General features: G+C 70.1%; 99 protein-coding genes and 5 tRNA genes (2 of these 104 cut by a window edge). 66 read left to right on the forward strand and 38 right to left on the reverse strand.

The features are described 5' to 3' along the window. Together ACFVWW_RS15325 and ACFVWW_RS15330 are read right to left on the reverse strand one after the other, a co-directional pair. On the reverse strand, window positions 1-208 hold the beginning of the coding sequence (locus tag ACFVWW_RS15325; protein ID WP_386878252.1) for an NAD(P)-dependent oxidoreductase. 413 nt of this gene lie to the left of the window's left edge; only the first 208 of its 621 coding nucleotides appear in the window; the start codon lies at window positions 206-208; its stop codon lies beyond the left edge, outside the window. Next, window positions 205-1,092 (reverse strand): oxidoreductase, encoded by an 888-nt coding sequence (locus ACFVWW_RS15330; protein WP_384189329.1) that lies wholly within the window; start codon window positions 1,090-1,092, stop codon window positions 205-207. Before ACFVWW_RS15330 ends, ACFVWW_RS15325 begins: the two co-directional genes overlap by 4 nt. A 161-nt stretch (window positions 1,093-1,253) precedes the next feature. Between ACFVWW_RS15330 and ACFVWW_RS15335 the strand changes: the two genes are divergently transcribed. Beyond that, window positions 1,254-1,826, forward strand: coding sequence for a TetR family transcriptional regulator (locus tag ACFVWW_RS15335; protein ID WP_384189327.1), 573 nt, complete (start codon window positions 1,254-1,256; stop codon window positions 1,824-1,826). On the opposite strand, the gene ACFVWW_RS15340 is transcribed toward ACFVWW_RS15335, so the two are convergent. Beyond that, window positions 1,823-2,659 carry a helix-turn-helix domain-containing protein gene (locus ACFVWW_RS15340; RefSeq protein ID WP_386878253.1) on the reverse strand — a complete coding sequence of 279 codons (837 nt, stop codon included), beginning with the start codon at window positions 2,657-2,659 and terminating at the stop codon, window positions 1,823-1,825. The genes ACFVWW_RS15335 and ACFVWW_RS15340 overlap by 4 nt on opposite strands. A 186-nt stretch (window positions 2,660-2,845) precedes the next feature. Here ACFVWW_RS15340 and ACFVWW_RS15345 point away from each other — a divergent pair, with 186 nt between their 5' ends. The 5 genes from ACFVWW_RS15345 (at window position 2,846) to ACFVWW_RS15365 (ending at window position 9,920) form a co-directional block, all read left to right on the forward strand. Beyond that, on the forward strand, window positions 2,846-5,011 hold the full coding sequence (locus tag ACFVWW_RS15345) for a phosphocholine-specific phospholipase C (protein WP_386878254.1): 2,166 nt from the start codon (window positions 2,846-2,848) through the stop codon (window positions 5,009-5,011). A 138-nt stretch (window positions 5,012-5,149) separates the two neighbouring features. Continuing rightward, window positions 5,150-5,707 carry a GNAT family N-acetyltransferase gene (locus ACFVWW_RS15350; protein ID WP_384336784.1) on the forward strand — a complete coding sequence of 186 codons (558 nt, stop codon included), beginning with the start codon at window positions 5,150-5,152 and terminating at the stop codon, window positions 5,705-5,707. A gap of 99 nt (window positions 5,708-5,806) precedes the next feature. Next, window positions 5,807-6,424 carry a hypothetical protein gene (locus tag ACFVWW_RS15355; RefSeq protein WP_386878255.1) on the forward strand — a complete coding sequence of 206 codons (618 nt, stop codon included), beginning with the start codon at window positions 5,807-5,809 and terminating at the stop codon, window positions 6,422-6,424. Between the two features lie 204 nt (window positions 6,425-6,628). After that, complete coding sequence (locus ACFVWW_RS15360) at window positions 6,629-6,811, forward strand: hypothetical protein (protein ID WP_384189318.1); 183 nt, start codon at window positions 6,629-6,631, stop codon at window positions 6,809-6,811. Window positions 6,812-6,863: 52 nt separating this feature from the next. Continuing rightward, window positions 6,864-9,920 (forward strand): AAA family ATPase, encoded by a 3,057-nt coding sequence (locus ACFVWW_RS15365; RefSeq protein WP_386878333.1) that lies wholly within the window; start codon window positions 6,864-6,866, stop codon window positions 9,918-9,920. On the opposite strand, the gene ACFVWW_RS15370 is transcribed toward ACFVWW_RS15365, so the two are convergent. Together ACFVWW_RS15370 and ACFVWW_RS15375 are read right to left on the reverse strand one after the other, a co-directional pair. Continuing rightward, window positions 9,913-11,055: a PQQ-dependent sugar dehydrogenase gene (locus tag ACFVWW_RS15370; RefSeq protein WP_386878334.1), complete on the reverse strand. Its 1,143-nt coding sequence runs from the start codon at window positions 11,053-11,055 to the stop codon at window positions 9,913-9,915. The two genes, ACFVWW_RS15365 and ACFVWW_RS15370, sit on opposite strands and share 8 nt — an antisense overlap. A 119-nt stretch (window positions 11,056-11,174) precedes the next feature. Further along, on the reverse strand, window positions 11,175-12,170 hold the full coding sequence (locus ACFVWW_RS15375) for an aldo/keto reductase (RefSeq protein ID WP_384193711.1): 996 nt from the start codon (window positions 12,168-12,170) through the stop codon (window positions 11,175-11,177). A 73-nt stretch (window positions 12,171-12,243) separates the two neighbouring features. Between ACFVWW_RS15375 and ACFVWW_RS15380 the strand changes: the two genes are divergently transcribed. The 6 genes from ACFVWW_RS15380 (at window position 12,244) to serA (ending at window position 22,148) form a co-directional block, all read left to right on the forward strand. Beyond that, complete coding sequence (locus ACFVWW_RS15380) at window positions 12,244-13,206, forward strand: 2-hydroxyacid dehydrogenase (RefSeq protein ID WP_386878256.1); 963 nt, start codon at window positions 12,244-12,246, stop codon at window positions 13,204-13,206. Between the two features lie 316 nt (window positions 13,207-13,522). After that, a complete protein-coding gene (locus ACFVWW_RS15385) occupies window positions 13,523-16,375 on the forward strand; it encodes a putative bifunctional diguanylate cyclase/phosphodiesterase (RefSeq protein WP_386878335.1) in 2,853 nt (950 codons plus the stop codon). 204 nt (window positions 16,376-16,579) lie between these two features. Then, window positions 16,580-18,436, forward strand: coding sequence for an acetolactate synthase large subunit (locus ACFVWW_RS15390; RefSeq protein ID WP_384193717.1), 1,857 nt, complete (start codon window positions 16,580-16,582; stop codon window positions 18,434-18,436). Between the two features lie 47 nt (window positions 18,437-18,483). Next, window positions 18,484-19,008: an acetolactate synthase small subunit gene (gene ilvN / locus ACFVWW_RS15395; RefSeq protein ID WP_384193720.1), complete on the forward strand. Its 525-nt coding sequence runs from the start codon at window positions 18,484-18,486 to the stop codon at window positions 19,006-19,008. A gap of 141 nt (window positions 19,009-19,149) precedes the next feature. Further along, the gene (gene ilvC, locus ACFVWW_RS15400; protein WP_386878257.1) at window positions 19,150-20,151 is read left to right on the forward strand and encodes a ketol-acid reductoisomerase; all 1,002 of its coding nucleotides are present in this window, start codon (window positions 19,150-19,152) and stop codon (window positions 20,149-20,151) included. Between the two features lie 404 nt (window positions 20,152-20,555). Further along, entirely contained in the window at window positions 20,556-22,148 is a 1,593-nt protein-coding gene (gene serA / locus ACFVWW_RS15405; RefSeq protein ID WP_384191607.1) for a phosphoglycerate dehydrogenase, read from the forward strand. 104 nt (window positions 22,149-22,252) lie between these two features. On the opposite strand, the gene ACFVWW_RS15410 is transcribed toward serA, so the two are convergent. The 8 genes from ACFVWW_RS15410 to ACFVWW_RS15445 all read right to left on the reverse strand — a co-directional run bounded on the left by ACFVWW_RS15410 (window position 22,253) and on the right by ACFVWW_RS15445 (window position 30,397). Then, window positions 22,253-22,915 carry a GPP34 family phosphoprotein gene (locus ACFVWW_RS15410; protein WP_384191604.1) on the reverse strand — a complete coding sequence of 221 codons (663 nt, stop codon included), beginning with the start codon at window positions 22,913-22,915 and terminating at the stop codon, window positions 22,253-22,255. Window positions 22,916-22,955: 40 nt separating this feature from the next. Next, complete coding sequence (locus ACFVWW_RS15415; RefSeq protein ID WP_384191602.1) at window positions 22,956-24,449, reverse strand: phytoene desaturase family protein; 1,494 nt, start codon at window positions 24,447-24,449, stop codon at window positions 22,956-22,958. After that, a complete protein-coding gene (locus tag ACFVWW_RS15420) occupies window positions 24,446-26,218 on the reverse strand; it encodes an ABC transporter ATP-binding protein (protein WP_384336774.1) in 1,773 nt (590 codons plus the stop codon). Before ACFVWW_RS15420 ends, ACFVWW_RS15415 begins: the two co-directional genes overlap by 4 nt. Then, window positions 26,215-26,976 (reverse strand): class I SAM-dependent methyltransferase, encoded by a 762-nt coding sequence (locus ACFVWW_RS15425; RefSeq protein WP_384191596.1) that lies wholly within the window; start codon window positions 26,974-26,976, stop codon window positions 26,215-26,217. Before ACFVWW_RS15425 ends, ACFVWW_RS15420 begins: the two co-directional genes overlap by 4 nt. A 111-nt stretch (window positions 26,977-27,087) precedes the next feature. Next, window positions 27,088-27,717, reverse strand: coding sequence for a hypothetical protein (locus ACFVWW_RS15430; RefSeq protein ID WP_384191594.1), 630 nt, complete (start codon window positions 27,715-27,717; stop codon window positions 27,088-27,090). Further along, a complete protein-coding gene (locus tag ACFVWW_RS15435; RefSeq protein WP_386878258.1) occupies window positions 27,714-29,597 on the reverse strand; it encodes an alpha/beta fold hydrolase in 1,884 nt (627 codons plus the stop codon). The genes ACFVWW_RS15430 and ACFVWW_RS15435 overlap by 4 nt, the downstream gene beginning before the upstream one ends. 165 nt (window positions 29,598-29,762) lie before the next feature. After that, window positions 29,763-29,942: a hypothetical protein gene (locus ACFVWW_RS15440; RefSeq protein WP_384191589.1), complete on the reverse strand. Its 180-nt coding sequence runs from the start codon at window positions 29,940-29,942 to the stop codon at window positions 29,763-29,765. A gap of 281 nt (window positions 29,943-30,223) precedes the next feature. Further along, a complete protein-coding gene (locus ACFVWW_RS15445) occupies window positions 30,224-30,397 on the reverse strand; it encodes a hypothetical protein (RefSeq protein WP_384191586.1) in 174 nt (57 codons plus the stop codon). Between the two features lie 582 nt (window positions 30,398-30,979). Between ACFVWW_RS15445 and ACFVWW_RS15450 the strand changes: the two genes are divergently transcribed. Both ACFVWW_RS15450 and ACFVWW_RS15455 read left to right on the forward strand, forming a co-directional pair. After that, window positions 30,980-32,143 carry a sensor histidine kinase gene (locus ACFVWW_RS15450; protein WP_384191585.1) on the forward strand — a complete coding sequence of 388 codons (1,164 nt, stop codon included), beginning with the start codon at window positions 30,980-30,982 and terminating at the stop codon, window positions 32,141-32,143. Next, window positions 32,140-32,745, forward strand: a complete 606-nt coding sequence (locus tag ACFVWW_RS15455) for a response regulator transcription factor (RefSeq protein ID WP_384191583.1) — start codon at window positions 32,140-32,142, stop codon at window positions 32,743-32,745. Before ACFVWW_RS15450 ends, ACFVWW_RS15455 begins: the two co-directional genes overlap by 4 nt. Before the next feature lie 56 nt (window positions 32,746-32,801). On the opposite strand, the gene ACFVWW_RS15460 is transcribed toward ACFVWW_RS15455, so the two are convergent. Continuing rightward, entirely contained in the window at window positions 32,802-33,785 is a 984-nt protein-coding gene (locus ACFVWW_RS15460; RefSeq protein ID WP_384191581.1) for an aldo/keto reductase, read from the reverse strand. A gap of 35 nt (window positions 33,786-33,820) precedes the next feature. Next, on the reverse strand, window positions 33,821-34,744 hold the full coding sequence (locus ACFVWW_RS15465) for an SMP-30/gluconolactonase/LRE family protein (protein ID WP_386878259.1): 924 nt from the start codon (window positions 34,742-34,744) through the stop codon (window positions 33,821-33,823). A 123-nt stretch (window positions 34,745-34,867) separates the two neighbouring features. Here ACFVWW_RS15465 and ACFVWW_RS15470 point away from each other — a divergent pair, with 123 nt between their 5' ends. Then, window positions 34,868-35,308, forward strand: a complete 441-nt coding sequence (locus tag ACFVWW_RS15470; protein WP_384191576.1) for an Lrp/AsnC family transcriptional regulator — start codon at window positions 34,868-34,870, stop codon at window positions 35,306-35,308. 25 nt (window positions 35,309-35,333) lie between these two features. Here ACFVWW_RS15470 and ACFVWW_RS15475 read toward each other — a convergent pair whose 3' ends face one another. After that, window positions 35,334-36,503, reverse strand: coding sequence for a PucR family transcriptional regulator (locus ACFVWW_RS15475; protein WP_386878260.1), 1,170 nt, complete (start codon window positions 36,501-36,503; stop codon window positions 35,334-35,336). A gap of 186 nt (window positions 36,504-36,689) precedes the next feature. Here ACFVWW_RS15475 and ACFVWW_RS15480 point away from each other — a divergent pair, with 186 nt between their 5' ends. Together ACFVWW_RS15480 and pruA are read left to right on the forward strand one after the other, a co-directional pair. Then, window positions 36,690-37,616 carry a proline dehydrogenase family protein gene (locus tag ACFVWW_RS15480; protein WP_384191570.1) on the forward strand — a complete coding sequence of 309 codons (927 nt, stop codon included), beginning with the start codon at window positions 36,690-36,692 and terminating at the stop codon, window positions 37,614-37,616. Between the two features lie 55 nt (window positions 37,617-37,671). Continuing rightward, complete coding sequence (gene pruA / locus ACFVWW_RS15485; RefSeq protein WP_384191567.1) at window positions 37,672-39,303, forward strand: L-glutamate gamma-semialdehyde dehydrogenase; 1,632 nt, start codon at window positions 37,672-37,674, stop codon at window positions 39,301-39,303. Window positions 39,304-39,419: 116 nt separating this feature from the next. Here pruA and ACFVWW_RS15490 read toward each other — a convergent pair whose 3' ends face one another. Further along, complete coding sequence (locus ACFVWW_RS15490) at window positions 39,420-40,259, reverse strand: DUF1206 domain-containing protein (protein WP_384191564.1); 840 nt, start codon at window positions 40,257-40,259, stop codon at window positions 39,420-39,422. A gap of 126 nt (window positions 40,260-40,385) precedes the next feature. Here ACFVWW_RS15490 and ACFVWW_RS15495 point away from each other — a divergent pair, with 126 nt between their 5' ends. Beyond that, window positions 40,386-40,931: a GNAT family N-acetyltransferase gene (locus ACFVWW_RS15495; RefSeq protein WP_386878261.1), complete on the forward strand. Its 546-nt coding sequence runs from the start codon at window positions 40,386-40,388 to the stop codon at window positions 40,929-40,931. A 294-nt stretch (window positions 40,932-41,225) separates the two neighbouring features. Next, window positions 41,226-41,354: a hypothetical protein gene (locus ACFVWW_RS15500; protein ID WP_093602575.1), complete on the forward strand. Its 129-nt coding sequence runs from the start codon at window positions 41,226-41,228 to the stop codon at window positions 41,352-41,354. A 70-nt stretch (window positions 41,355-41,424) separates the two neighbouring features. Here ACFVWW_RS15500 and ACFVWW_RS15505 read toward each other — a convergent pair whose 3' ends face one another. Further along, entirely contained in the window at window positions 41,425-42,993 is a 1,569-nt protein-coding gene (locus ACFVWW_RS15505; RefSeq protein ID WP_384191559.1) for a purple acid phosphatase family protein, read from the reverse strand. Between the two features lie 128 nt (window positions 42,994-43,121). Between ACFVWW_RS15505 and ACFVWW_RS15510 the strand changes: the two genes are divergently transcribed. The 3 genes from ACFVWW_RS15510 (at window position 43,122) to cimA (ending at window position 47,502) form a co-directional block, all read left to right on the forward strand. Next, window positions 43,122-44,171 (forward strand): 3-isopropylmalate dehydrogenase, encoded by a 1,050-nt coding sequence (locus ACFVWW_RS15510; RefSeq protein ID WP_386878262.1) that lies wholly within the window; start codon window positions 43,122-43,124, stop codon window positions 44,169-44,171. Window positions 44,172-44,396: 225 nt separating this feature from the next. After that, the gene (locus ACFVWW_RS15515) at window positions 44,397-45,485 is read left to right on the forward strand and encodes a branched-chain amino acid aminotransferase (protein WP_384191553.1); all 1,089 of its coding nucleotides are present in this window, start codon (window positions 44,397-44,399) and stop codon (window positions 45,483-45,485) included. Between the two features lie 409 nt (window positions 45,486-45,894). After that, window positions 45,895-47,502, forward strand: coding sequence for a citramalate synthase (gene cimA, locus ACFVWW_RS15520; RefSeq protein WP_384336760.1), 1,608 nt, complete (start codon window positions 45,895-45,897; stop codon window positions 47,500-47,502). A gap of 13 nt (window positions 47,503-47,515) precedes the next feature. Here cimA and ACFVWW_RS15525 read toward each other — a convergent pair whose 3' ends face one another. Continuing rightward, the gene (locus tag ACFVWW_RS15525) at window positions 47,516-48,088 is read right to left on the reverse strand and encodes a hypothetical protein (protein ID WP_386878263.1); all 573 of its coding nucleotides are present in this window, start codon (window positions 48,086-48,088) and stop codon (window positions 47,516-47,518) included. Between the two features lie 77 nt (window positions 48,089-48,165). Then, the gene (locus ACFVWW_RS15530) at window positions 48,166-50,049 is read right to left on the reverse strand and encodes a ricin-type beta-trefoil lectin domain protein (RefSeq protein ID WP_386878264.1); all 1,884 of its coding nucleotides are present in this window, start codon (window positions 50,047-50,049) and stop codon (window positions 48,166-48,168) included. 295 nt (window positions 50,050-50,344) lie between these two features. Between ACFVWW_RS15530 and ACFVWW_RS15535 the strand changes: the two genes are divergently transcribed. The 10 genes from ACFVWW_RS15535 to ACFVWW_RS15580 all read left to right on the forward strand — a co-directional run bounded on the left by ACFVWW_RS15535 (window position 50,345) and on the right by ACFVWW_RS15580 (window position 65,239). Further along, window positions 50,345-51,322 (forward strand): LacI family DNA-binding transcriptional regulator, encoded by a 978-nt coding sequence (locus tag ACFVWW_RS15535; protein WP_384191542.1) that lies wholly within the window; start codon window positions 50,345-50,347, stop codon window positions 51,320-51,322. 77 nt (window positions 51,323-51,399) lie between these two features. Beyond that, a complete protein-coding gene (locus tag ACFVWW_RS15540) occupies window positions 51,400-53,070 on the forward strand; it encodes an ABC transporter substrate-binding protein (protein WP_384191540.1) in 1,671 nt (556 codons plus the stop codon). Window positions 53,071-53,084: 14 nt separating this feature from the next. Next, window positions 53,085-54,185 (forward strand): ABC transporter ATP-binding protein, encoded by a 1,101-nt coding sequence (locus tag ACFVWW_RS15545; protein WP_386878265.1) that lies wholly within the window; start codon window positions 53,085-53,087, stop codon window positions 54,183-54,185. Next, a complete protein-coding gene (locus ACFVWW_RS15550; protein WP_384191534.1) occupies window positions 54,182-55,162 on the forward strand; it encodes an ABC transporter permease in 981 nt (326 codons plus the stop codon). Before ACFVWW_RS15545 ends, ACFVWW_RS15550 begins: the two co-directional genes overlap by 4 nt. Before the next feature lie 3 nt (window positions 55,163-55,165). Continuing rightward, a complete protein-coding gene (locus tag ACFVWW_RS15555; RefSeq protein ID WP_384191531.1) occupies window positions 55,166-56,185 on the forward strand; it encodes an ABC transporter permease in 1,020 nt (339 codons plus the stop codon). Further along, window positions 56,182-57,246 carry an ABC transporter ATP-binding protein gene (locus ACFVWW_RS15560; protein WP_386878266.1) on the forward strand — a complete coding sequence of 355 codons (1,065 nt, stop codon included), beginning with the start codon at window positions 56,182-56,184 and terminating at the stop codon, window positions 57,244-57,246. Before ACFVWW_RS15555 ends, ACFVWW_RS15560 begins: the two co-directional genes overlap by 4 nt. A gap of 55 nt (window positions 57,247-57,301) precedes the next feature. After that, window positions 57,302-58,714, forward strand: a complete 1,413-nt coding sequence (locus ACFVWW_RS15565; protein WP_384191525.1) for a GH1 family beta-glucosidase — start codon at window positions 57,302-57,304, stop codon at window positions 58,712-58,714. A 55-nt stretch (window positions 58,715-58,769) separates the two neighbouring features. Continuing rightward, a complete protein-coding gene (locus ACFVWW_RS15570) occupies window positions 58,770-60,650 on the forward strand; it encodes a discoidin domain-containing protein (RefSeq protein ID WP_384336750.1) in 1,881 nt (626 codons plus the stop codon). 39 nt (window positions 60,651-60,689) lie between these two features. After that, window positions 60,690-63,773, forward strand: coding sequence for a glycoside hydrolase family 3 N-terminal domain-containing protein (locus ACFVWW_RS15575; protein ID WP_386878267.1), 3,084 nt, complete (start codon window positions 60,690-60,692; stop codon window positions 63,771-63,773). Window positions 63,774-63,889: 116 nt separating this feature from the next. Then, a complete protein-coding gene (locus ACFVWW_RS15580; protein ID WP_386878268.1) occupies window positions 63,890-65,239 on the forward strand; it encodes a hypothetical protein in 1,350 nt (449 codons plus the stop codon). 42 nt (window positions 65,240-65,281) lie between these two features. On the opposite strand, the gene ACFVWW_RS15585 is transcribed toward ACFVWW_RS15580, so the two are convergent. Further along, window positions 65,282-65,902 carry a YceI family protein gene (locus tag ACFVWW_RS15585; RefSeq protein ID WP_384192713.1) on the reverse strand — a complete coding sequence of 207 codons (621 nt, stop codon included), beginning with the start codon at window positions 65,900-65,902 and terminating at the stop codon, window positions 65,282-65,284. Window positions 65,903-66,101: 199 nt separating this feature from the next. On the opposite strand from ACFVWW_RS15585, the gene ACFVWW_RS15590 reads away from it, so the two are divergent. Beyond that, entirely contained in the window at window positions 66,102-66,611 is a 510-nt protein-coding gene (locus ACFVWW_RS15590) for a hypothetical protein (RefSeq protein ID WP_384336742.1), read from the forward strand. 86 nt (window positions 66,612-66,697) lie between these two features. Here ACFVWW_RS15590 and ACFVWW_RS15595 read toward each other — a convergent pair whose 3' ends face one another. Then, entirely contained in the window at window positions 66,698-67,903 is a 1,206-nt protein-coding gene (locus ACFVWW_RS15595) for a glycoside hydrolase family 64 protein (RefSeq protein WP_384192707.1), read from the reverse strand. Between the two features lie 422 nt (window positions 67,904-68,325). Between ACFVWW_RS15595 and ACFVWW_RS15600 the strand changes: the two genes are divergently transcribed. Together ACFVWW_RS15600 and ACFVWW_RS15605 are read left to right on the forward strand one after the other, a co-directional pair. Next, entirely contained in the window at window positions 68,326-69,909 is a 1,584-nt protein-coding gene (locus tag ACFVWW_RS15600; RefSeq protein ID WP_384192704.1) for an acyl-CoA carboxylase subunit beta, read from the forward strand. 47 nt (window positions 69,910-69,956) lie between these two features. Beyond that, the gene (locus ACFVWW_RS15605; protein ID WP_384192701.1) at window positions 69,957-70,160 is read left to right on the forward strand and encodes an acyl-CoA carboxylase subunit epsilon; all 204 of its coding nucleotides are present in this window, start codon (window positions 69,957-69,959) and stop codon (window positions 70,158-70,160) included. Between the two features lie 88 nt (window positions 70,161-70,248). Here the strand turns inward: ACFVWW_RS15605 and ACFVWW_RS15610 are convergent, their stop codons facing one another. From ACFVWW_RS15610 to ACFVWW_RS15645, 8 genes are all read right to left on the reverse strand, one after another. Next, on the reverse strand, window positions 70,249-70,830 hold the full coding sequence (locus tag ACFVWW_RS15610; RefSeq protein WP_031229389.1) for an ATP/GTP-binding protein: 582 nt from the start codon (window positions 70,828-70,830) through the stop codon (window positions 70,249-70,251). Then, window positions 70,811-71,440, reverse strand: coding sequence for a DUF742 domain-containing protein (locus ACFVWW_RS15615; RefSeq protein WP_384192698.1), 630 nt, complete (start codon window positions 71,438-71,440; stop codon window positions 70,811-70,813). The genes ACFVWW_RS15610 and ACFVWW_RS15615 overlap by 20 nt, the downstream gene beginning before the upstream one ends. Before the next feature lie 91 nt (window positions 71,441-71,531). Beyond that, the gene (locus tag ACFVWW_RS15620) at window positions 71,532-71,945 is read right to left on the reverse strand and encodes a roadblock/LC7 domain-containing protein (RefSeq protein ID WP_010984131.1); all 414 of its coding nucleotides are present in this window, start codon (window positions 71,943-71,945) and stop codon (window positions 71,532-71,534) included. 10 nt (window positions 71,946-71,955) lie between these two features. Beyond that, complete coding sequence (locus tag ACFVWW_RS15625; RefSeq protein WP_386878269.1) at window positions 71,956-75,144, reverse strand: nitrate- and nitrite sensing domain-containing protein; 3,189 nt, start codon at window positions 75,142-75,144, stop codon at window positions 71,956-71,958. Between the two features lie 338 nt (window positions 75,145-75,482). After that, window positions 75,483-76,064, reverse strand: a complete 582-nt coding sequence (locus ACFVWW_RS15630; protein WP_189282429.1) for an ATP/GTP-binding protein — start codon at window positions 76,062-76,064, stop codon at window positions 75,483-75,485. After that, window positions 76,045-76,452 (reverse strand): DUF742 domain-containing protein, encoded by a 408-nt coding sequence (locus ACFVWW_RS15635; protein WP_030351795.1) that lies wholly within the window; start codon window positions 76,450-76,452, stop codon window positions 76,045-76,047. Before ACFVWW_RS15635 ends, ACFVWW_RS15630 begins: the two co-directional genes overlap by 20 nt. Before the next feature lie 109 nt (window positions 76,453-76,561). Next, the gene (locus tag ACFVWW_RS15640) at window positions 76,562-76,975 is read right to left on the reverse strand and encodes a roadblock/LC7 domain-containing protein (protein ID WP_030351794.1); all 414 of its coding nucleotides are present in this window, start codon (window positions 76,973-76,975) and stop codon (window positions 76,562-76,564) included. Window positions 76,976-76,984: 9 nt separating this feature from the next. Further along, entirely contained in the window at window positions 76,985-80,707 is a 3,723-nt protein-coding gene (locus ACFVWW_RS15645; protein WP_386878270.1) for a nitrate- and nitrite sensing domain-containing protein, read from the reverse strand. A 514-nt stretch (window positions 80,708-81,221) separates the two neighbouring features. On the opposite strand from ACFVWW_RS15645, the gene ACFVWW_RS15650 reads away from it, so the two are divergent. The 8 genes from ACFVWW_RS15650 to ACFVWW_RS15685 all read left to right on the forward strand — a co-directional run bounded on the left by ACFVWW_RS15650 (window position 81,222) and on the right by ACFVWW_RS15685 (window position 84,539). Then, entirely contained in the window at window positions 81,222-81,458 is a 237-nt protein-coding gene (locus tag ACFVWW_RS15650) for a hypothetical protein (protein ID WP_384192723.1), read from the forward strand. 135 nt (window positions 81,459-81,593) lie between these two features. Then, the gene (locus ACFVWW_RS15655; protein WP_384192692.1) at window positions 81,594-82,379 is read left to right on the forward strand and encodes a fumarylacetoacetate hydrolase family protein; all 786 of its coding nucleotides are present in this window, start codon (window positions 81,594-81,596) and stop codon (window positions 82,377-82,379) included. After that, the gene (gene gltX / locus ACFVWW_RS15660) at window positions 82,372-83,862 is read left to right on the forward strand and encodes a glutamate--tRNA ligase (protein ID WP_386878271.1); all 1,491 of its coding nucleotides are present in this window, start codon (window positions 82,372-82,374) and stop codon (window positions 83,860-83,862) included. Before ACFVWW_RS15655 ends, gltX begins: the two co-directional genes overlap by 8 nt. A gap of 201 nt (window positions 83,863-84,063) precedes the next feature. Then, window positions 84,064-84,135 (forward strand) — tRNA-Gln (locus ACFVWW_RS15665). 20 nt (window positions 84,136-84,155) lie between these two features. Next, window positions 84,156-84,228 (forward strand) — tRNA-Glu (locus tag ACFVWW_RS15670). A gap of 61 nt (window positions 84,229-84,289) precedes the next feature. Beyond that, window positions 84,290-84,362 (forward strand) — tRNA-Glu (locus ACFVWW_RS15675). Between the two features lie 16 nt (window positions 84,363-84,378). Next, a tRNA-Gln gene (locus ACFVWW_RS15680) sits at window positions 84,379-84,450 on the forward strand. Window positions 84,451-84,466: 16 nt separating this feature from the next. Further along, window positions 84,467-84,539, forward strand: a tRNA-Glu gene (locus ACFVWW_RS15685). Between the two features lie 189 nt (window positions 84,540-84,728). Here the strand turns inward: ACFVWW_RS15685 and ndgR are convergent. Beyond that, complete coding sequence (gene ndgR, locus ACFVWW_RS15690; protein WP_266495357.1) at window positions 84,729-85,445, reverse strand: IclR family transcriptional regulator NdgR; 717 nt, start codon at window positions 85,443-85,445, stop codon at window positions 84,729-84,731. Window positions 85,446-85,627: 182 nt separating this feature from the next. On the opposite strand from ndgR, the gene leuC reads away from it, so the two are divergent. The 4 genes from leuC to ACFVWW_RS15710 all read left to right on the forward strand — a co-directional run bounded on the left by leuC (window position 85,628) and on the right by ACFVWW_RS15710 (window position 88,798). Next, window positions 85,628-87,061, forward strand: coding sequence for a 3-isopropylmalate dehydratase large subunit (gene leuC / locus ACFVWW_RS15695; RefSeq protein ID WP_386878272.1), 1,434 nt, complete (start codon window positions 85,628-85,630; stop codon window positions 87,059-87,061). A 2-nt stretch (window positions 87,062-87,063) separates the two neighbouring features. Beyond that, window positions 87,064-87,672: a 3-isopropylmalate dehydratase small subunit gene (leuD, locus tag ACFVWW_RS15700; RefSeq protein WP_384184541.1), complete on the forward strand. Its 609-nt coding sequence runs from the start codon at window positions 87,064-87,066 to the stop codon at window positions 87,670-87,672. A gap of 104 nt (window positions 87,673-87,776) precedes the next feature. Beyond that, entirely contained in the window at window positions 87,777-88,004 is a 228-nt protein-coding gene (locus tag ACFVWW_RS15705; protein WP_384184544.1) for a hypothetical protein, read from the forward strand. A 143-nt stretch (window positions 88,005-88,147) separates the two neighbouring features. Continuing rightward, window positions 88,148-88,798, forward strand: a complete 651-nt coding sequence (locus ACFVWW_RS15710) for an HU family DNA-binding protein (RefSeq protein WP_384184547.1) — start codon at window positions 88,148-88,150, stop codon at window positions 88,796-88,798. A gap of 160 nt (window positions 88,799-88,958) precedes the next feature. On the opposite strand, the gene ACFVWW_RS15715 is transcribed toward ACFVWW_RS15710, so the two are convergent. Then, window positions 88,959-89,162 carry a hypothetical protein gene (locus tag ACFVWW_RS15715; RefSeq protein WP_384184550.1) on the reverse strand — a complete coding sequence of 68 codons (204 nt, stop codon included), beginning with the start codon at window positions 89,160-89,162 and terminating at the stop codon, window positions 88,959-88,961. 30 nt (window positions 89,163-89,192) lie between these two features. After that, on the reverse strand, window positions 89,193-89,882 hold the full coding sequence (gene cofC / locus ACFVWW_RS15720) for a 2-phospho-L-lactate guanylyltransferase (RefSeq protein ID WP_384184552.1): 690 nt from the start codon (window positions 89,880-89,882) through the stop codon (window positions 89,193-89,195). Window positions 89,883-90,039: 157 nt separating this feature from the next. On the opposite strand from cofC, the gene ACFVWW_RS15725 reads away from it, so the two are divergent. Genes ACFVWW_RS15725 through ACFVWW_RS15735 form a run of 3 tightly spaced genes read left to right on the forward strand, consistent with a single transcriptional unit; the run spans window position 90,040 to window position 92,997 of the window. After that, the gene (locus tag ACFVWW_RS15725; RefSeq protein ID WP_384184554.1) at window positions 90,040-90,792 is read left to right on the forward strand and encodes a lysophospholipid acyltransferase family protein; all 753 of its coding nucleotides are present in this window, start codon (window positions 90,040-90,042) and stop codon (window positions 90,790-90,792) included. After that, on the forward strand, window positions 90,789-91,790 hold the full coding sequence (locus ACFVWW_RS15730) for an NAD(P)H-dependent glycerol-3-phosphate dehydrogenase (protein WP_384184557.1): 1,002 nt from the start codon (window positions 90,789-90,791) through the stop codon (window positions 91,788-91,790). The genes ACFVWW_RS15725 and ACFVWW_RS15730 overlap by 4 nt, the downstream gene beginning before the upstream one ends. Window positions 91,791-91,824: 34 nt before the next feature. Then, complete coding sequence (locus tag ACFVWW_RS15735; protein WP_384184560.1) at window positions 91,825-92,997, forward strand: D-alanine--D-alanine ligase family protein; 1,173 nt, start codon at window positions 91,825-91,827, stop codon at window positions 92,995-92,997. Between the two features lie 42 nt (window positions 92,998-93,039). Here ACFVWW_RS15735 and ACFVWW_RS15740 read toward each other — a convergent pair whose 3' ends face one another. Together ACFVWW_RS15740 and ACFVWW_RS15745 are read right to left on the reverse strand one after the other, a co-directional pair. Beyond that, the gene (locus ACFVWW_RS15740; protein WP_386878273.1) at window positions 93,040-93,540 is read right to left on the reverse strand and encodes a DUF3515 domain-containing protein; all 501 of its coding nucleotides are present in this window, start codon (window positions 93,538-93,540) and stop codon (window positions 93,040-93,042) included. Between the two features lie 181 nt (window positions 93,541-93,721). Further along, complete coding sequence (locus ACFVWW_RS15745; protein ID WP_384184566.1) at window positions 93,722-93,955, reverse strand: Lrp/AsnC family transcriptional regulator; 234 nt, start codon at window positions 93,953-93,955, stop codon at window positions 93,722-93,724. Between the two features lie 206 nt (window positions 93,956-94,161). Between ACFVWW_RS15745 and ACFVWW_RS15750 the strand changes: the two genes are divergently transcribed. Further along, window positions 94,162-95,130 carry a thiamine-phosphate kinase gene (locus ACFVWW_RS15750; protein WP_384184569.1) on the forward strand — a complete coding sequence of 323 codons (969 nt, stop codon included), beginning with the start codon at window positions 94,162-94,164 and terminating at the stop codon, window positions 95,128-95,130. 10 nt (window positions 95,131-95,140) lie between these two features. Then, window positions 95,141-95,941, forward strand: coding sequence for a bifunctional hydroxymethylpyrimidine kinase/phosphomethylpyrimidine kinase (thiD, locus tag ACFVWW_RS15755; protein WP_384184572.1), 801 nt, complete (start codon window positions 95,141-95,143; stop codon window positions 95,939-95,941). Window positions 95,942-96,071: 130 nt separating this feature from the next. Here the strand turns inward: thiD and rpmB are convergent, their stop codons facing one another. After that, entirely contained in the window at window positions 96,072-96,257 is a 186-nt protein-coding gene (gene rpmB, locus ACFVWW_RS15760) for a 50S ribosomal protein L28 (protein WP_078877327.1), read from the reverse strand. Window positions 96,258-96,406: 149 nt separating this feature from the next. Between rpmB and ACFVWW_RS15765 the strand changes: the two genes are divergently transcribed. The 9 genes from ACFVWW_RS15765 (at window position 96,407) to mutM (ending at window position 105,721) form a co-directional block, all read left to right on the forward strand. Then, window positions 96,407-98,161: a DAK2 domain-containing protein gene (locus ACFVWW_RS15765; protein ID WP_384184575.1), complete on the forward strand. Its 1,755-nt coding sequence runs from the start codon at window positions 96,407-96,409 to the stop codon at window positions 98,159-98,161. A gap of 83 nt (window positions 98,162-98,244) precedes the next feature. Beyond that, window positions 98,245-100,446 (forward strand): ATP-dependent DNA helicase RecG, encoded by a 2,202-nt coding sequence (gene recG, locus ACFVWW_RS15770; RefSeq protein WP_386878274.1) that lies wholly within the window; start codon window positions 98,245-98,247, stop codon window positions 100,444-100,446. 94 nt (window positions 100,447-100,540) lie between these two features. Beyond that, window positions 100,541-101,125: a 16S rRNA (guanine(966)-N(2))-methyltransferase RsmD gene (gene rsmD / locus ACFVWW_RS15775; protein WP_384184580.1), complete on the forward strand. Its 585-nt coding sequence runs from the start codon at window positions 100,541-100,543 to the stop codon at window positions 101,123-101,125. Between the two features lie 26 nt (window positions 101,126-101,151). Continuing rightward, entirely contained in the window at window positions 101,152-101,631 is a 480-nt protein-coding gene (coaD, locus tag ACFVWW_RS15780) for a pantetheine-phosphate adenylyltransferase (RefSeq protein ID WP_384184797.1), read from the forward strand. Window positions 101,632-101,729: 98 nt separating this feature from the next. Beyond that, the gene (locus ACFVWW_RS15785) at window positions 101,730-102,926 is read left to right on the forward strand and encodes a cell division initiation protein (RefSeq protein WP_386878275.1); all 1,197 of its coding nucleotides are present in this window, start codon (window positions 101,730-101,732) and stop codon (window positions 102,924-102,926) included. Between the two features lie 157 nt (window positions 102,927-103,083). After that, a complete protein-coding gene (locus ACFVWW_RS15790; protein WP_386878336.1) occupies window positions 103,084-103,719 on the forward strand; it encodes a YceD family protein in 636 nt (211 codons plus the stop codon). A gap of 2 nt (window positions 103,720-103,721) precedes the next feature. Continuing rightward, complete coding sequence (rpmF, locus tag ACFVWW_RS15795) at window positions 103,722-103,895, forward strand: 50S ribosomal protein L32 (protein ID WP_030753522.1); 174 nt, start codon at window positions 103,722-103,724, stop codon at window positions 103,893-103,895. A 19-nt stretch (window positions 103,896-103,914) separates the two neighbouring features. Next, entirely contained in the window at window positions 103,915-104,760 is an 846-nt protein-coding gene (gene rnc / locus ACFVWW_RS15800) for a ribonuclease III (protein ID WP_384335477.1), read from the forward strand. A gap of 94 nt (window positions 104,761-104,854) precedes the next feature. Continuing rightward, window positions 104,855-105,721: a bifunctional DNA-formamidopyrimidine glycosylase/DNA-(apurinic or apyrimidinic site) lyase gene (gene mutM, locus ACFVWW_RS15805; RefSeq protein WP_384184589.1), complete on the forward strand. Its 867-nt coding sequence runs from the start codon at window positions 104,855-104,857 to the stop codon at window positions 105,719-105,721. A gap of 40 nt (window positions 105,722-105,761) precedes the next feature. Here the strand turns inward: mutM and ACFVWW_RS15810 are convergent, their stop codons facing one another. After that, window positions 105,762-106,643 carry a CAP domain-containing protein gene (locus ACFVWW_RS15810; RefSeq protein WP_384184802.1) on the reverse strand — a complete coding sequence of 294 codons (882 nt, stop codon included), beginning with the start codon at window positions 106,641-106,643 and terminating at the stop codon, window positions 105,762-105,764. Between the two features lie 131 nt (window positions 106,644-106,774). Here ACFVWW_RS15810 and ACFVWW_RS15815 point away from each other — a divergent pair, with 131 nt between their 5' ends. From ACFVWW_RS15815 to ftsY, 5 genes are all read left to right on the forward strand, one after another. After that, entirely contained in the window at window positions 106,775-107,056 is a 282-nt protein-coding gene (locus ACFVWW_RS15815) for an acylphosphatase (protein WP_384184592.1), read from the forward strand. Between the two features lie 382 nt (window positions 107,057-107,438). Then, window positions 107,439-107,660, forward strand: coding sequence for a hypothetical protein (locus ACFVWW_RS15820; protein WP_384184594.1), 222 nt, complete (start codon window positions 107,439-107,441; stop codon window positions 107,658-107,660). Window positions 107,661-107,859: 199 nt separating this feature from the next. Beyond that, window positions 107,860-111,609: a chromosome segregation SMC family protein gene (locus ACFVWW_RS15825; protein WP_386878337.1), complete on the forward strand. Its 3,750-nt coding sequence runs from the start codon at window positions 107,860-107,862 to the stop codon at window positions 111,607-111,609. Window positions 111,610-111,722: 113 nt separating this feature from the next. After that, window positions 111,723-113,141, forward strand: a complete 1,419-nt coding sequence (locus ACFVWW_RS15830; RefSeq protein ID WP_384184597.1) for a sugar porter family MFS transporter — start codon at window positions 111,723-111,725, stop codon at window positions 113,139-113,141. Window positions 113,142-113,272: 131 nt separating this feature from the next. Further along, a complete protein-coding gene (gene ftsY, locus ACFVWW_RS15835; RefSeq protein WP_384184599.1) occupies window positions 113,273-114,490 on the forward strand; it encodes a signal recognition particle-docking protein FtsY in 1,218 nt (405 codons plus the stop codon). A gap of 117 nt (window positions 114,491-114,607) precedes the next feature. Here the strand turns inward: ftsY and ACFVWW_RS15840 are convergent, their stop codons facing one another. Then, window positions 114,608-114,637: the 3' portion of a bifunctional DNA primase/polymerase gene (locus ACFVWW_RS15840; protein ID WP_384184602.1), read on the reverse strand. It continues 624 nt past the right edge of the window; only the last 30 of its 654 coding nucleotides appear in the window; its start codon lies beyond the right edge, outside the window — the gene reads right to left on this strand; its stop codon occupies window positions 114,608-114,610.

Consider the following 114,637-nt stretch of genomic DNA (forward strand, 5'->3'; position numbering starts at 1 on the left):
AGGCGACGACGGCCGCGTCCGCGCCGGCCAGCGCCTCGGCGATGGCGCTCTCGTCGAAGGCGGAGCCGCTGACCACCCGGTCGGCGGGCGCGTCCCCCAGCCGGGCCGGATCCCGCACCTGCGCGGTGGTGCGGTGCCCGGCGCGGGCGGCGGAGGTGAGGAGCGCCTGTCCGGTACGGCCGGTGGCGCCGAAGACGGTGACGTTCACGCCTCGTTCGCTCCGGATCCGGGCAGCGGCGCGAAGCGCTGTGACGTGGCCGTCTCGGCGTCGTAGTCGATGGACTCGGTCAGCGTGCGCCACGTGGTGTCGGACGCGGTGCGGGCGCGGTCGGAATCCGTCACATACCGATAGGCGTCGCTGCCGAGCAGCAGATGCACCGGAGGCTCGTCCAGCGCGGGCAGGCCCAGGATGACCTGTGCGGCCTTCGCCGGATCGCCGGTCTGCCGGCCGTTTCCGCCCCGCACCATCTCGGCCATCGCGCCGACGGTCTGCCGGTACGGCTCGCTGATCGGCGGGATCGTCATGGACGCCCCGGCCCAGTCGGTGCGCAGACCGCCCGGTTCGATGACCGTGACCCGCACACCGAGCGGAGCGAGCTCGCGGGACAGGACTTCGGAGAAGCCGGCGACCGCCCACTTGGCGCTCTGGTAAGCGCCGAGACCGGGAGTCGACATGCGGCCGCCGCTGGACGAGATCTGGATGATGTGCCCGGACCCCTGCTCGCGGAGGATCGGCACGGCGGCCTTGGTGACGTGGTAGACGCCGTAGAAGTTGGTGTCGATCTGGGCGCGGAAGTCGGCGTCCGTGACGTCCTCGATGGCGGCGATGTCGCCGTAACCGGCGTTGTTGACGACGACGTCCAGCCGGCCGAAGGTCTCGACCGCGCCCCGGACGGCCGTGCGTGCGGCCTCGGCGTCGGTGACGTCGAGCGGGACGGCGCGCAGCCGCTCGCCGTACGTACGGGCAAGGTCGTCCAGCTGGTCGGGCTTGCGCGCCGTGGCCACGACCCGGTGGCCGGCGGCGAGGGCCGCCTCGGCGATGGCGCGGCCCAGGCCGCGCGAGCTGCCGGTGATGAACCAGACCTGCGACATGATGGAGTCCCTTCGAATAAGTAACTGACTATCCAGTTACTTCAACTGTAGGACCGGCTGTGCGCGGAATGCAAGGGCGAACGGGCAAGGAATAACCGGTTAGTCAATTATCGGCCGATGTTCGGCTGATCAGGCCCTCGCGCGCTGACTACCATGAGTGCGTGGCCAGAGACTCCCGAACCACCAAGACCAGCCTGCTGCGCGCGGCGACCGAAGAGTTCGCCGCGTACGGCATCGCGGGCGCGCGCGTCGACCGCATCGCCGCGACCGCCGGCTACAACAAGAACCTGATCTACGTGCACTTCGGGAACAAGGAGCAGCTCTTCAACACGGTGTACGAGACCGCCGTCGAGGAGGTCCTCGACGCCGCGCCCTTCAACGCGGACGATCTGCCCGGGTACGCGGGCGCGCTCTTCGACTTCTACGTCGCGCACCCGCATCTGATGCGACTGGCCCGCTGGCACAGTCTGGAGCGGCCGGGCGAGGTGCTGCCGGTCGCCGAGAAGGCCAACGCCGCGAAGCTCAAGGCCCTCGCCGCGGCCCAGGCGGAGGGCAAGGTCGACGCGGGACTGCCCCCGCACCTGCTGCTGGCCCTGCTCGTCGGGCTCTCCACCACATGGAGCGACGGCAGCCCCGAGCCGGTGACCGCCGCCACCGCCGCCTCCGAGATCGCGACCCGACGGCATGCGGTCGTGGTGGTGGTGGGGCGGCTCACCCGTCCGTCATTCCCCTAAGGGGTGTCCGGTCCGTTGCTGAGCAGATCGTCCAGCAGGCGCGTGCTCTGCGCCGGGCTGAGGGCCTGGGAGCGCAGCATCCCGTATTTCTGCTGGTAGACGCTGACGGCATCAGGATCACTGACCAGGAAATTGGTGATCTGGGTCTCGATATAGGCGAGCTGGTCGTGCGCCGGGGTCTCCAGCAGCATCATCGGGCCGTCGAGCCCGGCATGGATGCCGCAGTCCGTCGGCATGATCTGAAGCCCCACGGAGGGGAGTTCGGCGCAGCGGCGCAGATGCCGGAGCTGTTCCCGCATGACCTCGGGCCCGCCGATCGGCCGTTGCAGGGTGGATTCCTCGATGACGAAGTTGGCCGCGGGAGGCCGGGGCGTCCGGCGCAGAATCCGCTGCCGGTCCTGTCGCGCCGAGACCCATTTCTCCGCCATCTCGTCGCTGACCGGCGGATAGACGGCGGAGAGGACCACACGGGTGTACGCCGCGGTCTGCAGCAGCGCCGGCACCATCTGGGCCTCGTACGAGAGAAGCGAGAGCGCCCGCTCCTCGTGCTCCGCGTAGTCCATGACGAACGCGGGCAGCCGCTCGTGTGCGGGCACCTCGGCGACCGCCACGGCCAACGCGCCCTTCGTGCCGAGCAGTTCGTCGAGTCTCTCGGCGAGCTGTGGCTTGAGCAGTCTCCTGCCCTGCTCGATCGCGTGGAGGGTCTCCGCCCGCAGCGAGACCGACTCCGCCAGCGCGGCCAGGGTCATCCGGGCGGCCCCGCGGAAATCCGCGAGCCGCGCGCCGATCACCTGCCAGGAGGTGACCCTCTTGGGCTTCTTCGCCGGGTGCATGGCGCCTCACTTCCTGACTGACGTGGAGTTCCACTGTAGTGACGCACGGTGACAGTGGTGGGCGGAACGGCGAATCCGGTCGACCTCCGGGCAGAGGGACGTTCACTTCGGCGTCGTCCCCGGGCCTTACGTCTGCCATCCGGTCTCACTAGCGTCCCGGCCGGACCACCTATGGGAAGGCCGGGCATGTCACTGGAGATATCGCGCAGAAGAATGCTCGCCCTCGGGTCGGGCGCCCTGGGCGCTGCGGCGGCCGGGTCGGTGCTGCCGCCGTCCCTGCGGGCCGCGCTGGCCGCCGAGCCGGCGGCCGGCGGGATGCGGGCGATCAAGCACGTGGTCATCCTGATGCAGGAGAACCGCTCGTTCGACCACTACTTCGGAACCCTGCGCGGGGTGCGTGGATTCGGCGACCGCAACGCCGTCGAGCTTCCCTCCGGGAAGCCCGTCTTCGAGCAGCCGGGGCCGCTCGGCACCGTCCTGCCGTTCCCCGTACGCGACGCCGCCGAGACACAGCGGAAGGATCTGCAGTACATCGGGGCCCTCGACCACTCCTGGGACGGCGGGGCCGCCGCCTGGAACAACGGGTGGATGGACCACTGGGTCTCCGCCAAGAGCGCCGCCACCATGGCGTACTACGACCGGCGTGACATCCCGCTGCACTACGAGCTGGCGGACACGTTCACGGTCTGCGACGCGTACCACTCCTCCGTCCATACGTCGACGAGTCCGAACCGCAACCATCTGTGGAGCGGCTGGACCGGGTTCGAGGCCGACGGCCGGCGGGCCGTGGGCAATGACGCGTACGAGGAGGACACCCACCCCGGATATCCGTGGCCGACCTACGCCGAGCGGCTGGAGAAGGCCGGCCGGAGCTGGCAGACGTACACGGAGTGGGAGAACTTCACCGACAACAACATCGAGTTCTTCACCACCTTCAAGAACGTCGCCCGTAAGGCGCTCGCCGCGGCCCGCGCCCTGCCGGGACAGCCCGGGGCCGCCGGCTTCACCTACATGGAGGCCTTCTACGCCGCCGTGCGCGAGGCCGACGACGAAGCGGTGCGTGAGCGGCTGCTCGCCGCGCTGGAGGAGGGCGTCGCCGCGCTGACCGAGCGCGAGCGGTCGCTGTTCGACCGTGGGCTGCGGCGGGTGGAGAGCGGCACGCTGGCCGCACGGTTCCGGGCCGACGTGGCGGCGGGGACGCTGCCCGAGGTGTCGTATCTGGTGCCCTCCGCGGTCGACTCCGAGCACCCCGGCTCCTCGTCGCCGGTCGCCAGCGCCTCCCTCGTCTACCAGGTGCTGGACGCGCTCGGCGCGCATCCCGATGTCTGGCGGCACACCGTCGTACTGATCAACTACGACGAGAACGACGGCTTCTTCGACCATGTGCCGCCGCCCGTGCCGCCTCTCGACGACCCCGACGAGCGCTGGGAGGGCCGGCCGACCGGTCTCGGCATGCGGGTGCCGCTGCTGGTCGTCTCGCCCTGGACGGTCGGCGGCCATGTCTGTTCGCAGGTCTTCGACCACACCTCGGTCATCCGCTTCCTGGAGAAGTGGACCGGAGTGGACGAGCCCAACATCACCGCGTGGCGGCGCACCGTCACGGGTGATCTGACCTCGGCCTTCGACTTCCGGCGCGGCCGGTCGCAGCCCGAGGTGGAGCAGCCGGGGGCGATTCCGCCGTTCTCCGGCCGCTGGCAGCCCCGGCCGCCCGCCGAACAGCGGATGCCCGTACAGGAGAAGGGTGCGCGGCCGGCCAGGCCGCTGCCGTACCAGACCGACGCGTACGGTCATCTCGACGGCGACGGGCGGGCCTTCCGGGTCACGCTCAGCAACACGGGGCGTGCGAGCGCGCACTTCGCGCTCTACCCGTACGCCGGTGAGTTCGAGGTCCCGCAGCACCGCGATGTAAGGGGCACGGCGCAATGGACGGTGCCCCTTACCGGGCGGGCCGGTGCCGCGTACCGCTTCACGATCACCGGGCCGAACGGCTTCCGCCGCGAGTTCGCCGGTCCCGTGGCCGGCCGGGGCGCCGAGGTCTCCTCGGCCGTCGACCACCACGACCGCGATCTCCAGCTCACCCTGCGCAACAGCGGGGACCGGCCGGTCACCTTCACGGTGCGGCCGCTCGGCTATGTCGACGAGGCCGATCTGGACGGCTGGACCCGGCAGATCACGGTGAAACCGGGCCGCAGCCGGAGCGTCGTGCACTCCGCGGCCGACGCGCACGGCTGGTACGACATCGAGATCACCACCGAGCCGTCCACCCCCGGTGACGCGGCCGGCCAGGACGTCCGCTTCCGCCGTCGTCTCATGGGCCACATCGAGAACGGGCGGGCCAGCGTCTCCGGTTGACGTCATGCGTTCTTCGCGAGCTCTCCCGACGGGCCGTTCCCGGTGAATATCCACGAACCACAGCGCGGCGGACGTGCGAGGATCCCGGAACGGCGGTCGCACGACCGGACGACCGTATGAGCCTGACAAGGGAGCCCGATGTTCGCGATATCGCTGGGTGACGGGGCGGAACTGCGCCCCCTGGAGCCATGGCGGGCCGAGGAGTTCCTCACCCATATGGACCGCGCCCGGGACCTCGTCGACGAACACATCCGGTTCGCCCAGCTCGTCACCGACCCCGCATCGGCGCGGGCGGTGCTCACCTCGTACGCGGAGAAGCAGGCCGCCGACAGCGGGCGGATCTACGGGATCTGGCTCGACTCCACGCTGGTCGGCGGCGTGCTCTTCCCGATGTTCGACGCGGCCAACGGGACCTGCGAGGTCGGCTGCTGGCTGGAGCCGGCCGTGACAGGGCGCGGACTGGTCACGCGCGCCGCGCGGGTGCTGATCGACTGGGCGGTGGAAGAGCGCGGGATGCACCGGGTGGAGTGGCACGTGTCGTCCGCCAACACTCCGAGCGTGCGGGTCGCCCAGCGGCTCGGCATGACACGGGACGGAGTGCTGCGGGAGAGCTATCCGTACCGCGGGGTACGGCAGAACACCGAGATCTGGTCGGTCCTGGCGCCCGAGTGGCGGCAGCGGCCGGGCGCCGAGTAGCGCGCTGAGCAGCGGGGGAGTGGCGCGGGCGGTGGGGGAGGTCCGCGGGCGTCCGCCGTTCTCAGAAAGTTCTCAGACGGTGCCCCTAGCGTGCGGCGTATGAATCCCACTCCCAAGACCCAGACCCCCGACCCGGACACGGCCGAGGCCCTCACGCCCGAGGTGACCCTCACCAAGGCCGAGCCCAAGGACGAGAGCAGGGCCGGGTCCGCCGAGGAGCGCGACGCGGTGCCCGCCGCCGGCGAGGACACCGCCGCGGCCGACGAGCTGGACGGCCAGGACGACGACCTGGACGACGACCTGGCCGACGACGACCTGGACGACCTCCTGGCGCGGCGCCCGTCCGGGCTCGGTGCCGCGGCCACGGCCATCGTCTCGGTCTGCCTCGGCATCGTCGCCCTCACCGGAACCTGGACCGGCCGGGTCGTCGCCGAGCGCGAGACGCTCGTCGGACAGATCACGTCCGGCCAGTCCCCCACCCCCGCGCAGCAGATCTCCGAGATGTACGGCGACGCGTGGCACGCCACCGCCGCGGTCAACGGCGTCGTGGCCCTGCTCGCGCTGCTGATCGGCGCGATCGTCCTGGCCCTGCCGCAGCGCGCGAGCTGGGTACGCCCCGTCGCCGTGGCCGGAGCCGTCCTCGGTTTCCTGGGGCTGCTGGTCTCCATCGGCATGTACTTCGATCTCTTCGTCGCCCTGCCGAGCGTCGCCGCCTGAGCCCGCTCCTCCCCACGACCCAAGCCCTGAGGCTTCGCGCCCAGGGCCTTAGGTCGTATCCGGGTCCGCGTCCTTTCTTTCCCAGGTCGTAAGGCTCCAGGGTCCGGAAAGATGCGGCACTCTCCCGATGTGGCGACTCCTCCTGGGAGACGAAGGTTGAGGCATCGCAAGACGCCAGCACACCTTCGCCTCAGGGGAGACCGGATGTTCGCCTACGAGCTCCACAAGATCACCGCGGCCGAGCTCATCCGCGCGGCCGACCACCACCGCCTCGTACGGGAGGCCCGCCGGGCCCAGCGGCAGGCCCGGCAGGCCCGGGGAGCCGCCAAGGACGGCGGCGAGGGGCGGGTGCACCAGCCGTGCGACCGGTTCGTCCGCGCGGCGTGACGCCGTGCCGTCCGCGCCGATGACGGATGCCGCGCGGTCAGCCGGCTGTGCGATGCTCGGCCCTGTGGAGACCAGGTCCGTCAGCCCGGTGTTCGTCGGCAGGACCGGCGAGCTCACCGCGCTCACCCAAGCGCTCTCCCGCGCGACCGCGGGAGAGCCGCAGGCGTTGCTCATCGGCGGCGAGGCCGGGGTCGGCAAGACCCGGCTCATCGAGGAACTGCACGCGGTGGCCTGCGCGGAGAGCGCCGTGGTCGCGGTGGGCGGATGCGTGGAGATCGGCGCGGACGGACTGCCGTTCGCGCCCTTCTCCACCGCCCTGCGCTCCCTGCGCCGCCAGTTGCCCGACGAACTGACCGCCGCCTCCGAGGGCCAGCAGGACGAACTGGCCCGGATCCTGCCCGAGCTGGGCCAGTCCGACCGGGGCGCGCTCGGTGAGGACGGCACCGCCCGGCTCTTCGAGCTCACCGCCCGGCTGCTGGAGCGGCTGGCGGCGGACCGTACGGTCGTGCTCGTCCTGGAGGATCTGCACTGGGCGGACGCCTCCACCCGCCATCTCCTCGCCTATCTCTTCCGCGCGCTGCGGCGCGGCCGGCTCGTCGTGATCGCCACCTACCGCGCCGACGACATCCACCGGCGCCATCCGCTGCGTCCGCTCCTCGCCGAGCTGGACCGGCTGCGCTCGGTCCGGCGCATCGAACTCTCCCGCTTCACGCGCGCCGAGGTGCGGCGACAGCTGGCCGGCATCCTCACCGCGGAACCGGACCCGGCCCTGCTGGACCAGATCTTCGAACGGTCCGACGGCAACGCCTTCTTCGTCGAGGAGCTGGCCTGCTCCATGGAGGCCGGCTCCCGCACCGGACTGAGCGACTCCCTGCGCGATCTGCTGCTCGTACGGGTCGAGACGCTGCCCGAGGACGCCCAGCGGATCGCCAGGATCGTCGCCGAGGGCGGCGCCACCGTCGAGTACCCGCTGCTGCTGGCCGTCGCACGGCTCGCGGAGGACGATCTGATCGAGGCGCTGCGGGCCGCCGTCGGCGCCAATATCCTCCTGCCCACGGCGGACGGGGACGGCTACCGCTTCCGGCACTCCCTGGTGCGCGAGGCCGTCAGCGACGATCTGCTCCCCGGCGAACGGTCCCGGCTCAACCGCCGCTACGCCGAGGTGCTGGAGGCCGAGCCCTCGCTCGTACGGGCCGACGAGCGCACCACGCGGCTGGCGGGCTACTGGTACAACGCGCACGACGCCGCGAAGGCGCTTCCCGTGGTCCTGCGCGCCTCCGTCGAGGCCCGTCGGCGGTACGCCCACTGCGAGCAGCTGCGGCTGCTGGAACGGGCGATGGAGCTGTGGGACGACGCCCCCGAGGACGTGCGCCGCACGCTGCGCACGCCGGACGACGCCGAGGCATACCCGCCGGGCGGCGGCGACCCCGGACCCACCCCGCTGCGCTATCTGGATCTGATGGCGGAGGCGACCGTCGCCGCGCGCTTCGGCGGCGAACGCGAACGCGCCCTGGCGATCTCCAAGAAGGCCATGCGCGTCCTGGACGGGGAGAACGATCCGCTGCGCGCCGCGTGGTTCTGGACCCAGCGCTCCCGGCTGACGCAGGAGCTCACCCGGGGCGACGGCCGGCAGGAACTGGCCACCGCCGAGGAACTGGTGCGCGGGCTCCCGCCGTCCGCCGTCCACGCGGACATCCTCGTCAATATCGCCTCCTGGGGCGCCGTGCACCGGCCGGGCCCGGAGAGCCTGGCGGCCGCCGAGCGCGCCGTGCGCTACGCCCGGCTGGTCGGCGCCGAGCACATCGAACTGCACGCCCGGCTCACCCGTGGCTGGCTCGCCGCCGACGCGGGCGACGCCGAAGGGGGCATCGCCGAGATGTACGAGGTCCGCGACCGCGCCGACGAGCTGGGCGCCGTCGGGATCATGGGCCGCGCCAGTATCAATCTGCCGTCCACGCTGGAGAGCGTGGGCCGCTCCGAGGAAGCGGTGGCCGCCGCCGACCACGGCATCCTCGTCTGCCACCAGCGCGGTCTGGCCAATATGGAGGCATGGGTCCGCGCCAACCAGGCTCAGTCCCTCTTCTCACTCGGCCGCTGGTCCGAGGCCGACACCGTCCTGGACGAGGCGGAGGGGCTCGCCCAGTCCCCCACGGCACGCGGCCTGATCGCCGTACGCCGCGCCGAACTGGCCCTGGCCCGCGGCGAACTCGACGAGGCGCAGAGCCATGTCGACCTGGCCCGCGCCTCCTTCGGCATGCACGACCCCCAGCCGCAGCACTACATAGCCCCCGCCCGGCTGGCCATGGGCATCGCCGCACAGCGGGGCCGAAGGGCCGAGGCGCGGGCCGAGTTCGAGCGGATCAGCGCGCGCGGTTTCCCGCCCGGCACCCAGCGGTACGCGCTGCCGATGCTGTGCGCCGCGGTGGCGATGGAAGCGGACGGCCTCGGGCTGCCGGGGACGGACGCCGGACGGGCGGCCACCCTCGCCGCCGTGCGCACCCACGCCAAACGGCTGCCCACGCTCGTGCCCGTCTGGCATGCGTACGGCCTCATGCTCGAAGCGGAACTGGCCCGCGCGGAGGGCAATCCCGCGCCGGAACTCTGGGAGCGTGCCGTCGCCGCCTTCGAAGCGGTCGAGCGCCCCTATGAAGTGGCGCTCGTCCGCCACCACTGGGCGGCCGCCCTGCTGGACTGCCACGCCGACCGCACCGAAGCGGCCGGGCCGCTCCTCCAGGCCCACTCCGAGGCCACCCGGCTCGGCGCGCGTTTCCTCGCCGAGCGGACCGCGCTCCTCGCCGGCCGGGCCAGGATCAGCCTCTCCCCGGCGGCCAGCGCCCCCACCGCCGCCGCCCCGGATCCCGACCCGGCCAGATCACTCGGCCTGACCCCGCGCGAACAGGATGTGCTCCGTCTCGTCGCGGCCGGCCGCAGCAACCGCCGGATCGCCGAGGAGCTGTACATCTCGCCCAAGACCGCCAGCGTGCATGTCTCCAACATCCTGGCCAAACTGGGTGTTTCGGGCCGCACGGAGGCGGCGGCCCTGGCGCACCGTCTCCATCTCTTCCCCGATCCGGCGGAGCCCGCCGGCCACCCCCGCGCCGCTACCTGACCTCCAGCTGAAGGATCTTGTCGTCCCCCGGCTGTGGGGTGCCCCGTCCGTCCGTGTTGCTGGTCACCAGCCACACCGTGTCGCCCCCCGCCGAAAGCACCGTGCGCAGGCGGCCGTACTCGCCCTTCAGGAACGCCTCGGGAGCGGCCGCCGCTTCCCGGCCCGCCAGCGGAATCCGCCAGAGCCGCTCGCCCCGCAGGGACGCCATCCAGAGGGAGCCCTCCGCGTAGGCGAGACCGCTCGGGGACGCCTCGCTCGGTTTCCACTGCACCACCGGGTCGACATAGCCCGGCTTACCGGCCTTGCCCTCGACGACCGGCCAGCCGTAATTCTTGCCGGGCTCGATCAGATTCAGCTCGTCCCACGTGTCCTGGCCGAACTCCGACGCCCACAGCCGTTTCTCGGAGTCCCAGGCGAGGCCCTCCACATTGCGGTGGCCCGGGGAATAGACCACGGAATCCGCCTCCGGATTGCCATGCACGGGCTGGCCGTCCGGCGTCATCCGGAGGATCTTGCCCCCCAGTGACTTCATGTCCTGGGCGAGCCCCGTCTCCCCCGTCTCGCCCGTGCCCGCGTAGAGCATCTTGTCCGGGCCGAAAGCGATCCGCCCGCCGTTGTGGATCATGCCCTTCGGGATGCCGCGCAGCACCGTGTCCGGCGCACCCAACTGCTGCCCGGCCGGCCTCTTCTCGTCGTAGAACATGCGGGCGATGCGGTTGTCCGACTCGGTGGTGAAGTACGCGTACACCAGATGGTCCGAGGCGAACGAAGGGGAGAGCGCGATCCCCAGCAGACCGCCCTCGCCCGCCGCGGAGACCCCCGGGACGGTCGCGACCGCGGTCTTCTTCCCGCCCTCCGCGGCGACGCGGGTGATCGTCCCCTCGTCACGCGACGAGACCAGCAGATCGCCGTCCGGCAGGGCGGCCAGGCCCCATGGCGACTTGAGCCCCTCGGTCAGGGTGGACACCACCTTCACCGACCCCTTCGCGGGAGCCGCCGACGGACTCGGCCGCCCGCCCCCGGACGAGGAGGCGGCCGGGCTCGACGCGGCGCCCGGGCCGCGCTCCGGACCGGCCTCGCCGGAGGAGCACGCGGTGACCACGAGAAGAGCGGCAGCGGCCCATACGGCCGTCACTGCTGTACGTTTCACGGTTCCGATCCCTTCGACGGCTGCGTTCCTACTGTTCTTACACCGCGGCCCCGTCCCAGGTTCCCCACCACAGCGGATCAATCGCCGCGCGGCTCCGCCGGAGCTCAGTCCCAGGACTCCCGCACCGGCGGCAGCGCCGCGATGTCGGCCAGGTCCACCGCCGTCAGCTCCAGCCCCGCCGCCTCCGCGTTCTCCACCGCCCACCGCTCGCGCTTCGTCCCCGGCACCGGCACCACATGGCGCCCGCGGCTCAGCACCCACGCCAGCGCCACCTGGGCCGCGGTCGCGTCGTGCCGCGCCGCCACCCGCCGCAACCCCGCCACCAGCGGCTGGTTCGCCGCCATGATCTCCGCCGTGAAGCGCGGATGCCGCGCCCGCAGATCGTCCGGCTCGAAGCCCTGCCCCGGGGTGAGCGTGCCCGTCAGAAAACCGTTGCCCAGCGGCATCGCCGCCAGGAACCCGACCCCGCGCGCCTCGCACCACGGCAGCAGCCGCTCCAGCGCCTCTGGTGACCACACCGACAGTTCGGCCTCCACCGCGCTGACCGGGAACACCTGCTGCACCCGCTCGAGCTGCCGGATCGTCGACTCGTGCAGATGGCCACCGGACCGGCGGCGGAACGCGCGCGCTCCCACCGCGCACAGCCCCAGCGCCCGCACCTTCCCCGCACCCACCAGCTCCGCCATCGCTCCCCAGGTCTCCTCGACCGGTATCTCGGGGTCGGCGCGGTGCAGTTGGTAGAGGTCGATCACATCGGTCTGGAGCCGCCGCAGCGAGGCGTCGCAGGCCCGCCGCACGTACCGGGGGCGGCCGTTGGCGACGATGTGCTGCTCGCCGGCGAGCAGCCCGCACTTGGTGGAGACGAAGACATCCTCGCGCCGCTGTCCGAGCACCCGCCCGAGCAGCAGCTCATTGGTGAAGGGGCCGTACATGTCGGCCGTGTCGAGCAGGCTCGTACCGGCGTCCAGCGCCGCGTGCACCGTACGGAGCGAGCGGTCGCCGCGCTGCTGCGAGCCGGTGTAGGCCCAGTTCATCGGCATGCAGCCGAGTCCGATCGCGCCCACTTCGAGCGCCGCCGCACCGATTGTCCTGCGCTCCAACTGCCGTACCCCTCCTTGTGCCGCCCTCAAGCTAACCTCATCGGTCCCGCACGCTTCGCATAGCCTCCTGGCCATGACTGCAGACGTATGGCTCCCGATTCCGGCCGAGGAGATCGAAGGGCTTCCCCATGGTCTCGACTACCACTTCTGGGACGGTGCCCAGGGCTTCCCCGCCGACCCGGCCGACTGCGCCTTTTATGTCGTCCCGTACATGAAGGGCAATGAGATCGCGGTCCGGCCGCTCTCCGCGATGGCGTCGGTACGCGTCGTACAGACCCTCTCGGCGGGCACCGATCATGTGGCTTCCGGACTCGGCGCGCTGCCCGCCGGCGTCCGCCTCTGCAACGCCAAGGGCGTCCACGAGGCCAGCACCGCCGAACTCACCCTGGCCCTGATCCTCGCCTCCCTGCGGGGAATACCCGGCTTCGTCCGGGGCCAGGAGCGGGAGGAGTGGCGGTCCGGCTTCTATCCGGCGCTCGCCGACAAGTCCGTACTGATCGTCGGATACGGCTCGATCGGCGCCGCCATCGAGGACCGGCTCGCGCCCTTCGAGTGCGCGCGGGTGGCGCGCGTCGCGCGCTCCGCACGCACGACGGAGCGCGGCCGGGTCCACGCGCTCACGGATCTCCCCGACCTGCTCCCCGAGGCCGATGTGGTGATCCTGTCGACTCCGCTCACGGACCGGACAAAGGGCCTGGCGGGAGCCGATTTCCTGGCCCGGATGAAGGACGGCGCGCTGCTCGTGAATGTCGCGCGCGGCGCCGTCGTCGACACCAAGGCGCTTCTCGCGGAGGTGGAAGGCGGAAGGATCAAGGCCGCTCTGGATGTCACCGATCCGGAACCGCTTCCGGCCGGCCATCCCCTCTGGCATGCTCCGGGTGTCCTCATCAGCCCCCACGTCGGCGGCTCCACCTCGGCCTTCCTGCCGCGCGCCAAGCGGCTGCTGGCCGGACAGCTCACCCGGTTCGCCGCCGGGGAGGAGCTGCGGAACGTCGTACTCACCACCACGGAAGCGACCGGAGGAGCGACCGGATGAGCCCTCGCGCGAGCGCCGCGTAACCACGCTCCGCAGCCGTCCGGCCGCCTCTGTCGCCGTCAACACCCCTGTCCGTCACGGAGAGTAGAGGAACTATGTCCCTGAGTGACGAGTCTGGTGTATCGTCCCGATCTGGGGGCTGCGTCGCGCCTGGCGCGGCGTGGGGGAGCGATCAGAATCCGAGGGGGCGACGGGTGATGTACGGCCAGTGGACCAACGATCCGACGCGGCAGGGAGACCGACGGTGGCTTCCGTACGCCCCGGCACACCGGCCGGACCCTTCGGCGGTGACGGCGACGCTCTCCAGGGTGCTCCGATGAGCGCCGAGGGCGTGCTCCTCAGCCGGCGACCGGCGGTCGGCGGCGGTACGGGGCTGATCGCCCAACTCCTCCTGGCCCTGATCTGCGGTGGCTACGCGGCCGGAGCGGCGCTCGGCTGGGGCTCGGAGAAACTGGCCCTGATCATGGGCGACTTCGGGCTGAGTTTCGCCGCCCTCATCGCCGCCGTCTCCTGCTTCTGCTACACGCGCGGCAGCGGCAGCCGCTTCCGGCCCGCCTGGCTGCTGTTCTCGTTCTCCTCCGCGATGGCCTCCGGAGGGAACGCCGTCTGGGGCTGGTACGAGGTCGTGCTCGACCAGCCCGTGCCCAGCCCCTCCCTCGCCGATCTCTTCTTCCTGTGCTTCGCACCGCCCGCCATCGTGGGCCTGCTCGTCCTCGCCAAACGCCCGGTCAGCAGAGCCGGCTGGCTCTGCCTCGCGCTCGACTCCTGGCTGATCGGCGGCTCGCTGCTCACCCTGTCCTGGAGCCTCGCCCTCGCGCGCACCGCGCAGTTCCAGGGCGAGAGCGTCACCCAGGCCGCGCTCTCCCTCGCCTATCCGCTGCTCGACATCGTGCTCGTCAGCATGGTGCTCGCGCTGCACTTCCGGCGGGCCACGGGCAGCCGCTCCGCGGTGAACACCGCCATCGCCGCGCTCGCCCTGACGGTGCTGTGCGACGCCCTGTTCACCTCACCCCTGCTGCGGGAGAGCTACCGCTCGGGACAGCTGCTGGACGCCGGCTGGTTCGCCGGATCGCTGCTCCTCGCCTACGCGCCCTGGGGCGTGCGACGCGCGACCGAGAGCGTTCCGTGCCCCCGCCCGGCCCCCCGCGTCAGCCGCCCGATCGCCGGCTCGCTCGCCGCGCTCACCCCGTACCTCGCCGCCGCCGTCTGCACGCTGGGGATTCTCTACAACGTCATCGAGGGCCGCCGGGTCGACCGGGTGGTGGTCCTCACCGGCTGTACGGTCGTGCTCGCCCTGGTCGTACGGCAGGGCATCATGCTCGTCGACAACATCGCGCTCACCCATGAACTGGCCCAGAAGGAGAACCACTTCCGCTCCCTGGTGCAGGGGTCGAGCGATGTCATCATGATCGCCGAGCCCTCCGGAGTGCTGCGCTACGTCAGCCCCGCCGCGGCGGGCGTCTACGGGCGCGAGGCCGAGGACCTCGTCGGCGCCGAACTCGCCTCGATCATCCACGCGGAGGATCTCGGCCGGGTCATCCACGAAGTGCGGCGCTTTCTGGCCGCTCCGCCTTCGGAGGAGCCCACGACCCGGATCGAATGCCGCTTCAAGTCCGGATCCGGCGGCTGGCTCAATGTGGAGTCCACCGTCAACCGCCACCAGGGCGGGCTGATCTTCAACAGCCGCGATGTCACCGAACGGGTCCGCCTCCAGGCGCAGTTGCAGCACAACGCCGAGCACGACCCGCTCACCGACCTGCCCAACCGCGCGCTGTTCACCGAGCGCGTCCGCCAGGCACTCTCCGGCCGCCGCACCACCGACCCCGGCACGGCCGTGCTCTTCATCGACCTCGACGGCTTCAAGGGCGTCAACGACCGGCTCGGCCATCAGGTCGGCGACGAGCTGCTGATCCAGGTCGGCCACCGGCTCCAGGACTCGGTGCGGGCCGGTGACACCGCGGCCCGGCTCGGCGGCGACGAATTCGCGGCCATCGTCCTCGGCGACGGCTGCCCCGACCGGACATCCCGCGAGCATCAGGTCCAGGAGATCGCCGACCGGCTGCGCCTCAAGCTCTCCCAGCCGTACCGGATCGACGGCAACGATGTCAGGGTCGCCGCCTCCATCGGCGTCGCCTTCGCCGAGCTCGGCATAACCCCCAGCGATCTCATGCGCAACGCCGACCTCGCCATGTACCGCGCCAAGGCGGCCGGCAAGAACCGCGTCGAGCTGTACGCGCCCCAGATGCAGGCCGAAGTCGTCCGCAGGACCGAGCTGGCCGCCCGGCGGCGCACCGCCGTGCACGACAGCGACTTCGCTCTGCTCCACCAGCCGATGGTGCACCTCGCCACCGGCCGGGTGTCCGGGGTCGCCGCCCAGGCCCGCTGGCGGTCCGCCCAGGGCATCCTGTTCACCCCCGCCGAGTTCCTGCGCGTCGCCGACGACAGCGACCGCACCGGGGAGCTCAGCCGCCGGCTCCTCGAAGAGGCCGTCGAGCAGGCCGCGGAGCGCGCCAGGCTCGGCCATCCCGTGCCCGTCGCGGTACGGCTCCCGGCCCGCAAGCTGCTCGACAGATCCCTGCCGCTCGGGTCCATCGAGGCCCTGCTGATCCGCCACGGGCTGCCCTCCGGAGCCCTGATGATCGAGCTGGCGGACAGCGACCCACGGGGCTCCCTGGACGAGCTGGAGCACCGTCTCGTCGCGCTGCGCCGGCTCGGCGTACGGATCGCGCTCGACGGCTTCGGCAGCGGCTACGCGGCCATCCACGCGCTGCGCCGCCTCCCCGTCGACGTACTGAAACTGGACCGCGGTCTGGTGGAGGGCGTCGTGGAGTCCGCCCGGCTGCACAAGATCACCGCCGGGCTGCTGCGGATCGCCTGTGATCTGGGCCTGCAGTCCGTGGCCGACGGCGTGGACGGCCCCGAGCAGGTGCTCGCCCTGCGCGCCATGGGATGCACCCACGGCCAGGGGATGGCCTTCTCCGGACCGCTCGACGAGCACCGGCTGCGCCGCGCCCTGGCGCGCGGTGTGTACCCCCTGCCGGGAGAAGCCGCCCTGCCCGTCCTCAGCGGCGGCGCGCTGCCCGTACGGCACCCCCTGCCGCCGGTCGCCGACCGGATTCCCCATCCCCCGATCCGCTCAAATAATGAGACGCCCGTCCCACCCACTTGACAGCCATAGTGCGCCGGAGGGAGGGTCAATGCCATGCGCACCCGAATTCTCGTACTTGGACAGCGCGTCGGCTGAAGCAGAGTCCCGTACCGGCTCTGTAGACCGCACCGACGCGCTCCCCTCGCTTGCCTCACGGCACGAGGGGTTTTTTTGTTGCACCAGAACACCCCAAACCCTCGCAAAAACCTCAGCTTCGAGAAGAGAATGCCGATGACCGAGCAGGCCACCGGGGCCCACCATCCGCAGCCGCGGGCCCGTAACGGCGGACCGTCCTCCGCCACCGTTGAGCACGTCACGGGCGCGCAGTCCCTCATCCGGTCTCTCGAGGAAGTGGGGGCCGACACGGTATTCGGCATCCCCGGCGGCGCCATCCTCCCCGCCTACGACCCGATGATGGATTCCGTCCGGGTCCGGCACGTCCTCGTCCGCCACGAGCAGGGCGCCGGCCACGCGGCCACCGGCTACGCCCAGGCCACCGGCAAGGTCGGCGTCTGCATGGCCACCTCGGGCCCCGGCGCCACCAACCTGGTCACCCCGATCGCCGACGCGCACATGGACTCCGTGCCGCTGGTCGCGATCACCGGCCAGGTGGCGAGCAAGGCCATCGGTACGGACGCCTTCCAGGAGGCGGACATCTGCGGCATCACGATGCCGATCACCAAGCACAACTTCCTGGTCACCAAGGCCGAGGACATCCCGCGGACCATCGCGGAGGCGTTCCACATCGCCTCCACCGGACGCCCCGGCCCCGTTCTCGTCGACATCGCCAAGGACGCCCTCCAGGCGCGGACGACCTTCAGCTGGCCGCCCACCCAGGACCTGCCCGGCTACCGCCCGGTGACCAAGCCGCACGCCAAGCAGATCCGGGAGGCCGCCAAGCTGATCACGCACGCCAAGCGGCCGGTGCTGTACGTCGGCGGCGGCGTCATCAAGGCCGGCGCCACCGCCGAGCTGAAGGTCCTCGCGGAGCTGACCGGGGCCCCCGTCACCACCACCCTGATGGCGCTGGGCTCGTTCCCCGACAGTCACCCCCTGCACGTGGGAATGCCGGGCATGCACGGCGCGGTCACCGCCGTCACCGCGCTGCAGAAGGCCGACCTGATCGTCGCCCTCGGAGCCCGGTTCGACGACCGTGTCACCGGCAAGCTGGACAGCTTCGCGCCGTACGCCAAGATCGTCCACGCCGATATCGACCCGGCCGAGATCGGCAAGAACCGTGCCGCGGACGTGCCGATCGTGGGCGACGCCCGCGAGGTCCTCGCCGATCTGGTCCAGGCCGTCCAGGCCGAGCACACCGAGGGCAACGTCGGTGACTACAGCGCCTGGTGGCGGGATCTCAACCGCTGGCGCGAGACGTACCCCCTCGGCTACACGCAGCCCGAGGACGGCAGCCTCTCGCCGCAGCAGGTCATCCAGCGCATCGGCCAGCTGGCGCCGGAAGGCACCATCTTCGCCGCGGGCGTCGGCCAGCACCAGATGTGGGCCGCGCACTTCATCAACTACGAGAAGCCGGCCACCTGGCTGAACTCCGGCGGCGCCGGGACCATGGGATACGCCGTTCCGGCCGCGATGGGCGCGAAGGCCGGGCGGCCCGACCGTACGGTCTGGGCCATCGACGGCGACGGCTGCTTCCAGATGACCAATCAGGAACTGGCCACCTGCGCGGTCAACAACATCCCCATCAAGGTCGGGATCATCAACAACGGCGCCCTCGGGATGGTCCGCCAGTGGCAGACGCTCTTCTACAACGAGCGCTACTCCAACACCGTCCTGCACTCCGGCAAGGACGCGGACGGTGACGTCTGCCGCGGCACCCGTATCCCGGACTTCGTGAAGCTGGCCGAGGCCATGGGCTGTGTCGCGATGCGCTGCGAGTCCCCGGACGAGCTGGACGCGGTGATCGCCAAGGCCAACGCCATCAACGACCGCCCCGTCGTGGTCGACTTCATCGTCCACGAGGACGCGCAGGTGTGGCCGATGGTCGCCGCCGGCACCTCCAACGACGAGGTCATGGCCGCCCTGGGCGTCCGCCCCGACTTCGGCGACAACGAAGACGACTGAGCCGAGCGCCCGAGAGTCCCAGAGAAGAGACCGAGAGAGACCGACACATGTCCAAGCACACGCTCTCCGTCCTGGTGGAGAACACACCCGGCATCCTTGCCCGGATCGCCGCCCTGTTCTCCCGCCGTGGCTTCAACATCGACTCGCTCGCCGTCGGTGTCACCGAACACCCCGACATCTCCCGCATCACCATCGTGGTCAATGTCGAGGAACTGCCCCTGGAGCAGGTGACGAAGCAGCTCAACAAGCTGGTGAACGTCCTGAAGATCGTCGAACTCGAGCCGGGCGCTGCGATCCAGCGCGAGCTCGTGCTGGTGAAGGTCCGCGCCGACAACGAGACCCGCTCCCAGATCGTCGAGATCGTCCAGCTGTTCCGGGCCAAGACCGTGGACGTCTCGCCCGAGGCCGTCACGATCGAGGCCACCGGATCGAGTGACAAGCTCGACGCGATGCTCAAGATGCTGGAGCAGTTCGGCATCAAGGAGCTCGTGCAGTCCGGGACGATCGCCATAGGGCGTGGCGCGCGGTCCATCACGGACCGCAGCCTGCGGGCCCTCGACCGCAGCGCGTAGCCCGCCCCCCCCGCCCCGTCCGGCTCGTATGCCGAGACCGGGAAACCGCCTTCACCGGTCCCGCCGTACGGTGGGACGCAAGCTGCGACATTTTTCAAAGCTGTGTTTATTTCAAGCAGCGCACACCAAGGAGAAGACCCAGTGGCCGAGCTGTTCTACGACGACGATGCCGACCTGTCCATCATCCAGAACCGCAAGGTCGCGGTCATCGGTTACGGCAGCCAGGGCCACGCCCACGCGCTGTCGCTCCGTGACTCGGGTGTCGACGTCCGGGTCGGTCTGCACGAGGGCTCCAAGTCCAAGGCCAAGGCCGAGGAGCAGGGCCTGCGCGTGGTGACGCCGGCGGAGGCCGCCGCCGAGGCCGACGTCATCATGATCCTGGTGCCGGACCCGATCCAGGGCCAGGTCTACGAGGAGTCCATCAAGGACAACCTGAAGGACGGCGACGCGCTGTTCTTCGGTCACGGCCTCAACATCCGCTACGGCTTCATCAAGCCGCCGGCCCATGTCGACGTCGCGATGGTCGCCCCCAAGGGCCCCGGCCACCTGGTCCGCCGCCAGTACGAGGAAGGCCGCGGCGTCCCGTGTATCGCCGCCGTCGAGCAGAACCCCACCGGCAAGGCCTTCGAGCTGGCTCTCTCGTACGCGAAGGGCATCGGCGGCACCCGCGCCGGCGTCATCAAGACGACCTTCACCGAGGAGACCGAGACCGACCTGTTCGGTGAGCAGGCCGTGCTCTGCGGCGGCACCGCCGCGCTGGTCAAGGCGGGCTTCGAGACCCTGACCGAGGCCGGCTACCAGCCGGAGATCGCGTACTTCGAGTGCCTCCACGAGCTGAAGCTGATCGTGGACCTCATGTACGAGGGCGGCCTGGAGAAGATGCGCTGGTCGATCTCCGAGACCGCGGAGTGGGGCGACTACGTCAGCGGCCCGCGCATCATCACCGACCAGACCAAGGTCGAGATGAAGAAGATCCTCGGCGAGATCCAGGACGGTACGTTCGCCAAGAACTGGATGGACGAGTACCACGGCGGTCTGAAGAAGTACAACGAGTACAAGAAGGCCGACAGCGAGCACCTGCTGGAGACCACGGGCCGTGAGCTGCGCAAGCTCATGAGCTGGGTCGACAACGACGACGCGTAACACCGCGGGCGTACGGGCCCGGCCAGGACCGGCCGGGCCCGTACGCGGCAGACGCGGACGCGTCCCCGCACGTATGGGTGATCTTGTCGCTCGGGCGGAAAACCCGCCGGTGACGGCACTACACTTCTCAACACATACGCGTCGGGCCCACAGCGTCGTGCGTCTTCCACGCGGCTAGGGCCTGTCCGGCCGATCTTCGTGGATCAGCCCGCGGCGTCTGGTGCGGTACATCGCAAGGCGGAGGATCGTCCTCGTACTGGACGTACGTGGACGACTCCGACAACGCAGCGAGGTGCCGTGCCAGGCGTCGCGGGCCCACGAAGATCGACCGGACAGGGCCTAACACCCTCCACCGCATGCGGCCGTCGGGACGGCCGTCCGCAATGGGACTTGTGAGGACTCACGTGAGCTCGAAACCTGTCGTACTCATCGCTGAAGAGCTTTCGCCCGCCACCGTCGACGCGCTCGGTCCGGACTTCGAGATCCGGCACTGCAACGGCGCCGACCGCGCGGAGCTGCTGCCGGCCATCGCCGAGGTGGACGCGATTCTCGTCCGCTCCGCGACGAAGGTCGATGCCGAGGCGGTCGCCGCGGCGAAGAAGCTGAAGGTCGTCGCCCGCGCCGGGGTCGGCCTCGACAATGTCGATGTCTCCGCCGCCACCAAGGCCGGCGTGATGGTCGTCAACGCGCCGACCTCCAACATCGTGACCGCCGCCGAGCTGGCCTGCGGCCTGCTGGTCGCCACCGCGCGCAATATCCCCCAGGCCAACACCGCTCTCAAGAACGGCGAGTGGAAGCGCTCCAAGTACACCGGCGTCGAGCTGAGCGAGAAGACGCTGGGCGTCGTCGGTCTCGGCCGGATCGGTGTGCTGGTCGCTCAGCGCATGTCCGCCTTCGGTATGAAGATCGTGGCGTACGACCCCTATGTGCAGCCGGCCCGCGCCGCCCAGATGGGCGTCAAGCTGCTGACGCTCGACGAGCTGCTCGAGGTGTCGGACTTCATCACCGTGCACCTGCCCAAGACCCCCGAGACACTGGGTCTGATCGGCGACGACGCGCTGCACAAGGTCAAGCCGTCCGTGCGGATCGTCAACGCCGCGCGCGGCGGGATCGTCGACGAGGAGGCGCTCGCCTCCGCCCTCAAGGAGGGCCGCGTCGCCGGCGCCGGTCTGGATGTGTACGCGAAGGAGCCCTGCACGGACTCCCCGCTGTTCCAGTTCGACCAGGTCGTCTGCACCCCGCACCTCGGCGCCTCCACGGACGAGGCGCAGGAGAAGGCGGGCATCGCGGTCGCCAGGTCCGTACGTCTCGCGCTCGCCGGTGAGCTCGTACCGGACGCGGTCAACGTCCAGGGCGGGGTCATCGCCGAGGACGTGCGTCCGGGTCTGCCGCTCGCCGAGAAGCTCGGCCGGATCTTCACCGCGCTCGCGGGCGAGGTCGCGGCCCGCCTCGATGTCGAGGTGTACGGCGAGATCACCCAGCACGATGTGAAGGTGCTCGAACTGTCCGCGCTCAAGGGCGTGTTCGAGGATGTCGTCGCCGAGACCGTGTCGTACGTCAACGCCCCGCTGTTCGCGCAGGAGCGCGGCGTCGAGGTCCGGCTCACCACCTCCAGCGAGTCTCCGAACCACCGCAACGTGGTCACGGTGCGCGGCACGCTGTCCAGCGGTGAGGAGGTCTCCGTCTCCGGCACGCTGGCGGGTCCGAAGCATCTCCAGAAGATCGTCGCTATCGGCGAGTACGACATCGATCTGGCGCTGGCCGACCACATGGTCGTGCTGCGCTACGACGACCGCCCCGGCGTGGTCGGCACGGTCGGCCAGATCCTCGGTGAGGCCGGGCTGAACATCGCGGGGATGCAGGTCTCGCGGGCGGAGGAGGGCGGCGAGGCGCTGGTCGTGCTCACCGTCGACGACACCGTGCCGCCGGCCGTGCTCACCGAGATCGCCGAGGAGATCGGTGCGACCTCGGCCCGCTCGGTGAACCTGACCGACTGACGCAGCCGCTCGATCGCGGGACGGCCCGAGCCCGCTGAGTCAACGCGTGCATGACTGAAGGGCCCGGCATCCGCCGGGCCCTTCAGTCATGGGAGGGAGGCGGCTCAGCTGCCTCCCATCACCGACCCTGTGGCCGCCGTCATGATGATCACGGTCAGCGCCGCCTCCGCCGCCACGACGACCTGGCGTACGGCCGGCGCCGCCCACTGTCCCCGCGCGATGGCCTCCATACGCGACTCGACCGCCCGCGCGTCGGCCTCGGGGAAGACGAGGCGGTGCAGCTTCGCCCCATGGAGCAGGGCCACCAGACCGGCCGTGCGCTCGTCCGGGGTGTCCCCCCGCAGGACGACCGCCTCCAGCCGCTGCCGCAGCGCCGCCTCCGCGGAACCGTCCGCCTCCGGATAGCGGCGTACGGGGAAGAGCCCGAGCACCTTCTTGGTCTCTTCGCGGATCAGCCCCTTGGCGAGCAGGCCCTCGCTCGCCCCGGACACCGCGTCCTTCTTCAGGTAGTACATCCAGTCCTTGACCTTGCGGGGTTTGTCCCGCGCGACGATGTCGGCGAGCGCGGCATCGAGGCCGGGTGCTCCGACGGGTGCCGGATCGAGCACGGCGACCAGCTCGTCCCGCACTTCGATCCGGCCGGCCAGCGCCAGCTCCACCAGGGACGCGGCGGCAATCGCTGAGGAGACTCTCGCCGACTCCTTCTCGGCCCCCGACTCGTCGTCCAACGACAGCAACAGCAGTTCTTCGCCCAGAGTGGTTTCCATCTTCATCCCCTCTCCGTGAGCCGTGCGGCTAAACACGCGATCAGCGCGCCGGGGTGGCCGGCGGGTTCGCCGACCGGCGCGCGTGCGGTGCCAGCGAGGGCGGCGTACGGACGCCGAACTCCCGGCGCAGCGCGGACAGCGCGGCGAGATAGCCGGACATGCCGTGCACGCTGGGTCCTGGCGGGGTGGAGGCCGAGCACAGGTAGACCCGGGGCAGCGGCGTGCGGTACGGATCCAGACGGGGGGTAGGGCGCAGGAGGGACTGCGAGAGTGTCATGGCGCCGCTGCTGATGTCCCCGCCGACGTAGTTGGGGTTGTACGCCTCGTACTGCGTCGCGCTGATGCCGCGTTCCGCGATCACGGTGTCGGTGAAGCCGGGCGCGTAGCGTTCGATGCGGGCGCGCACCGTCGCCACCGGGTCTCTCGTGTCGCCGTTCGGGACATGGGCGTACGCCCATACCGGCCGCTTGCCGGGCCGCGCGCGCTCCGGGTCGGCCACCGTGGGGTCGACCAGCAGTACGAAGGGCTCGTCGGAGGCGATGCCCTTCGCGGTCAGTGATTCCTGGCGGAACATCTCCGCCTGTGTGCCGCCGAGATGGACGGTGCCGGCCTTGCCGACACCGGGGTTGGCCCACGGGATCGGGTCCGAGACCAGGAAGTCGACCTTGGCCGCCGCCGGGCCGTAGCGGAACGCGGCCAGCCGGCGTGCGTAGCGGTCGGACAGCCGGGAGCCCGCGATCCGCGCGAACCCGTCCGGGCTGGTGTCGAGGAGCACCACCTTCGCGTCGGCGAGCTCCCGCAGGTCGGTGATCTCCCGGTCCGTGTGGAGGACGCCGCCGTGGGCCGTGATGTCGGCAACCATCGCCTCGGCGATCCGGACGCTGCCGCCGCGGGGGAGGGGCCATCCGGTGCCATGGGCGAGGTGGCCGAGGAGCAGGGCCACCACCCCGGACGCGAGGCTGGGCAGCTTGCCGACGGCGTGGGCCGCGACGCCGGTCAGCAGGGAGTTGGCCTCCTCGGTGGCGAACCGCCCGCGGGCGAGCGCCGTTCCATGGGCGAGCGTCCGGCCGGCCAGCAGCAACGGGGCCACGAGGTCCTTCGGAATGCCGCGCTGCCCGGACAGGATCAGATCGACGACTCCCTCGCTGTGCTCCAGCAGCGGCCGCATCAGCCGCCGCCACCGCTCGCCGTCGGGGCCGAGGAGATCGCAGGTGGTGTCGAGATCACGGTGGGCCAGCCCGGCGCGGCCGTCGTCCAGCGGGTGCGCGTAACTGACCTCGGGATGAAGCAGCTCCACGCCGCGCGAGGACAGGTCGAACTCACGGAAGAAGCGGGACGCCGCGGCCATCGGGTGCACGGCCGAGCAGATGTCGTGCACCACCTCGTCGTCGAAGAGAGGCTTGCTGCGCAGGCCGCCGCCGAGTTGGCCGGCCGCTTCGTAGAGCTCGACGCGCAGCCCGGCACGGGCCATGGTCACCCCGGCGGCCAGCCCGTTGGGCCCCGTGCCGACGATCGCGACGTCGACCCGGCTCATCGGGCGTCTCCCGGCCCCACCAGCACCGGGTGCTCGTCGGACGCGGCGGCCGGCCCGCGTTCGCCCTTCAACTGCTCCGCCGCGAGCCGGCGGTACAGCTCGTCCTCCGCCGCCAGCTCCTCGTGCGTTCCGGTCGCGCGTACCGCTCCGCCTTCGAGGACGATGATGTGGTCCGCGTCGACGACGGTGGAGATACGGTGCGCTATCGCGACCACGGCGCACTGCCGGGAGACCCCGGCGATGGTCCGGCGGAACGCCGCCTCGGCCTCGGCGTCGAGGTTCGACGTCGCTTCGTCGAGGAGGACCAGCCGCGGTCGCTGGAGCAGGGTGCGGGCGATGGCCAGGCGTTGCCGCTGACCCCCGGAGAGTCCCGCGCCCCGCTCGCCGAGCGGTGTGTCGAGTCCTTCCGGCAGCTCCGCGATCACGTCGGTGAGGTTGGCCAGATCGATGGCGTGGGCGATCTCGGCCTCGTCGGCGGTGGGATTGGCGTAGCTGAGGTTCTCGCGGATCGTGCCCCGCAGCAGCGCGCTCTCCTGCTCGACGTAGCCGACGATGTCGCGGATCTCGCCGAGCGGCATCTCACGGACGTCCGTGCCCGACAGGCGTACGGTGCCCGCGTCCGGGTGGTAGAAGCGTTCGATGAGCTGGAACGCCGTCGTCTTGCCGGACCCGGACGGGCCCACGATCGCGGTGAGTCCGCGCGACGGGACGCTGAAGGAGACGTCCCGGAGCACCGGGGCGGCGCCGTAGCCGAAGGTGATGGAGTCGAACTCCACGGCGGGAGCGGTACGCGCGGGGGTCTTCGCCGCCGCGCCGCCCGGCACACCGTCGGGCTCCTCCTGCTCCAGCCTGGCGAGTTCGTCGATGCGCTGGATGGCGGCGCGGCCCTGCTGGAACTGGCCGATGGAGACGAACAGCATCACCAGGGGTGAGACGAGGTAGAAGAGGTACATCACGAACGCGGTGAGGTCCGCGATGGGGATGTCACCGGTGGCCGCCCGCGCCATGCCCCAGCCCATGACCACGGTCAACGAGACCTGGGTACCGACGTTCATGGCGGGGGTGAGCATGGCGCCCAGGGCGCTCACGCGTACCCCCGACCGGCGTGCCTCTCCCGCCAGGGCGGCGATGTGGTCGGTCTCGCGCTGCTCGGCGCGCGACGCCTTGACCGTCGTCAACGCGCCCAGGACGCGCTGCAGTCCGGACCCGAAGGCACCGGTGTCCTCCCGGTTCCTGACCGCGGCGATCCGGACCTGACGTGCCAGGACCAGCGACACCGCGCTCGCCGACCCCAGACAGGCCAGGGTCAGCAGCAGGAGCCAGATGTCGATCCACGCCATCAGCGCGATCCCGCCGGCCACCATGAAGCCCGCGACCGCCATCTGCGCCAGCGACTGGGACAGCGCGATCCTGGCGAGCGAGGTGTCGGTGACCATGCGCGTGAACACATCGCCGTGCTCCAGCCGGGAGAACGCCTTCATGTCGGCGCGCAGCAGACGTCCCGTCAGACTCCGGCGGACGTCGAGGACGATGTCCTCACCGGTCCTGCCGATCAGAAACGCCTGTGCCGCGGAGAGTCCCGCGTCGGCGCAGAACAGCGCGGTCACCCCGAGGACGGGCCACAGCAGGGACGTGTGCGCCCCGGCCGCCTTGATCACTTCGCCGATCACCATGGGCTGGCCCAGGGACGCGGCCGCACCCAGCACCCCCAGCACGATGCTGATGGTGATCATGCGGCGGTGGCGCCGGGCGATGGCCCAGACACTCATGCGGCACGCTCGTAGACCGAGACGAACATCGCCGATTCGTCGCTGTAGGGGGTGTCGCTCCAGTCGGCGTGGATGCTCACGCGGCGCAGACCGGCCTCGGCCGCGTACGCGTCGACCTCTTCGGGCGAGGTGAGCCGGCTGAGCTCCGTACCGACCCGTGAGGTACCGGCCTCGAACCAGATGTGCGAGCACTGCCACAGGTTCTGCTCGGGGACCAGGGTCGAGTGCGTCTGGAGGCCGGTGCCCGGCTCGGGGTAGGGGATGAAGTACGTCATCCGGCGCTGCCCCTCGTGGAAGGCCAGCACCCCGGACCTGTTGTGTGTCTCCACCACGAGCACCCCGCCCGGCGCGACCCGCTCGGCCGCGCGGCTGATGGCCCGCTGCTGGTCCGCCGGGTCGAGCACCATGGACAGGGTGGCGCACACGCAGTACACCAGCCCGTACCGCTGGTCGTCCGTGTAGTCGCGGATGTCGCCGTGCACGCCCTCCACATCGGCGGTCGTGACGGCGGCGTCCTTCGCGAGCCCCGCGAGCATCTCGGGCGAGGAGTCCACGCCCACGACGCGCCCGACCTCCTGGGAGAGCGGGACGGCGATACGTCCGGTCCCCACGCCCAGCTCCAGCGTGCCGAGTCCGCCCCCGGGGTGCAGGGACGCCAGTTTCTTGGCCGTCAGTGCGGCGAGGCTGTCCTTGGGGAACAGCCGGTCGTACCACCCGTCGAACTGGCGTCCGTAGCCGATGTCTTCGATGCCACTCACAGCTGATTCTCCCCTCGCCGCACGGACGGGCCGGTCACTTCTTCATGCTCTGGTAGGCGATGAACGCGGCGATGCAGACACCGACGCCGATCACGATGTACACGGCTGAGTTCATGAGGGCTCCTGAGGGTGTGCGGAGACGGGTGTGGACTGCGGCCGGCTCGCGGCCGGCCGGCGCCGACGGGGAACGGCCTTGGCCGGATCCATCGGCGTGTACGGCGACACGAAGATCATCTCGGGTTCGCTGCTCGTGTCATATCCCGTGGCACGCGCCAGAGCGAACTGGAATCCCTTCACGCCGACTGTTTCCTCCTCCTGGATCAGGGTCCGCAGGTGCGCGGTGATGACCCGGTAGGCGGGGGTACGCACGATCGCGGTGAATCCCTTGTCGAGGATCCCCAGCATCTCGCTGCAGATGTCGAAGACAGCCTTCTCCGGCCGCCTGCTGGGAAACCACATGATCTGCCGGAACCTCCGGCCGGCGATCACATCGACCGCCTTCCACGCGGACGTCTCGCCCTTCACATTCAGCGTGCGGTAGAAGAAGTGGTAGTCGTGGACGGCCGGATTCGGGGCGAAGAAGCGCCAGTTCGGCAGGAACGAGAACGTGTCCTTGAGCTGGAGCCGGTTGAACGTCGGGTTGGGGTGCTGGGAGGCGAGGGTGGCGACGAGCATCGCGGCGCCCGCGATCCGCGCCGGGGCCCCCGGGCCGGTGAACGCCTCCTTCATGAGCTGCTTCACTGTCCTGTCTCCTCCATCGCGCGCTGCACGGATTCGGTGGTGAGCTCGGTGCCGTCGAGGAACGCCAGGATGCGACGGCCGACCTCGGTGGCGAACCGGGCACTCGTCAGCAGCGAGTCATGGTCGGCGTCCTCCATGACCACGGTCTCGACGTGCCGTCCCGCACCGCGGTGGGCCTCGGCGAGCTCGTTGTGCATCAGCAGCTGCTCGGGATCCCGGTCGATGGTCTGCTGCGCGGAAATCACCAGGGCGTGCGCGTCCACGGAACCGAGATCACCGTCGAAGGCGCGGAAGTCGGCGTCCACGGCGGCCCATTCACGGCGGCCGGCCTCCCAGAGACGGGCGTCGGTGTACTGGGCGAGCACCTGCCGGCGGCAGGTGGCGGGCAGCGCCTCCAGCCAGTCCGGCCGGGCCATGAGGATCCCCATGCCGGACTTGAGCGACCGGACCAGCATGTTCAGTCCGTCGTTGAGCCGCTCCGCCGCCTCGCTCTGCTGCTTCGAGCGGATCAGCTCGCCGGGGTGGGAGGAGTCGAGGTAGACGATGCCGTGCAGCCGGTCCCCGAGGGCGGCGGCCGCCCGGCGGGCCAGTTCACCGCCGAGCGAATGCCCGACGAGTACGACCTTGCGGTCCTCGGGGACGGCCCCCTCGATCAGATCGACCAGGTCGTCGACCGACTCGCCCAAGTCGTAGGCGGAGGTGCTCCGGTACCTGCTGCCGGCGTATCCGGCGCGGGAGTACGTGAGCACTCCGTACGCGCTCTCCTGCGCGATCTTCTCCGTGATCCACGAGAAGTGCTCCGCCGTGGAGACCATGCCGGCCGCGAACACCAGGACCGGCAGGTCCGGGTCGTCGCCGCTGGTGATCTCGTACTGGAGCTCGTTGTCGTGACGGGTGGTCAGCATGCGCGAGAGCGGCCAGCCCTCAAGGGTGCGCATACGCCGCTGTACGGCGACGACGCCGGCCACCGAGGCCGCGCCGGCCAGCAGCGCGGCGCCGACGGTCAGCAGCCGGTCGTCGCGGTCCGCGACGGCGGGGTGCGACTTGGGGGCGGAGGTGTACGCGACCATGGGGTGCATCGAGGTGAACGCGGTGACGAACCGGCCCAGCCCCATCAGGAGGCCGTTCGCCACATGGAAGGATCCGGCGGCCGCGATCACGGGCCGGGCGAGCTTGCCGCCCGCCAGGTAGGCGACCGGGAACAGGCACTCCAGCGCGAGCACGCTGTGCGTCAGATACCTCGACGCCCGCGGGTACTTCTTCGTCAGCTTGTAGGTGGGCTCGTGGCCGTAGGTCTTGGTGCGCATCACCCCGCTCAGCGCGGTGGCGTCCTTCCAGGACTCACCCAGCAGCTTGACCCAGCCCGAGATGATGTACGAGACGTTGGCCTGCATCGCCACGTACCACATCAGGGCGTCCTGCGTCTGGGGAGACGTGGAGACGCGCGCCAGGCCGGTGGCCGTCTGCACCAGTACCGACACCTGGTCGGAGCCGTCGGTGCCGTACCGGTGGCGGGGGTACAGGGCCGCGGAACTGACCCCGAGGAAGAGGCTTCCGGCGCCGCGCCAGCGGCTGTTGCCCGGCAGCAGCATCCCCGCGCTCACCGCCACCCGGGCCACGTGGAGCGCCGTGGTGGTCTTCTCGCCGCTGATCAGATCCAGCAGTTTCCGGGTGGCGGGGGTCGACCTGACCTGGACGTCGCGGGACACCGACCAGTCGTTGAGACCGCCGGGCCGCGTCTGCTTGCGCTGGGTCAGGTACTCCAGTGAGGCCGTCAGCGTGGTGACGGCCGACAGCCGCTCAGAGGCGCCGATGGCACGAGACCGAGTTATGGGGATCGGTCCGAAAATCGCGGATGCGATTCTTTTCGGCAGCTTCACAATGGCCTCCCAAGCTTCACAGTGGCCTCCCAGAACCGCACCGGAAAGTGGTGATTTCTTTTCGAGGCTGGGGTAGAAATACGGCTCCGCCGGGCCAGAACTCTCCTGTGGCCCGGCGGAGCTTCACGCATCGAGCAGCGGGCTTACGCGTAAGCCCCTGCCGACCTAGCCGCGACCGGCCTCAAAGGCGCCGACGACCGCGGAGGAAACCGCCACGCCGCCGAGGAAGGCGGCCGGGGTCGCGAGGACCGGGGTGGCACCCGGGAAAATCTGGCCCTCAGTGGCCGAGATCTCCGTCGCTGCCAGCGCGGCAGACTCATTCACCTGCGAAAGAACTTCACTCATTATTGCCCCGTTTCATACGGAGTAGGGTCGGCTCCGCCAAATACGGAGCCGTTCGGGTAAAGCCGTCCACTTTTCCGGCGATGAAGCCGGCCACCGCCGGGATGTCTCCCGGAGGAAGTGGTTGAGTCGTGCTCCACGCGCGGTCCGGAAGGTCAACGGGTCGTGCGACCCGCCGCACGGCCGACCGCGAAGGCGGTGGGGGCCATGGACCGAGGCTGACATGACGTGGTCATGTCAAACACGGATCCGCTCCGTGCGCGTGCGTTTCGACCGATTCGGATTTAGCCTACGGCGCGACCGGCGGCGTACGCACCGGTGACGAGCGCGGCGCCGCCGACAAAGGCGAAGGCCGGGGTGGCGAGGACCGGAGAGGCGTCATCGACGATGGAGCCGGTGTTCTCCTCGGACAGGCCGCCGAGGCCCTCCAGCTGTGCATTGAACTTTTCCTCGAGCATTTTGCACTCCTCCCTGCAGAAATATGTCGTGGAATACACGTCGGGCGGCCACAAAAAGGACCGAACGCTCATCCTTCCGCATACCTGTATCGTGCTTCTCAGATATGCCGTGCTCGCCGTCCGGCAGATAAAAGCACTCATCCGAGTAGCCGAGTATGACGTGGATCACACTGAAAGTGGAGTTAACAATTCCGCCGCCATGACATCCGTCAGTCGCGTCCTATGACGTTTGTCAATGGAGGTCATGGAAACCCTCACCACGGGAGCCCCCGGTCTACGCCACTGACGTGTGGGTGAATTCACGCGCCTGTGTGACCGAGGTCACACTCCAGTGGCGGCGGTACGGCACCCGGCGGGGCGCCAAGGGGCTCCGGCGGCCTCTTGCCCCGCCCCCGGAGTGCGCCGCGCACGGTCGTCGCGGCCGCCAGGACCGGGCCGGCGCTCTCACCGTGAAGCGGTGGTTCCGGTGAGAACCGGGCAGCTGAACAATCCTCACCACGGCGCCGGCCGGCGTGACACCAGAGAACGGGGCTCACAGAGATGGAACCGAACCGCACAGATCAACGGGACCACTGCGCGAGCGTGCAGCGTGTCACGCGCCGCACGCGATGGATTCTCTGTCTCATCCCGTGGATCTTCCTTCTCTCGTTCGTCGAGCCGGTCACCAGCGGTCTGCGTCGCGGCTCCGTTCCCGCCGCCCTCATGGGGGTGCTGGTGACCGCGTTCGTCGTGCAGACCGTGCTCGCCACCGCCGTCATGGCGTACAGCGTCGGCCGCCAGAAGTGCCTCGTCCGTACGAAGGCGACGATCGTCGTGCTGGCGGCCGTACAACTCGCCGCCCTCCCCGCCCTGCGCGAGCAGGGATGGCTGGCCGGGCAGCACAACGCGGCCTTCGTCTGCGCCCTGGTCATGGCGCCCCTGGCCGGCGCCCTCGCCACCACGAGTGTGCGTACCTACTCGATCGCCGCCGCGACCGCCTGCGTGCTCGCCACCGCCGCCACCGCGGTATCGCACTCCGCTCCGGCCGGGGCCCTCATCACCACCGCCTCGACCTGGCTGCTCATCGGCCTCACCATGCGGTCCTCGGTCTGGTACCTGTCCATCCTGTGCCAGCTCGACGCCGCCCGAGAAGCCCAGGGACAGCTGGCGGTCGCCGAGGAACGTCTCCGGTTCGCCCGCGACCTGCACGACACCATGGGCCGCGATCTCGCCGTCATCGCGCTCAAGAGTGAACTCGCCGCCCGGCTGTGCGCGGCCGAGGATCCCCGCGCCGGCGACGAGATGACGCAGATACAGCTGCTCGCCCGGCAGTCGCAGAACGGGTTCCGCGAGGTCGTACGGGGGTACCGGGCCACCAACCTCGTGGGGGAACTGGCCGGCGCACGCTCCGTACTCGAAGCCGCGGGGATCATCAGCACCATCGAGAACGAGACTCCCGCCGCCCTGACGGACGAGACCGAATCCGTGCTCGGCTGGGCCGTCCGTGAAGGCGTCACCAACATCCTGCGGCACTCGGAGGCCCGGCACTGCACCATCCGGCTGACCCAGCGCGACAGCGGACCGCGCCTCGTCATCACCAATGACCGGGCCCGCCCCTCGGACTCCGCGCCGGGCACCGGACTCACGGGGCTGTCACAGCGCTTGGCACCGGTCGGTGGAACGCTCCAACATGGCCCTGGACCGGAGAACTCCTACCGCCTTACGGTCCAGTTCTCGTCTCCCTCCGCGCAGAAAGCACACTCATGATCCGTGTCCTCCTCGCCGATGACGAACACCTCATACGTGGCGCGCTGGCGGCTCTGCTGACCCTGGAAGAGGACTTGGACATCGTGGCCCAGGCGTCCACCGGACCCGAGGCCTCGGCCATGGCCCGCAGGCACCGCCCGGACATCGCCATCCTCGATCTCCAGATGCCGGAGCGGGACGGGATCGCCGTCGCGTCCTCGCTGCGCGAGTCACTGCCGTCCTGCAAAGCCCTGATCGTCACGAGCCACGGACTGCCCGGACATCTCAAGCGCGCGCTGGAGGCGGGGGTCAGGGGCTTTGTGCCCAAGACCGTCTCCGCGCAGGATCTCGCCCGGATCATCCGTACGGTCCACGCGGGCAGCCGCTACATCGACCCCATCCTCGCCGCCGACGCGATCAGCGCCGGTGACTCCCCCCTCACCTCGCGCGAGGCCGACCTGCTCGCCCTGGCGTCCGACGGCGCCTCCATCACCCAGATCGCGGAACGGGCGGTGCTGACCCCCGGCACGGTCCGCAACTACCTGTCGGCCGCGTCCACCAAACTCGGCGCCGACAACCGCCACGGAGCCGTCCACATCGCGCGCGAGCACGGCTGGATCTGAGAGCCTCTGGTTCCTGCGGAAACCTGCGAGGGAGGTCCGGGCCGGCTTCACCCCGGCTACCAACGGTGGTGGATCTGCCTCCGGATGCGCCGGTCGTACAGGTCGCGCACGGCTTCCAGCGTCGCGCCCGGCAGCGGCGGCAGCGCCGCGGCCGCCGCATTCAGGCGGGCCTGCTCCCGGGAACGGGCGCCCGGGATCACCGTGGTCACGCCCGGCTGCTGGATGATCCACCGCAGCGCGGTCTGCGCCGGGGTGGCGCCCTGGGGTGCCAGTTCCCCGAACTCCGCCGCCGCCTCGACGCCGGACTCGAAGTCGACGCCCGAGAAGGTCTCGCCGCGGTCGAAGACCTCGCCGTGCCGGTTGTAGGTACGGTGGTCGTCCTGCTGGAACACCGTGTCCTTGGTGTACTTGCCGGACAGCAGCCCGGACGCCAGCGGCACTCGAGCGATGATCCCCACCCCTGCCTCGGCGGCTGCCGGAAGCACCTCCTGCAGCGGCTTCAACCGGAAGGGGTTGAGGACGATCTGCACGCTCGCCGTACCCGGCCGGGCGATTGCCGTCAGCGCCTCCTCGCAGGTCCGCACGCTCACCGCGTACGCCGCGATCCGCTCCTCCGCGACCAGCGTGTCCAGCCCGTCGAACGCCTCGTCGGAGGAGTACACCGGCGTCGGCGGGCAGTGCAGCTGCACGAGGTCCAGCGTGTCCACGCCCAGGTTGGCCCGGGAACGGTCCGTCCAGGCGCGGAAGTTCTCCAGCGTGTAGTTGGCCGGCGACTGCGCCGACCGACGCCCCATCTTCGTCGCCACGAACACTCCGGCATCCGGACGTTCCCGCAGATAGCCGCCGATCAGTCGCTCGCTGCGGCCGTCGCCGTACTCATCCGCCGTGTCGAAGAATGTCACGCCCTCCGCGACCGCCGTGTCCAGCACGGCGAAGGCGTCCTCCTCGCGCACCCCACCCCACCCCTCTCCCAGCTGCCACGTCCCGAGTCCGACGACGGACACCTCGCGGCCCGTCCTGCCCAATACGCGCTGCTCCATATGGTGATCCTTTCGGGCAGAGGCGGAGGAGGGGTTCACACCGTCATCGGTGCCGCGGTAACCCCCATGACCAGCGAATAGAGCGTGTCGTTCGCCGTGATGAAGAGACGGTTCCTCTTCGGGCCGCCGAAGCGGATGTTGGAGACCGTGTTGGGCACCAGGATGCGGCCGAGCAGGGTGCCGTCCGGGGCGTAGCAGTGCACTCCGTCGTCCATGGCCGCCGCCCAGAGGTGGCCGGCGTCGTCGAAGCGGATGTTGTCGAAGCGACCGGCGCCCGCGGCCGTGATCTCCGCGAAGACCTTGCCCTCGGAGAGAGTGCCGTCCGCGCGCACCTCGAAGGCCCGGATCTGGTGGGCCCGGGTGTCGGAGACGTACAGCTCGCTCTCGTCAGCCGAGAAGACCAGGCCGTTGGGGGCGCCGAAGCCGTCGGCCACGAGCCGCACCTCGCCGGTGTCCGGTGCGATCCGGTAGACGTTGTTGGCGCCGATCTCGCTCTCGGCGCGGTGGCCCTCGTAGTCGCTGGTGATTCCGAAGTCCGGGTCCGAGAACCAGATCGAGCCGTCGGACTTCACGGCCCCGTCGTTCGGGCTGTTGAGCCGCTTGCCCCGGTAGCGGTCGGCGAGCACGGTGACCGAGCCGTCGTGCTCGGTGCGGGTGACCCGGCGGTTGCCTTGCTCACATGTGATCAGACGGCCCTCGCGGTCCAGGGTGTTGCCGTTGGAGTGGCCCGCGGGCGAGCGGAAGACGCTGACCGCGCCGGTCGTCTCATCCCAACGCAGCATCCGGTCGTTCGGGATGTCGCTCCAGATCAGCTGGCGCCAGGCCGGTATGTACAGCGGCCCCTCCGCCCAGCGGGAGCCCACGTGGAGCGTCTCCAGTTGCAGATCGCCCGAGGTGCACTTCTCCGTACGGAACCTGTCGTCGAGCACGTCGTACAGCGCGGGGCGGCCGGTGGCCATGTGCGTTCTCCTTCAGTCGTTCTGCGTGCTGACTCCTGAACAACATCCTGCTGTCAATGAGTATTGCAGGATGTCGTATGGTCGAAGCCATCATTGGGCAGATCTGGTGTGGAGGAGGGCGTCATGGATGCTGTGGACCGGAAGCTGTTGAAGCTGCTGCAGGAGGACGCCACGCAGGCGTACGCCGCCCTGGGCAAGGCCGTCGGACTCTCCGCGGGCGCGGCCCACGAGCGGGTGCGCAAGCTGCGCGAGTCGGGGGTGATCCGCCGCACGGCGGTCGAGGTGGACCCCACCGCGGTCGGCGCCGGGGTGCTGGCCTTCGTCATGGTCGAATCGTCAGCCTGGATGGGCGACTCCGGCGAGCGCTTCGCCGCGATCCCCGAGATGCAGGAGGCCCACATCATCGCGGGCAGCGCATCGGTCCTGGTGAAGGTCAGGACCGGGACGACCGAGCAACTCCAGGACGTACTGCGGCGGTTGTACGAGATCGAGGGCGTCAGCGGCACCCGGGCGACGGTGGTCCTGGAGACATTCTTCGAGAGGCCGGTGTCGACGGGAGTCTGAAGCACCTTGAGCCGGTCAGAGCCGGTCAGAGCCGGGCCGCCTTGAGGGCCATGTGGAGCAGCAGGCGGTCCTCGCCCTCGTCCAGGTCCAGGCCCGTCAGCTGTTCGATCCGGGAGAGCCGGTAGTAGAGCGTCTGGCGGTGGATGCCGAGAGCGGAGGCCGTGCGGCCCGCCTGACCCGCGCAGTCGAGGAACACCTCGGCGGTGTGGGCCAGTTCGCGGTGGGTGGGGGTGAGGAGGGGGCGGACCACGGGGTCGGGCCCGGCGGGGAGCGCCGTCAGCATGCGGTACGGGCCGATCGAGGGCCACTGCGCGACCGGGCCGAACCGGGGCTGGGCCACGGCCGCGCGGGCCGCCGAGACCGCTTCCTGCCAGGCCTCCGGAAGCTCGGCCGGACCGCGGCGCGGGGCTCCGGCCCCGGCGGCCGCCCCGGGGCCCGCGCTCTCACGCAGTCGGGAGACGGCCTCGAGCGCGGGGGTGAGCGCGTCCGCCGAGCGGAGCCGTACGAGCAGGGCCAGGGCCTGCGTGCCCTGCGACGCCTGGCCGGCCGGGTCGCCCGGACTTTCCGCCCCGTACGGCAGGGTGCACAGCGCGGCCGTTCCCGGCACCGCGCGCACCCCCGGTTCCTCGTCCCGCCACGGCGCCACGCACAGCACCACATGCGGACCGTCCGCGCTCGGCCCCAGCGCCGTGCGCAGTGCGGCCACCGCCATGTCCCGCTGCCAGCCGCGCTCCGCGGTGAGCACGGCCCGCAGCTCACGCGCCAGATCGGCGCCGGCCTTCACCTCCTCGGCGAGCAGGTCGCCGATCCGCGAGGTCACCTCCATGGCCGCCGCCAGCCGTGAACCGCTCGGCCCCGGGTCGGAGTCGTCGAGCAGCCAGACATATCCGAGCACCATGCCCCGGTGCCGTACGGGCAGACAGATGCGGCCGCGGAAGACGCCGGCGTCCGGGGCCACGGGGATACGGACCGGGCCGGTCGCCCGCGCGATGCCGAAGCCCTCGAACCACGTGCGCACCGCCGGGGTGGACTTCCTGGTCAGGATCGAGCGCGTCCTGACCGGGTCCATCGCCGTGTCGTCCTCGCTGTCGTGCGCGCCGAAGGCGATCAGCCCGAAATCCCGGTTCTCCAGCGTCGCGGGAACGCCGAGCAGCGCCGAGATCTCGTCGACCAGGTCCTGGTAATCGCCCTTCACCCGGACATTCTCGCACCGCTTTCAGACAGATGTCTGAGATCGGGGCCACGGATGCGTGACAGCTGTCGATGGCCGAGGATCGGACCGATCCCTAGGTTTCACAGTGGTTCTCCGTGCCGTACCGGAACCGACCCTCTCCGTTCCGTTCCGCTCCGGCCTTGCCCGATCTCACCGTGGAGGTGCCCTGTGCTGGGTCCTGTGATCCTTGCCGCGTCGCGCAGCGACAGAATGCGCCGTGTCGTCTCGGCCGCACCGGTCACCAAGCCCGTGGTGAACCGTTTCATCGCCGGTGAATCGGTCGAGGAGACGGCCCCCGTCATCCGGTCCATGGCCGGCCGCGGCCTGGAGGTCACGCTCGACGTCCTCGGCGAGGACATCACCGACCCGGCCGAGGCGCTGCTCGCCCGGGACGCGTATCTGCGGCTGATCGAGGCCCTCGCGCCGCTGGAGCTCGGCGACCGCGCCGAGATGTCGGTGAAGCTCTCCTCCTTCGGCCAGGCCCTGCCCGGCGGCCACGACCTCGCACTGAAGAACGTCACCGCGGTCGTCGAGGCCGCCGCGGAGATCGGCACCACGGTCACCCTCGACATGGAGGACCACACCACCATCGACTCGACGCTGGCCATCCACGCCGAGATGCGCGAGCGCTTCCCGCAGACCGGCGCCGTCGTGCAGTCGTACCTCTTCCGCACCGAGGACGACTGCCGCGCGCTCGCCGCCGCCGGCTCGCGCGTGCGGCTGGTCAAGGGCGCCTACAAGGAGCCCGCCTCCGTCGCGTACCAGGACAAGGCCGAGGTCGACAAGGCGTACATCCGCTGCCTGCGCATCCTGATGGCGGGCGGCGGCTACCCGATGGTCGGCTCCCACGACCCGCGCGTCATCGCCATCGCCCAGGATCTCGCGCACCGCGCCGGACGTAAGCTCGATGAGTACGAGTTCCAGATGCTGTACGGCATCCGCGAGGCCGAGCAGGACCGGCTGGCCGCCGAGGGACACCGGATGCGGGTCTACATCGCGTACGGCACCGACTGGTACGGATACTTCATGCGCCGCCTCGCCGAGCGCCCCGCCAACCTCGCGTTCTTCCTGCGTTCGCTGGTCAGCCGCGGCTGAGCCCCCGCAACTGAGACCGACCGTCTGACCTACTGATTAAGGAGATTCGGCACTCATGGACGCTGTGACCCAGGTTCCCACGCCGGTCAACGAGCCGGTGCGCGGCTACGCCCCGGGTTCCCCCGAGCGGGCCCGTCTGGAGGTCAAGCTCAAGGAGCTGGCCGAGAACCCCGTCGACCTTCCGATGACCATCGGCGGCGAGAAGCGGATGGGCGGCGGCGAGCGTGTCGACGTCGTACAGCCGCACAACCACAAGGCCGTCCTCGGTACGTTCGCCGGCGCCACCGAGCAGGACGCGCGGGACGCGGTCGACGCGGCCCTGGCCGCCGCCCCGGCCTGGCGCGCGATGGCCTTCGACGACCGCGCCGCGATCATCCTGCGCGCGGCCGAGCTGCTGGCGGGACCGTGGCGCGAGACGCTGGCGGCGGCGACCATGCTCGGCCAGTCGAAGACCGTCCAGCAGGCCGAGATCGACACCCCGTGCGAGCTCGTCGACTTCTGGCGCTTCAATGTCTCGTACGCCCGCGACCTGCTCGCCGAGCAGCCGCCGGCCAACTCGCCCGGCGTGTGGAACCGTCTCGACCACCGCCCGCTCGAAGGCTTCGTCTACGCGATCACGCCGTTCAACTTCACGGCCATCGCGGGCAATCTGCCGACCGCGCCCGCGCTCATGGGCAATGTCGTGGTCTGGAAGCCGTCCCCGACGCAGACCCTCGCCGCCGTGCTGCTGATGCGGGTGCTGGAGGAGGCGGGGCTGCCCAAGGGCGTCATCAACCTGGTGACGGGCGACGGCATCGCCGTCTCCGAGGTGGCGCTGCACCACCCCGAGCTGGCCGGTATCCACTTCACCGGTTCGACCAAGACCTTCCAGCACCTGTGGAAGACGGTCGGCGGCAACATCGAGAAGTACCGCTCCTACCCGAGGATCGTCGGCGAGACGGGCGGCAAGGACTTCGTCGTCGCCCACCCGAGCGCCGACCGCGCGATCCTGAAGACGGCGCTGACCCGCGGCTCCTTCGAGTACCAGGGCCAGAAGTGCTCGGCGTCCTCCCGCGCGTACATCCCCGCCTCGATCTGGAACGACGGGTTCGAGGAGGAGTTCGCGGCCGAGGTCGACGGCATCGCCATGGGTGATGTCACCGATCTGACGAACTTCATCGGCGCCGTCATCGACGAGCGCGCCTTCGCCAAGAACAAGGCCGCGATCGACCGCGCCGCCGCCGACCCGGCCTGCACGATCGTCGCGGGCGGTACGTACGACGACGCGGTGGGCTACTTCGTCCGGCCGACCGTCATCGTCTGCACCGACCCCGCCAGCGAGGTCTTCACGACCGAGTACTTCGGCCCGATCCTCGCGGTGCACGTCTATGACGACGCCGACTACGAGGCCGTGCTGACCCAGATGGAGTCCGTCTCGGCGTACGCCCTGACCGGTTCGGTCATCGCCAACGACCGCGCCGCGGCGGCCGACGCGATGGAGAAGCTGCGCTACGCGGCGGGCAACTTCTACATCAACGACAAGTCGACCGGTGCCGTCGTCGGCCAGCAGCCCTTCGGCGGCGGCCGCGCGTCCGGCACCAACGACAAGGCGGGCGCCCCGCAGAACCTGATGCGCTGGACGCTGACCCGCGCCATCAAGGAGACGCTGGTCCCGCCGACGGACTACCGCTACCCGCACATGGGCTGACGGCTCCGCACCACGGAACTCCGCCCCCGGGCCGGCCCCCACGCCGGTACGGGGGCGGTTCGCGTCCCGGGAGCGGTCCGCCGCTCAGCCGCCGGTGTCGTGCCGAGGCGCCGGGATCACACCTTGCGCCAGCGGGCCATGGCGAACGAGAAGATCCCGAACAGCGCCAGGCCCAGCGCGACGGCCGCCAGCAGCCACGGTCCTGCCGGGGTGTCGGTGAAGGAGCGCAGGGTGTCGTCGAAACCCTTGGCCTTGTCCGGCTGGTACTCGACCGCGGCCTGGACCACGAACACGCCCACGGCCGTGAAGAGGATGCCGCGCCCCGCGCCGCCACCGACCCCCGTCACATCGGTGAACTGCCTTGCCCTGCGGGACATCTGACTCAGCTTCAGGTGCTTGTGGTACTTCCGCAGCACCGCGCGGACGCCGACCCACAGACCGGCGACCGCGATCCCCACGCCGACGATCCCCACGATCCACTGGCCGCCCGGAAGTTCCAGCGCCTTGGCCGTGACGTCCTGGGACTGCTGGTCGCTCGACCCGCCGCCGCTGCCCTTGTCACCCGCGGCGAACGCCAGCACGGAGTAGGCCACGAAGCCGTAGAAGACGAAGCGCCCCGCCGACAGCAGCCGCTTGCCCTTCTTCCCGCCGTCCGGCCCTGCCGCGCCGAACAGCGCTTCGGAGAGCCGCCACAGCGCCATCCCGACCAGCCCGATCCCCAGCACCCAGAGCAGGACGGAGCCCATCGGCTGCTCCGCTATCTCCGCGAGCGCGCCGCCGCGGTCGGCCTGTTTGCCGCCCCCGCCGAACGCGATCTGCAGCGCGAGCACCCCGATGAGCAGGTAGATCACCCCGCGCGCGACGAAGCCCCAGCGGGCCGCCGCGTCCATGGCCGGGCTGTTCGCCGCCCGCCGCGCCGTGCCTCGCCCATTGAGTGACATCGTCCGTGTATTCATAGTTTGGCCTCCGCTCCCCGGGTGCCCGGGACTGCCCCGGGAAAACGGGTGTTCCCCAAGGCCCTGTCCGGTCGCCCGGCCCTGCGGCAGGATGTCGGCCCACGGCCCGGCGGAGGAGCGCATCGCATGACGGAACCCCTGTGTACCGCCCACACCTTCGAGCTCGGCGCCGCCGTTCTCGCGGAGATCCGCGCCCTGCTGGACCAGGTCTTCGAAGGTGGCTTCAGCGATCAGGACTGGGATCACGGGCTCGGCGGTGTCCACGCCTTCGTACGGGATCCGGACGGCTCGCTCGTCGCGCACGGCAGTGTGATCCAGCGCCGGGTGCTGCACGACGGCCGGTCGTACCGGATCGGCTATGTCGAGGCGGTGGGCGTACGGGCGGATCGCCGCCGGCAGGGCGTCGGCGGCCGGGTCATGGCGGCGCTGGAGCGGGTGATCGACGGCGCGTACGACGCGGGGGCGCTGTCCGCCTCCGACGAGGGCGCGCCGCTCTACCGGGCGCGCGGCTGGCAGCTGTGGCCGGGCGGGATCGAGGCGCTGAGTCCCGGGGGAGTGGTGCGGCTGCCCGACGAGGACGACTCCACCTATCTGCGCCCGGCTGCGGGGCGGGCCCTCCCCGGGCCCGGCGGCCCGCTGGTCTTCGACTGGCGCGACGGGGACGTGCTGTAGCGGACCTGCTGGTTCGCCGCCGCTGGCCGGTTCACGCCGTCCGGATCTGCGCGGGTCGGAACGATCACCGTCTCAGATAGTAGGAAGTCCGAGTAATCGTGGAGACAGAGCGGCGTCGCTCGCTTAGCTTGGAATGAGCCGAACGCCTCGCTCCATCCAGCGAATGGCGGTCGCGGGCACACGCCCCCAGCAGGCAACCCCTGCGGCGTACGCCCCCCGCCCCTTCCGGCGCCTCGCAGATGCCTCATGCGGCCCCACGCCGCGTGGCTCAGCTATCTCAAGGAGTCGATCATCATGGCAGAGACGACTGTCCGCCGCGTCCGTCACACTCCTCGTACGAGCGAGTCCGACCGCAAGAACGCCGCCGCCGCGCTCCAGCGCGCTCTCGACCGCCGGGACAACGGCGGCTCGACCGGCCACTGAGCCGCACCGGCCGCGGCCGCCCGGTGCGCCGGGTGGTCGGCGCGTGACGGTGGTCAGCGGGTGACCGTGGTTACCGGGTGACCGTGAAGTGGTCCACCCGTTCGCCCGTCTCGGCGAGCGCGGAGACCCTCAGTTCCGGGCGGTGCCCGGAGGTCACCTCCACGGCGAGGAACGAGAAGCCGGTATAGCGCACCCGCGACCACTCCACGGTCTCGGGGGCCTTCGCGCCGTCTGTGTCCCAGTGGTAAGACCTCACACTCTCCACGTCGGCGACCCTGCCCTCGTAGCTGTCCGGCACGGGAAAGCCGTACAGCGCCTTGCCCGCGCCGCCCGCCGTGACGTACACGATGCCGTCCCGCACCGAGCTGACGGACTCACCGACCGGCACCCGGCGCCGGACCTCGCCGGCGCGCAGCGCGTCGGTGCGTTCGTACACATGGTTGTGGCCGTTGACGACCAGATCGACGCGGTGCTTGTCGAAGAGGGGCACCCACGCGTCCCGCACGCCGCCGTCGGAGGCGTGCGAGCTGGTCGTCGAGAAGGCGCAGTGGTGGAAGAACACCACGATGAAGTCGATGCCCCCGTTCGCGCGCAGCTCACCCAGCCGGCGGTCCAGCCAGCGGGTCTGGGCGCCGCCGGTGTAGCCGGTGTTGGCGCGGATCTCCTGCGAGACGTCATTGGCGTCCAGGGACACCACCCCGACATTGCCGTAGGTGAACGAGTAGACGCCCGGCGCGTTCACGGGGTCGAGGCCGCCGTCCGGCAGGGTCCAGCGCGCGTTCTGTCCGCCGTAGCCGTGCGGGGAGTACCACGCCTCCATGTCGTGGTTCCCGGTGGTGACCATCCACGGCACCTGGGAGGCCACGGTCTCGGTCTGCGCCAGGAACTGGTCCCACACCCGCGCGTCATAGAGGTCCGACGCGGACCCCTGACCGCTGCTGTCGGCGTAGCACAGGTCACCCGCGTGCAGATGGAAGGCCGGGTTCTGGCCCAGGATCACCTGGTCGTTGGCGAGGGCGTGGTACGAGACGCCCTGGTCGCCGAAGGCGGTGAAGACGAACGGCTCGGCGCGGGCCGGAGCCGTACGGAAGGTGCTGAGGGTGGCGAAGTGACGGGCGTCCGCCGGGTCGAAGCCGTCATGACCCACTCCGTAGTAATACGTGGTGCCGGGGCGCAGCCGCTCCAGCGCGGCGTGCAGGTAGTACTGGTCCACCGCGGGCAGCTCGGCGGAGAGCGACGGCGTGTGCAGCGGCCGTACCTCCGCCGTGATCTTCCGGCTCAGCTCCCACGGCTTCAGCCCCACCCGGACGTAAGGGTTCCGCACCGCGAACGGCACCTGCCAGGAGACCGTCATCTTTGTCTTCGGGTCGGAGCCGAAGGCCAGATGCCTGCCGAAGGGGGCGACCAGCGACCCGTCGACCCTGGCCGCGGCCGACGAGGGCAGGAAGGCCGGGGCGGTGACGCCCGCGGGGGCGGCGCTGGAACCGAGCAGTCCGGCGCCCGCCACGGTGCCGGCGGCGACCGAACCGGCCCGCAGCAGGCCGCGTCGGCCGATCGTGCCGCGCAGGTACTCGTGCTGCTCCGGCATGGTCATACGGGAGGCGAGTCGGCCGGGGATCCCGACCCGGGGAGTATCCATCCCTAGAACGTGGCACCAGTGGGTGGCGGGTGTGTGTATCCCGGGCGTCGAATCGGCGACCGAATCGCAACGTGTCCACAGAGTGGACATGCCGTGTCAGGCAGTGGGACGCGGAGTAGGGTGCCGCTATGTCTCGCAGCATCAATCTCGCAGTGATTCCCGGTGACGGCATCGGCCAGGAGGTCGTGGCCCAGGGCCTGAAAGTCCTGACTTCCGTCCTCCCGCAGGATGTGAAGCTGGAGACCAAGGAGTACGACCTCGGCGCGAGCCGGTGGCACCGCACCGGGGAGACCCTCCCGGACGCGGAGCTGGCGGCCCTCAAGGGCCATGACGCGATTCTGCTCGGCGCGATCGGCGACCCGTCCGTGCCGTCCGGCGTCCTGGAGCGCGGACTGCTCCTCACGCTGCGCTTCGCCTTCGACCACTACGTGAATCTGCGTCCGTCGAAGCTCTTCCCCAATACGGCCACCCCGCTGGCCGGCCGCCCCGACATCGACTTCGTCGTCGTCCGCGAGGGCACCGAAGGCCCGTACACCGGCAACGGGGGTTCCCTGCGCACCGGTACGCCCGCCGAGGTGGCCACGGAAGTGAGCCTCAATACGGCGTACGGCGTGGAGCGGGTCGTCCGGGACGCGTACGAGCGGGCCAACGCCCGTCCGCGCAAGAAGCTGACGCTGGTCCACAAGAACAACGTCCTCGTCTACGCGGGCCACCTGTGGAAGAACATCTTCGACCGCGTCGGCCAGGAGTACCCCGAGGTCACCACCGACTATCTGCATGTCGACGCCGCGACGATCTTCTTCGTCACCCAGCCCGAGCGCTTCGACGTGATCGTCACCGACAACCTCTTCGGTGACATCCTCACCGACCTGGCCGCCGCCGTGACCGGCGGTATCGGCCTGGCCGCGTCCGCGAACATCAACCCGGACCGCGCGTTCCCGTCCATGTTCGAGCCGGTCCACGGGTCGGCGCCGGACATCGCGGGCCAGGGGAAGGCCGACCCCACGGCCACGGTCCTCTCGGTCGCCCTGCTGCTGCGGCACCTCGGTTTCGACGCCGAGGCCGTCCGGGTCGAGGAGGCCGTCGCGGCCGATCTCGCCGAGCGCGACGGTACGGCGGCCACCGCGCGTACGACCGACCAGATCGGCGACGCGCTCGCCGTACGAGTAGCGAGCTGACCCGTCGACTCCTTACAGCCGCCGGGTCTTGGAACCCGGCGGCTGTGCTGTGCGGCCACCGGGTGCGATCCTCAGCCATAGGCCGCATTCACCCCGCTTCCTCCACCGTCCCCGCCCGAGCGATAATCGGCGTGGGCCGCGGCATGCGGGAATGCTCGGACGTCCTAGTAGCAGTAGCGGCGTGAGCGCGGTCCGTCACACACAACCGGTGAAGGACGAGTATTCATGACCACGCCCACGATCGAACTCAAGCCCTCCTCGAACCCGCTGTCCGACGCGGAGCGTGAGGCGATCCTGACGAACCCGGGGTTCGGCCGCCACTTCACCGATCACATGGTGACGATCAAGTGGACGGAGGGGCGGGGCTGGCACGACGCGCAGTTGTCCCCGTACGCGCCGCTCTCGATCGACCCGGCCAATATGACCCTGCACTACGCGCAGGAGATCTTCGAGGGGCTCAAGGCGTACCGCCGTCCGGACGGTTCGGTCGCCACGTTCCGCCCCGAGGCCAACGCCGGCCGCTTCCAGCTCTCGGCCCGCCGGCTCGCCATGCCCGAGCTCCCGGTCGAGACCTTCATCGCCGCGTGCGACGCGCTGGTCCAGCAGGACAAGGCGTGGGTGCCCGCGCACGGCGGGGAGTCCTCCCTCTACCTTCGCCCCTTCATGATCGCGACCGAGGTCGGTCTCGGCGTGAGGCCGGCGAACGAGTACCTCTTCCTGGTCATCGCCTCGCCGGCCGGCGCGTACTTCCCCGGCGGGGTGCGGCCGGTCTCGGTCTGGCTCTCGGAGAACTACGTCCGCGCGGTCCCGGGCGGCATGGGCTTCGCCAAGACCGGCGGCAACTACGCGGCGTCCCTGCTCGCCCAGGCCGAGGCCGCGGAGAAGGGCTGCGAACAGGTCGTCTACCTGGACGCCCTGGAGCACCGCTGGGTCGAGGAGATGGGCGGCATGAACCTGTACTTCGTGTACGGCGACCGCATCGTCACCCCCGAGCTGACCGGCTCCCTCCTGGCGGGCGTCACCCGCGACTCGCTGCTGAAGCTGGCGGGTGACCTCGGCTACACCTCGGAGGAGGGCCGTGTCTCCAAGGAGGACTGGCGCGCCGACACCGAGAACGGCACCCTCACCGAGGTCTTCGCCTGTGGCACGGCCGCGGTCATCACCCCGGTCGGCGTGGTCAAGTCGACGGCGGGCGAGTGGACCCAGTCGGGCGGCGAGCCGGGCGAGGTCACGATGAAGCTCCGCACGGCGCTGCTCGACATCCAGACGGGCACGACGCCGGACATCCACGGCTGGATGCACGAACTGGGCTGACGCCCACGCGATCAGCACGGAGGCCCGCACGCAGGCCCGCACCCCGGCACCCCGGGGCGCGGGCCTCGGGTCCGATGTCCATGGAGTGGCCGGTGTGCCGGGCGGGCCGCGGCGGTGCGTCACCGTACCCGACCGTATGGTGAGACAGGGCCTCCCGAGAACGGCAGACGTGCAAAAATCGACTCGTGCTCTCGTTCGCCATGATTATCGGCAGCAAGCGCGCCGGTCCGCAGTGACCGCCTCGTACCACCATGTACGGCGCGGCCATCGTGCCTCAGACCCGCGCGCAGACCTCTCGCACCCGCGAGGGGTTTTTTCGTTTTCCGGCCCCACCCCGGCGGAAGACGAGCCGCACGCGGCGACGGGGGCAAGTGGAGCCAGACCATCCACTCGACAGGAGCAACACACCATGACCACTGAGTCCACGGAGACAGACGACAGCTTTCATGTCTTCGACACGACGCTGCGCGACGGCGCACAGCGCGAGGGCATCAATCTGACGGTCGCCGACAAGCTGGCCATCGCCCGGTACCTGGACGCCTTCGGTGTGGGCTTCATCGAGGGCGGCTGGCCGGGGGCCAACCCGCGGGACACCGAGTTCTTCGCCCGTGCCCAGCAGGAGATCGACTTCCAGCACGCCCAGCTCGTCGCCTTCGGCTCCACCCGGCGCCCGAACGCCAAAGCCTCGGAGGACCCGCAGGTCAGAGCCCTGATCGAGTCCGGCGCCCCGGTGGTCACGCTGGTCGCCAAGTCGCACGACCGCCATGTCGAGCTGGCGCTGCGCACCACGCTCGACGAGAACGTGGCGATGATCCGCGACACCGTCTCCTACCTGTGCGAACAGGGCCGCCGCGTCTTCGTCGACTGTGAGCACTTCTTCGACGGCTACCGCGCCAACCCCGAGTACGCCAAGTCCGTCGTACGGGCCGCCGCCGAGGCCGGCGCCGATGTGGTCATCCTCTGCGACACCAATGGCGGCATGCTCCCCGCCCAGATCCAGGCCGTCGTCGCCACTGTGCTCTCCGACACCGGCGCCCGGCTCGGCATCCATGCCCAGGACGACACCGGCTGCGCCGTCGCCAACACGCTCGCCGCCGTCGACGCGGGCGCCACCCATGTCCAGTGCACCGCCAACGGGTACGGCGAGCGCGTCGGCAACGCCAATCTCTTCCCGGTCGTCGCCGCCCTGGAGCTGAAGTACGACAAGCGTGTCCTGCCCGCCGGCGCGCTCGCCGAGATGACCCGGATCTCACACGCCATCGCCGAGGTCGTCAATCTGGCGCCCTCCACCCACCAGCCGTACGTCGGTGTCTCCGCCTTCGCCCACAAGGCCGGACTCCACGCCTCCGCGATCAAGGTCGACCCCGACCTGTACCAGCACATCTCGCCCGAGCTGGTCGGCAACAGCATGCGGATGCTGGTCTCCGACATGGCGGGCCGCGCCTCCATCGAGCTCAAGGGCAAGGAGCTGGGCATCGACCTGGGCGACGACCGCGACCTGGTCGGCCGCGTCGTCGGCCGGGTCAAGGAGCGCGAGCTCAAGGGGTACACCTACGAAGCGGCCGACGCCTCCTTCGAACTCCTGCTGCGCGAGGAGGCGGAGGGCCGTCCCCGCAGCTACTTCCGTACGGAGTCCTGGCGCGCGATCGTCGAGGACCGCCCCGACGGTACGCACGCCAACGAGGCCACCGTGAAGCTGTGGGCCAAGGGCGAGCGCATCGTCGCCACCGCGGAGGGCAACGGTCCGGTCAACGCCCTGGACCGGGCCATGCGGGTCGGCCTGGAGCGGATCTACCCGCAGCTGGCCAAGCTGGAGCTGGTGGACTACAAGGTCCGCATCCTGGAGGGCCGGCACGGCACGGAGTCGACCACCCGGGTGCTGATCACCACATCGGACGGCGACGGCGACTGGGCCACGGTCGGCGTCGCGGAGAACGTGATCGCGGCCTCCTGGCAGGCGCTGGAGGACGCGTACACCTACGGACTGCTGCGGGCCGGGGTCGAGCCGGTGGAGTAGCGGCTCCCCCGGTTCAGCACCGGTCCGCCACCAGCTCCAGGAACCCGTCCCTGCTCATGGCCCGGCTGTCCGCCCACACCTGGCCGGGCCTGAGCGTGGCGAGTTCCTCGGTCGTCACGAAGACATCGCCCCTGTACATCCCCTTGGAGAGAAAGCCGTCGTCGTAGGAGCGGAACTCCAGGACGTACTGGTACCCGGGACGCGGCGCCTTTTCCGCCGGTCCCGACCACTCGGCCTCGAAAGAAGCGGGCGGTTCGAAGAGCGGGAACGGCCGGCGGCTCAGGGGATGTCTGCTTTCCGACGTCCAGCCGGGGTGCAGGGCCCTCCACGCGGCGAGCGCGTCGGCGGAGGACGTCGGCGTCGGCGAGGACGAGACATCAGGACGGTCGGGTTCCTCCTGCTCGGTGTCCGGCCAGCTGGCCAGACTCACTCCGTTGACAGGGTCGTCCCCGCACGGCAGCGTCAGCGCCCAGGGCCGGCCGCCGTCCAGCCAGACGGCCGCCAGCGGGAGCCTGGGCGGGCTGCACCCAGCCAGCAGTACCGCTCCGCACAGAGCCCCCGTCACCGCCGCGATCATCCGCCGCATGCGCCCACCCCCCCGACACCACAGCGTAGGAGGGGCGGACGCACACAAGGAATCACGGAGCCGTCACAGAGCGATGACTACTGGAGCCGCCACTTCTGGTTGGCGGCCCCGGTGCATGTCCAGATCTGGGCGCGGGCCCCGTTCACGGGACTGTTGTCCGTCACATCGAGGCACTTGTTCGCCGCGGTGTTGACGATGTCACCGGTCGCGGAGTTGTACGTCCATTGCTGGGCGCCGCTGCCGTTGCACTGGTACAGCTGGACCTTCGCCCCGTTCGCCGTCGACGCCGAGGTCACGTCCAGGCAGGCCCCGAGCGCCTTGATCGTGGAGTCCGTGCCGACCGTCCAGCGCTGGGCCGTCGAGCTGTTGCAGTCGTACAGCTGGACCGCGGTGCCGTTGGCGCCGGTGCCGCCCGCCGCGTCCAGGCACTTGCCGCCGAGGCCCGTGAAGGCGCCGGTGGTGCCTGAGCCGTTGCCGGACTGGGTGCCGGCCCAGGTGAAGGTCGCCGAGGTCTTGCCGGGCAGGGAGTAGCTGAAGGTCTGCCCGCCCCAGTTGACCCGCAGCTCCCGCGCCGCCGACGCGTCGTTGTACGCGATCAGCGCCTTGGACCCGTCCGTGTTGCGCCAGGCCACGTTGGGGACCGTGGTGGAGGCGGTGGAGGAGATGCGCTCCGCGCCGGGCTTCACGAACTTGGTGAGGTGGCCCATCGTGTAGTACTCGATGGTGTAGTCGACCTGGCCGTGCCGGCTGTCGCCGTTGTGGACCGTGATCAGACCGTCGCAGGTGCCGCAGCCGCCGTTGTGCGGACCGCGGTTCTGGTCCACCGCCAGGGACCACTTGGTCACCGACTTCGCCCAGTTACGGGTGTAGTCGATGATGTTCGACATGTCCTCGCGCTGCTGATTCGCGATCCAGGTACCGCCGGAGTGCTCGGTCTGGAAGGCGTTCATCTGCGGATACTGGTTGTGGACGTCCGTCTGCTTCTGGATGTTGCCGCCGTAGCCGTGCCAGGCGACCCCGCCGAAGTTGGGGTGGTTGCGGACCGCCGCGTCGTTCACGGTCTCGGCCGCGTACGCGTCGTAGGTGTCCCAGTTCCAGTCGTGCGCCAGGACCTTCGTGGGCAGCCCGGCGCCCTGGAGCTTCGGCAGCAGCTCGCTCTTGGTGAAGTACGCGAGACCCGAGCCGTTCCAGCTCATGGACGGGTAACTGTCGCAGCAGGTCGGCTCGTTCTGCGCCGAGACATAGTCGACCGGAATGCCCTGGTCCCGGTAGGCTTGGAGGTACTTGACGAAGTAGTTGGCGTACGCGCCGTAGTTCTCGGCCTTCAGCCAGCCGCCGTTGAGCTGGCCGTTGTCCTTCATCCAGGCCGGCGCCGTCCACGGCGAGGCCATCGTCGTGAGGGCCGGATTGAGCTGCTTGGCCTGCTTGGTCAGCGGCAGCACATCCTGCAGATCGTGCGCGATCGAGAATTTCGACAGCGTGGGGTCGGTCTGGCCGGCCGGCACGTCGTCGTACGTGTAACCGAAGCGGGCCAGGTCCGAACCGCCCATCGGATTACGGACGAAGGAGAGCCCGATGCCCTCGGTGGGGGAGAAGAGCTTCTTCATCGTGTCGTCACGGGTCGCCTGGGAGAGCGCCCCGCTGCCCTTCATCAGCCAGGCCGCGGTGTCCGTGAAGGAGGCGCCGCCGCCGGTGAAGGTCTGATAGCGGGTGGACTCGTCGACGCTGATGTTCGTGCCGCTGCCGCCGTTGCCCGCCTGGAAGTTGACGGGAGTCTGCTGCTGGAGGCCACGGGTGACATGGCGTCCGCCGCTGTCGTCCGTGGTGGTCAGCCAGATATTGACCTGCTCGCCGGCGGCGTGCGCCGTACCGGCCGAAATGCCGGTGAGCCCGGCGGTGGCGAGGGCGCCGGCGAGGAGAACCCTCGTCAGTCGCCGCCCGGTGCCAGTCGATCTCGACATAGATCTGCCCTTCTCGGCAGTGAGGTGGGGGGTGACGCCGTGGTGCGGTACCGCATTGGTGCGTGCGGCGTGAGTGAACTGCCGTTGTGAACTCCCGTCAAGGGGTCGCGCATTCACACCTTGAAGGCATAACGCCCCTGACCTGCTACTGGCCTGGTACGTAACAAAGGTTCGGACCAATCTCGACGTGAAGTATTGACGACCGTGTTGCGCGCCGGTTAACTCACCGCCCAACGCCGGTACCGGTTCCGGTACCGGTTGCGGTACCGGTTCCACCCCTCAACGTGGAGGCCCGATGCGAGTCACGATCGCCGATGTCGCCCGTGAGGCCGGCGTCAGCAAGACGACCGTGTCCCGGGTGATCAATACCAAAGGTGAAGTCGACGGCGGTACGGCCGCCCGGGTGCGCGCGGTGATCGCCCAACTCGGCTACGTACCCAGCTCGGGCGCCGTCGGACTGGCCCGCGGCAGCAGCCGTACGGTCGGCATGCTGGTGCCCTCGCTGACCTGGCCGTGGATGGGCGAGGTGCTCCAGGGAGTCGTCGACACCGTCGAGGCCGCCGGCTACGGGCTGTTGCTCTTCACCTGCAACCGCGGCGCCGAATCGGTGCGGCACTTCACCGCCCAGGTCTCGGCCCGCGCCTTCGACGGACTGGTCGTCGTCGAACCCGAGAACACCCTCGACACCATCATCGGCCTGCACCACAAGGGCCTGCCCGTCGTCCTGATCGACGACCGCGGCAGCCATCCCGAGGACTTTCCCTCCGTCGTGACCACCAATCACGAAGGGGGAGCGTCCGCGGCCCGCCATCTGCTGGCCGACGGGCGCAGCAAGCCACTGGTCATCACGGGTCCGCCGCACTTCGGCTGTGTACGCGACCGGCTCAGGGGCTTCCGTGAGGTCCTGCCCACCGACCGAGTCGTGGTGGGGGACTTCACCGAGCTGTCCGGACGTCTCGCGGTCGAGAAACTCCTCGCCCACGGGACCGACTTCGACGCCGTGTTCGCGCACAACGACATCAGCGCCGCAGGCGCGCTGCGGGCCCTGCGGGCCGCGGGGCGGACCGTCCCTGACGACATCGCCGTGGTCGGGTTCGACAACATCCCGATGTCCCGGCACACCGCGCCGCCACTGACCACCGTGCGCCAGCCCGCCCGGCAGATGGGCGAGACGGCGGCGCGGATGCTGCTCCAGCACCTCGGCGGGGCGTCCGCGCCGGACGAACCCGTCGTGCTGCCCACCGAACTCGTCGTACGGCAGTCGGCTCCGTAACCCCTCCGCAGCCGCCCACCGCACCCCGGCGCACGTCAGTTGTCCCACGACCCACGCAGTCCCTTCCAGGAGTCGCCATGTCCGCACACCGCAAGCTCAGGGCGCTGGCCGCCGCCACCGTCGTGGCGGCGCTCGCCGCCGGATGTTCCTCGGCCAACTCGGATGCCAACCGGAAGGCGGGCGGCGCCTCGGGCGTGCTCACCGTCGGCATGCCGAACGGCCCGATGACGAACAACAGCAACCCGTTCCTGGGCACCTCGGCCGGCGCCTCGCTCGGCTACCGCCGCATGATCTACGAGCCGCTGGCGATGACGAACCTCGTGCGGCCCAGCGAGAAGGCCAAGCCCTGGCTGGCGACCGACTGGACGTGGGAGTCCAACTTCACCAAGGTCACCCTCACGATCGACCCGAAGGCCAAGTGGTCCGACGGCAAGGCCCTCACCGCCGAGGACGTCGCCTTCACCTTCGACCTGATCAAGAAGTACCCCGCGCTCAACGGCAACGGCATCCAGTACGGCGGCATCGAGGCGCAGGGCGACAAGGTCGTCCTGACCTTCAAGGAATCGCAGTTCGTCAACCAGAACAAGATCCTTGACATCTTCATCGTGCCCAAGCACATCTGGGAGACCGTCAAGGACCCGGCGACCTTCCCCAACCGCACCCCGGTCGGCTCGGGGCCGTACAAGCTCAAGACGTTCACCCCGCAGACCACCACCCTCACCGCGCTGCCTTCCTACTGGAAGGGCACCACGCAGGTGAAGGAGCTCAGGTACACCTCGTACAACGACAACAGCGCCCAGACCACCGCGCTCGCGAACGGCAAGACCGAGTGGTCGTTCGTCTTCATGCCGAACTACAAGCAGCTGTACGTCAACAAGGACCCCGAGAACAACAAGCTGTGGTTCCCCTCCGGGCTCGGCATCCACGGCCTGTGGTTCAACACCACCAGGGGCCCGCTCGCCAACAAGGCGCTGCGCAAGGCCATGGCGATGGTCGTCGACCGCCGCGCCATCCATGTCCAGGCGCAGGCGACCCTCTACCCGGAGATCACCAATCCGACGGGCATACCGCTGCCCGCCGGTGAATCCTTCCTGGCACCCGAGTACAAGAGCGCCACGACGAAGCCCGATGTCGCGGGGGCGAAGAAGATCCTGGACGAAGCGGGCTTCACGCTCGCCGGCGGGGTGCTCAAGGACCCCTCGGGCAAGCCCGTGAAGCTCACGTTCACCGACCCGGCCGGCTGGAACGACTACATCACCGGGCTCTCGATCATCAAGGACAACATCAAGCAGCTCGGTATCGAGGCGAAGGTCAAGACCCAGACCGCGGAGGCCTGGACGGCGGATGTCTCCAACGGCAACTTCGACGCCACGCTGCACTGGACCAACAGCGGCCCGACGCCGTACGACATGTACCAGAACATCATGGACGGCGAGCTCATCCAGCCCATCGGCAAGAGCGCCCCGCTCGGCAACTTCGGCCGGTTCGACAGCCCCGACGCGACCAAGGCGCTCAGGGAGTACGCGAACGCCACCGAGGACGCCGCCCGCACCACGGCCATGAACACCCTCCAGAAGATCATGGTCGAGGACGTGCCCATGATCCCGACGGCGGCCGGCCCCATCGGAGCGGAGTACTCCACCAAGAACTGGGTCGGCTGGCCCACCGAGGCCGATCCGTACGGCCCGCCGCAGCCCACCCAGCCCAACGCGCTGGACATCGTGCTGCACCTCAAGCCCGCCAAGTGACGACGGGACCGGCCATGACCACCCAGGACACCCACAGCACCCGAGACCCCGCGAGCGACGACAGCGCCGTCGTGCTCGAAGCCCGCGGCGTCACCAAGCACTTCCCCGTCAAGCGCACCGGCAGCGATCTGCTCGCCCGCCGGCGCCGTACCGTCCATGCCGTCGACGATGTCTCGCTGCGGCTGCGACGCGGCAGTGTCACCGCGCTGGTGGGGGAGTCGGGCTCGGGGAAATCCACCGTCGCCCGGCTGCTGGCGCAGCTGTATCCGCTCACCGCGGGTGAGATACGGCTCGGCGGCAAGCCGGTCAAGGCCGGGCGTGGCCGGTCCTTCCGCTCGTACGTCAGACAGGTCCAGCTGATCTTCCAGGACCCGTTCGCCTCGCTCAACCCCGTGCACACCGTGCGCTACCACCTCACCCGCTCGCTGAAGATCCACGGCAAGCAGGCCACCGAGGCGGAGACGGCCGAGCTGCTGGAACGGGTCCAGCTGACCCCGCCGGGACAGTTCCTGGACAAGTTCCCGCACGAGCTCTCGGGCGGGCAGCGCCAGCGGGTCGCCATCGCCCGCGCGCTGGGCGCCGATCCCCAGGTGCTGCTGGCCGACGAGCCCGTCTCGATGCTCGATGTCTCCATCCGGCTCGGCGTCCTCAATCTGCTGCGCGACCTGAAGGAGCGTCTGCACCTGGCGATCCTCTACATCACGCACGACATCGCCTCCGCGCGGTATTTCGCGGACACGACGCTGGTGATGTACGCGGGCCGGATCGTCGAGGGCGGCGACAGCGAGACCGTCACCCAGCGCCCCGCCCACCCCTACACCCAACTGCTGATCGCCTCCGCGCCCGACCCCGACCGGATCGTGGCCGGGGAGGACGAAGAGGACGGGGAGGACGAGCGGGAGGAGCGGGACGAGCAGGGTGAGACCGGCGGCGGCGAGCCGCCCTCCCTCATCGCCCCGCCCGACGGCTGCCGCTTCCATCCCCGCTGCCCCCGGGCCATGGAGCGCTGCCGCACCGAACTGCCGCCGCGCTTCGAGCTCGACGGCGGCCAGTGGGCAGCCTGCTGGCTGTACGAGAACGGCCCGGCCGGCGCGCTGGAGGTGGCGGCCCGGTGAAGTACCTACTCCAGCGGCTCACCTTCTACGCCATCACCGCCTGGGCCGCGATCACCATCAACTTCCTCATCCCGAGGCTGATGCCGGGCGACCCGGTCCAGGCCCTGATCGCCCGCTTCCAGGGGCAGTTGGACACCCACGCGGTCAACTCCCTCCGGGCGCTCTTCGGCCTCGACAAGCAGCGCTCGCTCTGGCAGCAGTACACCGACTACTGGTCGCATCTCTTCCAGGGCGACCTCGGTCTCTCCTTCACGTTCTTCCCCACCCCGGTCAGCGAGGTGATCTCCCAGTCGCTGCCCTGGACCCTGGCCCTGGTCGGCACCACCACCCTGATCAGCTTCCTGCTCGGCACCGGTATCGGCGTCTACAGCGGCTGGCGGCGCGGCTCCTGGCTGGACGGGCTGCTGCCCGTCACCACCTTTATCTCCTCCATCCCGTACTTCTGGCTCGGGCTGATCGCCATCGCCCTGTTCGCCGTGAAGTGGCCGCTCTTCCCGGCGGCCGGCGGCTACGACAGCGCGCTGGTGCCCGCCTTCGACGTGCCGTTCCTCTCCAGCGCGCTCTACCACGCCGTGCTGCCGGGCGTGACGATCGTGCTGAGCGCCGTGGCCGGCTGGATCCTCGGTATGCGGAACATGATGGTGACGGTCTCCTCCGAGGACTACGTCATGGTCGCGCAGGCCAAGGGGCTCTCGGAGCGGCGCGTGATGTTCTCGTACGCCGCCAGGAACGCGATCCTCCCCAATATCTCGGGCTTCGCGCTCTCCCTCGGCTTCATCGTCGGCGGCACGCTGCTGGTGGAGATGGTCTTCTCCTATCCCGGCATCGGCTATCAGCTCTTCCAGGCCGTCGGCGCCAAGGACTATCCGCTGATGCAGGGCGTCTTCCTGATCATCACGCTCTCGGTGCTCGCCGCGAATCTGCTGGCCGACATGGTCTATCTGATGCTCGACCCGCGTACCCGAAGGGAGGCCTGAGCCATGGCCGTCACCGCTGTCGAAGCCGCCGTCCTCGACGCGGCCGAAGCCCCGGCCCCCAGCAGGCGGACCAGGCTGCGCTTCCTGCGGGGCGGGAAGACCGTCACCGGTCTCGCCATCCTCGGATTCTTCGTCCTGCTCGCCGTCATCGGCCCGTGGATCGCGCCGTACGACCCCGGCAAGATGAGCGACGCCATTCTCCAGGCGCCCTCCTCTGCGCACTGGTTCGGCACCACCCAGACCGGTCAGGACGTGCTCTCGCAGATCCTCGTCGGCACCCGGGGCGTGCTCGTCGTCGGCTTCGTCGCCGGGGTCTTCGCGACGGTCCTGTCCGTGCTGATCGGCGTCAGCGCCGGCTTCCTGGGCGGGGTCGCGGACGAACTGCTCTCGGCGCTCTCCAACATCTTCCTGGTCATCCCGGCCCTGCCGCTGATCATCATCATCGCGAGCTTCGTCGCGGACGCCGGGGACATGCTGATCGCGGTCGTGATCGCCCTCACCTCCTGGGCCTGGGGCGCCCGCGTGCTGCGCGCCCAGACGCTCTCCCTGCGCCGCCGCGACTATGTGGAGGCGGCCAGAGCCACCGGCGAGCCCACCTGGCGGATCATCTGCTTCGAGATCATGCCCAACCTCACCGCCGTGATCGCGTCGGGTTTCGTGGGCACCGTCATCTTCGCCATCCTGCTGGAGATCACCCTCGCCTTCACGGGCGTCGCCGACATCTCCAACTGGAACTGGGGGACGGTCCTCTTCTGGGCCCAGTCCAACCAGGCGCTGGCGCAGGGCGCGTGGTGGTGGTTCGTACCGGCGGGGCTCTGTATCGCCCTGCTCGGCGCGGCCCTCTCGCTGATCAACTTCGGTATCGACGAGTTCATCAACCCGCGGCTGCGCACCGGCACCGGCGCCTCCCGGAAGGTCCGGATGCGGGTCGGCTTCACGCCCGTGGCCCGGACGAGCACCCCGGTGGCCCGTACCCCCGAAGGCCGTGCGGGCCGTACGCACGACAAGGAGCCGCGCCCATGACCTCTCGCCCCGTCCTCACCATCAGCGGGCTCAATGTCGACTACGGCACCGGAAGCGGCGCGGTGCGAGCCCTGCGCGACGTCGATCTGACCCTGCACCGCGGCGAGGTCCTCGGCCTCGCCGGGGAGTCGGGCTCCGGCAAGTCGACCCTCGCCTACGCCGTGACCCGGCTGCTCTCCCCGCCCGGGGTGATCACCGGGGGAGACGTCCACTACCACCCGTACGACAAGGGCCCGGTGGACCTGCTGGCGCTCACCCCGCAGCAGCTGCGGGCGTTCCGCTGGCAGGAGCTGTCGATCGTCTTCCAGGGCGCGATGAACTCCCTCAACCCCGTGCACACGGTCCACAGTCAGCTCACCGATGTGCTCAAGGCCCATCGCCCGCAGATGAGGTCCGCCGAGCGCACCGCGCGCGCCGAGGAACTGCTCTCGCTGGTCGGTATCTCCACGGACCGGCTGGTCGCCTACCCGCACCAGCTCTCCGGCGGAATGCGCCAGCGCGTGATGATCGCCATGGCGCTCGCGCTGGAGCCGGAGATCGTCATCATGGACGAACCGACCACCGCGCTCGATGTGGTGATGCAGCGTCAGATACTGCGTCAGCTGGTCAGACTCCGTGAGGAGCTGGGCTTCTCGGTCGTCTTCATCACCCATGACATCTCACTGCTGATCGAGTTCTCCGACCGGATCGCGATCATGTACGGCGGACGGATCGTCGAGGAGGCCGGCGCGGCCGAGATCTACCGCGACCCGCGCCATCCCTACAGCGACGGACTGCTGCACTCCTTCCCCGCGCTGCACGGCCCCCGGCGCGAGCTGACCGGAATCCCCGGCTCGCCCCCGCACCTGTCCGCGATGCCGGCCGGCTGCGCGTTCCATCCGCGCTGCGGCAAGGCGTTCGAGCCCTGCTCGGGCCAGGTCCCCGCGCTGGCTCCCGTCCCGGCCGGGACGGCCGGCGGGCCCGCCCGCTCGGTGGCCTGCTGGCTGCATCACCCGGCGCCGGACGCCGCCCCCGGCGCCGGCGAAGCCGGCGCGGACGCCGCCTCGGCCCACCCCGTCTGACCACCTCCGCCCAGCCCCGCGCACCGCCGTGTGTTCCCCCTGACCCAGGAGACCCATGAACGCCACCACCCCCCAGGCCCTCGCCCGACCCGCCGTGGCGGTCCCCGGTCTGCCCACGGGCTTCCGCTGGGGCGTCGCCACCTCCGCCTACCAGATCGAGGGCGCGGCTGCCGAAGACGGCAGGACCCCCTCGATCTGGGACACCTTCTGCCGGGTTCCGGGCGCTGTCGTGGGGGGTGAGCACGGCGATGTGGCCTGCGACCACTATCACCGGATGGCCGAGGACGTGGAGTTGATCGCCGGGCTCGGTGTCGACACGTACCGCTTCTCGCTCGCCTGGCCGCGAATCCAGCCGGGCGGCAGCGGGCCCGCCAACGCCAAGGGCCTGGACTTCTACAAGCGGCTCATCGACGAGCTGCACGGGAAGAACATCACCCCGTGGATCACGCTCTACCACTGGGATCTCCCGCAGGAGCTGGAGGACGCGGGCGGCTGGCCGGCCCGTGACACCGCGTACCGCTTCGCCGACTACGCGGCGCTCGCCTACGAGGCCCTCGGCGACCGCGTCGAGCACTGGACCACGCTCAACGAGCCCTGGTGCTCGGCCGTGCTCGGCTACGACCTCGGTGTCCACGCCCCCGGCAGGAAGAACTTCGGGGACTCCATCCACGCCGTCCACCACCTGCTCCTCGGCCACGGTCTCGCCTCCCGGCGCATCCGCGAGGCCGCCGGCGACCACCCGCTCGAACTCGGCATCACCCTCAATCTGGGCACCGCCACCCCGGAGACCGGCAGCGAGGCGGACGCCGAGGCCTGCCGCCGCGCCGACGGCATGGGCCGGCGGCTCTACCTCGACCCGCTCGTCCACGGCCGCTACCCCGAGGACGTACTCGCCGACCTGGCGCTGCGCGACGTCGAGATCCCCGTACGCGACGGCGATCTGGAGATCATCTCGGCGCCGCTCGACATCCTCGGGGTCAACTTCTACCGGGGAGCCCTCTTCTCCGGAGTCACCGAAGAAGGCTCACCGGTGGACACCGACGGGCTGCCCGTCACCCGCGGTGTCCCGCGTGACCTCCCCCGTACCGCCATGGACTGGGAGATCACCCCGACCGAACTCACCGACCTGCTCCTGGGCCTGCAGGGCGACTACGGCGTCCCGACGGTCATCACCGAGAACGGCGCCGCCTTCGACGACAGCGTCGCCGCCGACGGCTCCGTCCCCGACGCCGACCGCACCGCCTATCTCGCCGACCACATCGCGGCCGTCGCGGAGGCACGGGCGCAAGGAGCCGATGTACGCGGCTACTTCGCCTGGTCGCTGATGGACAACTTCGAGTGGGCCTACGGCTACGACAAGCGCTTCGGCATCGTCCGTGTCGACTACGACACCCAGCTCAGGACCCTCAAGGACAGCGCCAAGTGGTACCGCGACACGATCCGCCTCACCCGCCCCGCGTCGCGGTAACACCCCCGTACGGACATCGCTCCACTTCCCCGCACTCCCCCACCCGGAGGCACCGATGCCCTCACGTACGACACTCGTAGCCACCACGGCGGCGCTGCTCGCGCTGTCGGCCCCCCTCGCCTTCAGCGCACCCCAGCAGCCCGCCAAGGCCGCCGCGGCCGCGGCGGCCGCCTGGAACACCGACCGGGCCGCGGCCGCCTACGCCGCCAACCCGGCCGCCGTCACCGCGTCCGGCAGTGAGAACGCCGACACCGGTCCCGGCGCCGCCTTCGACGGCAACGGCGGCTCCCGCTGGTCGAGCAACACCTCCGACACCGCCTGGATCCAGGTCGACCTGGGCAGCGTCATCCGGGTCAACGAGGTCAAGCTCGAATGGGAGGCCGCCTACGGCAAGCAGTACGTCCTGGAAGCCTCCAAGGACGGCACCAACTGGCAGAGCTTCTACACCGAGACCGACGGCGCCGGCGGCACCGTGGACGCGCACACCTACCCCCAGGAAGTGACCGCCCGCTACGTCCGGCTGCGCGGTGTCCAGAGAGCCACCGCCTGGGGCTACTCCCTCTTCTCCTTCCAGGTGTACGGAGGCGAGCCCGCGCCCGCCTCCACCACCCGCAGCAACCTGGCCCTGAACCACCCCACGTACGGCAACCTCTACCAGCACGCGGGCAATTCACCGGCCTATGTGACCGACGGCGGCTGGCCCGCGGACCTCAAGGCCGACCAGACCCGCTGGTCGAGCGACTGGAACGTGGACCGCTGGGTCGGCGTGGACCTGGGCGCGCAGTCCCGGATCGAGGCCGTCGACCTGTACTGGGAGGCGGCCTACGCCGTCGACTACGAACTCCAGGTCTCCGACGACAACCGCACCTGGCGCACCGTCTACCGGCCCTCCGCCGGCGAGGTCGCGGCCCGTCGCGCCGACGTCAAGTCCCCGGCCGAGGCCACAGGACGGCGCGACACGATCAACCTCCCGACCCCGGCGACCGGCCGCTATGTGCGGATGCTGGGCAAGGAGCGCCGCTCCTTCTACAACCCGGCGCCGTCGACCGCCCAGTTCGGCTACTCGCTCTACGAGTTCCAGGTCTGGGGAACCGGCGGCAGCGCGGCGGCGGCCTACCCGGCCCTGCCGAAGAACCCGGGCGGCGCCTACCGCACGACCTTCTTCGACGACTTCACCGGTTCCGGTCTGGACCGGAACAAGTGGCGTGTGGTGCGCACGGGCGCGGAGATGGGCTCCGTCAACGGCGAGTCGCAGGCGTATGTGGACTCGCCGAACAACATCCGTACGGAGAACGGCAGCCTGGTCCTGGAGTCGAAGTACTGCAAGGGCTGCACCACCGTGCCCGGCGGCGGTACGTACGACTTCACCTCGGGCCGCATCGACACCAACACCAAGTTCGACTTCACCTACGGCAAGGTCAGCGGCCGGATGAAGCTCCCCGTCGGCGACGGCTTCTGGCCGGCATTCTGGCTGCTCGGCAGCGATGTCGACAACCCGTCCGTCTCCTGGCCGGGCTCGGGCGAGACGGACATCATGGAGAACATCGGCTACGGGGACTGGACCAGCACCGCCCTGCACGGCCCCGGCTACTCGGCCGACGGCAACATCGGCAAGCAGCAGTACTACCCGAACGGCGGGCGCGCCGACCAGTGGCACACCTACGCCGTCGAGTGGCTGCCCGAGGGCATGCGGTTCACCGTCGACGACCAGGTGGTGCAGGAGACCTCCCGCCAGAAGCTGGAGTCCACCCGCGGCAAGTGGGTCTTCGACCACAACCAGTACGTGATCCTCAACCTCGCGCTGGGCGGGGCCTATCCGGCCGGCTGGAACAAGGTCACCCAGCCCTACTGGGGCCTTCCGCAGTCGAGCGTCGACCGGGTCGCCCAGGGCGGGATCAAGGCCGAGGTCGACTGGGTCAGGGTCGAGCAGAAGTAACCACGTTCCACAGGTTCACAGGTCGCTAAAAGGAGCACCATGCACAGCACACGTGTGAGACCGCGACCCGGCACCAGGACGGCGGCGCTCCTCGCGGCCGCCGTCCTGGCGGGGCTGCTGCCTCTCGCCGGGGCCGGATCGTCCGCCGCGGCGGACGACCCGGCCCCGGTGGCCGTCGACCGCTTCGAGGGAGAGGTCCCCTTCGCGAGCCCGCCCGCGGAAGGGATCTTCACCTGGGGCGGCGACGGCGACGACCCGCCGGCCCTGGTCCTCAAGGACCGCGCCGACGCACCCGAGGGCGCCAAGGTCCTCGAAGGCAGCTACAACATCAGCGGGTACGGCGGCTTCAGCCATGACTTCGCCTTCGACAAGCCCTCCCACGACTGGTCGGCGAGCCGGGGCATCCGCTTCTGGTGGTACGGCCAGAACACCGCGCCCCTGCCGCCGGGTTCGGGCAAGAAGATCAACTTCGAGATCAAGGACGGCGGGGCCAACGGCGAGGCCTCCGAGCTGTGGACCACGTCCTTCACCGACGACTGGGAGGGCTGGCAGCTCGTCGAGATCCCCTTCGCCGACTTCCAGTACCGCACCGACTTCCAGCCGGTCGGCGGCATCGACCAGGTCCTGGGGCTGACCGAGATGTGGGGCTACGCCCTCACCCTGCCCACGGGCGAGCCCGGGCAGTTCGCCCTCGACGGGGTGGAGCTGTACGGGAAGGCCGATCCGGCCCTGAGGGCGAGCGTCGTCACGGACGCCGCCGTCCACCCGGTCGCCGAGGGCGCCACGGCCAAGGTCAAGATCTCCGTCGCCACCACCGGGACCGTCCCCCTCGACGAGCCGGTCACCGTCGACTACGCCACCGAGGGCGGCACCGCCGAGGCGGACAAGGACTACCGGCCGATATCCGGCAGTGTCACCTTCCCGGCAGGAACCCCCTCCGGCACCTCCCGCACGGTCGACATCCCGACCCTCAAGGACAAGGCCGCCGAGAGCGCGGAGACCATTCCGCTGAAGCTCACCGTCACCGGCGCCAAGGCACCGTCCGAGACGCCACAGGTCGTCATCGACGCGCACGGCCTGCCGTATCTCGACGCCCGGCTGCCGGTGAAGAAGCGGGTCGAGGATCTGCTCTCCCGGATGTCGCCCGCCGAGAAGGCCGGCCAGATGACCCAGGCCGAGCGCAACGCCCTCACGGCGCAGGGCGACATCGCCACGTACGACCTCGGCTCGCTGCTCTCGGGCGGCGGTTCCGTCCCCACGCCCAACACCCCTGAGTCCTGGGCGCGGATGATCGACGCGTACCAGCTCAGGGCGCAGGCCACCCGTTACCAGATCCCGCTGATCTACGGCGTGGACGGGGTACACGGCCACAACAACGTCATCGGCGCGACGATCATGCCGCACAACATCGGTATCGGAGCGACCCGCGACCCCGCGGTCGCCGAGAAGACCGGCGTGGTGACGGCCAATGAGGTGCGCGCCACCGGTATCCCGTGGGACTTCGCTCCCTGTCTGTGCGTCGCCCGCGACGAGCGCTGGGGCCGTACGTACGAGGCCTTCGGCGAGGACCCGGCCCTGGTGACCGCGATGGAGACGGTCATCAACGGCATGCAGGGCGCCCCGTCGGGCAAGGATCTGTCCCGCAACGACAAGGTGCTGACCAGCGCCAAGCACTACGTCGGCGACGGCGGTACGGAGTACGGCTCGTCCACCACCGGCTCGTACACCATCGACCAGGGCATCACGAAGGTCACCCGCCAGGAGCTGGAAGCGGTCCATCTCGCCCCGTTCGCGGAGGCGGTCAAGCGCGGCGCGGCCACGGTCATGCCCTCGTACTCCTCGCTGGACATCCTCGGCGACGACGAGGGTCCGGTGAAGATGCACGCCAACGCCGAGATGATCAACGGGGTGCTGAAGGGCCGGATGGGCTTCAAGGGCTTCGTCATCAGCGACTGGCAGGCGATCGACCAGATCCCCGGCGACTACGCGAGTGACGTCCGCGTCTCCGTCAACGCCGGTCTCGACATGATCATGGTGCCGACGAAGTACAAGGACTTCACCCGGACGCTGCAGGACGAGGTGACGGCCGGCCGGATCAGCGAGGCCCGGATCGACGACGCCGTCTCCCGCATCCTGGAACAGAAGTTCAAGCTCGGCCTGTTCGAGAAGCCGTACACCGACACCACCAACCTGTCGAAGATCGGCTCGCCGGGCCACCGCGCGGTGGCCCGCGACGCGGCGGCCAAGTCCCAGGTGCTGCTGAAGAACGACGGTTCCGTCCTGCCGCTCAAGCCTTCCCAGAAGGTGTACGTGGCCGGGTCCAACGCCGACGATCTCGGCAACCAGATGGGCGGCTGGTCCATCAGCTGGCAGGGCGCCTCCGGGAAGACCACCACCGGGACGACCATCCTGGAGGGCCTGAAGAAGGCCGCTCCCGACGCCTCCCTCACCTACTCCAAGGACGCCTCGGCCGCCACGGCGGGGTACGACGTGGGTGTGGTCGTCGTCGGCGAGAAGCCGTACGCCGAGGGCCAGGGAGATGTCGGCAACGGCCATGACCTGGAACTGTCCGCCGAGGACAAGAAGGCGGTCGACACGGTCTGCGCGGCCATGAAGTGCGCCGTGCTGATCGTCTCGGGCCGTCCGCAGCTCATCGGCGAGCAGCTCGGTGACATCGACGCGCTGGTGGCCTCCTGGCTGCCGGGCACCGAGGGTGACGGGGTCGCCGATGTCCTCTACGGCAAGCAGCCCTTCACCGGACAGCTGCCGCTGACCTGGCCGAAGTCGGCCGACTCGCTGCCGATCAACGTCGGCGACGCGTCGTACGACCCGCAGTTCCCCTACGGCTGGGGGCTGACGACCCTCAAGGCGCCGCCCGGCGGCGGACAGCTGACCCTCGCCGCCATCGGGCTCGCGGCGAAGGTGCTGGAGAAGGCGGGCCGCGGCGGCTCCCCGGAGGGCAGGGCCCTGATCGGCCAGGCCAGGCTGCTCGTCCAGCAGAAGATCGGACAGCACCTCACGGCAGCCTCCGCGAAGCCCTTCGCGGACGCCGACCATCTGCTGCTCACCGGTGATCTGACCGGTGCGGTGGCCAAGCTGACGGCGGCCTACCGGGCGGCCTGAGCCGTCCGGCTCGCCTCAGCGAGAAGGACCCCCATGGGTGATGCACCTGAGCCGGCGGCTCAGGTGCATCACCCTTCGCATGTCCGGTATCGCCCTGCTTCGGGTAGCGTCAATGTATGAGGACGAGGCTGTTTTCCGCACTGTTCGGGCTGCTGCTCGCCTTTCTCGCCGCCGGTTTCCTGGTGGCGCCGGGCGCACAGGCGGCCACCGGCCCCACGACCGTGGCCGAGGCCCTCAAGAAGAGCCCGGTCTATGTGGATCCCCGGGCCGCGAGTCAGCTCTCGACGAGCGACGCCGACGCCCTGGCGAAGAAGATCAAGGACGCGGACAAGCCGCTCTTCGTGGCGGTCCTGCCCCAGAGCGCGCAATTCCCGCCGGACAGCGTGCTGAACACCGTGCGCGCCGAGACCGGGGTGACAGGTCTGTACGCCATCCGCCTCGGCGACGGCTTCAACGCGGGCGCGGACCCCGCCGTGCTGTCGAACCTGGCCGTCCGCAATCTCACCGACGCGGTCAAGGCGGGCGGCGCGGTCGACGCCTCGACCGAGCTGAACAACTTCGTCGACCAGGCGCTCCCGCAGACCCGCGGCCATGCCCCGGCCTCCTGGGACTCGGGCTCGGACAGCGCCGGCAGCTCCTCCACCGGACTGATCGTGCTCGGCTCGGTCGTCGTGGTGGGCGGCGCGGGCGCCTACGCCCTGGTGCGCCGGGGCCGCAGCAAGCAGGCCGAGCGGGAGCGGGAGGCACTGGACACGCTGCGCGTCGTCGTGGACGAGGACATCACCGCCTTCGGCGAGGAACTCGACCGGCTGGACTTCCACCCCGCCGAGGCCGGTGCCGATGACGCGATGCGCTCGGACTACGAGCGCTCGCTCGACGCGTACGAGAAGGCGAAGTCCCTGATGGGCTCGGCCGCACGGCCCGACGATGTGCGCGGGGTGACCGAGGCGCTGGAGGACGGCCGGTTCTCGCTCGCCTCGCTCGACGCACGCAGAAAGGGCGCCCCGCTTCCGGAGCGCCGTTCGCCGTGCTTCTTCGACCCGCGCCACGGCCCTTCGACCACGGACGCGCAGTGGGCCCCGCCCGCCGGCGCCCGGCGGACCGTCCCGGTCTGCGCGGCCGACGCGGCCAGGCTGCGCGACGGCGAGGACCCGCTGACCCGTACCGTGCAGACCGAGCACGGCCCCCGTCCGTACTGGGAGGCCGGACCGGCGTACGGACCGTGGGCCGGCGGCTACTTCGGCGGCGGACTGCTGCCGGGGCTGCTGGTGGGCACGCTGCTGGGCTCGATGATGGCGAGCCCGGGCTACGCCGCGGACTTCGGCGGCGGTGACTCCGCCGGCTTCGGTGGCGGCGACTACTCCGGCTCGGACTACGACCCGGGCGACTTCGGCGGCGGAGGCTTCGGCGGGGGAGGGGACTTCGGCGGCGGTGGCGGCGGGTTCGACGGCGGGGGCGGCTTCTAAAGGCACCCCCGCCGGTCTCGGCGCCACAGCGTTCGCCGTGGGTCAGGCGGCCTCGGGGGCCTTCTTGATCGCGGAGATGTCGAAGCCCAGCTTGACCTTGTCGCTGACCATCACGCCGCCGGCCTCCAGCGCCGCGTTCCAGGTCAGGCCCCAGTCCGAGCGCAGGATGGTGGCGCTGCCCTCGAAGCCGACGCGCTCGTTGCCGTACACATCGGTCGCGGAGCCGTGCAGCTCCAGGTCGATGGTGAGCGGCCGGGTGACGTCCTTGATGGTGAGGTCACCGGTGAGGCGGTAGGTCTCGGAGTCGATCTGCTCGGTCGCGGTCGAGCGGAAGGACATCTTCGGGAACGTCTCGGCGTCGAAGAAGTCGGCGCTGCGGAGGTGACCGTCGCGGTCGGGCATCCCGGTGTCGACACTGGCGATCGAGACATCGATCGACGCCGAGGAGTCCGCCGGGTTCGAACCGTCCAGGCTCAGCGAGCCCTCGTGCTCGGTGAAGGTGCCACGGACATTGGTGACCATGGCGTGGCGGACCGTGAAGCTGATGGTGCTGTGGGCCGGGTCGATGGTGTATTCGCCGGTGAGCGCGGCCAGCGCCGGGTCCACCTCACGGGTGGCGGTGGCGACCTGGGCGTTGTCGTTCTTGCGGCCGAAGAGAGACATGACTACTCCTGAGGACTGATTGTTTAACCTTCAACGACCCTCACTGTAGACCTGTCTCGTTCGCTTTTCAACAACGTCATCCGATCGATTGCACCGCCCCTCTGGCGGACGCGCGTAGATCTCGGGCAAGATCTCTCTGTTCCACCTGCACCGCCGCCCCATTGGCCCATACGGTCTTCAGCAGGAGAGGGATCCCCCCATGAAAATTCGTTCCGTACTCAGCGTGCTCGCCCTTGTTCTGGGCGCGCTCTTCGCTCCCGGCTTCGGTGTCTTCAGCGCGGCCACCGACGCCGAGGCCGCCACCAAGCTCACGCATTCCGCGGCGACTTCGCGGTTCAGCTCGTCCGGGATCACCTGGTCCTCGTCCGGTGGCTGCTCCAACCGCAACAACGCGACCTGTACGTCGTTCGACCAGCTCAACCTGATGTCCGCTCAGGGCGCGCAGACCCTGAAGAGCGCCAGCGGTTGCGCTCTGAACATCACCGGCGGTACGGAGACCGGGCACGCCAGTGGCACGTACTCGCACTGGAACGGCTACAAGCTCGACTTCGGCAAGGCCACCTGTGTCACCAACTACGTGAAGAACACCTTCACTTACATCGGTGTGCGCGGCGATGGCGCCCCTCAGTGGCAGTCGGGTGCCGGCAACGTCTACGCGGACGAGGGCAACCACTGGGACGTGACGTTCTACAACTGCGGCGGCTGCTGACCCGCCCTGCTGTACTAGCACGTGACGGTGCCCCGTCCTCCCCGAACGAGCGGGAGGGCGGGGCACCGTCACGTGCCGGGCGCGGATCAGGAGCCGACGGACACCGTCCAGCGGCGCGGATTGCCGTCATGGGCGGCGCCCGAGACATCCGGCTGGCCGTCCGGCTGTACGTCGTCGTACGGGAAGGCGTACCCGATCGGGGTGTTGGCGTGCAGCACCCGCGCGAAGTGGTTGGTGACCGGGTCCTTGTAGTAGTCCGCCGCCGTGGCGCCGTTCGGCTGGTCGGCGTGGCTCAGGACCGTCGAGCGGTTGAAGGCGGCGGCGAGCCGGGCGAGGAGCCCCTTCTTGTCGTCCGAGTCGCCCGGGTTGTTGGCGAACGGTCCGCTGTTGCAGGTGAAGATGTCCATCGAGGTCGGCTTGGCGAAGGTGTGGCCCCCGTTGAAGGTGAGCGTGTCGCCGCTGACCCGGCCGGTGAACACGCCCCGGCCGCCCTGGAGATCGATGGTCAGATCGGTGGAGCGGTACTTCTCCCAGACCTGGTCGACATAGCTGTTGAAGACATTCGCGAAGGGCGTCTGGCCGGCCAGGTTCTGCGGGGAGATCACCCGCAGCACCTTTCCGTCCGCACTGCGCAGGATCAGCTTGTCCCAGGGGTGTCCGTCGACGGCCGCCTGGGCGGTGAGCCCGTCCGCGATCTTCTCGAGGGCGCCGTCGGGCAGCGGGGCGACCGTGTGGGTGGCGTCGCCCTCCAGCGTGATGCCGATGGGCAGGGCCGTCACCAGGTCGACATAGCTGATGTTGGAGTAGAGCTGGTCCGAGTTGAAGGTGAACTCGCAGAACGACCAGGTGCGGCCGTAGTTGGGGTCGGCCTCGGTCGAGAAGGCCGGCTCGACCAGGGCAGGACCCGGGTTGAGGAAGAAGTCCAGCTTGTCGTCGCGTACGAAGTAGACGCGGGCGCCGTACATCTGGGGCAGCGTCAGCACGACCGGCGCGCCGCCCGCGGGGCCCAGCGGGATCGCGCAGTCCACGGGCAGCGGGGTCTGCGGGGCGCCGGGCGAGTCGGGGCGGTAGACGCTGCCGTCCGCGCGCAGCAGGACCCAGCCGTTGGTGGCCCCGTCGTGGCCGGTGACATAGGCGTTGACCGAGCCGGGCAGCGACTTGTTCTGCAGGGCGATTTCACAGGTGGCCGGCGCGGCCGACGCCTGCGGGCTGAGAGCGCTCCCCAGGAAGGGGTAGGTCAGGGCTGTCGCGGTGGCGGCCGTACCGGTCAGGAACAGTCTGCGGGATATCACGAATGTTCTCCTGAGATGTGGGGGTACGCAGGGATGCGCGGTGCGTGGGGGGTCGCGCCCTGCGTTGGGCCCCACTCTTGCGACGCATGAGGAAGCAGTCAAGAGTGGGGGCTGAGAGCGCTCTCAGAAGTTTCCCGGTCTTCACACCACCGGCTCGTGGAGCTTCACAACCCGGGCTCATGGCGCGGCAGCGGCACCGCCGGTTCCCCCGAACGGCCTACCGGCCGCCCTCGGACCACCACTCGCCGATACGAGATGGCCTCGCGCCGACATCTAGGGGAATCCCACAAGTGGTAGGGGTACCGTGCACTTCAGGAACCCCGCATCGGGCCGGGTTCTGTCCAGGCCCACCAGGAATACAGCCAGGAGACTGTGTGGAGTCGACGGCGCGTTTTCCGGGGTGCTGTTCGTAGGGTTGGTACATGACCGTAGTGGACGAGACGCCGAGCGAACCCGCCGACGCCCGGGGGCGTGTGGCCGAACTGCACGCCTTGCGTGAGCAGGCCCGCCGAGGACCCAGCGACCGTGCGACCGAGGCCCAGCGTGCCAAGGGCAAGCTGACCGCCCGTGAGCGCATCGAGCTGCTGCTCGACGAGGGGTCGTTCAAGGAGGTCGAACAGCTGCGCAGGCACCGCGCGACCGGCTTCGGCCTGGAGGCCAAGAAGCCGTACACCGACGGTGTCATCACGGGCTGGGGCACGGTCGAGGGCCGTACGGTCTTCGTGTACGCCCATGACTTCCGGATCTTCGGCGGCGCCCTGGGCGAGGCCCACGCCACCAAGATCCACAAGATCATGGACATGGCCATCTCGGCCGGTGCCCCGCTGGTCTCGCTGAACGACGGCGCGGGCGCCCGTATCCAGGAGGGCGTCTCCGCGCTCGCCGGCTACGGCGGCATCTTCCAGCGCAACACCCGCGCCTCCGGCGTCATCCCGCAGATCAGCGTGATGCTCGGCCCGTGCGCGGGCGGCGCCGCCTACAGCCCGGCTCTCACGGACTTCGTGTTCATGGTCCGTGAGACCTCGCAGATGTTCATCACAGGACCGGACGTGGTCAAGGCCGTCACCGGTGAGGAGATCACCCAGAACGGACTCGGCGGCGCCGATGTGCACGCCGGGACCTCGGGCGTCGCGCACTTCGCGTACGACGACGAGGAGACCTGCATCGCCGAGGTGCGCTACCTCCTGTCGATGCTCCCGCAGAACAACCGCGAGAACCCGCCCACGGTCCCGTCCGAGGACCCCGCGGACCGCCGCTCCGACGTTCTGCTCGATCTGGTCCCCTCGGACGGCAATCGCCCGTACGACATGCACAAGGTGATCGAGGAGCTCGTCGACGAGGGCGACTTCCTGGAGATCCACGAGCGCTGGGCCACCAATATCATCTGCGCCCTCGCCCGGCTGGACGGCCAGGTCATCGGCATCGTCGCCAACCAGCCGCAGTCCCTCGCGGGCGTCCTGGACATCGAAGCGTCCGAGAAAGCTGCGCGCTTTGTCCAGATGTGTGATGCTTTCAATATCCCCATCGTCACGCTGCTGGATGTCCCCGGCTTCCTGCCGGGCGTCGACCAGGAGCACGGGGGAATCATCAGGCACGGCGCCAAGCTCCTCTACGCTTACTGCAACGCCACCGTGCCCCGGATCTCCCTGATCCTCCGCAAGGCATACGGAGGCGCGTACATCGTCATGGACTCCCAGTCCATCGGGGCCGACCTCACCTACGCGTGGCCCACCAACGAGATCGCGGTGATGGGCGCCGAGGGTGCCGCCAATGTCATCTTCCGCAAGCAGATCGCCGAGGCCGAGGACTCCGAGGCCATGCGGGCCCGCATGGTCAAGGAATACAAGGCCGAGCTGATGCATCCCTACTACGCGGCCGAGCGCGGCCTCGTGGACGACGTCATCGACCCCGCGGAGACGCGAGAGGTGCTCGCCGGTGCGCTGGCGATGCTCCGTACCAAGCACGCCGATCTGCCGTCGCGCAAGCACGGCAACCCCCCGCAGTAATCCCGCGCCCCGCGCCCTTCTGCCGAGAAGACGGAGACACGACCTCCATGAGCGATCCCACGAACGAATCCCTGCTGCGCGTCGAGAAGGGTCACGCCGACCCGGAAGAGCTCGCCGCCCTCACCGCCATCCTGATGGCCCGCGCCGCGGCCCAGCCCGAGGCCCCGGCCCACCGCGGCCGCTCCACCGCCGGCTGGCGCCGGCTGGAGCGCACGCCCGGCTTCCGCGCCCCGCACAGCTGGCAGGGCTGAGCCTCCGGCCCGTAGCACTACGGACAGCGGCCCCCGCACTCCTTCGAGTGCGGGGGCCGCTGTATGACCTCGTACGGTCTCCGGAGCGCTACCGGAGTCGTGCCATGAGGGCGTGTTCGACGAGGGTGATGAGTCCGCTTTTGGCGTCGGCGCGGTGGCGGGCGTCGGTGGTGATGATGGGGGTGTCGGGGCCGATCTGGAGTGCTTCGCGTACTTCGTCGGGGGTGTAGGGCTGGTGTCCGTCGAAGCCGTTGAGGGCGATGACGAAGGGGAGTCCTGAGTTTTCGAAGTAGTCGACCGCGGGGAAGCAGTCGGCGAGGCGGCGGGTGTCGACGAGGACGACGGCGCCGATGGCGCCGCGGACGAGGTCGTCCCACATGAACCAGAAGCGGTCCTGTCCGGGGGTGCCGAAGAGGTAGAGGATGAGGTCTTGGTCGAGGGTGATGCGGCCGAAGTCCATGGCCACGGTGGTGGTGGTCTTGTCTCCGGTGTGGGTGAGGTCGTCGATGCCGGCTGATGCGCTGGTCATGACGGCTTCGGTACGCAGCGGGTTGATCTCCGAGACGGCGCCGACGAACGTGGTCTTGCCCACGCCGAAGCCGCCCGCCACCACGATCTTCGCGCTGGTGGTTGAGCGGGCTGCACCGCCGCTAGAGCTTGCGAAGTCCACTGAGCACCCTTTCGAGCAGTGTCACGTCTGGTTGTCCCCCGACGGCCTCGTCGCCGCCGGGCTGATGGATGGCGACAAGCCCGGCCTCCGCCAGGTCGGCAACGAGGATCCGGGCCACGCCGAGGGGGATGGAAAGGAGCGCCGAAATCTCGGCGACCGATTTGATCTCGAAACACAGTCGGCAGATCCGCTGATGCTCGGGCAACTGCCCTTGCAGCTGGGACGGATCCGCCGTCGTACTGACCAGCGCCTCGATGGCGAGCTGGTATCGCGGCCGGGTCCGGCCGCCGGTCATGGCGTACGGGCGCACCAACGGGTTGTGCGCGCCCATGGAGTGATCGGGTTCTGGGGAGTGCCGCGGTTGCACCGGCTGGATGCGGGGCTGTCGCGGCTGGTCGTACGACTCGTCCGGCTGGTCGTACGGCTGTTGCTGTTGCTGCTGCGGCGGTTGGTAGGGCTGCTGGGATCCGCGTCCGCCGCTCTGGTCCCCCTGATCGCCCAGACCGCTCTGTCTGCTCGGCGTGGAGGGGAAGTTGAAGCGGTTCCGGACATGCTCACCCGGGGACCGTTGGACACCGTCATAGGGATGTCCGTCTGGGGGTGTAGCCACGTTTCCTCCTCCGACTGCCGGCCGTCGGTCCATGTCCTGCGGAGCTGTGCCACCGCACCCTACGGTGCGGTGGCACGTAGCGCACTGTCTGTCAGTTGAGCAGACTTCCCTGGAGTTCGGCGCGCAGGTCCGGGGTGAGGACCGTACCGGCGCGGTCGACCAGAAGCGCCATCTCGTAGCCCACCAGGCCGATATCGGCCTCGGGGTGGGCGAGCACGGCCAGCGAGGAGCCGTCCGAGATGGACATGAGGAAGAGGAAACCGCGCTCCATCTCGACGACGGTCTGGTTCACGGCGCCGCCCTCGAAGATCCGGGACGCCCCCGCGGTCAGCGAGGTCAGACCGGACGCCACGGCCGCGAGCTGATCGGCACGGTCACGCGGGAAACCTTCGGACATGGCCAGCAGGAGTCCGTCGGCGGAGACCACCACGGTGTGGGACACCCCAGGGGTGTTGTCCACAAAGTTGGTGATCAACCAGTTCAGATTCTGCGCCGCCTGGCTCATCGGGCTCACACTAACGCTCCTGGTGGTAGGTACTGCCCGGGCCGTGGCCCGGTCCGTTCGTGTCCGCTCCCGCATCGCGTCCCCGCTGGACGCCGCGCCGCAGGTTGCTCAACCTGCCACGCACGTCCTCCGGGGCACGGGAGACCTGGGGGCCGCCCTGCGGAGTCTGTTCCGCCGTTCCCTCGACCAGGTTGGCCTTGGGTACGCGGCGGGGGAGACCGGACGAGGTGACCCCGCCCGCCTTGGGCTCACGGAGCTTCTCGGCCCGCTGCCAGCGATCGTCGTTCGTCGAACGCCAGTCCTCGGAGCTGTCCGCCTCGCTCTGCCCGTTCAGCGGGGTCTGGCCACTCTGGCCGGTCTGACCACTCTGGCCGGTCTCGCCGGCCTGACCGGTCTGGCCGGCCTGTCCGGAGTCCTCACCGGCCGCCTGCCACTGCTGCGGTTGCTGGCTGCCGCCTCGGCGGGGCAGGCCCGCTTCGGTCAGCGCGTGGCTGGTGCTCGGAGACGGACCCGGACGGTCGAAGCCTACGCGGTCCGAAGCGATCTTGGGACCGGCCTGGGCAGATTCCGTTTCCTGCCGCCGACCGGATTCGTACGTGGGCTGATACGTGGACTGACCGGCCCACTCACTCTGCTGGGCCGCCTCCGGATAGCCCTGCGGCTGGTCGCCCTGATATCCGTTGGACGGCTGGTACGCGTCGGGCGCGGGATATCCCTCGTAACCGGTCTGCTGGTGCTCAGGACCGCTCTCCTGCGGCGTGTACCGGCCGTCGACCTCCTCGCGGTACTGGCCGTCGGCCTGGTCGCGGAAGACCGGCTTCTTGCTGTCCGGCGCGGCCTCCAGCGCGGCCGGCCGCTTCTCGCGCTTACGGCCGCGGCTGACCGCGTCGAGCGGGCGGGGCGGATCCGCCGGCGGCCGGTCGTAGCGGGAGTCGTCGAAGCCCAGGTCCGCCGCGGTCAGCATGGGAGCGGTCGGGAAGACCTGCTCCTCCGCCGGCTCCGGCTGGTCCGGGATGATCTGCGAGACGGTGAAGTCGTCGGCCGCGGCCGGCTCGCCGCCGCCCCCGCCGTGGGTGATCGCGTCGGGGAGCATGACCAGCGACGTCGTACCGGCCTGCTCGCCCGAGGGGCGCAACTGGACGCGGATGCCGTGCCGGTCGGCGAGACGGCCGACCACGAAGAGCCCCATGCGCTGGGAGACGGCGGCGTCCACGGTCGGCGGGTTGGCCAGCTTGTGGTTGATGTCCGCGAAGTCCTCGGCGGTCAGGCCGATGCCCTTGTCATGGATCTCGATCATCACGCGGCCGTCGGGCAGCCGGGTCGCGGTGACCCGGACCTTCGTCTGCGGTGAGGAGAACGTGGTGGCGTTCTCCAGCAGTTCGGCGAGCAGGTGCACCAGGTCGGTCACGGACTGGCCGTGGATGTCCGTCTCGGGGACGCCGGTCAGCTCGATGCGCTCGTACGACTCGACCTCGGAGGAGGCGGCGCGGAGCACGTCCACCAGCGGCACCGGCTGGTTCCAGCGGCGGCCCGGCTCCTCGCCCGCGAGGACCAGGAGGTTCTCGCCGTTACGGCGCATCCGGGTCGCGAGGTGGTCCAGCCTGAACAGGGACGCCAGCTGGTCCGGATCGCCCTCGTTGTTCTCCAGGTCCGTGATCAGGGTCAGCTGGCCCTCGATCAGCGACTGGTTGCGGCGCGACAGATTGGTGAAGATCGCATTGACGTTGCCGCGGAGCATGGCCTGCTCGGCCGCGAGCCTGACCGCCTCACGGTGGACCTGGTCGAAGGCGCGGGCGACCTCGCCGATCTCGTCGCGCGAATCGATCGGAATCGGCTGGACGCGGGTGTCGACCCGGGCGGGTTCCGCGCGGGAGAGCTGGTCGACCAGCATCGGCAGCCGCTGCTCGGCGATGCCGAACGCGGCCGTACGCAGCGACCGCATCGAGCGGCTCATCTGCCGGGCCATCATCCCGGCCAGGATGAAGGCGGCCAGCAGGGCGATCAGCACGATGGCGCCGTTGGTGATGGCGTCGTCCCTGGCGTTGCCCGAGATCTGCGCGGCGTCGGCCACGGCCTTGTCGACCAGGTCCCGTTCGATCACCGTGTAGCCGTCGAACTTGGCGGTGGAGGCGGCCATCCACGCCTCGGGCGTGACACCGCGCCCCGCGAGCCGCTCGGGGTTGTCACCGGTGGCGATGGCCGCGACCATGCCGTCGAAGACGGAGCCCTCCAGGCTCGGCGGGGCGGTGAAGTCCTGGCCGGCGGCGGCCGCCTGCTCCTCGGCGGTGGCGAGCTTCTTGGCCCCTTCGGCCGCCTTCTCCTTCATGACGTCCTGGAGCGTGACGGTGTCCGCCGCGGTGCCGCCGGAGACGTACTCACCGACGGCGATGTCCTCCAGATAGGCGTACGACGAGAAGGCGATCGACTGGCCGTTCCTGACGTCGTCCTTCTGGCTCGGTCTGACCAGCAGATGCATGCCGATGGAGCGCTGCAGCGACTCGGCGGCCTTGGCGAGCTGGAGCGCGTAGACGGTACGGCCGTAGCTGGTGATGTTGCCGGTGCCCAGGCCCAGCTCGTTGGCGAACTCCATGAGGGAGTGCTGTACCAGCACATAGCCCTCTTCGGTCGCCACCGGACCGCCGTTGTCGCCGGTCTTGTCGGGGGTCTCGACCCCCGCGGTGTACGCGGTCTTCCTGAGCGCGTCGAGCTTGGGCTCTTCGCTTCTGAACAGGCTGAGACGGCGCTCCAGGCCCTCGGTCGCGGGCATGTCCCGCACCGCCACGTCGAACTTCTTCTTCGCCGCGTCCGTGGCCGCGCGGGCCTGGCCGACGACCGGCGCGTCGCGCTTGTTGGTCAGCAGCGGCTGAGCGGTGAGATCACGCTCGTTGAGCAGCGCCTGACCGTACTCCGAGGCGGCCCGTACGACGAGCGCCGTCCGCTCGGCGTCCTGTGCTTCCTGCCAGGTGTCGATGGACCCTTTGACCTGAAAGCCGCCCATCACCAGCCCGACGAGCACGGGTATGAGGAGGATCGCGTTCAGCCGGGTCGGCACCCGCCAGTTGCGCGGGGCGAGCCGGCTGGAACTGCCGACGGACGAGGCCGTGCCGGTCGCGGCCGCAGGCGGCACCGCTGCGCGCGGCGGCGGGGTGAAATTGCCCCGCGCCTGCTGCCCCGCGGAGCTCGTCTTGCTTCGCCTCACTCGACCAACAACCTCTCGGCGTCGGCACCTACGTTGTGCCGTTTTTCGTTCAGGGCCGTACTACTCGGGAGTTCTCGAATTCCAGCACGGGGAACGGTCCCATTCCAAACAGCAGGAATCAGCCATTCCGAGCGGTCCAAGCCTCCGATAAAACGGGCATAAAGAACGAGCCCCGTCAAAAGGCGGGGCTGATGTGAGCGCAGCGGTACCAGCCGAGTGCGTCGGGTGTCCGGAGCCGGTGAATTCTCTGTCGAAATGTTATGAACACGGAGGCGGGCCGTGTCAAAAGACACAGCCCACCTCCGACACTGTCTACGACAACTGCCGTATTGGGCCGTCTACTTGAGTCGTGCCATGAGGGCGTGTTCGACGAGGGTGATGAGTCCGCTTTTGGCGTCGGCGCGGTGGCGGGCGTCGGTGGTGATGATGGGGGTGTCGGGGCCGATCTGGAGTGCTTCGCGTACTTCGTCGGGGGTGTAGGGCTGGTGTCCGTCGAAGCCGTTGAGGGCGATGACGAAGGGGAGTCCTGAGTTTTCGAAGTAGTCGACCGCGGGGAAGCAGTCGGCGAGGCGGCGGGTGTCGACGAGGACGACGGCGCCGATGGCGCCGCGGACGAGGTCGTCCCACATGAACCAGAAGCGGTCCTGTCCGGGGGTGCCGAAGAGGTAGAGGATGAGGTCTTGGTCGAGGGTGATGCGGCCGAAGTCCATGGCCACGGTGGTGGTGGTCTTGTCTCCGGTGTGGGTGAGGTCGTCGATGCCGGCTGATGCGCTGGTCATGACGGCTTCGGTACGCAGCGGGTTGATCTCCGAGACGGCGCCGACGAACGTGGTCTTGCCCACGCCGAAGCCGCCCGCCACCACGATCTTCGCGCTGGTGGTTGAGCGGGCTGCACCGCCGCTAGAGCTTGCGAAGTCCACTGAGCACCCTTTCGAGCAGTGTCACATCCGGCGTGCCGCCGGCCTCTCCGTTACCCGGCTGATGGATGGCGACCATGCCCGCCTCCGCCAGGTCGGCCACCAGAATGCGCGCGACGCCGAGCGGCATCGTCAGCAGCGCCGACACCTCCGCCACCGACTTGACCTCACGGCACAGGTGGCAGATCCGCTGGTGCTCGGGGAGCAGGGTGGCGAGATGGGCCGGGTCTGCTGTCGTACTGACCAGCGCCTCGATGGCGAGCTGGTACCGCGGCCGGGTCCGGCCGCCGGTCATGGCGTACGGACGTACCAGCGGCTGGTCGCCTTCAGGGCCGTACGACGCGTCCACTGAGGCGCCGTACGGATCGTGAGAGGCGGGTGGCGGGGTCATGAATCCTCCGGGCGTGACAGCAGGATGTCTGCGTGCCGTCTGACTTGGCCGGTGGGGGGCCGGTTGGGCGGCCTGACGGTGATGGAGCTTGGGGAAGTGCCTGGAAGCCTCAGTGCAACAGACTTCCCTGCAGCTCGGCGCGCAGGTCCGGGGTGAGAACCGTACCGGCGCGGTCGACCAGGAGGGCCATTTCGTATCCCACCAGCCCGATGTCGCACTCGGGGTGGGCGAGCACGGCCAGTGAGGAACCGTCGGAGACGGACATGAGGAAGAGGAAGCCGCGCTCCATCTCCACCACGGTCTGGTTGACCGGGCCACCTTCGAAGATCCGGGACGCCCCCGCGGTCAGCGAGGTCAGACCGGACGCCACGGCCGCGAGCTGATCGGCGCGGTCGCGGGGGAAGCCCTCGGACATGGCCAGCAGAAGTCCGTCGGCGGAGACCACCACGGTGTGGGACACCCCAGGGGTGTTGTCCACGAAGTTGGTGATCAACCAGTTCAGATTCTGCGCAGCCTGACTCATCGGACTCAACTAACGCTCCTGCTGGTGAGAGGTGCCGAGGTTGAAGCCGCTGTTCGCCGGGCCGGTGTTGCCCGCCTGACGACCCTGCTGAATACCCCGACGGAGATTGGTCAGCCGGCCGCGTACGTCAGCAGGCGCACGCGAAACCTGCGGACCGGCCTGGTTGTTCTGTTCCTGCGCGGTGCCGGGCACCAGATTGGCGCGCGGTACCCGGCGGGGCAGACCGGAGGTGGTGATACCGCCCGCGGCGGGCTTTTTGACCCGCTCGGCCTGGCGTACCAGCTCGTCGTTGGGCGACGTGCGCCAGGAGGATGTGACGCCGGCGCCGTTGGCACCCGAGCTGTTCGCGCCCGGGCCGTTGGAGGGCTCGCGCTGCGGCATCGGTTCACGCCGCGGCATCTGCGGCGGGCCCTGCTGCTGCGGCGCGGACGGCGGCTGCGGCTGGCCGCCACCCTGCTGCTGTATGCCGTGGAACCAGTTGGTTTCCAGGGAGTCGAACAGCGGAGTGCGGCCGTCACCGGGACCGGCCGGAGGCAGGGCCTCGGGCTGCGGCTGCGGCGGCAGGCTCGGCTGCCGGTACCCGCCCTGAGAACCGGGCGCCGGGGACGGCGCCGGGGGCCGCGGAGCGTTGAAGTCCTGCTGGGCCGAGTTGTAGTCCTGCTGCGGAGCGCTGTAGTCCGACGATGCGCGATAACCGGACTGCGGGGTGTAGCCCTGCTGGGCGTTGTAGTCCTGGGTGTAGCCCGCCGGGGCGTTGAAATCCGGACGGGGGAACTGGGCCGTGGACGCGGGGTCAGGACGGCCGTCGTCGTACGGGGCGTTCTGGTCCGGCCGGGGCCCGTTGAAGTCCGGGCGCTGGAACTCGGAGGTGGAGCCGGGACCTTGCTGCTCGGCCGTCGGGCGGGCGTACTGGCCGGTGGAGTCGTGCTCCTCGTGGCCGCGCGGCGCGTCCAGCGAGGGGCGCTGCGACTGCTCGCTGCCCCAGCTGGTGGTCTGCGGGCGCTGCTGCGGAGGGTTGCCACCGGGCAGCTCGGCGCGCGGTCCGCCGGGCGGCGGGAGCTGCCGGCCGCGGTCGGGGGCGCCGCCCTGCTGGAAGGCGTTCTGGGCGCGGCCGCTGAAGCCGTTCTGGCCCCCCTGGCCTGACCTGACGCCCTGGCCGGCCTCGCTGTTCGGACCGGCCGGAGCGCCGGGACGGTCCGTACGGCCATGACCCGGGCCCTGGCCGCCCTGACCCTGGCCGCCCTGGCCCTGGGCCGGAGCGCCGAAGGCGTTCTGGCCGAAGACACTCGGCTGGCCCGAGCCCTGACGCTGCGGGTCCTGCGGTCCGCCCTGGGTGTCACGGGCCGGCAGTGCGGCGCGCGGGCTCGCACCCGCGCCGACCTGGCCGCGCGGCGCACCCGCGCCGAGCCGGCCGGGCGCCGACGAGCCGCCGGGGCCCGTGCTCAGACCGGGACGGTCGCCACCCGGCGTACCGGGACCGCCGGTCAACTGGCCGCCGGGAGCGCCGGGCGCCTGGCCCACGCCGCCCTGGCCACCGGGACCGACACCCGCGCCGGGCCTGCCGACCGGGCTCTTCTTGCCGCCGTGGGCGACATCGACCGGCAGCATGACCAGCGCGGTCGTACCGCCGGAGTCGGAGGGGCGCAGCTGGATCCGGATGCCGTGCCGCAGGGACAGCCGGCCGACCACGAACAGACCCATGCGGCGCGAGACCGAGACATCCACGGTGGGCGGCGAGGCGAGCCGCTCGTTGATCGCGGCGAGGTCCTCGGGGGAGAGGCCGATACCGGTGTCGTGGATCTCGACGAGGACGCGCCCGTCGGGCAGCGCGTGACCGGTGACGCGGACCTTCGTCTGCGGCGAGGAGAACGAGGTCGCGTTCTCCAGCAGCTCGGCGAGCAGGTGCACCAGGTCGTTGACGACGCGGCCGGCGACCTCGGTGCCGGGCACCGAGGAGAGTTCGATGCGCTCGTACTGCTCCACCTCGGAGGCGGCGGCGCGGAGCACGTCGACCAGCGGGACCGGCCGGGTCCACCGGCGGCCGGGCTCCTCACCCGCGAGGACCAGAAGGTTCTCACCGTTACGGCGCATACGGGTCGCGAGGTGGTCGAGCTTGAAGAGGGAGGACAGCTGGTCCGGGTCGGCCTCACGGGACTCGAGCTCGGAGATCAGGGACAGCTGACGCTGGATGAGGCCCTGGCTGCGGCGCGAGAGGTTGGTGAACATCGCGTTGACGTTGCCCCGGAGGAGCGCCTGCTCCGCGGCGAGGCGGACCGCCTCGCGGTGCACGTCGTCGAAGGCCGTGGCGACCTGTCCGATCTCGTCCCGGGAGTGCACACCGACCGACTCGACGGAGGTGTCGACGTCCTGCGGGTCCGACTCCGAGAGCTGCTTGACCAGTTCGGGCAGTCGTTCCTGGGCGACCTTGGTCGCCGTGTCCTGCAGCCGGCGCAGCGAGCGGATCATGGAGCGGGCGACCACGAAGGCGCCGACGAGCGAGACACCGAGGACGACGAGGATCAGCGCACCGTTGATGAGCGCGTCGCGCTGCGACTGCTCACGCAGCTCACGGGCCTTGCCCTCCATCTCGCCCAGCAGCGTGGCCTCGATGGTCTTCATCGCGTTGATCCGGATGGTCGACTGGTCGGTCCAGTCCAGATACGAGCGGTTGGGCTGCCTCTGCAGCTCCCCGGCGGTGCCCAGCACGCGGTCCGCGTACTTCTCCGCCGCCTGGATCTCCGAGTTGCCCTGGCCGTTGAGCGGGGCCATCAGCTCTTCGGCGTCGCCGCCGATGGACTCGTACAGCCAGCTGAAGGAGGTGAGGGCGTTCTTCTCCTTGGTCGCCGCGGCCAGACCGTAGAGACGGTCGTTCTCGGTGAGCGTGCCCTTTTTCTTCGGGTCGGCCGGCAGGGAGGCGGCGATGACCGCCCGCTGGATGGAGGCGTACTCCTTGGCGGACGAGAACGCGGCCAGCGCACGGGTCCGCTTGATCATGTCCGGGTTGCTGGTCGCCTGCGCCATGTCCTGCGAGAGGCTCAGCAGCGAGTCGATCAGTCCGCTGTACGCGTCGACGGTCAGGGAGTCCGAGTCCGAGCCGGAGGTGTAGGCGCTCTGGCGGATCTCGTTGATCTTGTTGACCTGGGTGGCGATCTGGCTGACGTTGGTGCGGATGCTCTCCAGCGCCTGGTCGCCGTCGGTGTTGCCGATGTCCCGGGTGGCGTTGAGGAAGGCCTTCTTCGCCCGGTCCGTCTTCGTGCGGCGGTCCTGGACCTTGAAGTCCTTGGAGTCCCCGCCGTTGGTGAGCGGACCGGCGGAGTCGTCACGCTCCGCCTGGAGCGCGGCGGCGAGGCTGGTCGCCTCCTTGGTCATCTTCGTCAGCAGCTGCATGTGCTCCAGCTGCTGCATGTCGTTCAACGACTCGTTGATCCTGAGGCCGCCCAGCGTGGTGGCCGCGACCACCGGCAGGGTGAGCAGAGCCACCAGGCGGGTACTGATGCGCCAGTTGCGCAGGGCTATGCGTGAGCCCGCGTCCGCCGGCCCCGTGGCGTTCGGCGTGCCCGAAGGCCCGTCGCCGCCCGGCGCCGTCCCCGGGTGCCCGCCTCGGCCGCCGGTCTCGCCGGAAGGTGCCGGACCCGGGTTCTGGGTGTGCTGGGGCGAGGAGCCGCGGTCGGTTCCGCCACGGGACTCCTGCTCCGCCGCAGCGCTGCTATCCCTCTTGAAACGTCCCTGCACTAGCGTCGCAACCTCTGGACCAGGCGTCCCCCCGCAACGGTGGGACGGTGTCGGCGTCGTGGGGCGCGAAAAACGCTCCCCATGGTGGTCGTGAGTGACCGGCGCTTGCTCTCCTTCCCCGCCGCCACTCGGCGCTGCGTTGCGCCCCTGCGCGCCGGTTTGAAACCCGCGGCGGTGGGGGGAATTCCAGCACAGTGCAGGATCTCCAACAAGGGCCGAGGGCCGGGGTGTGACCTGTATGACACGGTGTGAGCGGGGAGTCACCAGCCGTAGAAAATGTTCACGGATGAAACGGTCTTTTACGGGCGAGTCACTTACGGGTGGGGGGTGTCCCAGTCCTGATGATCAGCAGCGGAATGGAACGTTCAGTAAGGCAATGTCCGTTTTCGTGACTACCCGTCGCTGTCCGTAATGGGGTAAATGCCTGTCGAGTCGTGAGCAAACTCACACGGAGATCGTCTATGGATCGCCGCGCGGGTGGGGAATCGGATGTTTAGCCTGACGCTTTACAGGGATGGCATATCCGACAACCGGCGCCCCGGCGCCCCTCATCCGACAGGGTCTGACACCACAGATGAAGACGACGATGATGTTCCGCAACACCGCCAACCCCCGGCGCACCACGCTGGCGCATCTGAAGGACGCCGAGAACCTGGTCCCCACGGAGCAGCCGGAACATGCCGTCGTCCTGCCGAACCGGACCGCCAATCCCCGCCGTACGACCCTGATGGACGCACCGGTCGCGCAGTAGGTTCCGGCCCGGCCCGGATTTTCTTGATCCACATCGTCCGCCCGCACTGTAATACGCGAGGCGGTCCCTTCACGCCGCGTTAGCCTGGAGCGTCAGTCTCCAGACCACACAGCAAGTGAGGGGCGACAGCATCCCGTGCGCATCGCCAGATTCTCCATCGACGGCAATGTCGCCTTCGGCGCGGTCGAGGGCGAAGGCAGCGGCGACCCCGCCGGCCTCGTCCTCGACATCATCAAGGGCATTCCGTACGCCGACTTCGAGCTCTCCGGCACCAAGGTCCCGCTGAGCAAGGTCCGGCTGCTCCCGCCGGTGCTCCCCAACAAGGTCGTGGCCATCGGCCGCAACTACGCGGAGCACGCGGCGGAGATGGGCAACGAGATCCCCGAGGTGCCGGTCGCCTTCTTCAAGCCCACCACCTCGGTGATCGGCTCCGGAGACGCGATCGAGTACCCCTCCTTCTCGAACGAGGTCCACTACGAGGCGGAACTGGCCGTCGTCATCGGCCGGATGTGCCGCGAGGTCCCTCGGGAGCGCGTCAAGGACGTCATCTTCGGCTACACCTGCGCCAATGACGTCACCGCGCGCGACGCCCAGCAGCGCGAGAAGCAGTGGGCCCGCGCCAAGGGCTTCGACACCTCGTGCCCCCTCGGCCCCTGGGTGGAGACCGACCTCGACCCCGCCGACCTCACCATCCAGTGCACGGTCAACGGCGAACAGCGCCAACTCGGCCGTACGAGCGAGATGGTCCGCTCCGTCGAGGACCTCATCGTGCACATCACCGAGGCCATGACCCTGCTCCCGGGCGACGTCATCCTCACGGGCACCCCCGCCGGGGTCGGCCCCCTCAGCGTCGGCGACGAGGTCGCCGTCACCATCGAAGGCATCGGCACTCTCACCAACAGGGTGATCAAGCGTGGCTAGCGCACACAGCGGTACAGGCAAGCACGTACGCGTACGGTTCTGCCCCTCCCCGACCGGCAACCCCCATGTGGGTCTGGTCCGCACCGCCCTGTTCAACTGGGCGTTCGCCCGTCACCACGGCGGCACCATGGTCTTCCGTATCGAGGACACCGACGCGGCGCGCGACTCCGAGGAGTCGTACGGACAGCTGCTCGACGCGATGCGCTGGCTGGGGTTCGACTGGGACGAGGGCCCCGAGATCGGCGGCCCGCACGCGCCGTACCGCCAGTCGCAGCGGATGGACATCTACCGCGACACCGCCGAGAAGCTGCTCGCCGCCGGTCACGCGTACCACTGCTACTGCACCACCGAGGAGCTGGACGCCCGCCGCGAGGCCGCCCGCGCCGCGGGCCGGCCCTCCGGCTACGACGGCCACTGCCGCGACCTGACCACGGAGCAGAAGGCGGCGTACGAGGCCGAGGGCCGCACCTTCATCGTCCGCTTCCGGATGCCCGACGAGCCGATCACCTTCACCGACCTGGTCCGCGGCGAACTGACCTTCACCCCGGAGAACGTCCCGGACTACGGCATCGTCCGCGCCAACGGTGCCCCGCTCTACACGCTCGTCAACCCGGTCGACGACGCGCTGATGGAGATCACGCACGTCCTGCGCGGCGAGGACCTGCTCTCCTCCACCCCGCGTCAGGTCGCGCTCTACAAGGCGCTGATCGAGCTGGGCATCGCCAAGGACATCCCGGCGTTCGGGCATCTCCCGTACGTCATGGGCGAGGGCAACAAGAAGCTCTCGAAGCGTGACCCGCAGGCATCCCTCAACCTCTACCGTGAGCGCGGGTTCCTGCCCGAGGGGCTGCTCAACTACCTCTCGCTGCTCGGCTGGTCCCTCTCCGCGGACCGCGATCTCTTCTCGATGGAGGAGATGGTCGCCGCGTTCGACATCGCGGACGTCAACGCCAATCCGGCGCGCTTCGACCTGAAGAAGGCCGAGGCGATCAACGCGGACCACATCCGGCAGCTGGACGAGAAGGCGTTCATCGACGCCTGCGGCCCCTGGCTGAAGGCCCCGCACGCGCCGTGGCCGCCGGAGTCCTTCGACGCGGCCGCCTTCGCGACGCTGGCCCCGCTGGCCCAGACCCGGCTCACCGTCCTCTCGGACATCACGGCCAACGTCGACTTCCTCTTCCTCGACGAGCCGGCGCAGGACGAGGCGTCCTGGGCCAAGGCCATGAAGCCGGGCGCGGACGCGCTGCTGGCCACCGCCCGTACGAAGATCGCCGAGGCGGAGTGGAACACCGAGGCGCTCAAGAACGCGGTCCTCGCGGCCGGTGAGGAGCACGGCCTCAAGCTGGGCAAGGCCCAGGCCCCGGTGCGCGTCGCCGTCACGGGCCGCACGGTGGGTCTGCCGCTCTTCGAGTCCCTGGAGATCCTGGGCCGCGAGCGCACGCTGTCCCGTATCGACGCGGCCCTGGCGAAGCTGACGGCCTGAGGCAGGCTCAGGGAGGGCGGGCCGCGCCGGGAAGGCCCGCCCTCCCGGCCCGTCCGCGCCTCGCCCCGACCGCGCTGATACTCGTTTTGGAGCGCTGTCCACCTTCGGGTAATGTTCTTCCTGCGCCGCCCGAGAGGGCCGAAAGGTCCGGCAAGGTAGCGCAAACCAAACAAACCCCCACATGTGGGGGTTGAGTTTTGGTGGGCTATGGTGTAATTGGCAGCACGACGGTTTCTGGTTCCGTTAGTCTAGGTTCGAGTCCTGGTAGCCCAGCGCAGACGCTTTTCTGCAATGCCCCCGTTGTGTAGCGGCCTAGCACGCTGCCCTCTCACGGCAGTAGCGCCGGTTCGAATCCGGTCGGGGGTACAGATCCTTCTCTCCGATGCTTTCGGGTCGCACCCGGACGCGTCGATGCAGGATCGCTAGGGCCCCCGTTGTGTAGCGGCCTAGCACGCTGCCCTCTCACGGCAGTAGCGCCGGTTCGAATCCGGTCGGGGGTACGTGCAGTAATCACCATGGGCTATGGTGTAATTGGCAACACGACGGTTTCTGGTTCCGTTGTTCTAGGTTCGAGTCCTGGTAGCCCAGCTGGACTTTGGTCCATGCCCCCGTTGTGTAGCGGCCTAGCACGCTGCCCTCTCACGGCAGTAGCGCCGGTTCGAATCCGGTCGGGGGTACAGAACGAGAAGGCCCTCCGCAGTGCGGAGGGCCTTCTCGCGTTTCGTCGTCAACCGCCGTTGCCGGAGCGCCTGTTGGGTCCGGCCCGGCCGCTGCGGCGTCGAAGCGGCCGGGCCGGGACGGACGGAAGGGGCCGGCCGGGCGGGGTTGACCGTACGTGAACGAACGGGTGGGGTGGGTGACAGCGCTCAGCCGGTACGGCGCAGGGCCTCGCTCAGCCGTCCCGCCGCGTCGATCACGGCCTGCGCGTGCATACGGCCGGGATGCCGGGTGAGCCGCTCGATCGGCCCGGATACGGAGACCGCGGCGACCACGCGGTTCGAGGGACCGCGCACCGGCGCGGAGACCGACGCCACGCCCGGCTCGCGCTCGCCGATCGACTGGGCCCAGCCCCTGCGCCGTACGCCCGAGAGCGCCGTCGCCGTGAACCGTGCCCCCTGCAGACCGCGGTGCAGCCGCTCCGGCTCCTCCCAGGCCATCAGGATCTGGGCCGAGGAGCCGGCCTTCATGGTGAGGGTGGAACCGACCGGGACCGTGTCCCGCAGACCCGAGAGCCGCTCCGCCGCCGCCACGCATATCCGCATGTCGCCCTGGCGGCGGTAGAGCTGGGCGCTCTCACCGGTCATGTCCCGCAGGTGGGTGAGTACGGGTCCGGCCGTGGCCAGCAGGCGGTCCTCGCCGGCCGCGGCGGCCAGTTCGGCCAGCCGCGGGCCGAGAATGAACCGGCCCTGCATGTCCCTCGCCACCATCCGGTGGTGTTCCAGAGCCACGGCCAGCCGGTGTGCCGTGGGTCGTGCGAGCCCGGTCGCCGCGACCAGCCCGGCGAGGGTGGCCGGACCGGACTCCAGGGCGCTCAGTACGAGAGCAGCCTTGTCGAGAACGCCGACGCCGCTAGAGTTGTCCATGAAACGATACTCGCGTCTCACTCTGTGAAACGCAAGTTCAATTTCCCAGGGAACTTGCCACCCTGTATGTACGGGCCCGCGGACCATCGGGTCCTCAGCCGATGTCCGGCAGGTGGGGGACGGACGTGGGCCCCCATATCTCTAGGAGCGCCGGCCGCACGAGGCCGGCCGGAGGGAACGCGATGGGTAGGACACTCGCGGAGAAGGTCTGGGACGATCATGTCGTCCGGCGCGCAGAGGGCGAGCCCGACCTCCTCTTCATCGATCTGCACCTGCTGCACGAGGTGACCAGCCCCCAGGCCTTCGACGGCCTCCGTATGAGCGGACGGCAGGTCCGGCGGCTCGACCTCACCATCGCGACCGAGGACCACAACACCCCGACCCTCGACATCGACAAGCCCATCGCCGACCCGGTCTCCCGTGTCCAGTTGGAGACGCTCCGTAAGAACTGCGCCGACTTCGGCGTCCGGCTGCACCCGCTGGGCGATGTCGAGCAGGGCGTCGTCCATGTCGTGGGCCCGCAGCTGGGGCTGACCCAGCCCGGCACCACCGTGGTCTGCGGCGACAGCCACACCTCCACCCACGGCGCCTTCGGCGCGCTGGCGTTCGGCATCGGCACCAGCCAGGTCGAGCATGTCCTGGCCACCCAGACCCTGCCGCTGGCCCGCCCCAGGACCATGGCCATCACGGTCGAGGGCGAACTGCCCGACAGCGTCACCGCCAAGGACCTGATCCTGGCCATCATCGCCAGGATCGGTACCGGCGGCGGCCAGGGCTACATCCTCGAATACCGGGGCTCGGCCATCGAGAAGCTCTCGATGGAGGCCCGGATGACCATCTGCAACATGTCGATCGAGGCCGGCGCCAGGGCGGGCATGATCGCTCCGGACGAGACCACCTTCGCCTATCTGAAGGGCCGCGACCACGCCCCCGAGGGCGCGGACTGGGACGCGGCGCTCACGTACTGGCGGACGCTGCGCACCGACGACGACGCGGTCTTCGACGCCGAGGTCTTCATCGAGGCCGCCGAACTGGCCCCGTTCGTCACCTGGGGCACCAACCCCGGCCAGGGCGCCCCGCTCTCCGCGCACGTCCCCGACCCGGCTTCGTACGAGGACGCCTCGGAGCGCCACGCCGCCGAAAAGGCCCTGGAATACATGGGGTTGACCGCCGGGCAGGCGCTGCGTGACATCAAGGTCGACACCGTCTTCGTAGGCTCCTGCACCAACGGCCGTATCGAGGACCTGCGCTCGGCGGCCTCGATCCTGGACGGCCGCAAAGTCGCCGACGGACTGCGGATGCTGGTGGTCCCCGGCTCGGTACGGGTCGCACTCCAGGCCGTGGCAGAGGGCCTGGACAAGGTCTTCACCGCCGCCGGAGCCGAATGGCGGCACGCGGGCTGTTCGATGTGCCTGGGCATGAACCCCGACCAACTCGCGCCCGGCGAGCGCTCCGCCTCCACCTCCAACCGCAACTTCGAGGGCAGGCAGGGCAAGGGCGGCCGCACGCATCTGGTCTCTCCCCAGGTCGCCGCCGCCACCGCCGTGCTGGGCCATCTGGCCTCGCCCGCCGATCTGTCCGACGCCGACGCCCGTACGCCCGCTGGAGCGCGATAACCATGGAAGCCTTCACCACGCACACCGGCCGGGCCGTACCGCTGCGCCGCAGCAACGTCGACACCGACCAGATCATCCCGGCGCACTGGCTCAAGAAGGTCACCCGCGACGGCTTCGAGGACGGGCTCTTCGAGGCCTGGCGCAAGGATTCCGCGTTCGTCCTCAACCAGCCCGAGTACGCGGGGGCCACGGTGCTGGTCGCCGGCCCCGACTTCGGTACGGGATCGTCCCGCGAACACGCCGTCTGGGCGCTGCAGAACTACGGTTTCAAGGCCGTCATCTCCTCCCGGTTCGCCGACATCTTCCGCGGCAACTCGCTCAAGAACGGTCTGCTGACCGTGGTTCTGGAGCAGCCGGTCGTGGACGCCCTGTGGGAGATCGTGGAGAGCGACCCCACGGCCGAGATCGCCGTGGACCTGGAGCAGCGCCAGGTCCGGGCGGCCGCCGCCGACGGGGCGGAGCTGACGGCCGATTTCGAGCTGGACGAGAACGCCCGCTGGCGGTTGCTGAACGGCCTTGACGACATCAGCCTCACCCTTCAGAACGAAGCGGACATCGCCACCTACGAGGCGGCCAGGCCCTCCTTCAAACCGCGCACGATTACCGCCTGATCAGCGCTTTTCCCCTACTGCACCCCCTGCCGTCCGGCAGGGGGTGCAGTTGCTTGTTGAGACCCCGTCGGGCGACAACTCGCCCCAGATGGCACAATCGGTGCATGGAACGCGACAATCAACTCAAGCTCTACGGGTTGGTCGCCGAACAACTGAAAGAAGCGCACACACGGGTGCGTGGACTGCAAGTCCCGGAGGGCGTACGGATGGCGCTCTCCCGGAAGCTGCTGGCCATCACGGCCGCGGCGAAACACGATCTCCCGGGCGCGGCAAGGCGTCTGGACCGCTTGATGAAGGACCTCGACGAGGGACGTTTTCCCGAAGATGACTGACCTCCGCGGAACTCCGCCAGGTCGACTTCGTTGCGGCACTAGGGTGATTAGCCCGTTTCGTGTTTGATTTGCGGTATATATCTGCCTAACGTGCGAAAAAGCTTGAACACTTTCGTTCTGGCAATGTCTCCGAAGGGGAAGACGTGAACAAGGCGCAGCTCGTAGAAGCGATTGCGGACAAGGTCGGCGGCCGCCAGCAGGCCGCGGACGCGGTCGATGCGGTACTCGACGCGCTCGTCCGCGCGGTGGTCGCGGGCGACCGGGTCTCGGTCACCGGCTTCGGTTCGTTCGAGAAGGTCGACCGTCCGGCCCGTTACGCCCGCAACCCGCAGACGGGTGAGCGCGTGCGGGTCAAGAAGACCTCGGTGCCGCGCTTCCGCGCGGGTCAGGGCTTCAAGGACCTGGTCAGCGGCTCGAAGAAGCTCCCCAAGAACGATGTGGCCGTCAAGAAGGCCCCCAAGGGCAGCCTCTCGGGCGGAGCTTCCACGCGTACGACCGCCAAGGCCGCGGCCAAGAAGGCCACCGCCAAGAAGGCCACGTCGGCGCGGAAGACCGCGGTCAAGAAGACCGCGGCTGTGAAGACCGTGGCGAAGAAGACCAGCGCCACGGCGAAGAAGACCACGGCGAAGAAGACCACGCCGGCGAAGAAGACCGCCAAGAAGGCCACGGCCACGGCCAAGAAGACCGCCGCCAAGAAGACCGCGCCGGCCAAGAAGGCCACCGCCAAGAAGGCGCCCGCGAAGAAGGCCACCGCGCGCTCCACCACCGCGAAGAAGACCACCACGAGGAACTAGTTGCCCCTCCCGGAAACGTTTGCCCCGTCGCGCAAACATTCCCGGTCGCGGCACCAGTAAGAGGTACAGGGCCACACGCGCCGGGCCGGGCTCCCCTCGGGGAGCCCGGCCCGCGGCGTTGTACGGGACGCCGTGGCGCGCTCGGCGGGCCCGACGGCGCTCAGAAGGTGTAGAGCGTCACCAGCGTGATCCTGCGGGACGGGCCCTCGCCCTCAGTCTCGACGCGCACCCGCTGACCGGGCCTGAGCAGCCGCAGCCCGCCGGCGTCGAAGGCCGCGGCGTCGAACTCCACCGGGGTGCCGTCGTCCAGCAGCACACTCCCGCTGCGGGTTTCGGATTCGTATGTGTACGCGGTCGCCTGCATGGCGGCAGCGTATCGGTCGTGCCGTCCCCCTCAGTGCCCCGGCTGCGGCGCAGACAGCGGCCCCCGCGCCGCGTACCGCAGGGCCGTGTGCGGGCCCAGACCCAGCGCCACGGCCACCAGCAGATCGTCGCCCGTGTCGACGTCCCGCCGTACGGAATCCACCCCGGCCAGCAGAATTTCCACCGCGCCCGAGGACAAATGCCGGTCCCTGGACGGACCGCCGAAAGCCGGATTCAATTCCGCGCCCGGTGCGGCCGCCAGCAATGTCGTACCGATTCCGGCGGCGTCCGCGAGAAAAGCACGCGGAAATTCCGCCGCGGCATCCAGCACCCGGGCCAGCTCACCGGGGCGCAGCGCGGGCAGATCGGCGTTGACCGTGGCCACCGCGGCCCGCGGCCTGACCGCCCTGACCGCCCGCGCCCCATGCGCCAGCGCGGCGTTGAGACCGCCCGCCGGGGTGTCCGGCACGATGCGCGCCCCCAGCGAGGCCAGTTCCGCCGCCGCCGTCGGGTCGTCCGTGACGACCGACACATCCCGTACGACGGCGCAGGCCAGCGCCGCGGCCACGGTGTCCTGCGCGAAGGCGAGGGCCAGCCGCGGACGCAGCGCGTCCGCCGTCGTCCCGGCGAGCCTGCTCTTGGCCAGCCGCAGCGGTTTGAGCGGGACGACCAGGGACCAGCGAGCGGTCGGGTCGGTGTTCGTGGCGAACTCTCCGTCCATGTGTATCGGCCCTCTATTGTGGCCCGGCGCCGTCACGGCCCACAGCCCCGCTCCAGGGGGCGGGGCGTACGGTGTTCTCGACAGTGCAGGGGCCCGGGGCCACACTTGACCCCCGGCAGCCGGGCAGTGAGCCGGGCGCGAAGAGGAAGGTGTACGAGTGTCCCGCCGCAGAATCGGCTTCTGGTACCGCCTGGCGGCGGTCATCGCAAAACCGCCGCTGGTCATTCTGTTCAAGCGGGACTGGCAGGGTCTGGAGCACGTTCCTGCCGACGGCGGATTCATCACCGCGGTCAACCACAACTCCTATCTGGATCCTCTCTCCTACGCTCACTTCCAGTACAACACCGGACGCGTCCCGCGATTCCTGGCAAAGGCCGGGCTCTTCAAGGGTTCCTTTGTCGGCATGATGCTCCGCGGCACCGGACAGATTCCCGTCTACCGCGAGACCACCAACGCGCTGGACGCGTTCCGGGCCGCCGTCGACGCCGTCGAGCGCGGCGAATGCGTCGCCTTCTACCCGGAAGGCACCCTCACCCGCGACCCCGACATGTGGCCGATGGCCGGCAAGACCGGCGCGGCGCGCGTCGCGCTGCTCACCAAGGCCCCGGTCATTCCCGTCGCGCAGTGGGGCGCCAATCTGGCGATGCCGCCGTACGCGACGGACCACCGCTTCCAGTTCTTTCCCCGCAAGACGCTGCGGGTGCTGGCCGGACCGCCGGTCGATCTCTCCCGGTTCGAGGGCCAGGAGCCCACCCCTGAATTGCTGCGCGAGGCGACCGAGGTGATCATGGCCGCTATCACGGAGCTGCTCTCCGAAGTACGCGGAGAGCCGGTGCCCACGGCCCCGTACGACCATCGTGATGCCAGGGCGGAACAGCGGCGCAAGGCCGCGGAAGAGGGGTCCAAGTGACGCGGGTAGCCGTATTCGGAGCGGGTTCGTGGGGAACGGCGTTCGCCATGATTCTCGCCGACGCGGGCTGCGAGGTGACGATCTGGGGACGTCGCCGGGACGTCGCCGAGACCATCAACACCACCCGTACCAACCCCGACTATCTGCCGGGCTTCGAACTGCCCGCCGGCGTACGGGCCACGACCGACCCGGCGGAGGCCGCCCGCGGTGCGGAGTTCACCGTACTCACCGTGCCCTCGCAGACCCTGCGCGGCAATCTCGCCGAGTGGGCGCCCCTGCTGCCCGCCGACACCGTGCTCGTCTCGCTGATGAAGGGCGTCGAACTCGGCACCGCCAAGCTGATGAGCGAGGTGATCGAAGAGGTCGCCAAGGCACCGGCCGACCGGGTCGCCGTGATCACCGGGCCCAATCTCGCCAAGGAGATCGCCGGCCGTATGCCGGCCGCGGCCGTGGTCGCCTGCCGGGACGAGGCGGTCGCCCAGCGGCTCCAGTCCGCCTGCCACACCCCGTACTTCCGCCCGTACACCAACACCGATGTCGTCGGCTGTGAACTCGGGGGAGCGGTCAAGAACGTGATCGGTCTCGCCGTCGGGATCGCCGACGGCATGGGCCTCGGCGACAACACCAAAGCCTCCCTGATGACCCGCGGCCTCGCCGAGACCACCCGGCTCGGACTGGCCATGGGCGCCGACCCGCACACCTTCTCCGGCCTCGCCGGCATGGGCGACCTGATCGCCACCTGCTCCTCGCCGCTCTCCCGCAACCACACCTTCGGCACCAACCTCGGCCGCGGGATGACGCTCCAGGAGACCATCGCGGTCACCAAGCAGACCGCGGAGGGCGTCAAGTCCTGCGAGTCCGTTCTCGATCTGTCCCGGCGCCACGCCGTCGACATGCCGATCACGGAAACGGTCGTGGACATCGTTCACAACGGTAAGCCGCCGCTCGTCGCGCTGAAGGAGCTGATGTCCCGCAGCGCCAAGCCCGAGCGCCGCTGACTCGGGCGCTACCACCAGGTACTCTCATCGCGATATGAGCAGCGAGAACCCCTCCCAGAGCCCTGAGCAGCAGCTCCGCAAGCCGCGCGTGGCCGTCGTCTTCGGCGGCCGTAGCTCCGAGCACTCCATTTCGGTGGTCACGGCCGGCGCTGTCCTGCGGTCCATCGACCGTACGAAGTACGACGTCCTGCCCATCGGCATCACCACGGACGGCCGCTGGGCGCTGACCGCGGACGACCCGGAGCGGATGGCCATCGCCGACCGCACCCTGCCGAGCGTCGAGCAGATCGCCGAGTCCACCGACGGCGGCGTCGTCCTCTCCGTCGACCCGGGCAACCGCGAGGTCGTCTACAGCGAGCCCGGCTCCGTGCCCAAGGCGCTGGGCGAGGTCGATGTCGTCTTCCCCGTGCTGCACGGTCCCTACGGTGAGGACGGCACCCTGCAGGGCCTGCTGGAACTCTCCGGTGTCCCGTACGTCGGCGCCGGGGTCCTCGCCTCGGCCGTCGGCCAGGACAAGGAGTACATGAAGCGGGTGTTCATCTCGTTCGGGCTGCCCGTCGGCCCGTACGTGGTGATCCGGCCCCGCGAATGGGAGCAGGGCCCCGAGGGCGCCAAGGGCGCGGCCGCCCGCAAGAAGATCGTGGACTTCGCCGCCGAGCACGGCTGGCCGCTCTTCGTGAAGCCCGCCCGTGGCGGTTCCTCCATGGGTATCACCAAGGTCGACGATCTCTCGGGAATCGACGAGGCTATCGCCGAGGCGCGGCGCCACGACCCCAAGATCCTGGTGGAGTCGCTGCTGCGCGGCCGCGAGATCGAATGCGGTGTGCTGGAGTTCGAGGACGGGCCGCGGGCCAGCGTGCCCGCCGAGATCCCGCCCGTCACGGCCCACGACTTCTACGACTTCGAGGCCAAGTACATCGACTCGGCCACCGGTCTGGTGCCCGCGCCGCTCACCGAGGAGCAGACCGCCGAGGTACGCCGGCTCGCCGTCGAGGCGTTCGAGGCCGCGTCCTGCGAGGGCCTGGTCCGCGCGGACTTCTTCCTCACCGAGGACGGCGAGTTCGTCATCAACGAGATCAACACGATGCCGGGCTTCACCCCGATCTCCATGTACCCGCGGATGTGGCAGGAGACCGGCGTCAGCTACCCGGAACTGGTCGACCTGCTGATCCAGGCGGCGCTGCGCCGCCCGACCGGTCTGCGCTGACCCTCGGCCACGGGCCGGCCGCACCGGCCGGCCCGTCCCGCGCTACAGGCTCGACGGAATCGTCTTCTTGACCGGCGCTGCCAGCTGCGCGAGCGGAGTGGAGTCATGGGCGAACCGCGCGCCCATAGTGACTTCCACATAGGTCGCGCGGTACGTGGTGGTGAAGCGGGGACCGGAGTCCCGTTCCTCCAGCATCCAGTTGACGCCGTCGGCTTCCACCGCGTCCGCCTGGGCGTCGCCCATCCTCTCGGGCCGCGGAACGCCGCAGCGCAGTACGATCGCGGCGTCACCCCACCCGGCGGTGAGTTCGGAACGCGGCTCGGGATCTTCCCGGTCGAGATACGCGACGGTCTTCGGCAGTTCCTTGTGCAGCGCGCGGCACAGCGCCGCTTCCCGCTCGGGGGGACGGGGAACCGCGACCGACGCCGACGCGTCCGTCGAGGAACAGCCGGCCGTCGCTGCCAGCAGAATCACGGCGGGCAGGCAGACGAGCGGGCGGCCGGATAGCCTGCGCCGGGAGGGCGGGCGGCGGGACAGGGTCATCGGCCAAGCGTAGACGGGGGCTTGAACCGGCCCGCACGTGGAGGTCCGGAGAGGGGCTGGGGCGGCGGTGCGCGCGGCGCGACGCGGAGGATCGGGGCATGCCGGAGCCATGGTGAGTGACGACAGAGCGACACGGTGCGAGCACCGGTCCGGCGACGCCACCCCCCATGCGCCGGCCGATCTACAAGTGCACGATGGGGCAGGTCAGGGTGCGAGTGATGCCGTCCACCTGCTGGACTTTGGCGACCACCATGCGACCCAGCTCGTCGACCGTGTCCGCCTGTGCGCGCACGATCACGTCGTAAGGACCGGTGACGTCCTCGGCCTGGATCACTCCCGGAATCTTGGCGATGGTCTCGGCGACGGTTGTCGCCTTGCCCACCTCGGTCTGAATAAGGATGTACGCCTGTACCACGGAACCTCCAGGGCGGCCACGAGGATCATGTGGGGAGAAGAGACGCCACGGTATCGCGTCGTCGCGGGCCGCGGGGAGACCCGGGCACCCGGTGGCGCCCGCAGTGGGGCGTACGGAAGACAGAAGTTGACGTATCTCTTGACGGTAGTGACAGCAGTGACGGCCCGCGACCGCAGGCGCGGCCCGGCGATGAGAGGGGAGTCTCGGTGAAGGGAACCGTGGGCGAGTTGGGGGAGTTCGGGCTCATCAGGGAGCTCACTTCCCGGCTCACCACCACCCCGGCGGTCCGGCTCGGGCCGGGCGACGACGCCGCGGTCGTGGCCGCGCCGGACCGCAGGGTCGTGGCGAGTACGGACCTCCTGCTGGAGGGGCGGCACTTCCGCCGTGACTGGTCGACGGCGTACGACGTGGGCCGCAAGGCGGCCGCGCAGAACCTCGCCGACATCGCGGCGATGGGCGCGGTCCCCACCGCGCTGCTGCTCGGCCTGGTCGTCCCGGCCGAACTCCCGGTCACCTGGCCCACCGAGCTGATGGACGGCATCCGCGACGAGTGCCAGGTCGCGGGGGCGGCCGTGGTCGGCGGCGATGTCGTACGCGGCGACACCATCACGATCGCCATCACGGCGCTCGGTGATCTGCGCAACCACGAGCCGGTGACCCGGTCCGGTGCCCAGCCGGGCGATGTCATCGCCTACACCGGCTGGTTGGGCTGGTCGGCCGCCGGGCACGCGGTGCTCTCGCGCGGCTTCCGCTCACCCCGCGCCTTTGTGGAGGCGCACCGCAGGCCGGAACCGCCCTACCACGCGGGCCCCGCGGCGGCCGGGCTCGGCGCCACCGCCATGACCGACGTCAGCGACGGACTCGTGGCCGACCTCGGGCACATCGCGGAGGCCAGCAAGGTCCGTATCGATCTGCGGTCCGGCCTGATCGACATCCCCTCGCAGATGAACGACATCGGTCAGGCGGTCGGCATCGATCCGCTCCAGTGGGTGCTGACCGGGGGAGAGGACCACGCGATCGTCGCCACGTTCCCGGCGGACGTGAAGCTGCCGGCCCGCTGGAAGGTGATCGGCGAGGTCCTCAACCCGTCCGCGCTGCCGCAGGTGACGGTCGACGGGGCGCCCTGGACCAGCAAGGGCGGCTGGGACCACTTCGGGGACATCGAGGACGAGTAGATTCGGGTCCATGCCGACAGCCGTACGGGTGCCTGCCCGCGTCCTGACCGTCGCCGGATCGGACTCCGGTGGCGGGGCGGGCGTCCAGGCCGATCTGAAGACCATGCTGGCGTTCGGTGTGCACGGCATGAGCGTGCTCACCGCCGTCACGGCACAGAACTCCCTGGGCGTGCGGGGAGTCTGGGAACTGCCCGTGGACGCGGTGCGGGCGCAGTACCGCAGTGTCGTCGACGACATCGGCGTCCAGGCGGTGAAGACCGGCATGCTCTCCTCCGCCGAACTGGTCTGCGCCGTCGCGGAGCTGCTCGCCGGGACCGACGCCCCCGTGGTCGTCGACCCGGTCGGTGTCTCGAAGCACGGAGATCCGCTGCTGGCCGCCGCCGCGCTGGACGGCGTACGGACGCGGCTGCTGCCGGCCGCGACCGTCGCCACCCCGAATCTGGACGAGGTGGCCCAGCTCACCGGCGTACGGGTGGAGGACGAGGCGGGTATGCGGCGCGCGGCCGGCGCCGTGCTCGAATTCGGGCCCCGCTGGGCGCTCATCAAGGGCGGGCATCTGCCGGGGGACGCGGTGGATCTGCTGACGGACGGCGCCGAGGAACACTGGCTGCGGGCCCCCCGCCATACCAACCGGCACACGCACGGGACGGGCTGCACCCTCGCGTCGGCCGTCGCCGCCGGTCTGGGAAACGGGCAGGACGTGGTGGCGGCCGTGGTGGCCGCCAAGGAATATGTGACGGGCGCCATCGCCAACGGCTTCCCCCTGGGCGGCGGTATCGGCCCGGTGGACCACGCGTGGCGCTTCCGCTGACCTCTCATGACCGGTCACGGAACGGACGCGGGCACGGACCCGGGACGGACGCGGACACGGCAAAAAGCCGGCCCACCGAGGTGGACCGGCTTTTCAAGGCAACCGCAGGGGCTGCGCTACGACGCAGGCGTCAGCGCGAGACCTTGCCGGCCTTGATGCACGAGGTGCATACGTTGAGCCGCTTCGGCGTCCGACCGACCACGGCACGCACACGCTGGATGTTCGGGTTCCAGCGACGAGACGTACGGCGGTGCGAGTGCGAAATGCTGTTGCCGAAGCCCGGCCCCTTGCCACAGACGTCGCAGTTGGCAGCCACGGGTCACTCCAAAGACTTCAGATGCACGTACAGAGATATCCGGCGTGCCGGAATCAATGACTGATGCGGCGTTGCCGGGGGGAATGGCCCGACTTTCATCGGGCAACCGGAGCAGCATACAACCCCTGCTTCGGTGCAACGAAACTACCATGGCGTTTCCCGTCCCCGTCCCGCGCGGCTGTCCGCCCGCCCCCTCCGGGCCCGGGGGCTACCCTGCGTGCAGCCCGCTTCCGGGCCGCTCAAAGGAGGACCATCAGGTGCCGCAGACCCTCGACGCCGCAGCGGTGCGGAGCTGGTGCTCGCTGGCGCTGGAGGCCCTCGGCCGGGAGCGCGAGGAGATCGACGCGATCAACGTCTATCCGGTCGCGGACGGTGACACCGGCACCAATCTCTATCTGACCGTGGAGTCCGCGGTGCAGGCGGTCGAGGCGGTCTTCGCCGCGCACGAGACCGGTGCCTCCGTGCCCGCCCCCGCCGATGCCGTACGGGCCATGGCGCACGGCGCGCTGATCGGGGCCCGGGGGAACTCGGGGACGATCCTGGCGCAGCTGCTGCGCGGGATGGCCGAGGTGCTCGCGGCGCGGGCGCCCGGCGACGCGGACGCTCTTGCCCCGGCGCTGCGGCGGGCCGCCGAACTGGCCCGCGAGGCCGTCGCGCATCCCGTCGAAGGAACGATCCTCACCGTGGCGGCCGCGGCGGCGGACGCGGCCCTCGCGGCGGAGCGTACGGCGGCCGGCGGAGCAGCCGTCGCACGCGCGGCGTACGCGGGCGCACGCGCCGCACTCGACGCCACCCCGGGCCAGCTGGCCGTGCTCCGGCGCGCGGGCGTCGTCGACGCGGGCGGGCGCGGGCTGCTCGCCGTCCTCGGAGCGCTCGTGCAGTCCCTCACGGGCGAGACGCCGGCTGCCTTCCCGACGGGCCACCGCCGGTACGAGGAACCGGCGGCCGGGTCGCGCGCGACCGCGGGCGGTCCCGCGTTCGAGGTGATCTATCTGCTGGAGGCGGACGACAGCGCGGTGGCACGGCTGCGGGACCGGCTCGACGGTCTCGGCGACTCGCTGGTCGTCGTCGGCGGCGACGGGCTGTGGAACGTACACGTCCACGTCGACGACGCGGGAGCCGCCGTGGAGGCCGGTGTCGAGGCGGGGCGTCCGTACCGCATCCGGATCACCCACTTCGATGCCCCGGCCGCCGCCTCCACCTCCGCCGACGCCTCCCCCGACGAGCGGCCAAGGGAGCAGGTCCAGCGGGCCGTCGTCGCGGTGGTGCCCGGCGAAGGGCTCGCGGGACTGTGCGCCGAGGCCGGCGCGACGACCGTCCTCGCGCGCCCCGGGGAACCGCCCGCCAGCGGCGAGCTGGTCGAGGCGATCCGGCGCGCGCACGCCCGCGAGGTGGTGCTCCTGCCGAACGACGCGACGCTGCGGCACACCGCGGCCGCCGCCGCGGAACAGGCGCGCAGCGAAGGGGTACGGGTCGCCCTCATCCCGACCCGGGCCGCCGTCCAGGGCATCGCCGCGCTCGCCGTGCACCAGCCGGACCGGCGCTTCGACGAGGACGTGGTGGCGATGACCTCCGCCGCCGGGGCCACCCGCTACGCCGAACTGGCCGTCGCCGAGCGGCAGTCCTGGACCATGGCGGGCATCTGCCAGGCCGGTGATGTGCTGGGGCTGATCGACGGGGATGTCGCGGTGATCGGCGCCGACCTCGCCGCCACCGCCGAGGCCGTACTCGCCCGGATGCTGGCGGCCGGCGGCGAACTGGTGACGCTGGTGGTCGGCGAGGATGTGCCGGACACCCTCGCCGAACGCCTGGAGATCTACGTACGGGACGGGCATCTGGCGGTCGACACCATGGTCTACCGGGGCGGCCGGCAGTCCGTGCCGCTGCTCATCGGCGTCGAGTAGACCGCGCCGAGCCCCGTCCGCGGCACGGCTGCGACCTGCGAAGATCCGGGGGTGCGCGACGGGTGTCAGTGGTGTGGTGTGCAATGGATCGCGTGTCCGCGCTGGATGAACCTCTCAAGAAGACGCTCGGTCCCGCCACCGCGAAGGTGATGGCCGAACACCTCGACCTGCACACGGTCGGCGATCTGCTGCACCACTACCCGCGGCGGTACGAGGAGCGCGGCCAGCTGACCAAGCTGGCCGAACTGCCGCTGGACGAGGACGTGACCGTGGTCGCCCAGGTCGCCGACTCCCGGGTGCTGACGTTCAACCACGGCCGGGGCCAGCGCCTGGAGATCACCCTCACCGACGGCAGCGGCCGGCTCCAGCTGGTCTTCTTCGGCAGAGGAATCCACAAGCCGCACAAGGAACTGCCGCCGGGCAGCCGCGGGATGTTCGCCGGCAAGGTCTCCGTCTTCAACCGCAAGCTCCAGCTCGCGCACCCCACGTATGTGCCGCTGGGCACGGACAGCGGCGAGGACGCCGTGGACGCCTTCGCGGGCAAGCTGATCCCCATCTATCCCGCCTGCAAGGGGCTGGAGTCCTGGAAGATCACCAAGGCCGTCGACGCGGTCCTGCCCAGGGCCGCGGAAGCCGTCGACCCGCTGCCGCCCGCACTGCGTGCGGGGCGCGGCTTCGGTTCGCTGCCCGAAGCGCTGCTCAAGGTCCACCGGCCCGAGACCAGGGCGGACATCGAGGACGCCCGGCAGCGCCTCAAGTGGGACGAGGCGTTCGTCCTCCAGGTCGCGCTCGCCCGGCGGCGGCACGCCGACGCCCAGCTTCCCGCCGTGCCACGCCGGCCGGTGGCGGGCGGGCTGCTCGACGCCTTCGACGCCAAGCTGCCGTTCACCCTCACCGACGGCCAGCAGAAGGTCACCGCCGAGATCTTCGCGGACCTCGCCACCGAACACCCCATGCACCGGCTGCTCCAGGGCGAGGTCGGCTCGGGCAAGACGCTCGTCGCGCTGCGGGCCATGCTGGCGGTCGTCGACGCGGGCGGCCAGGCCGCCATGCTGGCGCCCACCGAGGTCCTCGCCCAGCAGCACCACCGCTCGGTCACGGAGATGATGGGGGAGCTGGCCCAGGGCGGGATGCTCGGCGGCGCCGAGCACGCCACCAAGGTCGTCCTGCTCACCGGCTCCATGGGCGCGGCCGCGCGGCGGCGGGCGCTGCTCGATCTGGTCACCGGCGAGGCCGGGATCGTGATCGGCACCCATGCCCTGATCGAGGACAAGGTGCAGTTCCACGACCTCGGCCTGGTCGTCGTGGACGAGCAGCACCGCTTCGGGGTGGAGCAGCGCGACGCCCTGCGCTCCAAGGGCAAGCAGCCCCCGCATCTGCTGGTCATGACGGCCACGCCCATTCCCCGCACGGTCGCGATGACCGTCTTCGGCGACCTGGAGACCTCCGTCCTGGACCAGCTCCCCGCCGGGCGCTCGCCGATCGCCAGCCATGTGGTGCCGGCCCAGGACAAGCCCCACTTCCTCGCCCGCGCCTGGGAGCGGGTGCGCGAGGAGGTCGAGAAGGGCCATCAGGCGTATGTCGTCTGCCCGCGCATCGGGGACGACGAGGACGAGAAGGCGAAGAAGAAGCCGGCCGCGGAGGCGAAGGCCGCGGAGGACGCCGAGAAGCGGCCGCCGCTCGCCGTCGTGGAGGTCGCCGAGCAGCTCACCGGGGGGCCGCTCCAGGGGCTGCGCATCGAGGTCCTGCACGGACGCATGCAGCCCGACGACAAGGACGCCGTGATGCGCCGCTTCGGCGCGGGCGAGGTGGATGTGCTGGTCGCGACCACGGTCATCGAGGTCGGGGTGAACGTGCCCAACGCCACCGCGATGGTGATCATGGACGCGGACCGGTTCGGCGTCTCCCAGCTGCACCAGCTGCGCGGCCGGGTCGGCCGCGGCTCGGCCCCCGGCCTCTGTCTGCTGGTCACCGACGCGCCGGAGGCGAGCCCCGCCAGGGCCAGGCTCGGCGCGGTCGCCGCCACCCTCGACGGCTTCGAGCTGTCCCGTATCGACCTCGAACAGCGCCGCGAGGGCGATGTCCTCGGCCAGGCCCAGTCCGGGGTGCGCTCCTCGCTGCGGATGCTCGCGGTCATCGAGGACGAGGAGGTCATCGCCGCCGCCCGCGAGGAGGCCGTCGCGGTCGTCGGCGAGGATCCCGGGCTCGCGGGCTACCCGGAGCTGCGTACGGCCCTGGACGCGCTGCTGGACACGGAACGCGAGCAGTACCTCGACAAGGGCTGACGCGCCCGAGGCCGCGGGGGCCCGGCCGGGGCGCACGCCATATCGTGGGTGGAGCACCCGACCCCCCCGCCCACGAACCGAGGACCCGACACCCATGACCCGCGTGATCGCCGGCGCGGCCGGCGGACGCCGCCTCGCCGTCCCGCCCGGCAACGGCACCCGCCCCACCTCCGACCGCGCGCGCGAGGGCCTGTTCTCCAGCTGGGAGTCGATCCTCGGCACCCTGGACGGCATCCGGATCGCCGATCTGTACGCCGGCTCGGGCGCCGTCGGCCTGGAAGCGCTCTCCCGGGGCGCCGCGCACGCCCTGCTCGTCGAGGCCGACGCCCGCGCCGCCCGAATCGTCCGCGAGAACGTCAGGACGCTCGGTCTGCCCGGCGCCGAGGTCCGTACCGGCAAGGCGGAGCAGATCGTCACCGGTCAGGCCCCCGACACCCCGTACGACCTGGTGTTTCTCGACCCGCCGTACGCCGTCACCGATGACGATCTTCGGGAGATCCTGCTCACACTCCGCTCGCAGGGCTGGCTCAGCGGCGATGCCGTCGCCACCGTGGAACGCAGCACCAGGGGCGGCGAGTTCGGCTGGCCGGACGGCTTCGAACCACTGCGGTCCCGTCGCTACGGCGAGGGGACGCTTTGGTACGGTCGCGCCGCCTCTACGTGCGAAGACGCACCATGACCGGACCGGAGAGCGAGGGAATTCAGTTGCGCCGCGCCGTCTGTCCGGGGTCCTTCGACCCCATCACCAATGGACATCTCGACATCATCGCCCGCGCCTCCAAGCTGTACGACGTCGTACATGTCGCGGTGATGATCAATCAGTCCAAAAAGGGACTGTTCACGATCGAGGAGCGGATCGCTCTGATCCGCGAGGTCACCGCCGAATTCGGCAATGTCGAGGTCGAGTCCTTCCACGGCCTGCTCGTCGACTTCTGCAAGGAGCGCGACATCCCGGCCATCGTGAAGGGCCTGCGCGCCGTCAGCGACTTCGACTACGAGCTGCAGATGGCCCAGATGAACAACGGGCTCTCGGGCGTCGAGACCCTGTTCGTTCCCACCAACCCCACCTACAGCTTCCTCTCCTCCTCCCTGGTCAAAGAGGTCGCCACCTGGGGCGGAGACGTCTCCCACCTGCTGCCCCCGGCCGTCCACACGGCGCTCGTGGAGCGGCTCGGCGAGCGCTGAGGAACTGACTGCCCGTCATCCGGTGTCGGACGGGTTCGAACTGGCCGTACAGTCGTTGCGTCCGTCTCCAAACCAGCTGAGAGAGTGGCGAGCACACGGTGGACGTGCAGAAGAAGCTCGACGAGATCGTCGACACGGTGGGCAGCGCCCGCTCCATGCCCATGTCGGCGTCCTGCGTGGTGAACCGCGCCGAGCTGCTCGCGATGCTCGAAGAGGTACGGGAAGCGCTCCCGGGCTCGCTGGCGCAGGCCCAGGAGCTGATCGGCGGCCATCAGCAGCTGGCCGAGCAGGCCCGCCAGGAGGCGGAGCGCATCGTCCAGGCGGCGCACGCCCAGCGCTCCACGCTGACCTCCGACACCGCCATCGCCCGCCGGTCCCAGGAGGAGGCGGACCGCATCCTCGCCGAGGCCCGCAGGGACGCCGAGGAGATCCGCGCCGAGGCGGACGACTACGTCGACTCCAAGCTGGCCAACTTCGAGGTCGTCCTCACCAAGACCATCGGCTCCGTCGACCGGGGCCGCGAGAAGCTGCTCGGCCGCGGCCCCGGCCAGGACGAACAGGGATACGGCGCCGCCGAGGACGACGACGCCCCCGAGTACAGCGCCGACCCCGACACCCTGATCCGGCGGGCCGACGACTACGTCGACGCCAAGCTCGGTGCCTTCGAGGCGGTCCTCTCCAAGACGCTCGACGCGGTGGGCCGCGGCCGGCAGAAACTGCACGGCCGCACCACCTCGGACGAGCTGGGGGCGCACATGGCGGCCCAGGACGCGGCGGGCCCGCAGGGGCGCGGCAGCGACGCGGACTATCTGGCGGGCCTCGCCGAGACCCCGCGCGACGCCGCCCAGGCCCCCGTACCGGCGCAGCAGCAGCCCCAGGCGCCTCAGCCCCCGGCCACTGCGGCTCCGGCCCAGGTAACGGCCCAGCAGCCGTACGCCGATCCCGCCTACCCGCAGAACCCGCAGCCTGCCACCGGCTACCCGGAGGCCGGGTACCCGGGTAGCGGCTACCCGGATCCCGCGTACGCCGAGGCCGGCTACGCCGGATACCAGCAGCAGGACGCGTACGGCTATCAGCAGCAGGACCCGTACGCGTACCAGCAGCAGGGCTACGGGCAGGACCAGAACCAGGGCTACCCCGCGACCTACGACTGGCAGCAGCAGCCCGGCGCCCAGCCCCAGCAGCAGGCGCTGCCCCCGGCCCCCGACCCGCAGAGCGCCCTCGACGAGACCAGCCTCTTCGACACCAGCATGATCGACCTCGATCAGCTGCGCCGGTACGAGCAGGGGCGCTGACCGACACAGGCAGGCCGCCGGGGAGGACCGGATTGGGTCTATGGCGGCCGGTCCAGTACCCTGGCTCTTCGGTCGCGTGTATGTCCGCGGCCCCGGCTGCCCGCTTCGCTTCCGCGACGGTGGCGGCCCCCCTCACGATCGGAAAGCGGGAACAGCTCTGAACGCGCGCCTCGACCATCGCAACCCCCTCGTGTTCGACACGCACGAGCTGGGGCGGCGTCCCGGTGCGCTCCGGAAGCTGACCCGCTCGGCGCCCGCCCCCAAGGACTTCGGGATCGCGGACGTCATCGGAACGCCCGAGGGCGCGCCCGTGGAGCTGAAGCTCCGCCTCGAATCGGTCATGGACGGGGTGCTCGTCACGGGCACCGCCCGTGCGTCGGTCGAGGGGGAGTGCGTAAGGTGTCTGGAGCCGCTGAGCCAGGAGCTGTCGGCGGATTTCCAGGAGATGTTCTCGTACCACGACGCCGATGACCGGGGCCGCCCTCGCGCGGAGCCGGCCGACGACGCCGAGGACGAGGACACGCTCTACATCGAGGACGGCCTGTTCGACCTCGAGCCCGTGCTGCGTGATGCGGTGGTGCTCGCACTGCCGATGCAGCCGGTGTGCCGGGAGACCTGTGCCGGCCTGTGTTCCGAATGCGGGATCAGGCTGGACGAGAACCCGGACCACCACCACGACGCCGTCGACATCCGTTGGGCGGCACTGCAGGGACTCGCCGAGACCGTCAAGGACGGCGAGAAGGACAACATGGGCGGCGCCGAAGCGGGCGTCGACGAGAAGCAGGAGAAGTAGCCGTGGCTGTTCCGAAGCGGAAGATGTCGCGCAGCAACACGCGCCACCGCCGGTCGCAGTGGAAGGCTGCGGTCCCCACCCTGGTTGCGTGCGAGCGCTGCCAGGAGCCGAAGCTCCAGCACATCGCGTGCCCGAGCTGCGGCACCTATAACAAGCGCCAGGTCCTCGAGGTCTGAGCGGCTGGTGAGAGGCTCGATGTCTGAACTGTCCCATGCCAAGAAGCAGACAGACAATGTCAGTACAGCCTCGTCCCACACGCTTCTGGAAGGGCGGCTCGGGTATCAGCTCGAGTCCGCCCTTCTGGTGCGTGCGCTGACCCATCGTTCGTACGCGTACGAGAACGGCGGCCTGCCCACCAACGAGCGCCTCGAATTCCTCGGGGATTCCGTGCTCGGCCTGGTGGTCACGGACACGCTGTACCGCACCCACCCCGACCTGCCTGAAGGCCAGCTGGCCAAATTGCGGGCCGCGGTGGTCAACTCGCGTGCGCTTGCGGAAGTGGGCCGCGGCCTCGAACTCGGCTCCTTCATCCGGCTCGGCCGGGGCGAAGAGGGCACGGGCGGCCGGGACAAGGCGTCCATTCTCGCCGACACCCTTGAAGCGGTGATCGGCGCTGTCTATATCGACCAGGGCCTCGACGCGGCGTCCGAGCTGGTGCACCGGCTCTTCGACCCGTTGATCGAGAAGTCCTCCAACCTCGGCGCCGGCCTGGACTGGAAGACCAGTCTCCAGGAACTCACCGCGGCGGAGACGCTCGGAGTACCCGAGTATCTCGTCACGGAGACCGGCCCGGACCACGAGAAAACCTTCACTGCTGCCGCCCGCGTCGGTGGTGTCTCGTACGGCACCGGCACCGGCCGCAGCAAGAAGGAAGCGGAGCAGCAGGCGGCGGAGTCCGCGTGGCGGGCCATCCGGGCCGCCGCGGACGAGCGGGAAGCGGCGGAGAAGTCCGCCGCCGAAACCGAAGCGGTCACCGAAGAGGTCACCGACACCCCTTCGGCCCCGTCGGATCCGGCACCCGCGGACGCGGCCAACGCCTGACCGTCCGTGCTCTCCTTCCTGGTGCGCCCCTCGCGTCGTCGTCCGGCGTGAGGGGCGTCTCCCGTTCCCCGCAGTGCTGTCCTGAGGAGTCCCCGTGCCGGAGCTGCCCGAGGTCGAAGTCGTCCGGCGTGGACTCGCACGCTGGGTCAGCGGCCGGACGGTCGCCGAGACCGAGGTGCTGCATCCGCGCGCGGTACGGCGCCATCTCGCCGGCGGTGCGGACTTCGCGGCCCAGCTCACGGGCCACACCATCGGCACGCCCCGCCGGCGTGGCAAGTACCTCTGGCTGCCCCTCGCCGATACGGACTCCTCGATCCTCGGCCATCTCGGGATGAGCGGTCAGCTCCTGGTCCAGCCGGAGACCGCGCCCGACGAGAAGCATCTGCGGATCCGTATCCGCTTCGCGGACGACCTCGGCACCGAGCTGCGCTTCGTCGACCAGCGCACGTTCGGCGGGCTCTCCCTCCACGGAAACACCCCGGACGGGCTGCCGGACGTCATCGCGCACATCGCCCGCGATCCGCTGGACCCGGAATTCGACGAGGCCGCCTTCCACACCGCGCTGCGGCTGCGGCGTACCACCGTCAAACGCGCGCTGCTCGACCAGTCCCTGATCAGCGGCGTCGGCAACATATACGCGGACGAGGCGCTCTGGCGCAGCAAGCTCCACTACGAGCGTCCCACCGCGACCCTCACCCGGCCGCGCTCGGTCGAGCTGCTCGGTCATGTACGGGACGTGATGACCGCCGCCCTCGAGGTCGGCGGCACCAGCTTCGACAGCCTGTACGTCAATGTGAACGGCGAGTCGGGATACTTCGACCGGTCGCTGGACGCGTACGGACGCGAGGACCAGCCGTGCCGCCGCTGCGGAACCCCCATGCGCAGGCGGCCCTGGATGAACCGCTCCAGCTACTTCTGCCCGCGCTGCCAGCGCCCCTCGCGACTGCCGCACGTCTCGTAACGCTCCCGCGCCGAGCGGGTGCGCGAGGTCCCGAGCGCCCTCAGAAGCCGAAGTCCTGCGTCCACCAAGGGCCGCCGGAGCCGGTGTGGACACCGACGCCGAGCCGGGTGTAGTCGCAGTTCAGTATGTTCGCGCGGTGGCCCTCGCTGTTCATCCAGGAGTCCATCACCGCCTGCGCGGTGGCCTGCCCGCGGGCTATGTTCTCGCCACCCAGGCCCGTGACGCCCGCCGCGTCGGCGCGGTCCCAGGGCGTCTTCCCGTCGGGGTCGGTGTGGTCGAAGAAGCCGCGCGCCGCCATGTCGTCGCTGAAGTCCTGCGCGAGCCCGCCCAGACCGGCGTCGGCCTGCAGCGGGGCGCAGCCCACCTTCGCCCGCTCCTCGTTGACCAGCGTGAGCACCGCCGCCTCGGCGGAGCTCGGCGCGGAGGGCGTCTCGACGGCGCGCGTGGTGGTCTGCGAGGGAGCCGGAGCCTCGCTGGACCGGGTCTCGCTCCGCTGCGGCTTCGGCGCCGTCGCGGAGGTCTTCGACGGCTTCGAGGGAGTGGCGGACGCCTTCGTCGGAGTGGCTGAGGCCGACTTCTCCGGTGCCGTGGTCCGCTCGGCGCTGCGGCTCGGGGACGACGAGGTCTCCCTCGTCGGCTCGGCGGACGAGCCGCCCTGCTGCTGCAGCTCCGGTGCGCCCTCGGTGCGTACCTGGCCGCCGGGGCCGCCGCCTACCGTGTACTGGTTGCCGCCGCCGGGCAGCAGACCCGAGGCGACGGCGACAGCGCCCACCGCCATGGCCGCGGAGACCCCGAGCAGTCCGGTACGTACGGGAGCGACGACCCGTCTCTTGCGGCGCGCACCACCCCGGTGCCGGCCTGCCGTACCGTCCGCGTGATCGTCAGCGGCCGGTACCTCGGCGGATCGTCGATGGCGTCCCATCTCGGTGCCTTCCTCATGCTCGACGACAGCGTGTTTCACTCGAAAGAGTGAAGGTCATTGCGACCGGACTGTACGGCATGAGGGGTGGGGCCGCCCGGCCCTGTAAGCAATTGGCCGGTTAGCTTGCGTGCATGAAAGAAGATGTACGACTCACAGCGTGGGTGCGCGGCCGAGTGCAGGGAGTGGGCTTCCGCTGGTTCACCAGGGAAAACGTTCTGGAGATCGGTGGCCTCACCGGATTCGCCCTCAATCTGGACGACGGCAGGGTGCAGATCGTCGCCGAGGGGCCGGGTGAGAATTGCCACCGCCTGCTGGAATGGCTGCGCTCCGACGACACACCCGGGCGCGTAGACGGAGTCACTGAGATCTGGGACACCCCGCGCGGTGGATACGAGAGCTTCGCGATCCGCTGACTCGTCCGCCGTTCGAGGAGACGCCGAGGGCCGCCGGAATGCCGCGGGCACATGCGCATGCCAGCGGTGACCTGGTGGTTGCCAAGAACGGCGAGTCGTGCCAGGCTGCCCGGTTAACGATGATCTCCGCGCCCGCAGGGCCCTGTGAGAGAGGCGGCGCCGCGCCCGTAGCGGCCGTGCGCCCCCGGGCCGCCCCGCCGTGCGGGCTGTGATCGTGTTGACCGTCAAACTTTTTGGTGAGACTCTGGAATCCCCGCGCACCTCAGCTGTTTGGCAGTAAGAACCGCAGTGATGAACAAGCGCTGCCAGGCACCGCGGGTGCGATTTCCCTCACGACCCACACCGCATCCGGTCGGTCACTCATTGTGGAGGACCATCCATCATGGCAAAGGCGCTTCTCGGTTATGTCGGCGGTTCCGACCCGCGACTCCTCGCCGAGATGCGACGGCTTCAGCAGCGTGTCCAGGACCTCGAATCCGAGCTCGTACGGATCCAGTCCGAGAATGACTCGCTGAACGCTGCCGTCGCACAGCACCCTCGAGAGTCGTCGCTGCTCGACAGCATCGACATTGACGTACCTCAGGCGGAGCCCGCGCTCACCTGATGACAGCCCCCGTCGGGGTCAGGTGAGAAACACTCTCGCAAGATATGCAAGGGACGCTTCGGCGTCCCTTCTTTCTTTCCATCTTCCGCTGTACGAAGCATTGTTGGCGCTACTACGCCTTTCTTAACGTCTGATGTGCCCTGCGCGTTCATGGGTGAAACCGCCGACGGCCGATGTGAGCGAGGTAGAGTCCGGCGGCGTGCACCTCAAGGCCATGACCCTGCGCGGATTCAAATCCTTCGCCTCCGCCACGACGCTGCGCTTCGAGCCCGGAATCACCTGTGTCGTGGGCCCGAACGGCTCCGGCAAGTCCAATGTGGTGGACGCGCTCTCCTGGGTCATGGGCGAACAGGGTGCCAAATCGCTGCGCGGCGGCAAGATGGAAGACGTGATCTTCGCCGGGACCACCGGGCGGCCGCCGCTCGGCCGCGCCGAGGTCTCCCTGACCATCGACAACTCCGACGGCGCGCTGCCCATCGACTACGCGGAAGTCACCATTACGCGGATCATGTTCCGCAACGGCGGCAGCGAATACCAGCTCAACGGCGACACGTGCCGGCTGCTCGATATCCAGGAGCTGCTGTCCGACTCCGGAATCGGCCGCGAGATGCACGTCATCGTCGGGCAGGGCCAGCTCGACTCCGTACTGCACGCCGACCCGATGGGGCGCAGAGCCTTCATCGAGGAGGCGGCCGGGGTCCTGAAGCACCGCAAGCGGAAAGAGAAGGCGCTGCGGAAGCTGGACGCGATGCAGGCCAATCTCGCCCGCGTCCAGGACCTGACGGACGAGCTGCGCCGCCAGCTCAAGCCGCTCGGGCGGCAGGCCGCGGTCGCCAGGCGGGCCGCCGTCATCCAGGCCGACCTGCGCGACTCCCGGCTGCGGCTGCTCGCCGACGACCTGGTGCGGCTGCGCGAGGCGCTCCGTACCGAGATCGCCGACGAGGCCGCGCTCAAGCAGCGCAAGGAGGCCGCGGAGGGCCGGCTCAAAGCGGCGCTGGCGCGGGAAGCGGAGCTGGAGGACGAGGTTCGGCGGCTCGCGCCGCGGCTCCAGAGAGCCCAGCAGACCTGGTACGAGCTGTCGCAGCTGGCCGAGCGGGTACGCGGCACGATCTCGCTGGCCGACGCGCGGGTGAAGAGCGCGACCACGGCCCCCGCGGACGAGCGGCGCGGCCGCGACCCCGAGGACATGGAACGCGAGGCCGCCCGGATCCGCGAGCAGGAAGCGGAGCTGGAGGCCGCGCTGGAAGCGGCCGAGCACGCGCTGGAGGACACCTCGGCGCACCGAGCCGAGCTGGAACGCGAGCTGGCCGCGGAGGAGCGCCGGCTGAAGGACGCCGCCCGCGCCATCGCCGACCGGCGCGAGGGCCTCGCCCGGCTGAACGGCCAGGTCAACGCGGCCCGCAGCCGGGCCGCCTCGGCCCAGGCCGAGATCGGCCGGCTGGCCGCCGCCCGTGACGAGGCGCGGGAGCGCGCGGCCGCCGCGCAGGAGGAGTACGAGCAGCTCAAGGCCGAGGTCGACGCTCTGGACGCCGACGACCACGAGCTGGGCGAGCGGTACGAGACGGCCCGGCGCGCGCTGTCCGACGCGGAGGCCGCCCTGAGCGCGGCGCGCGAGGCCGCCACCACGGCGGAACGCGAACGCGCGGCTCTCGCGGCCCGCCGCGAGGCGCTCGCCCTGGGCCTGCGCCGCAAGGACGGCACGGGCGCGCTGCTCGCCGCCCGGGACCGTCTCTCCGGCCTGCTCGGCCCGGCCGCGGAACTCCTCACCGTCACCCCCGGCTACGAGATCCCGGTGGCGGCGGCGCTGGGGGCGGCCGCCGACGCGGTCGCGGTCTCCGGTCCCGCGACGGCGGCGGAGGCTCTGCGCCTGCTCCGCAAACAGGACGCGGGCCGCGCGGTCCTGCTGCTGAGCGACGGCCGGCCGGACGGTGGTGTGCCGGCTCAGGCCGGCGACGAGACCCGGGCGCCCGGCCGGGCCGAGCCCGGCCAAGCCGGCGGGGTGCCGGGCCGGGCGACGGGCCCGGTCGGCGCGGTGCCCGCGGCGACGGGCCCGGTCGGCGCGGTGCCCGGCCAGGGCGGCGCGCAGCAGTCCGACGGGACGTCCGCCGTCGCCGACCGGGCCGTACGCACCGCCGTCGTCGGCGGCTCCGCGCCGTATGTGATGGATCTCGTGCGGGGGCCGGGCGCGCTGATGGGCGCCGTCCGGCGCCTCGTGCGGGACATGGTCGTCGTCGGGACGCTGGAGGACGCCGAGGATCTGGTCGCCGCGCGCCCCACGCTCACCGCCGTGACCGCCGAGGGCGACGTACTCGGGGCGCACTTCGCGCAGGGCGGTTCTGCGGGGGCGCCGAGTCTGCTGGAGGTGCAGGCCTCCGTCGACGAGGCCGCCGCCGGCCTGGCGGAGCTCGCCGTACGGTGCGAGGAGCTGGCCGAAGCGCAGCACCGGGCCACCGGCCGGCGGGCCGAATGCGCCGCGCTCGTCGAGGAGCTGGGCGAGCGGCGCCGGGCCGCCGACCAGGAGAAGTCCGCCGTGTCGGGGCGGCTGGGGCGGCTCTCCGGGCAGGCCCGCGGCGCCGCGGGGGAGGCCGAGCGGACGACCGCGGCCGCCGCCAAGGCCCAGGACGCGCTGGAGCGTGCCACCGCGGAGGCGGAGGAGCTGGCCGAGCGGCTGCTCGTCGCGCAGGAGGCCCCGGTGGAGGAGGAGCCGGACACCGCCGTACGCGACCGGCTCGCCGCCGACGGGGCCAATGCCCGGCAGACCGAGATGGAGGCCCGGCTCCAGGTCCGTACCCACGAGGAGCGGGTGAAGGGGCTCGCCGGACGGGCCGAGGCACTCGACCGGGCGGCGCGCGCCGAGCGCGAGGCACGGGCGCGCGCGGAGCAGCGGCGCGCACGGCTGCGCCACGAGGCCCAGGTCGCCGGGGCCGTCGCGGCCGGCGCCCGCCAACTGCTCGCTCATGTGGAGGTGTCGGTCGTACGGGCCGAGGCCGAGCGCGTCGCGGCCGAGGCGGCCAAGGCCGAACGCGAACGGGAGCTGGTCACCGAGCGGAACCAGGGCCGCGAGCTGAAGGGCGAGCTGGACAAGCTCACCGACTCCGTCCATCGCGGCGAGGTGCTCGGCGCCGAGAAGCGGCTGCGGATCGAGCAGCTGGAGGCGAAGGCCCTGGAGGAGCTGGGGGTGGAGCCGGCGGGACTGATCGCCGAGTACGGTCCCGACCAGCTCGTGGCGCCGTCGCCGGCCGCGGAGGGGGAGGTGCTGCCGGACGACCCGGAGCATCCGCGAAACCAGCCCAGGCCGTACGCGCGCGCCGAGCAGGAGAAGCGGCTCAAGTCGGCCGAACGGGCGTATCAGCAGCTCGGGAAGGTGAATCCGCTCGCTCTTGAGGAGTTCGCGGCGCTGGAGGAACGGCACAAGTTCCTCTCCGAACAGCTTGAGGACCTGAAGAAGACACGGGCCGATCTGCTGCTGGTGGTGAAGGAGGTCGACGAGCGGGTCGAGCAGGTGTTCACCGAGGCGTACCGGGACACGGCCCGGCAGTTCGAGGGGGTCTTCTCGCGGCTCTTCCCCGGCGGCGAGGGACGGCTGATCCTCACGGACCCCGACCACATGCTCACCACGGGCGTCGATGTCGAGGCCAGGCCGCCGGGCAAGAAGGTCAAGCGGCTGTCCCTGCTCTCCGGCGGTGAACGGTCCCTGACCGCCGTGGCGCTGCTGGTGTCGATCTTCAAGGCCAGACCGAGCCCGTTCTATGTGATGGACGAGGTCGAGGCGGCGCTCGACGACACCAACCTCCAGCGGCTGATCCGTATCATGCAGGAGCTGCAGGAGAGCTCCCAGCTGATCGTGATCACGCATCAGAAACGGACGATGGAGGTCGCGGACGCGCTGTACGGGGTCTCCATGCAGGGCGACGGGGTGTCCAAGGTCATCAGCCAGCGGCTGCGCTGACACCCCCAAGGGTGGCTGACGGCACAAGTGGTGGCTGACGGCAAGGTATGCGGCACTTGAGGGGCTCGCCGACCCACGCCCGGCAACGCCGCCGGGCGGCCCCAGGAGTTCATGTGACCAGCACAGCGCAGGTGCCGCCGTCCGGAGGGCGGGCGGCCCAGCCGGACCATCTCGGCCATGTCGTCTTCATCACGGCGGCGGCCGCGATGGGCGGCTTCCTCTTCGGCTACGACAGTTCGGTGATCAACGGCGTTGTCCAGGCCATCAGGAGCAAGTACGACATCGGCTCGGCGGCCCTCGCGCAGGTCATCGCCATCGCGCTGATCGGCTGTGCGATCGGAGCCGCCACGGCGGGCCGGATCGCCGACCGGATCGGCCGTATCCGCTGTATGCGGATCTCCGCGGGCCTCTTCACCATCAGCGCGGTCGGCTCCGCGCTGCCCTTCGACATCTACGACCTCGCGGTCTGGCGGATCATCGGCGGTTTCGCGATCGGCATGGCGTCGGTGATCGGTCCCGCCTATATCGCCGAGGTCTCCCCGGCCGCCTACCGCGGCCGGCTGGGCTCCTTCCAGCAGGCCGCGATCGTCATCGGTATCGCCGTCTCGCAGCTGGTGAACTTCGCCATCCTCGAACTCGCGGACGGTGATCAGCGTGGCGACCTCCTGGGGCTGGAGGCCTGGCAGTGGATGCTCGGGGTGATGGTCGTTCCCGCGCTGCTGTACGGCCTGCTGACCTTCGCGATCCCCGAGTCGCCGCGCTTCCTGATCTCCGTGGGCCGCGAGGACCGCGCGAAGGAGGTGCTCGCGGAGGTGGAGAGCAAGGACGTCGACCTGGACGCCCGCGTCGCGGAGATCGAGCTCGCGATGCGCCGCGAGCACAAGTCGACCTTCAAGGACCTGCTGGGCGGCCGCTTCAGTTTCCTGCCCATCGTGTGGATCGGAATCGGCCTCTCGCTCTTCCAGCAGCTGGTCGGCATCAATGTCGCCTTCTACTACTCGGCGACGCTCTGGCAGTCGGTCGGCATCAACCCGTCCAGCTCGTTCTTCTATTCGTTCACGACGTCCATCGTCAACATCATCGGCACCGTGATCGCGATGGTGCTGGTGGACCGGGTGGGCCGCAGGCCACTGGTCCTGGTCGGTTCCACCGGAATGGCCATCGCGCTGGCCTTCGAGGCCTGGGCGTTCTCCGCGCCTCTCGTCCACGGCAAGCTGCCGAGCACCGAGGGCACGGTGGCCCTCGTCGCCGCCCATGTCTTCGTGCTCTTCTTCGCGCTGTCCTGGGGGGTCGTCGTCTGGGTGTTCCTCGGCGAGATGTTCCCGAACACGATCCGCGCGGCCGCGCTCGGTGTCGCGGCCGCGGCGCAGTGGATCGCCAACTGGGCCATCACCGCGAGCTTCCCGAGCCTGTCCGAGTGGAACCTCTCGGGCACGTACATCATCTACACCTGCTTCGCCGTGCTCTCGATCCCCTTCGTGCTCCTGTTCGTGAAGGAGACCAAGGGGAAGACGCTGGAGCAGATGGGCTAGCCGGCTCTGTGACGATCAGGCTCTGTGACGATCAGGCCGGCGCCCGTCGTGAGCAACAGCACGCTGCGGTTGGCGGCGACCCACGTGGGGAAGGGTGGCTGATCCCGGCCGTGGCTGATACTGGGAGCGTTATGGAAATCCTCATCCTTGTTGTAGTCATCGCCCTGGTCGCGGTCGGCGCGATCAGCGGGCTCGTGGTCGGCAGCCGCAAAAAGAAGAAGAAGCTGCCGCCCTCAGCACCGTCGAGTACGCCGACCATCACAGCTCCGCCCGCCGAGCCGCATGTCGGCGACGAGGCGGAGACGCCGCGCGACGAACCGCGCCGCACCATCGAGGAGGTCGGCCTCCCGGACGCCGCCGGGACGCCGGTGGCCGTCGAGGATCCGGTGGTGGCCGAGCCGCCCGCCCCGGCGATCGAGATCCCCGAGCCCACCGCGGGCCGGCTGATCCGGCTGCGCGCCCGGCTGGCCCGCTCGCAGAACTCCCTCGGCAAGGGGCTGCTCACCCTGCTGTCGCGCGAGCATCTCGACGAGGAGACCTGGGAGGAGATCGAGGAGACCCTCCTCGTCGCGGATGTCGGCGTCGCGCCGACCCAGGAGCTGGTCGACCGGCTGCGCGAGCGGGTACGGGTGCTCGGCACGCGTACGCCCGATGACCTGCGCACGCTGCTCAAGGAGGAGCTCGTACAGCTCCTCGGCACGGACTTCGACCGCGCGGTGAAGACCGAGAGCGGTCTGGACACCCCGGCCGTCGTGATGGTCGTCGGGGTCAACGGCACCGGCAAGACCACGACGACCGGCAAGCTCGCGCGGGTACTCGTCGCGGACGGCCGGTCGGTCGTGCTGGGCGCGGCGGACACGTTCCGCGCGGCCGCCGCGGATCAGCTGCAGACCTGGGGCGAGCGGGTCGGCGCCCGTACGGTACGCGGCCCCGAGGGCGGCGACCCGGCGTCGATCGCCTTCGACGCCGTCAAGGAGGGCATCGCGGAGGGCGCGGATGTCGTCCTCATCGACACGGCGGGCCGGCTGCACACCAAGACCGGTCTGATGGACGAGCTGGGCAAGGTCAAGCGGGTCGTGGAGAAGCACGGTCCGCTGGACGAGGTGCTGCTCGTCCTGGACGCCACGACCGGGCAGAACGGGCTGGTCCAGGCGCGAGTGTTCGCGGAGGTCGTGGACATCACCGGCATCGTGCTGACCAAGCTGGACGGCACGGCCAAGGGCGGCATCGTGATCGCGGTCCAGCGGGAGCTGGGCGTACCGGTGAAGCTGGTGGGGCTGGGCGAGGGCCCGGACGACCTGGCGCCGTTCGAGCCCGAGGCGTTCGTGGACGCGCTGATCGGCGACTGATCCTCCGGGAGCGGGGCCGTCCGACGTGGTGGAGTGTCCGGCGTGGTGGAGTGGTGGGGCGGTGGACCGGTCCCCGCCACCCCCACCCACCCCGGGCCCCGCACCGCCACCCCGCGGCTACGGCGCGAAACGGTGGCAGATGTAGGC

It is taken from the genome of Streptomyces sp. NPDC058198 (assembly GCF_042882605.1).
GTDB lineage: Bacteria > Actinomycetota > Actinomycetes > Streptomycetales > Streptomycetaceae > Streptomyces.

What these genes read in the sequence shown, in the direction of transcription:
- ACFVWW_RS15330 (WP_384189329.1), bottom strand. Translation starts at nt 1,092, where the DNA reads ATGTCGCAGGTCTGGTTCATCACCGGCAGCTCGCGCGGCCTGGGCCGC.
- ACFVWW_RS15340 (WP_386878253.1), bottom strand. Translation starts at nt 2,659, where the DNA reads ATGCACCCGGCGAAGAAGCCCAAGAGGGTCACCTCCTGGCAGGTGATC.
- ACFVWW_RS15345 (WP_386878254.1), top strand. Translation starts at nt 2,846, where the DNA reads ATGTCACTGGAGATATCGCGCAGAAGAATGCTCGCCCTCGGGTCGGGC.
- ACFVWW_RS15350 (WP_384336784.1), top strand. Translation starts at nt 5,150, where the DNA reads ATGTTCGCGATATCGCTGGGTGACGGGGCGGAACTGCGCCCCCTGGAG.
- ACFVWW_RS15355 (WP_386878255.1), top strand. Translation starts at nt 5,807, where the DNA reads ATGAATCCCACTCCCAAGACCCAGACCCCCGACCCGGACACGGCCGAG.
- ACFVWW_RS15360 (WP_384189318.1), top strand. Translation starts at nt 6,629, where the DNA reads ATGTTCGCCTACGAGCTCCACAAGATCACCGCGGCCGAGCTCATCCGC.
- ACFVWW_RS15365 (WP_386878333.1), top strand. Translation starts at nt 6,864, where the DNA reads ATGCTCGGCCCTGTGGAGACCAGGTCCGTCAGCCCGGTGTTCGTCGGC.
- ACFVWW_RS15380 (WP_386878256.1), top strand. Translation starts at nt 12,244, where the DNA reads ATGACTGCAGACGTATGGCTCCCGATTCCGGCCGAGGAGATCGAAGGG.
- ACFVWW_RS15385 (WP_386878335.1), top strand. Translation starts at nt 13,523, where the DNA reads ATGAGCGCCGAGGGCGTGCTCCTCAGCCGGCGACCGGCGGTCGGCGGC.
- ACFVWW_RS15390 (WP_384193717.1), top strand. Translation starts at nt 16,580, where the DNA reads ATGCCGATGACCGAGCAGGCCACCGGGGCCCACCATCCGCAGCCGCGG.
- ilvN (WP_384193720.1), top strand. Translation starts at nt 18,484, where the DNA reads ATGTCCAAGCACACGCTCTCCGTCCTGGTGGAGAACACACCCGGCATC.
- ACFVWW_RS15410 (WP_384191604.1), bottom strand. Translation starts at nt 22,915, where the DNA reads ATGGAAACCACTCTGGGCGAAGAACTGCTGTTGCTGTCGTTGGACGAC.
- ACFVWW_RS15415 (WP_384191602.1), bottom strand. Translation starts at nt 24,449, where the DNA reads ATGAGCCGGGTCGACGTCGCGATCGTCGGCACGGGGCCCAACGGGCTG.
- ACFVWW_RS15420 (WP_384336774.1), bottom strand. Translation starts at nt 26,218, where the DNA reads ATGAGTGTCTGGGCCATCGCCCGGCGCCACCGCCGCATGATCACCATC.
- ACFVWW_RS15440 (WP_384191589.1), bottom strand. Translation starts at nt 29,942, where the DNA reads ATGAGTGAAGTTCTTTCGCAGGTGAATGAGTCTGCCGCGCTGGCAGCG.
- ACFVWW_RS15445 (WP_384191586.1), bottom strand. Translation starts at nt 30,397, where the DNA reads ATGCTCGAGGAAAAGTTCAATGCACAGCTGGAGGGCCTCGGCGGCCTG.
- ACFVWW_RS15455 (WP_384191583.1), top strand. Translation starts at nt 32,140, where the DNA reads ATGATCCGTGTCCTCCTCGCCGATGACGAACACCTCATACGTGGCGCG.
- ACFVWW_RS15460 (WP_384191581.1), bottom strand. Translation starts at nt 33,785, where the DNA reads ATGGAGCAGCGCGTATTGGGCAGGACGGGCCGCGAGGTGTCCGTCGTC.
- ACFVWW_RS15465 (WP_386878259.1), bottom strand. Translation starts at nt 34,744, where the DNA reads ATGGCCACCGGCCGCCCCGCGCTGTACGACGTGCTCGACGACAGGTTC.
- ACFVWW_RS15470 (WP_384191576.1), top strand. Translation starts at nt 34,868, where the DNA reads ATGGATGCTGTGGACCGGAAGCTGTTGAAGCTGCTGCAGGAGGACGCC.
- pruA (WP_384191567.1), top strand. Translation starts at nt 37,672, where the DNA reads ATGGACGCTGTGACCCAGGTTCCCACGCCGGTCAACGAGCCGGTGCGC.
- ACFVWW_RS15490 (WP_384191564.1), bottom strand. Translation starts at nt 40,259, where the DNA reads ATGAATACACGGACGATGTCACTCAATGGGCGAGGCACGGCGCGGCGG.
- ACFVWW_RS15495 (WP_386878261.1), top strand. Translation starts at nt 40,386, where the DNA reads ATGACGGAACCCCTGTGTACCGCCCACACCTTCGAGCTCGGCGCCGCC.
- ACFVWW_RS15500 (WP_093602575.1), top strand. Translation starts at nt 41,226, where the DNA reads ATGGCAGAGACGACTGTCCGCCGCGTCCGTCACACTCCTCGTACGAGC.
- ACFVWW_RS15505 (WP_384191559.1), bottom strand. Translation starts at nt 42,993, where the DNA reads ATGGATACTCCCCGGGTCGGGATCCCCGGCCGACTCGCCTCCCGTATG.
- ACFVWW_RS15510 (WP_386878262.1), top strand. Translation starts at nt 43,122, where the DNA reads ATGTCTCGCAGCATCAATCTCGCAGTGATTCCCGGTGACGGCATCGGC.
- ACFVWW_RS15515 (WP_384191553.1), top strand. Translation starts at nt 44,397, where the DNA reads ATGACCACGCCCACGATCGAACTCAAGCCCTCCTCGAACCCGCTGTCC.
- cimA (WP_384336760.1), top strand. Translation starts at nt 45,895, where the DNA reads ATGACCACTGAGTCCACGGAGACAGACGACAGCTTTCATGTCTTCGAC.
- ACFVWW_RS15525 (WP_386878263.1), bottom strand. Translation starts at nt 48,088, where the DNA reads ATGCGGCGGATGATCGCGGCGGTGACGGGGGCTCTGTGCGGAGCGGTA.
- ACFVWW_RS15530 (WP_386878264.1), bottom strand. Translation starts at nt 50,049, where the DNA reads ATGTCGAGATCGACTGGCACCGGGCGGCGACTGACGAGGGTTCTCCTC.
- ACFVWW_RS15535 (WP_384191542.1), top strand. Translation starts at nt 50,345, where the DNA reads ATGCGAGTCACGATCGCCGATGTCGCCCGTGAGGCCGGCGTCAGCAAG.
- ACFVWW_RS15540 (WP_384191540.1), top strand. Translation starts at nt 51,400, where the DNA reads ATGTCCGCACACCGCAAGCTCAGGGCGCTGGCCGCCGCCACCGTCGTG.
- ACFVWW_RS15545 (WP_386878265.1), top strand. Translation starts at nt 53,085, where the DNA reads ATGACCACCCAGGACACCCACAGCACCCGAGACCCCGCGAGCGACGAC.
- ACFVWW_RS15555 (WP_384191531.1), top strand. Translation starts at nt 55,166, where the DNA reads ATGGCCGTCACCGCTGTCGAAGCCGCCGTCCTCGACGCGGCCGAAGCC.
- ACFVWW_RS15560 (WP_386878266.1), top strand. Translation starts at nt 56,182, where the DNA reads ATGACCTCTCGCCCCGTCCTCACCATCAGCGGGCTCAATGTCGACTAC.
- ACFVWW_RS15565 (WP_384191525.1), top strand. Translation starts at nt 57,302, where the DNA reads ATGAACGCCACCACCCCCCAGGCCCTCGCCCGACCCGCCGTGGCGGTC.
- ACFVWW_RS15570 (WP_384336750.1), top strand. Translation starts at nt 58,770, where the DNA reads ATGCCCTCACGTACGACACTCGTAGCCACCACGGCGGCGCTGCTCGCG.
- ACFVWW_RS15575 (WP_386878267.1), top strand. Translation starts at nt 60,690, where the DNA reads ATGCACAGCACACGTGTGAGACCGCGACCCGGCACCAGGACGGCGGCG.
- ACFVWW_RS15580 (WP_386878268.1), top strand. Translation starts at nt 63,890, where the DNA reads ATGAGGACGAGGCTGTTTTCCGCACTGTTCGGGCTGCTGCTCGCCTTT.
- ACFVWW_RS15585 (WP_384192713.1), bottom strand. Translation starts at nt 65,902, where the DNA reads ATGTCTCTCTTCGGCCGCAAGAACGACAACGCCCAGGTCGCCACCGCC.
- ACFVWW_RS15590 (WP_384336742.1), top strand. Translation starts at nt 66,102, where the DNA reads ATGAAAATTCGTTCCGTACTCAGCGTGCTCGCCCTTGTTCTGGGCGCG.
- ACFVWW_RS15600 (WP_384192704.1), top strand. Translation starts at nt 68,326, where the DNA reads ATGACCGTAGTGGACGAGACGCCGAGCGAACCCGCCGACGCCCGGGGG.
- ACFVWW_RS15605 (WP_384192701.1), top strand. Translation starts at nt 69,957, where the DNA reads ATGAGCGATCCCACGAACGAATCCCTGCTGCGCGTCGAGAAGGGTCAC.
- ACFVWW_RS15620 (WP_010984131.1), bottom strand. Translation starts at nt 71,945, where the DNA reads ATGAGCCAGGCGGCGCAGAATCTGAACTGGTTGATCACCAACTTTGTG.
- ACFVWW_RS15635 (WP_030351795.1), bottom strand. Translation starts at nt 76,452, where the DNA reads ATGACCCCGCCACCCGCCTCTCACGATCCGTACGGCGCCTCAGTGGAC.
- ACFVWW_RS15640 (WP_030351794.1), bottom strand. Translation starts at nt 76,975, where the DNA reads ATGAGTCAGGCTGCGCAGAATCTGAACTGGTTGATCACCAACTTCGTG.
- ACFVWW_RS15650 (WP_384192723.1), top strand. Translation starts at nt 81,222, where the DNA reads ATGGCATATCCGACAACCGGCGCCCCGGCGCCCCTCATCCGACAGGGT.
- ndgR (WP_266495357.1), bottom strand. Translation starts at nt 85,445, where the DNA reads ATGGACAACTCTAGCGGCGTCGGCGTTCTCGACAAGGCTGCTCTCGTA.
- leuC (WP_386878272.1), top strand. Translation starts at nt 85,628, where the DNA reads ATGGGTAGGACACTCGCGGAGAAGGTCTGGGACGATCATGTCGTCCGG.
- leuD (WP_384184541.1), top strand. Translation starts at nt 87,064, where the DNA reads ATGGAAGCCTTCACCACGCACACCGGCCGGGCCGTACCGCTGCGCCGC.
- ACFVWW_RS15705 (WP_384184544.1), top strand. Translation starts at nt 87,777, where the DNA reads ATGGAACGCGACAATCAACTCAAGCTCTACGGGTTGGTCGCCGAACAA.
- ACFVWW_RS15715 (WP_384184550.1), bottom strand. Translation starts at nt 89,162, where the DNA reads ATGCAGGCGACCGCGTACACATACGAATCCGAAACCCGCAGCGGGAGT.
- cofC (WP_384184552.1), bottom strand. Translation starts at nt 89,882, where the DNA reads ATGGACGGAGAGTTCGCCACGAACACCGACCCGACCGCTCGCTGGTCC.
- ACFVWW_RS15735 (WP_384184560.1), top strand. Translation starts at nt 91,825, where the DNA reads ATGAGCAGCGAGAACCCCTCCCAGAGCCCTGAGCAGCAGCTCCGCAAG.
- ACFVWW_RS15740 (WP_386878273.1), bottom strand. Translation starts at nt 93,540, where the DNA reads ATGACCCTGTCCCGCCGCCCGCCCTCCCGGCGCAGGCTATCCGGCCGC.
- thiD (WP_384184572.1), top strand. Translation starts at nt 95,141, where the DNA reads ATGCCGACAGCCGTACGGGTGCCTGCCCGCGTCCTGACCGTCGCCGGA.
- ACFVWW_RS15765 (WP_384184575.1), top strand. Translation starts at nt 96,407, where the DNA reads ATGGCGTTTCCCGTCCCCGTCCCGCGCGGCTGTCCGCCCGCCCCCTCC.
- recG (WP_386878274.1), top strand. Translation starts at nt 98,245, where the DNA reads ATGGATCGCGTGTCCGCGCTGGATGAACCTCTCAAGAAGACGCTCGGT.
- rsmD (WP_384184580.1), top strand. Translation starts at nt 100,541, where the DNA reads ATGACCCGCGTGATCGCCGGCGCGGCCGGCGGACGCCGCCTCGCCGTC.
- rnc (WP_384335477.1), top strand. Translation starts at nt 103,915, where the DNA reads ATGTCTGAACTGTCCCATGCCAAGAAGCAGACAGACAATGTCAGTACA.
- ACFVWW_RS15810 (WP_384184802.1), bottom strand. Translation starts at nt 106,643, where the DNA reads ATGGGACGCCATCGACGATCCGCCGAGGTACCGGCCGCTGACGATCAC.
- ACFVWW_RS15815 (WP_384184592.1), top strand. Translation starts at nt 106,775, where the DNA reads ATGAAAGAAGATGTACGACTCACAGCGTGGGTGCGCGGCCGAGTGCAG.
- ACFVWW_RS15820 (WP_384184594.1), top strand. Translation starts at nt 107,439, where the DNA reads ATGGCAAAGGCGCTTCTCGGTTATGTCGGCGGTTCCGACCCGCGACTC.
- ftsY (WP_384184599.1), top strand. Translation starts at nt 113,273, where the DNA reads ATGGAAATCCTCATCCTTGTTGTAGTCATCGCCCTGGTCGCGGTCGGC.